The 110499-nt window shown below is 72.2% G+C and carries 101 protein-coding genes, 2 pseudogenes and 1 riboswitch (1 of these 104 only partly in view); of the genes and pseudogenes, 51 read left to right on the top strand and 52 right to left on the bottom strand.

The window, feature by feature from the left end; genetic code table 11:
* Window positions 1–110 precede the first annotated feature (110 nt).
* Window positions 111–1163: a dihydroorotase gene (pyrC, locus tag Q8X39_RS17030; RefSeq protein WP_305750885.1), complete on the top strand. Its 1053-nt coding sequence runs from the start codon at window positions 111–113 to the stop codon at window positions 1161–1163.
* Between the two features lie 117 nt (window positions 1164–1280).
* A complete protein-coding gene (locus Q8X39_RS17035; RefSeq protein WP_305750886.1) occupies window positions 1281–1934 on the top strand; it encodes a hypothetical protein in 654 nt (217 codons plus the stop codon).
* Between the two features lie 9 nt (window positions 1935–1943).
* Here Q8X39_RS17035 and alaC read toward each other — a convergent pair whose 3' ends face one another.
* Window positions 1944–3176, bottom strand: a complete 1233-nt coding sequence (gene alaC, locus Q8X39_RS17040) for an alanine transaminase (RefSeq protein WP_305750887.1) — start codon at window positions 3174–3176, stop codon at window positions 1944–1946.
* Window positions 3177–3337: 161 nt separating this feature from the next.
* Here alaC and Q8X39_RS17045 point away from each other — a divergent pair, with 161 nt between their 5' ends.
* Window positions 3338–4213, top strand: a complete 876-nt coding sequence (locus tag Q8X39_RS17045; protein ID WP_305750888.1) for an NUDIX hydrolase — start codon at window positions 3338–3340, stop codon at window positions 4211–4213.
* 18 nt (window positions 4214–4231) lie between these two features.
* On the opposite strand, the gene Q8X39_RS17050 is transcribed toward Q8X39_RS17045, so the two are convergent.
* Both Q8X39_RS17050 and Q8X39_RS17055 read right to left on the bottom strand, forming a co-directional pair.
* Window positions 4232–4978 (bottom strand): maleate cis-trans isomerase family protein, encoded by a 747-nt coding sequence (locus Q8X39_RS17050; RefSeq protein WP_305750889.1) that lies wholly within the window; start codon window positions 4976–4978, stop codon window positions 4232–4234.
* The gene (locus Q8X39_RS17055; protein ID WP_305750890.1) at window positions 4975–6222 is read right to left on the bottom strand and encodes an MFS transporter; all 1248 of its coding nucleotides are present in this window, start codon (window positions 6220–6222) and stop codon (window positions 4975–4977) included. Before Q8X39_RS17055 ends, Q8X39_RS17050 begins: the two co-directional genes overlap by 4 nt.
* A gap of 50 nt (window positions 6223–6272) precedes the next feature.
* On the opposite strand from Q8X39_RS17055, the gene Q8X39_RS17060 reads away from it, so the two are divergent.
* Window positions 6273–6659: a hydroxyisourate hydrolase gene (locus Q8X39_RS17060; RefSeq protein WP_305750891.1), complete on the top strand. Its 387-nt coding sequence runs from the start codon at window positions 6273–6275 to the stop codon at window positions 6657–6659.
* Here Q8X39_RS17060 and Q8X39_RS17065 read toward each other — a convergent pair.
* The 6 genes from Q8X39_RS17065 to Q8X39_RS17090 form a co-directional block, all read right to left on the bottom strand.
* Entirely contained in the window at window positions 6639–7439 is an 801-nt protein-coding gene (locus tag Q8X39_RS17065) for an aspartate/glutamate racemase family protein (RefSeq protein WP_305750892.1), read from the bottom strand. The genes Q8X39_RS17060 and Q8X39_RS17065 overlap by 21 nt on opposite strands.
* Window positions 7440–7455: 16 nt before the next feature.
* On the bottom strand, window positions 7456–8880 hold the full coding sequence (hydA, locus tag Q8X39_RS17070) for a dihydropyrimidinase (RefSeq protein WP_305751005.1): 1425 nt from the start codon (window positions 8878–8880) through the stop codon (window positions 7456–7458).
* Window positions 8881–8893: 13 nt separating this feature from the next.
* A complete protein-coding gene (locus Q8X39_RS17075) occupies window positions 8894–9706 on the bottom strand; it encodes an ABC transporter permease (RefSeq protein WP_305750893.1) in 813 nt (270 codons plus the stop codon).
* A gap of 22 nt (window positions 9707–9728) precedes the next feature.
* The gene (locus tag Q8X39_RS17080; protein ID WP_305750894.1) at window positions 9729–10607 is read right to left on the bottom strand and encodes an ABC transporter permease; all 879 of its coding nucleotides are present in this window, start codon (window positions 10605–10607) and stop codon (window positions 9729–9731) included.
* A gap of 190 nt (window positions 10608–10797) precedes the next feature.
* Window positions 10798–11838, bottom strand: coding sequence for an ABC transporter substrate-binding protein (locus Q8X39_RS17085; protein ID WP_305750895.1), 1041 nt, complete (start codon window positions 11836–11838; stop codon window positions 10798–10800).
* Between the two features lie 69 nt (window positions 11839–11907).
* A complete protein-coding gene (locus Q8X39_RS17090) occupies window positions 11908–13011 on the bottom strand; it encodes an ABC transporter ATP-binding protein (protein WP_305750896.1) in 1104 nt (367 codons plus the stop codon).
* A gap of 227 nt (window positions 13012–13238) precedes the next feature.
* Here Q8X39_RS17090 and Q8X39_RS17095 point away from each other — a divergent pair, with 227 nt between their 5' ends.
* Window positions 13239–14678: an amidase gene (locus tag Q8X39_RS17095; RefSeq protein ID WP_305750897.1), complete on the top strand. Its 1440-nt coding sequence runs from the start codon at window positions 13239–13241 to the stop codon at window positions 14676–14678.
* Between the two features lie 38 nt (window positions 14679–14716).
* Here Q8X39_RS17095 and Q8X39_RS17100 read toward each other — a convergent pair whose 3' ends face one another.
* Window positions 14717–15454 carry a GntR family transcriptional regulator gene (locus Q8X39_RS17100; protein WP_305750898.1) on the bottom strand — a complete coding sequence of 246 codons (738 nt, stop codon included), beginning with the start codon at window positions 15452–15454 and terminating at the stop codon, window positions 14717–14719.
* A 64-nt stretch (window positions 15455–15518) separates the two neighbouring features.
* Window positions 15519–15893: a hypothetical protein gene (locus Q8X39_RS17105; protein WP_305750899.1), complete on the bottom strand. Its 375-nt coding sequence runs from the start codon at window positions 15891–15893 to the stop codon at window positions 15519–15521.
* A gap of 234 nt (window positions 15894–16127) precedes the next feature.
* Here Q8X39_RS17105 and Q8X39_RS17110 point away from each other — a divergent pair, with 234 nt between their 5' ends.
* Window positions 16128–17504 (top strand): DEAD/DEAH box helicase, encoded by a 1377-nt coding sequence (locus tag Q8X39_RS17110; RefSeq protein WP_305750900.1) that lies wholly within the window; start codon window positions 16128–16130, stop codon window positions 17502–17504.
* Window positions 17505–17531: 27 nt separating this feature from the next.
* On the opposite strand, the pseudogene phnX reads toward Q8X39_RS17110, so the two are convergent.
* From phnX to Q8X39_RS17135, 5 genes and pseudogenes are all read right to left on the bottom strand, one after another.
* A pseudogene (gene phnX / locus Q8X39_RS17115) lies at window positions 17532–18410 on the bottom strand (phosphonoacetaldehyde hydrolase); the annotation flags it as partial.
* Entirely contained in the window at window positions 18373–19470 is a 1098-nt protein-coding gene (locus tag Q8X39_RS17120; protein ID WP_305750902.1) for a 2-aminoethylphosphonate--pyruvate transaminase, read from the bottom strand. The gene Q8X39_RS17120 and the pseudogene phnX, both read right to left, overlap by 38 nt.
* A gap of 38 nt (window positions 19471–19508) precedes the next feature.
* A complete protein-coding gene (locus tag Q8X39_RS17125) occupies window positions 19509–21254 on the bottom strand; it encodes a putative 2-aminoethylphosphonate ABC transporter permease subunit (protein ID WP_305750903.1) in 1746 nt (581 codons plus the stop codon).
* On the bottom strand, window positions 21251–22372 hold the full coding sequence (locus Q8X39_RS17130; RefSeq protein ID WP_305750904.1) for a putative 2-aminoethylphosphonate ABC transporter ATP-binding protein: 1122 nt from the start codon (window positions 22370–22372) through the stop codon (window positions 21251–21253). Before Q8X39_RS17130 ends, Q8X39_RS17125 begins: the two co-directional genes overlap by 4 nt.
* Window positions 22369–23412 (bottom strand): putative 2-aminoethylphosphonate ABC transporter substrate-binding protein, encoded by a 1044-nt coding sequence (locus Q8X39_RS17135; RefSeq protein WP_305750905.1) that lies wholly within the window; start codon window positions 23410–23412, stop codon window positions 22369–22371. The genes Q8X39_RS17130 and Q8X39_RS17135 overlap by 4 nt, the downstream gene beginning before the upstream one ends.
* A 202-nt stretch (window positions 23413–23614) precedes the next feature.
* Here Q8X39_RS17135 and Q8X39_RS17140 point away from each other — a divergent pair, with 202 nt between their 5' ends.
* The 3 genes from Q8X39_RS17140 (at window position 23615) to Q8X39_RS17150 (ending at window position 26321) form a co-directional block, all read left to right on the top strand.
* Complete coding sequence (locus Q8X39_RS17140; RefSeq protein WP_305750906.1) at window positions 23615–24376, top strand: phosphonate utilization associated transcriptional regulator; 762 nt, start codon at window positions 23615–23617, stop codon at window positions 24374–24376.
* Window positions 24377–24379: 3 nt separating this feature from the next.
* Window positions 24380–25264, top strand: a complete 885-nt coding sequence (locus Q8X39_RS17145) for a DMT family transporter (protein WP_305750907.1) — start codon at window positions 24380–24382, stop codon at window positions 25262–25264.
* Window positions 25265–25406: 142 nt separating this feature from the next.
* Window positions 25407–26321, top strand: a complete 915-nt coding sequence (locus Q8X39_RS17150) for a dienelactone hydrolase family protein (RefSeq protein WP_305750908.1) — start codon at window positions 25407–25409, stop codon at window positions 26319–26321.
* A gap of 58 nt (window positions 26322–26379) precedes the next feature.
* On the opposite strand, the gene hppD is transcribed toward Q8X39_RS17150, so the two are convergent.
* The gene (hppD, locus tag Q8X39_RS17155; protein WP_305751006.1) at window positions 26380–27432 is read right to left on the bottom strand and encodes a 4-hydroxyphenylpyruvate dioxygenase; all 1053 of its coding nucleotides are present in this window, start codon (window positions 27430–27432) and stop codon (window positions 26380–26382) included.
* Window positions 27433–27751: 319 nt separating this feature from the next.
* Here hppD and Q8X39_RS17160 point away from each other — a divergent pair, with 319 nt between their 5' ends.
* Together Q8X39_RS17160 and Q8X39_RS17165 are read left to right on the top strand one after the other, a co-directional pair.
* Window positions 27752–27979 carry a SlyX family protein gene (locus Q8X39_RS17160; RefSeq protein WP_305750909.1) on the top strand — a complete coding sequence of 76 codons (228 nt, stop codon included), beginning with the start codon at window positions 27752–27754 and terminating at the stop codon, window positions 27977–27979.
* Window positions 27980–28053: 74 nt separating this feature from the next.
* Window positions 28054–29640: a CYTH and CHAD domain-containing protein gene (locus Q8X39_RS17165; RefSeq protein ID WP_305750910.1), complete on the top strand. Its 1587-nt coding sequence runs from the start codon at window positions 28054–28056 to the stop codon at window positions 29638–29640.
* Window positions 29641–29653: 13 nt separating this feature from the next.
* Here the strand turns inward: Q8X39_RS17165 and ppk2 are convergent, their stop codons facing one another.
* Entirely contained in the window at window positions 29654–30499 is an 846-nt protein-coding gene (ppk2, locus tag Q8X39_RS17170) for a polyphosphate kinase 2 (protein WP_305750911.1), read from the bottom strand.
* A 140-nt stretch (window positions 30500–30639) separates the two neighbouring features.
* Window positions 30640–31887, bottom strand: coding sequence for a glycerophosphodiester phosphodiesterase (locus Q8X39_RS17175; RefSeq protein WP_305750912.1), 1248 nt, complete (start codon window positions 31885–31887; stop codon window positions 30640–30642).
* Window positions 31888–32066: 179 nt separating this feature from the next.
* On the opposite strand from Q8X39_RS17175, the gene Q8X39_RS17180 reads away from it, so the two are divergent.
* Entirely contained in the window at window positions 32067–34103 is a 2037-nt protein-coding gene (locus Q8X39_RS17180; RefSeq protein WP_305750913.1) for a DEAD/DEAH box helicase, read from the top strand.
* Here the strand turns inward: Q8X39_RS17180 and Q8X39_RS17185 are convergent.
* Window positions 34100–34999, bottom strand: a complete 900-nt coding sequence (locus Q8X39_RS17185) for a LysR family transcriptional regulator (RefSeq protein WP_305750914.1) — start codon at window positions 34997–34999, stop codon at window positions 34100–34102. The two genes, Q8X39_RS17180 and Q8X39_RS17185, sit on opposite strands and share 4 nt — an antisense overlap.
* A 93-nt stretch (window positions 35000–35092) precedes the next feature.
* Window positions 35093–35506 (bottom strand): TerB family tellurite resistance protein, encoded by a 414-nt coding sequence (locus tag Q8X39_RS17190; RefSeq protein WP_305750915.1) that lies wholly within the window; start codon window positions 35504–35506, stop codon window positions 35093–35095.
* 272 nt (window positions 35507–35778) lie between these two features.
* Between Q8X39_RS17190 and Q8X39_RS17195 the strand changes: the two genes are divergently transcribed.
* From Q8X39_RS17195 to Q8X39_RS17205, 3 genes are all read left to right on the top strand, one after another.
* Window positions 35779–36801, top strand: coding sequence for a TerC family protein (locus Q8X39_RS17195; protein WP_305750916.1), 1023 nt, complete (start codon window positions 35779–35781; stop codon window positions 36799–36801).
* A gap of 40 nt (window positions 36802–36841) precedes the next feature.
* Window positions 36842–37567 (top strand): SOS response-associated peptidase, encoded by a 726-nt coding sequence (locus Q8X39_RS17200; protein WP_305750917.1) that lies wholly within the window; start codon window positions 36842–36844, stop codon window positions 37565–37567.
* A 187-nt stretch (window positions 37568–37754) separates the two neighbouring features.
* Window positions 37755–38486 (top strand): nitroreductase family protein, encoded by a 732-nt coding sequence (locus tag Q8X39_RS17205; protein ID WP_305750918.1) that lies wholly within the window; start codon window positions 37755–37757, stop codon window positions 38484–38486.
* On the opposite strand, the gene Q8X39_RS17210 is transcribed toward Q8X39_RS17205, so the two are convergent.
* Window positions 38473–40116, bottom strand: a complete 1644-nt coding sequence (locus tag Q8X39_RS17210) for a sensor domain-containing diguanylate cyclase (protein ID WP_305750919.1) — start codon at window positions 40114–40116, stop codon at window positions 38473–38475. The genes Q8X39_RS17205 and Q8X39_RS17210 overlap by 14 nt on opposite strands.
* A gap of 159 nt (window positions 40117–40275) precedes the next feature.
* Complete coding sequence (locus tag Q8X39_RS17215; RefSeq protein ID WP_305750920.1) at window positions 40276–40515, bottom strand: cysteine-rich CWC family protein; 240 nt, start codon at window positions 40513–40515, stop codon at window positions 40276–40278.
* Between the two features lie 544 nt (window positions 40516–41059).
* Between Q8X39_RS17215 and Q8X39_RS17220 the strand changes: the two genes are divergently transcribed.
* A complete protein-coding gene (locus Q8X39_RS17220) occupies window positions 41060–41320 on the top strand; it encodes a hypothetical protein (RefSeq protein WP_305750921.1) in 261 nt (86 codons plus the stop codon).
* 3 nt (window positions 41321–41323) lie between these two features.
* Window positions 41324–42883: a sensor histidine kinase gene (locus Q8X39_RS17225; RefSeq protein ID WP_305750922.1), complete on the top strand. Its 1560-nt coding sequence runs from the start codon at window positions 41324–41326 to the stop codon at window positions 42881–42883.
* Window positions 42884–42993: 110 nt separating this feature from the next.
* Here Q8X39_RS17225 and Q8X39_RS17230 read toward each other — a convergent pair whose 3' ends face one another.
* The 3 genes from Q8X39_RS17230 to Q8X39_RS17240 are packed head-to-tail and all read right to left on the bottom strand — an operon-like array spanning window position 42994 to window position 46098.
* A complete protein-coding gene (locus tag Q8X39_RS17230; RefSeq protein WP_305750923.1) occupies window positions 42994–43962 on the bottom strand; it encodes a pseudouridine synthase in 969 nt (322 codons plus the stop codon).
* Window positions 43963–43966: 4 nt separating this feature from the next.
* Window positions 43967–44902: an oxygen-dependent tRNA uridine(34) hydroxylase TrhO gene (trhO, locus tag Q8X39_RS17235; RefSeq protein ID WP_305750924.1), complete on the bottom strand. Its 936-nt coding sequence runs from the start codon at window positions 44900–44902 to the stop codon at window positions 43967–43969.
* Window positions 44899–46098, bottom strand: a complete 1200-nt coding sequence (locus Q8X39_RS17240; RefSeq protein ID WP_305750925.1) for a class I SAM-dependent rRNA methyltransferase — start codon at window positions 46096–46098, stop codon at window positions 44899–44901. Before Q8X39_RS17240 ends, trhO begins: the two co-directional genes overlap by 4 nt.
* Window positions 46099–46364: 266 nt before the next feature.
* Here Q8X39_RS17240 and Q8X39_RS17245 point away from each other — a divergent pair, with 266 nt between their 5' ends.
* From Q8X39_RS17245 to xylB, 7 genes are all read left to right on the top strand, one after another.
* Window positions 46365–47669 (top strand): ABC transporter substrate-binding protein, encoded by a 1305-nt coding sequence (locus tag Q8X39_RS17245; RefSeq protein ID WP_305750926.1) that lies wholly within the window; start codon window positions 46365–46367, stop codon window positions 47667–47669.
* 290 nt (window positions 47670–47959) lie between these two features.
* Entirely contained in the window at window positions 47960–48793 is an 834-nt protein-coding gene (locus tag Q8X39_RS17250; RefSeq protein WP_305751007.1) for a carbohydrate ABC transporter permease, read from the top strand.
* 11 nt (window positions 48794–48804) lie between these two features.
* On the top strand, window positions 48805–49635 hold the full coding sequence (locus tag Q8X39_RS17255; protein WP_305750927.1) for a carbohydrate ABC transporter permease: 831 nt from the start codon (window positions 48805–48807) through the stop codon (window positions 49633–49635).
* Window positions 49636–49672: 37 nt separating this feature from the next.
* Window positions 49673–50728, top strand: coding sequence for an ABC transporter ATP-binding protein (locus Q8X39_RS17260; RefSeq protein WP_305750928.1), 1056 nt, complete (start codon window positions 49673–49675; stop codon window positions 50726–50728).
* 55 nt (window positions 50729–50783) lie between these two features.
* Window positions 50784–52199 carry a D-arabinitol 4-dehydrogenase gene (gene dalD, locus Q8X39_RS17265; RefSeq protein ID WP_305750929.1) on the top strand — a complete coding sequence of 472 codons (1416 nt, stop codon included), beginning with the start codon at window positions 50784–50786 and terminating at the stop codon, window positions 52197–52199.
* Window positions 52200–52345: 146 nt separating this feature from the next.
* Window positions 52346–53287, top strand: coding sequence for an AraC family transcriptional regulator (locus Q8X39_RS17270; RefSeq protein ID WP_305750930.1), 942 nt, complete (start codon window positions 52346–52348; stop codon window positions 53285–53287).
* Window positions 53288–53300: 13 nt separating this feature from the next.
* Window positions 53301–54767: a xylulokinase gene (gene xylB, locus Q8X39_RS17275; protein WP_305750931.1), complete on the top strand. Its 1467-nt coding sequence runs from the start codon at window positions 53301–53303 to the stop codon at window positions 54765–54767.
* Between the two features lie 17 nt (window positions 54768–54784).
* Here xylB and Q8X39_RS17280 read toward each other — a convergent pair whose 3' ends face one another.
* The 5 genes from Q8X39_RS17280 to Q8X39_RS17300 all read right to left on the bottom strand — a co-directional run bounded on the left by Q8X39_RS17280 (window position 54785) and on the right by Q8X39_RS17300 (window position 59208).
* On the bottom strand, window positions 54785–55741 hold the full coding sequence (locus Q8X39_RS17280) for a tyrosine recombinase XerC (protein WP_305750932.1): 957 nt from the start codon (window positions 55739–55741) through the stop codon (window positions 54785–54787).
* 2 nt (window positions 55742–55743) lie between these two features.
* Entirely contained in the window at window positions 55744–56424 is a 681-nt protein-coding gene (locus Q8X39_RS17285) for a DUF484 family protein (protein ID WP_305750933.1), read from the bottom strand.
* Window positions 56421–57323, bottom strand: coding sequence for a diaminopimelate epimerase (gene dapF, locus Q8X39_RS17290; RefSeq protein WP_305750934.1), 903 nt, complete (start codon window positions 57321–57323; stop codon window positions 56421–56423). Before dapF ends, Q8X39_RS17285 begins: the two co-directional genes overlap by 4 nt.
* A gap of 65 nt (window positions 57324–57388) precedes the next feature.
* Window positions 57389–58264 carry an LpxL/LpxP family acyltransferase gene (locus Q8X39_RS17295; RefSeq protein WP_407068027.1) on the bottom strand — a complete coding sequence of 292 codons (876 nt, stop codon included), beginning with the start codon at window positions 58262–58264 and terminating at the stop codon, window positions 57389–57391.
* Window positions 58265–58293: 29 nt separating this feature from the next.
* Window positions 58294–59208, bottom strand: coding sequence for a lysophospholipid acyltransferase family protein (locus Q8X39_RS17300; RefSeq protein WP_369538121.1), 915 nt, complete (start codon window positions 59206–59208; stop codon window positions 58294–58296).
* Window positions 59209–59400: 192 nt separating this feature from the next.
* On the opposite strand from Q8X39_RS17300, the gene metK reads away from it, so the two are divergent.
* Window positions 59401–60582 carry a methionine adenosyltransferase gene (metK, locus tag Q8X39_RS17305; protein ID WP_305750936.1) on the top strand — a complete coding sequence of 394 codons (1182 nt, stop codon included), beginning with the start codon at window positions 59401–59403 and terminating at the stop codon, window positions 60580–60582.
* 68 nt (window positions 60583–60650) lie between these two features.
* A complete protein-coding gene (locus Q8X39_RS17310) occupies window positions 60651–61733 on the top strand; it encodes a DNA glycosylase AlkZ-like family protein (RefSeq protein ID WP_305750937.1) in 1083 nt (360 codons plus the stop codon).
* A 10-nt stretch (window positions 61734–61743) separates the two neighbouring features.
* On the opposite strand, the gene Q8X39_RS17315 is transcribed toward Q8X39_RS17310, so the two are convergent.
* From Q8X39_RS17315 to Q8X39_RS17360, 10 genes are all read right to left on the bottom strand, one after another.
* Window positions 61744–62610, bottom strand: a complete 867-nt coding sequence (locus tag Q8X39_RS17315; RefSeq protein ID WP_305750938.1) for a hypothetical protein — start codon at window positions 62608–62610, stop codon at window positions 61744–61746.
* Between the two features lie 42 nt (window positions 62611–62652).
* A complete protein-coding gene (locus Q8X39_RS17320) occupies window positions 62653–62853 on the bottom strand; it encodes a hypothetical protein (protein WP_305750939.1) in 201 nt (66 codons plus the stop codon).
* A gap of 104 nt (window positions 62854–62957) precedes the next feature.
* Window positions 62958–64202 carry a formate-dependent phosphoribosylglycinamide formyltransferase gene (gene purT / locus Q8X39_RS17325; RefSeq protein ID WP_305750940.1) on the bottom strand — a complete coding sequence of 415 codons (1245 nt, stop codon included), beginning with the start codon at window positions 64200–64202 and terminating at the stop codon, window positions 62958–62960.
* A gap of 115 nt (window positions 64203–64317) precedes the next feature.
* On the bottom strand, window positions 64318–65610 hold the full coding sequence (gene nosR, locus Q8X39_RS17330) for a response regulator c-di-GMP phosphodiesterase, NosR family (protein WP_305750941.1): 1293 nt from the start codon (window positions 65608–65610) through the stop codon (window positions 64318–64320).
* Window positions 65607–66575, bottom strand: a complete 969-nt coding sequence (locus tag Q8X39_RS17335; protein WP_305750942.1) for an ATP-binding protein — start codon at window positions 66573–66575, stop codon at window positions 65607–65609. The genes nosR and Q8X39_RS17335 overlap by 4 nt, the downstream gene beginning before the upstream one ends.
* A gap of 87 nt (window positions 66576–66662) precedes the next feature.
* Window positions 66663–67730: an HDOD domain-containing protein gene (locus Q8X39_RS17340; protein WP_305750943.1), complete on the bottom strand. Its 1068-nt coding sequence runs from the start codon at window positions 67728–67730 to the stop codon at window positions 66663–66665.
* Window positions 67727–70570: an EAL domain-containing protein gene (locus Q8X39_RS17345; RefSeq protein WP_305750944.1), complete on the bottom strand. Its 2844-nt coding sequence runs from the start codon at window positions 70568–70570 to the stop codon at window positions 67727–67729. Before Q8X39_RS17345 ends, Q8X39_RS17340 begins: the two co-directional genes overlap by 4 nt.
* A 156-nt stretch (window positions 70571–70726) precedes the next feature.
* Window positions 70727–72166, bottom strand: a complete 1440-nt coding sequence (locus Q8X39_RS17350) for a ProQ/FINO family protein (RefSeq protein ID WP_305750945.1) — start codon at window positions 72164–72166, stop codon at window positions 70727–70729.
* Window positions 72167–72277: 111 nt separating this feature from the next.
* The gene (locus Q8X39_RS17355; RefSeq protein ID WP_407068026.1) at window positions 72278–72931 is read right to left on the bottom strand and encodes a dioxygenase family protein; all 654 of its coding nucleotides are present in this window, start codon (window positions 72929–72931) and stop codon (window positions 72278–72280) included.
* A 79-nt stretch (window positions 72932–73010) separates the two neighbouring features.
* Window positions 73011–74276, bottom strand: coding sequence for a YbfB/YjiJ family MFS transporter (locus tag Q8X39_RS17360; RefSeq protein ID WP_305750946.1), 1266 nt, complete (start codon window positions 74274–74276; stop codon window positions 73011–73013).
* A gap of 134 nt (window positions 74277–74410) precedes the next feature.
* A riboswitch (S-adenosyl-L-homocysteine riboswitch) is annotated at window positions 74411–74495 on the top strand.
* Between the two features lie 112 nt (window positions 74496–74607).
* Between Q8X39_RS17360 and ahcY the strand changes: the two genes are divergently transcribed.
* From ahcY to Q8X39_RS17380, 4 genes are all read left to right on the top strand, one after another.
* The gene (gene ahcY, locus Q8X39_RS17365; RefSeq protein WP_305750947.1) at window positions 74608–76044 is read left to right on the top strand and encodes an adenosylhomocysteinase; all 1437 of its coding nucleotides are present in this window, start codon (window positions 74608–74610) and stop codon (window positions 76042–76044) included.
* Between the two features lie 115 nt (window positions 76045–76159).
* Entirely contained in the window at window positions 76160–76930 is a 771-nt protein-coding gene (locus Q8X39_RS17370) for a TlyA family RNA methyltransferase (protein WP_305750948.1), read from the top strand.
* Window positions 76931–76998: 68 nt separating this feature from the next.
* On the top strand, window positions 76999–77850 hold the full coding sequence (metF, locus tag Q8X39_RS17375) for a methylenetetrahydrofolate reductase [NAD(P)H] (RefSeq protein ID WP_305750949.1): 852 nt from the start codon (window positions 76999–77001) through the stop codon (window positions 77848–77850).
* A 191-nt stretch (window positions 77851–78041) separates the two neighbouring features.
* The gene (locus Q8X39_RS17380) at window positions 78042–78659 is read left to right on the top strand and encodes an OmpW/AlkL family protein (RefSeq protein WP_305750950.1); all 618 of its coding nucleotides are present in this window, start codon (window positions 78042–78044) and stop codon (window positions 78657–78659) included.
* A gap of 79 nt (window positions 78660–78738) precedes the next feature.
* On the opposite strand, the gene Q8X39_RS17385 is transcribed toward Q8X39_RS17380, so the two are convergent.
* Window positions 78739–79335 carry a 5-formyltetrahydrofolate cyclo-ligase gene (locus Q8X39_RS17385; RefSeq protein ID WP_305750951.1) on the bottom strand — a complete coding sequence of 199 codons (597 nt, stop codon included), beginning with the start codon at window positions 79333–79335 and terminating at the stop codon, window positions 78739–78741.
* 92 nt (window positions 79336–79427) lie between these two features.
* On the opposite strand from Q8X39_RS17385, the gene Q8X39_RS17390 reads away from it, so the two are divergent.
* Window positions 79428–79877 (top strand): TfoX/Sxy family protein, encoded by a 450-nt coding sequence (locus Q8X39_RS17390; protein ID WP_305750952.1) that lies wholly within the window; start codon window positions 79428–79430, stop codon window positions 79875–79877.
* A 38-nt stretch (window positions 79878–79915) separates the two neighbouring features.
* Here the strand turns inward: Q8X39_RS17390 and Q8X39_RS20550 are convergent.
* Window positions 79916–80212, bottom strand: a pseudogene (locus Q8X39_RS20550) (DUF2917 domain-containing protein); the annotation flags it as partial.
* Here Q8X39_RS20550 and Q8X39_RS17395 point away from each other — a divergent pair.
* The 7 genes from Q8X39_RS17395 (at window position 80199) to Q8X39_RS17425 (ending at window position 89512) form a co-directional block, all read left to right on the top strand.
* Complete coding sequence (locus Q8X39_RS17395) at window positions 80199–81164, top strand: LysR substrate-binding domain-containing protein (RefSeq protein WP_305750953.1); 966 nt, start codon at window positions 80199–80201, stop codon at window positions 81162–81164. The pseudogene Q8X39_RS20550 and the gene Q8X39_RS17395 overlap by 14 nt on opposite strands.
* Before the next feature lie 193 nt (window positions 81165–81357).
* Window positions 81358–83391: a lytic transglycosylase domain-containing protein gene (locus Q8X39_RS17400; RefSeq protein ID WP_305750954.1), complete on the top strand. Its 2034-nt coding sequence runs from the start codon at window positions 81358–81360 to the stop codon at window positions 83389–83391.
* Between the two features lie 59 nt (window positions 83392–83450).
* Complete coding sequence (locus Q8X39_RS17405) at window positions 83451–84425, top strand: complex I NDUFA9 subunit family protein (protein WP_305751010.1); 975 nt, start codon at window positions 83451–83453, stop codon at window positions 84423–84425.
* 132 nt (window positions 84426–84557) lie between these two features.
* Entirely contained in the window at window positions 84558–85970 is a 1413-nt protein-coding gene (locus Q8X39_RS17410; RefSeq protein WP_305750955.1) for a sensor histidine kinase, read from the top strand.
* An 83-nt stretch (window positions 85971–86053) separates the two neighbouring features.
* Window positions 86054–87439, top strand: coding sequence for a sigma-54-dependent transcriptional regulator (locus Q8X39_RS17415; RefSeq protein ID WP_305750956.1), 1386 nt, complete (start codon window positions 86054–86056; stop codon window positions 87437–87439).
* Window positions 87440–87531: 92 nt separating this feature from the next.
* Complete coding sequence (locus Q8X39_RS17420; RefSeq protein WP_305750957.1) at window positions 87532–88239, top strand: glutathione S-transferase family protein; 708 nt, start codon at window positions 87532–87534, stop codon at window positions 88237–88239.
* 1 nt (window position 88240) lies between these two features.
* Window positions 88241–89512 carry a multifunctional CCA addition/repair protein gene (locus Q8X39_RS17425; RefSeq protein ID WP_305750958.1) on the top strand — a complete coding sequence of 424 codons (1272 nt, stop codon included), beginning with the start codon at window positions 88241–88243 and terminating at the stop codon, window positions 89510–89512.
* A 22-nt stretch (window positions 89513–89534) separates the two neighbouring features.
* On the opposite strand, the gene Q8X39_RS17430 is transcribed toward Q8X39_RS17425, so the two are convergent.
* The gene (locus Q8X39_RS17430) at window positions 89535–89726 is read right to left on the bottom strand and encodes a DUF2905 domain-containing protein (protein ID WP_305750959.1); all 192 of its coding nucleotides are present in this window, start codon (window positions 89724–89726) and stop codon (window positions 89535–89537) included.
* A 13-nt stretch (window positions 89727–89739) separates the two neighbouring features.
* Window positions 89740–90975 carry a class I SAM-dependent methyltransferase gene (locus tag Q8X39_RS17435; protein WP_305750960.1) on the bottom strand — a complete coding sequence of 412 codons (1236 nt, stop codon included), beginning with the start codon at window positions 90973–90975 and terminating at the stop codon, window positions 89740–89742.
* Window positions 90976–91094: 119 nt separating this feature from the next.
* Here Q8X39_RS17435 and Q8X39_RS17440 point away from each other — a divergent pair, with 119 nt between their 5' ends.
* Genes Q8X39_RS17440 through Q8X39_RS17455 form a run of 4 tightly spaced genes read left to right on the top strand, consistent with a single transcriptional unit; the run spans window position 91095 to window position 93998 of the window.
* Window positions 91095–91967, top strand: coding sequence for an SDR family oxidoreductase (locus tag Q8X39_RS17440; RefSeq protein WP_305750961.1), 873 nt, complete (start codon window positions 91095–91097; stop codon window positions 91965–91967).
* The gene (locus Q8X39_RS17445) at window positions 91964–92365 is read left to right on the top strand and encodes a dihydroneopterin aldolase (RefSeq protein ID WP_305750962.1); all 402 of its coding nucleotides are present in this window, start codon (window positions 91964–91966) and stop codon (window positions 92363–92365) included. The genes Q8X39_RS17440 and Q8X39_RS17445 overlap by 4 nt, the downstream gene beginning before the upstream one ends.
* Window positions 92362–93354: a tRNA 2-thiocytidine(32) synthetase TtcA gene (gene ttcA, locus Q8X39_RS17450; protein WP_305750963.1), complete on the top strand. Its 993-nt coding sequence runs from the start codon at window positions 92362–92364 to the stop codon at window positions 93352–93354. Before Q8X39_RS17445 ends, ttcA begins: the two co-directional genes overlap by 4 nt.
* Before the next feature lie 14 nt (window positions 93355–93368).
* A complete protein-coding gene (locus tag Q8X39_RS17455; protein ID WP_305750964.1) occupies window positions 93369–93998 on the top strand; it encodes a DUF4136 domain-containing protein in 630 nt (209 codons plus the stop codon).
* On the opposite strand, the gene Q8X39_RS17460 is transcribed toward Q8X39_RS17455, so the two are convergent.
* On the bottom strand, window positions 93973–94890 hold the full coding sequence (locus Q8X39_RS17460) for a DUF6279 family lipoprotein (RefSeq protein WP_305750965.1): 918 nt from the start codon (window positions 94888–94890) through the stop codon (window positions 93973–93975). The genes Q8X39_RS17455 and Q8X39_RS17460 overlap by 26 nt on opposite strands.
* 100 nt (window positions 94891–94990) lie before the next feature.
* On the opposite strand from Q8X39_RS17460, the gene glmU reads away from it, so the two are divergent.
* Together glmU and Q8X39_RS17470 are read left to right on the top strand one after the other, a co-directional pair.
* Window positions 94991–96391, top strand: coding sequence for a bifunctional UDP-N-acetylglucosamine diphosphorylase/glucosamine-1-phosphate N-acetyltransferase GlmU (gene glmU, locus Q8X39_RS17465; RefSeq protein ID WP_305750966.1), 1401 nt, complete (start codon window positions 94991–94993; stop codon window positions 96389–96391).
* Between the two features lie 29 nt (window positions 96392–96420).
* A complete protein-coding gene (locus Q8X39_RS17470) occupies window positions 96421–97059 on the top strand; it encodes a J domain-containing protein (RefSeq protein WP_305750967.1) in 639 nt (212 codons plus the stop codon).
* 24 nt (window positions 97060–97083) lie between these two features.
* On the opposite strand, the gene Q8X39_RS17475 is transcribed toward Q8X39_RS17470, so the two are convergent.
* Complete coding sequence (locus Q8X39_RS17475) at window positions 97084–97626, bottom strand: Lrp/AsnC family transcriptional regulator (RefSeq protein ID WP_305750968.1); 543 nt, start codon at window positions 97624–97626, stop codon at window positions 97084–97086.
* A 193-nt stretch (window positions 97627–97819) separates the two neighbouring features.
* Between Q8X39_RS17475 and glmS the strand changes: the two genes are divergently transcribed.
* Window positions 97820–99685 carry a glutamine--fructose-6-phosphate transaminase (isomerizing) gene (gene glmS, locus Q8X39_RS17480; RefSeq protein WP_305750969.1) on the top strand — a complete coding sequence of 622 codons (1866 nt, stop codon included), beginning with the start codon at window positions 97820–97822 and terminating at the stop codon, window positions 99683–99685.
* Between the two features lie 99 nt (window positions 99686–99784).
* On the opposite strand, the gene Q8X39_RS17485 is transcribed toward glmS, so the two are convergent.
* The gene (locus Q8X39_RS17485) at window positions 99785–101266 is read right to left on the bottom strand and encodes a gamma-glutamyltransferase family protein (protein WP_305750970.1); all 1482 of its coding nucleotides are present in this window, start codon (window positions 101264–101266) and stop codon (window positions 99785–99787) included.
* Window positions 101267–101913: 647 nt separating this feature from the next.
* Between Q8X39_RS17485 and Q8X39_RS17490 the strand changes: the two genes are divergently transcribed.
* Entirely contained in the window at window positions 101914–103443 is a 1530-nt protein-coding gene (locus Q8X39_RS17490) for a hypothetical protein (RefSeq protein ID WP_305750971.1), read from the top strand.
* Window positions 103444–103685: 242 nt separating this feature from the next.
* Here Q8X39_RS17490 and Q8X39_RS17495 read toward each other — a convergent pair whose 3' ends face one another.
* The 4 genes from Q8X39_RS17495 to Q8X39_RS17510 form a co-directional block, all read right to left on the bottom strand.
* Window positions 103686–104690, bottom strand: a complete 1005-nt coding sequence (locus tag Q8X39_RS17495) for a 2Fe-2S iron-sulfur cluster-binding protein (protein ID WP_305750972.1) — start codon at window positions 104688–104690, stop codon at window positions 103686–103688.
* Between the two features lie 72 nt (window positions 104691–104762).
* Entirely contained in the window at window positions 104763–105242 is a 480-nt protein-coding gene (locus Q8X39_RS17500) for a GlcG/HbpS family heme-binding protein (protein ID WP_305750973.1), read from the bottom strand.
* A 56-nt stretch (window positions 105243–105298) separates the two neighbouring features.
* Window positions 105299–106756, bottom strand: a complete 1458-nt coding sequence (locus Q8X39_RS17505) for an aldehyde dehydrogenase family protein (protein WP_305750974.1) — start codon at window positions 106754–106756, stop codon at window positions 105299–105301.
* Between the two features lie 51 nt (window positions 106757–106807).
* Window positions 106808–107533 (bottom strand): iron-containing redox enzyme family protein, encoded by a 726-nt coding sequence (locus tag Q8X39_RS17510; RefSeq protein ID WP_305750975.1) that lies wholly within the window; start codon window positions 107531–107533, stop codon window positions 106808–106810.
* Window positions 107534–107857: 324 nt separating this feature from the next.
* Between Q8X39_RS17510 and Q8X39_RS17515 the strand changes: the two genes are divergently transcribed.
* From Q8X39_RS17515 to Q8X39_RS17535, 5 genes are all read left to right on the top strand, one after another.
* On the top strand, window positions 107858–108166 hold the full coding sequence (locus Q8X39_RS17515; protein WP_305750976.1) for a 2Fe-2S iron-sulfur cluster-binding protein: 309 nt from the start codon (window positions 107858–107860) through the stop codon (window positions 108164–108166).
* Between the two features lie 33 nt (window positions 108167–108199).
* The gene (locus Q8X39_RS17520) at window positions 108200–108526 is read left to right on the top strand and encodes a ferredoxin (protein WP_305750977.1); all 327 of its coding nucleotides are present in this window, start codon (window positions 108200–108202) and stop codon (window positions 108524–108526) included.
* Window positions 108523–108801, top strand: a complete 279-nt coding sequence (locus tag Q8X39_RS17525) for a 2Fe-2S iron-sulfur cluster-binding protein (protein WP_305750978.1) — start codon at window positions 108523–108525, stop codon at window positions 108799–108801. The genes Q8X39_RS17520 and Q8X39_RS17525 overlap by 4 nt, the downstream gene beginning before the upstream one ends.
* 13 nt (window positions 108802–108814) lie before the next feature.
* Window positions 108815–109600, top strand: coding sequence for a TSUP family transporter (locus Q8X39_RS17530; RefSeq protein WP_305750979.1), 786 nt, complete (start codon window positions 108815–108817; stop codon window positions 109598–109600).
* A gap of 68 nt (window positions 109601–109668) precedes the next feature.
* A protein-coding gene (locus Q8X39_RS17535) for an ornithine cyclodeaminase family protein (protein ID WP_305750980.1) crosses the window boundary here: on the top strand, window positions 109669–110499 show its 5' portion. 84 nt of this gene lie beyond the right edge of the window; the window shows 831 of its 915 coding nt (coding positions 1–831); the start codon lies at window positions 109669–109671; its stop codon lies off the right edge, out of view.

Genomic DNA, 110499 nt, shown 5'->3' on the forward strand with positions numbered 1-110499 from the left:
GCGACGAGTTCTTCGGCAACCCGGACGCCCGCTCGCCACGCGCCAAGGACTTCCTGTCCAAGATCCTGAGTCATTGACCCCCGAGGGCGGCGGGCGGTGAAAATCGCGCCATGAGCACGACCACCGCCCCCCAGACCCTCACGATCACCCGCCCAGACGACTGGCACCTGCACGTGCGCGATGGCGCCGCGCTGCAGGCGGTCGTGCCCGACACCGCGCGCCAGTTCGGCCGCGCGATCATCATGCCCAACCTGCGCCCGCCGGTGACCACCACCGCGCAGGCGCTGGCCTACCGCGAGCGCATCGCCGCTGCGGTGCCGGCCGGCGTGGACTTCACGCCGCTGATGACGCTCTACCTGACCGACAACACGCCGCCCGACGAGATCGCCCGTGCCAAGGCCGCCGGCATCGTCGCGCTCAAGCTCTACCCGGCCGGCGCGACCACCAACAGCGACGCTGGCGTGTCCGACATCCGCAAGACCCACGCGACGCTGGAGGCGATGCAGCGCGAGGGCCTGCCCCTGCTGGTGCATGGCGAAGTCACCGATCCGGCCGTCGACATCTTCGACCGCGAGGCCGTCTTCATCGACCAGGTGATGCAGCCGCTGCGGCGCGACTTCCCCGGCCTGAAGATCGTCTTCGAGCACATCACGACCCAGGAGGCGGCCGAGTACGTCGCCGGTGCCGACGCGCTGACCGCCGCCACCCTGACCGCCCACCACCTGCTCTACAACCGCAACGCCATCTTCACCGGCGGCCTGCGCCCGCACCACTACTGCCTGCCGGTGCTCAAGCGCGAGCGCCACCGCGAGGCGCTGGTGCGTGCGGCGACCTCCGGCAGCGCCAAGTTCTTCCTCGGCACCGACAGCGCACCGCACCCGGCCCACCTGAAGGAACACGCCGCCGCCTGCGCCGGCTGCTACACGGCGCTGAGCGCGCTGGAGCTGTATGCCCAGGCCTTCGAGGCCGCCGGCGCGCTGGGCCGCCTGGAAGCCTTCGCCAGCTTCCACGGCCCTGCCTTCTACGGCCTGCCGCGCAACGCCGGCACGGTGACGCTGCGGCGCGAGCCCTGGCAGCTGCCCGAAACCCTCGCCTTCGGCGACGCCACGCTCAAGCCACTGCGCGGCGGCGAGACACTGGACTGGCGCCTGGTGACGGCCTGATGTCGGGACACCGGCACGAGAATTCGCTTCGGTTTCTTGGCAAGTCTGAAGGAGCCGGTTAGGCTGCCTCCTCCGTGTGAAACGTGAGATTTCGCACGCCACAAAGAGGAGCCTCGCATGAACCGTACGACTTCCCTGCGCCTGGCCGGCACCGCCGTCGCCCTGGCCGCCCTGACGGCCTGCAGCACGCCGATGCCGTCGTCCAGCCCGATGAGCTTCTTCATCACCAGCGCCAACCCCGGCAAGGGCGGCGACCTGGGCGGGCTGGCCGGTGCCGACGCCTACTGCCAGAAGCTGGCCACCGAGGCCGGCGCGGGCCACAAGACCTGGCGCGCCTACCTGAGCACCTCGACCGCCGACGGCATCGCGCTGATCAACGCGCGTGACCGCATCGGCAAGGGCCCGTGGCAAAACGCCCAGGGCGTCGTCGTGGCCAACAGCGTGGCCGAGTTGCACGGCACCAACAACCTCAACAAGCAGACCGCCCTGACCGAGAAGGGGCAGGTCGTGAACGGCCGCGGCGACACGCCCAACCTGCACGACATCCTGACCGGGTCCAACCCGGACGGCACCGCCGCCGCGCACACCTGCGGCAACTGGACCTCGCCCGAGGTCGGCGCGGCGATCGTCGGCCACCACGACCGCCAGGGCCTGAACACCTCGCCGCCGATGCTGAGCTGGAGCACCTCGCACCCGACGCGCGGATGCACGATCCCTGCGTTCAACTCGACCGGCGGCGGCGGCTTGTTCTATTGCTTTGCCGTGAATTGACGCGGCTGTTCAGGCGGGCGCGCCAGCGTCCGCCTTGAGCATGGCCTTGATGCCGCGCACCGCCTGGCGGATGCGGCTTTCGTTCTCGATCAGGGCGAAGCGCACGTGGCCGTCGCCGTGGTCGCCGAAGCCGATGCCGGGGCTGACGCAGACCTTGGCGCGTTCGAGCAGCAGGCGCGAGAACTCGAGCGAGCCGAGGTGCGCGTAACGCGGCGGGATCGGGGCCCAGATGTACATCGAGGCCTTCGGGCTCTCGACCGCCCAGCCCGCTTCATTCAGGCCCCGGGCCAGCACGTCGCGGCGCTTCTGGTAGGTCGCGGCGATGTCCTTGACGCATTGCTGCTCGCCTTCCAGCGCGGCGATGGCGGCGACCTGCACCGGCGTGAAGCTGCCGTAGTCGTGGTAGCTCTTGATGCGCGCCAGCGCGTGCACCAGGTCCGGGTTGCCGACCATGAAGCCGATGCGCCAGCCGGCCATGTTGTAGCTCTTGCTGAGCGTGAAGAACTCGACCGCGACGTCCTTCGCGCCCGGCACCTGCATGATGCTCGGCGCCTGCCAGCCGTCGAACACGATGTCGGCATAGGCCAGGTCGTGCACGACCAGGATGTCGTGCTTGCGGGCCAGCGCGACCACGCGCTCGAAGAAGCCCAGCTCGACACACTGCGCCGTCGGGTTGCTCGGAAAGCCCAGCACGATCATCTTGGGCTTGGGGTAGCTGCCGCGGATGGCCCGCTCCAGTTCGGCGAAGAACTGCGCGCCGTCGACGTCGCCCGGCGTGATCGGCACCGAGCGGATGTCCGCCCCGGCGATCACCGCGCCGTAGATGTGGATGGGGTAGCTCGGATCGGGCACCAGCACGGTGTCGCCGCGGTCCAGCGTGGCCAGCATCAGGTGGGCCAGGCCTTCCTTGGAGCCGATCGTGACGATGGCCTCCTTGTCGGCATCGATGGCCACGCCGTAGCGGTCCTGGTACCAGTGGCTGATGGCGCGGCGCAGGCGCGGGATGCCCTTGCTGGCCGAATAACCGTGCGTGTCGGGCCGCTGCGCGACCTCGCACAGCTTGGCCACGATGTGGGCCGGCGTGGCGCCATCGGGGTTGCCCATGCTGAGGTCGATGATGTCCTCGCCACGACGGCGCGCCGCGAGCTTGAGCTCGGCCGTGATGTTGAAGACGTAGGGGGGCAGGCGGTCGATGCGCGCGAAACGGCGCTTGCCAGAACTGGCAACCGGAGAGGAAGACATGACGATGACTTTCACGTGAGCGCCCGGAACCGTCCGAGCGACGTGGCCGTGTGGCACGGCCGGGCCGGATGCTAAGCGACGACCTCGGCGACGCGCCAGTGGCGGGATTGCCACGCCAGAATCGACCGCTCGAAGCCCAACCCACGCCCGGAGACCCGCCCATGATCCCGACCACCTGGCCCGCGCGCTGGCCCTGCCTGCCGGCCGCGCAGGCCCATGACGAGACGCGCCGACTGCCCTTCACCATCGGCGGCGCGCTGGCCGGCAGCGTGCGGCGGGACCATGTGCAGGCCATCGGCGACCTGCTGCCGCGGCACGAAGGCTGGCGCCTGTCGGCCACCGAGGGCGTCGCGATGGACCTGCCGCGCGAGGCCCGCGACGCCACGCTGCAGGCCGTCAACGAGGCCTTGCGCGATGCCGGCCTGATCCGCGCCTGGCGTGGCGAGCCCTATGCGGTGTTCGAGCGACCGGGCCTGCCGCCGCTGGCCATCATCGAACGGGCCGCCGCGCGCTTCTGGGGCAGCAGCACGCTGGGCGCCCACGCGACCGGCTACGTGGCCGATGAACACGGGCCGATCACGCACCTGTGGATCGCGCGCCGGGCGCTCAGCAAGGCGGTCGACCCGGGCAAGCTCGACAACCTCGTCGGCGGGGGCGTGCCCTGGCCGCAGAGCCCCTTCGAGACCCTCGTGCGCGAAGGCTGGGAAGAGGCCGGCCTGGCACCCGAGCGCATGCGCGCGGCCGTGCCCGGCCGCGTCATGCACCTGCGCTGCGACATCCCCGAGGGCCTGCAGGTCGAGTGGCTGCACAGCCACGAGCTGCGGCTTGCGCCCGGGGAGGTGCCGGTCAACCAGGACGGCGAGGTCGGCGAGTTCCTGTGCCTGCCGGTGGCCGAGGCGCTGGAGCGCGCCGCCGGCATCGAGATGACGGTCGACGCGGCGCTGGTCACGCTGGACTTCGCGCTGCGCCACGGCCTGATCGAGGCGACCGAAGCGATCGCGCTGACGCGCCAGATCGACGCGATCACCGTCGCCTGAGACGGCGCCGCCACAGGCTCAGTCGCTGAGCCAGCGCCCCCAGTCGGCAGCCGGCGGCTGCGGGCCGCCGAGCATCGCGAGCATCTTCCACACCACCGTCGTGGTGGTGTCGTAGACCGTGCAGCCGTGGCGGCGCTCCCAGCCGGCGGCCCGGTCGGTCGACACCAGGTTGGTGCAATAGGGCACGACCGCATCGGGCCGGGCCGCGCAGACCTCGTCGACCAGCGCATCGAGCTGCGCGCAGCTGACCTCGGCGAAGCTGAAGTTGTCGGCGATGCCGAGGTGGCGCTCGGCCACCGTCTCGATGCCCAGGCTGCGATAGTTCGCGACGATGCGGGCCTGCACGTCGGCGGTGTAGGGCGTGACCAGCGCGAGCCGGCGCACACCGTCTGCCAGCAAGCGCTCGTTGAGCGCCAGGATCGAGGTGGTGGCGCGGATGCCGGTGGCGGCCTCGATGCGCGCGCACAGCTCGACATCGGTGTCGAAGCCGCGCCAGCCGGCCGCCGTGCCGCTCCAGCCGATCGCGTCGACCTGCGCATCGGCCAGCAGCTCGGCCGCCGCCAGGATGGGGGCCGGATCGAACTGGCCCAGCGCCCCGGCACTCAGGCCGATCCGGGTGACGCGAAAGCGCGAGAAGTGCGCCGTCACGCCCGGCAGCGTGGCCACCATCGCGCTGGTCAGCGGCTCCAGCGCGGTGTTAGACGAGGGCGTGAGGATGCCCAGCCGGATGCGGCGGTACGGGCTGGAGGCGGGGTGGGGGCTCATGGCGGCAGGGCCTGTCGGGCGTGGGTCGAGGAAGCGGAGAACATGGCCACCGCGAGCAGCAGCGCGCAGGCCAGCGCGACCGCCGCGAGCAGCGCCGCATAGACCGGCGTGCTGGCTGAACCGGCGGTGCTGAACAGCAGCGGCGCGGCCGTCAGGCCCAGGTAGCCATGGCCCAGCAGGCGGCCGGCCCAGCGGCCGACTCGGGCCGGTCCGGCCAGTCGCGCGACCTCGGCGACCAGCAGGCCGTTCCAGCCACTCGCGCTCGCGCCCAGCACCAGCATCAGCCCGCCAAAGACCAGCGGCTGCGCGGACGACAGGCCGGGAAGGCCGATCAGCACGGCTCCGCAGGCCGATGCGAGCAAGCCGATCGCCGCGATCAGCCCGGCCGAGCGGCCATGCGCCGGCACCAGCCAGCCCCAGCCCAGTCGCCCGGCCAGGCCACCGGCCTGCAGCAGCGCGACCCAGCCGGCAGCGGCCGCAGGCGCCAGCGCCCAGTGCGTCACCGCATGGCTGAGCAGGAAGACGTTCAGGCTCATCTGCAGGGCCGACAGCGCCAGCGTGGCCAGTGCCAGCGCCTGCACCGGCGCGCTGAACCAGGGCGGTCCGTCCACCGCGCCAGCCTGGCTCACCGCTTGAACCACACCCGCATCGACGGCCTGAGGACGACGGCCCAGCACGACACAGGCCAGCGCCACGCCCGCTGCCAGCAGCGTGCCGGCCACGAAGGGCAGGCGCGCATCCAGCAGCCACAGCGCCGGCAGGCTCAGCGAACCGGCGATGGCACCGAGCTGGTTGCCGGTCTGCCGCCACGCGTAGATGCGGGCGCGCCGGGCCGGACTCAGGTGGCGCGTGGCCGGGCTGAGCAGCGCGGCGCTGGCCGGCGTCTCCGGCCCGAAGGCCAGGCCAATGCACAGCACCGCGAACAGCGCGGCGCGTTCGCCGCCGAGCGCGAGCGCCGCCAGGCCGACCGCGACCGAGCCGGCACAGGCGGCGGCCAAGGCCCAGCCGCCCAGCCGCTGCAGCAGCGCCCCGGCCGCGAAGGCGGCCATCGCACCGACGCCGAACAGCAGCAGGTTCAGCCGCCCGAGCCGCTCGACCGACAGGCCCATCTGCGGTGCCAGCGTGGCCAGCGCGAACAGGCCCAGCGCGACGACCGCCTGCAGCGCCGTCATCGTCAGCAGCGTCGCGGGCAGGCCGACCGGTGCGGCTGCGCCACGCGGGCGCGCTTCCTGCATCGGGCTCATGCCGGCACCATCCGGTCCCGCACACCAGCCCCGAACCGAGGAGAACCCCGATGAACACGACCCTGACGCCCGCTGGCGGGATCTCGCTGCATGCCGTCGACGTCGCCCGCGGCGTGCCTGCCCAAGGCCTGCGCGCCGAGCTGTGGCTGCTGTCGGCGGCCGATCCAGCTGCCGCCGCGCCGCGCTGCATCGCCGATGGCGCCGTGGGCCCGAACGGCCAGCTCGACCACCCCTGCGTGCGCGGCGAGGGCATCGTGCCAGGCATCTACGAGGCCCGCTTCCACGTCGGCGCGCACCTGCGCGAGGCGGTCGGTCCCGAGGCCAGCCCCTTCCTGGACGTGGTGCCCTTCCGCTTCCGCCTGACCGAGGTGGCTCAGCATGTGCACCTGCCCTTCAAGTTCACGCCGTGGGGCTACTCATTGTTCCGAGGTGTCTGAGCGATCACCGGAGCGGGTCGCCGCCTGAGTTCTCGCCGCGCCGTCGGCCAGCAGCCGGGCCATCGCGTCGGGCAGGCCGGCATTCGGCTTGAGCGGCGGCGGTGCACCGCCACCGGCCAGGGCCGGGCCGGGCCGCTGGCGCACCAGCGACTGGGCCTGCCGGACGGCGCAGGACACGCCATCGACCACCGGCACCGGCAGGCGGCCTTCGAGCTGGCGCGACAGCCCGGCCAGCGGCGCGCCGGCCAGGATCAGCACCTCGGCGCCGTCCTCGTGCACCGCCCGTTCGCACAGCGCCAGCAGCACGTCGGCATGCGCGTCGCCGACCCGGTCGATGCGGCCCAGCGCCTGGTCCAGCGCGCGGATGCTGGCCAGCCGGTCGAGCTGGCCCAGGTCGCGGATGACCTCGCGGTACCAGGCCTGGATGCGCTGCGAGATCGCGATCACCGAGACCCGCCGACCCAGCAGCAGCGCGGTCGAGAGCGCCGATTCGGTGAGGCCGATGACGGGCACCGGCAGGACCTCGCGCAGCGCCGCGACGCCCGGGTCGCCGAAGGCGGCGACGATCACCGCGTCATGGCCGGCATGGTCCTCGGCGGCCAGTTGCGCGGCGGCATAGGCGCCGATCAGGGCCTCGAAACGGGTCTCGATGTAGGCCACGCCGAAGGGCGCCGTGCGCAGGGTCAGCGCGGTGCCGGGCTCGGCGCTGCGACGGGCCTCGGCCTCGATCAGCGCGGTCACGCCGGTCGAGATGTTGGGGTTGATGACGAGCAGGCGCATGGCGATCCGGCCGGCGTCAGGCCGTGCGGCGACGTGGCGCCAGCGTCGGCTCGCCACCGCGCAGGAACTGGCCGCGGCCGGCGCGGCCGTGGAAGACCTGGCCGTCCCAGACCACCTCGCCGCGGCTGAGCGTGAGGCTCGGCCAGGCCCGCAGCGTGCGGCCGGCATAGGGCGTGTGGTCGACCGCGTGGTGCAGCATCGTGTTGTCGAGCGTGAAGGTGCGCTCGTCCCACACCACCAGGTCGGCGTCGCTGCCGATCGCGATGGTGCCCTTGCGCGGGTGCAGGCCGTAGGCCTTGGCCGGGTTGGTCGAGGTCAGCTCGACGAAGCGGTTGAGCGTGATGCGCCCGCCCAGCACGCCTTCGGAGTACAGCAGCGGCAGGCGCGTCTCGATGCCCGGAATGCCGTTGGGGATGTGGCGGAAGGGCACCTCCTCGCCGCCCGGCTTCTTGCCCTCGGGGCTGTCGAAGTTGAAGGGCGCGTGGTCGGACGAGAAGACCGTGAACAGCCCGTCGGCCAGGCCGTTCCAGATCACCTGCTGGTTGCTGGCGTCGCGGGGCGGCGGGCTGCAGACGCAGCGCGCGCCCTGGTAGCTGTCGTCGATGCCGAGGTCCTCGGCGCTCAGGAACAGGTACTGCGGGCAGGTCTCGGCATGGACCTGCAGGCCATGCGCGCGGCCCCAGCGGATCTGCTCGACCGCCTCGCGGCCGGAGACGTGCACGATCAGGATGGGCACGTCGACCAGCTCGGCCAGCGCCATCGCGCGGTGGGTGGCCTCGCGCTCGACCAGCATCGGCCGGGCATGGGCGTGGTAGCGCGGCGCGGTGCGGCCGGCGGCTTCGAGGCGCTGGGTCAGCCACTCGATGCAGTCGGCGTTCTCGGCATGGACCATCGCCATCGCGCCGTGCTCGCGGGCCACCGCCAGCACGTCCAGGATCTGGCCGTCGTCGAGCTTCAGGTCGTCGTAGGTCATGTACAGCTTGAAGGAGCTGTAGCCGGCCGCGATCAGCGCCGGCAGTTCGACCTCCAGCACGGTGGGCGTCGGGTCGCTGACGATCAGGTGGAAGGCGTAGTCGACATGGGCGCGGCCTTTGGCGCGGCGGTGGTAGTCGTCCACGGCGGCCTGCAGCGACTCGCCCTTGACCTGCGCGGCGAAGGGGATGACGGTGGTCGTGCCACCGCAGGCGGCGCTGCGCGTGCCGGTGTCGAAGTCGTCGGCCATGCGCACCGGCGGCGTCATCGGCTGGTCGAGGTGGCAATGGCCGTCGACGCCGCCGGGCGTGACGACGCGACCGGCCGCGTCGATCTCCTGCCGGCCCGGCCCGAGGCCGTGGCCGAGCATGGCGATCCGGCCGTCGCGGATGCCGATGTCGGCATCGAAGACATCGCTGGCGGTGGCCACGCGGGCCCGGCGCAGCACGAGGTCGAAGTCGGTCGTCATGGGCATGTTCCGTTCAGCGGATCCGGCGGCTGATGCCGGTCAGCTTTTCCATCGTCACCATCAGGATCAGCGTGGCGAAGACCATCAGGCTGGCGACGGCGGCGATGCTCACGTCGAGCTTGCTTTCCAGGTCCTGCCACATGCGGATGGGCAGCATGTCGGTCTGCGCATCGCGCAGGAACAGCGACACCGGCACGTTGTCGAACGAGGACATGAAGGTGATGAAGGCCCCGGCGGCGATGCCTGGGGCGATCAGCGGCAGCGTCACGCGGCGGAAGGTGTAGAGCCGTCCGGCGCCCAGGCTGGCCGAGCTTTCCAGCAGCACCGAGGGCAGCTGCGCCAGCGCCGCCACGGTGGTGCGGATCACGTAGGGCACGCCGACGACGGTGTGGCCGATCACCAGCGTGGCCAGCGACAGGCCCACGCCGATGCGCGAGAAGTAGATCAGCGCGGCCAGCCCGAAGGCCAGCGCCGGCAGCACCAGCGGCGACATGAAGAAGCTGTCGAGCACGCGGGCCATCGCATGTTCGGACCGGGCGATGGCCAGCGCGGCCGACACGCCCAGCAGCACCGACAGCGCGGTCGCCGCCAGCGCGACCTTCAGGCTGTTCATGGCCGCGTACTGCAGCTGCCAGGCATCGACCAGGGCGGTGTACCAGCGCAGCGAGTAGGCCGGCGGCGGGAACTTCAGCGAGTAGCCGTCGGAGAAGGACACGATCACCACCACCAGCGTGGGCGCGAGCAGCAGCGCTGCGGCCAGCAGCGCGAGGCCGCCGAGCAGGCCATGCAGCGTGATCGTCGAGAGGTCATGGCGACGTGCGGACATGGGGTGCGGCTCCGGGTGAGGCTCAGGTCGTCGCGCGACCGCGGCTGGCGCGGCCCAGCAGGTTGAGCACGCTGACGCAGCCCAGCACCGCGACCAGGAAGACCAGCGACAGCGCGGCGGCGAACGGCCAGTTCTGCAGCGACGAGGCCTGCTGGTAGATGTACATCGGCATGAACAGCATCTGCCCGCCGCCGATCAGCGACTGCGAGATGAAGGCCGTCACCGAGGCCGCGAAGGTCAGCAGCGCACCGGCCACGATGCCCGGCAGCGACAGCGGCAGCGTGATCAGCCCGAAGGTGCGCCAGGCGCTGGCGCCCAGCGCGGCCGAGGCCTGTTCCAGGTTGGGGTCGAGCTTCTGCAGCGCGGTGATCAGCGGCAGCACCATCAGCGGCAGCTGCACGTTGGCCAGCGCCACCACCAGGCCGCCGCGGGTGTAGAGCAGCTTGAGCGGACCCTCGATCCAGCCGAGGTCCACGAGCGCCGTGTTGACGATGCCCTGCCGGCCCAGGATCACGACCCAGGCGAAGGTCCGCACCACCACGCTGGTCAGCAGCGGCATCACGATCAGCAGCATCAGCAGCTGCTGCAGCCAGGCGGGGCTGCGCACATGGGTCCACGCCAGCGCATAGCCCAGCAGCAGGCACAGGGCGGTCACCTGCACGCCCAGCCACAGCGTGTCGGCCAGCACCGGCAGCGTGAAGTCGTCGCTTGCCACCCGCACGAACTGCGCCGCGCCCATGCTGCCCAGGCTGGTGTCGTTGTACAGCGCGATCAGCACCAGCATCAGCAGCGGCGCGGCGAAGAACAGCAGGAAGAACCCGGCCAGCGGCGTGGCGAACCACAGGCTGGTCGTGGTGACCGGGGCCGAGCGGGGAGGCGAGTGCAGGGTGAGGGTCGTCATCGCGCGAAGGCTCGTGGTGGATCAACGCGGACGCAGCCGGCGCCGGGCCGCCCCAAGGCGGCTGCGCGCCCCCTCGGGGGGCAGGAGCGCAGCGACGTGGGGGCCACAACGACGCAGCCGGCGCCGGGCCGCCCCAAGGCGGCTGCGCGCCCCCTCGGGGGGCAGGAGCGCAGCGACGTGGGGGCTGACATCAAAGTTTGATTTCTTTGTTGAAGCGATCGATCCACGCCGGGCGCTGCTCGTTGATCTTCTTCCAGTCCTGGAACACGAACTTCTTCTTCATCTCGGCCTGGTCGCGGGCCAGCACCTTGGCGATCTCGCCTTCCATCTTCACCTTGCCGTGCGTGGGCACGACGAGGTAGGGCGACTGCATCAGGCGGGTCTGCACCTCGGGCGACAGCGCGGTGTCGATCAGCAGCGCGGCCAGGGCCTTGTTGGGCGAGTTCTTGACGATGTGCACGCTGGTCTTGAAGGCGATGGCACCTTCCTTCGGCGCCACGAACTCGACCGGCACGCCGCGTGCCTTGAGGATCTGGATGGCGTTGAAGTTGCCCGGGCTGATGTCGATCTGGCCCTGCTGGTAGAGCGCGGCCAGGGCACCCGGGTTGGCCGCCACGGCCGCCAGGCTGGGCTTGAGTTCGCTGATCTTCCTGAACGCCGGCTCGATGTTCGACTCGTTGCCGCCGTGCATGCGCGCGAGTTCGACCATGAAGCCAGTGCCCAGCGTCGAGTTCATGTTGGTGATGCCGACGCGGCCCTTGTACTCGGGCTTCCACAGGTCGGCCCAGGAGGTCGGCGGCGTCTTGATCTTCTCGGGGTTGTAGGTCAGGCCGACGACCTGGAAGAACATCGCCGGGCCGTGCGGGTCCTGCGCCTCGGTGATCAGGTCGCCGTAGTGCTTGCTCTGGGCGACCGGGAAGGGCTCGACCAGGTCCTGCGCGATGGCGGTCAGCGCCGGACCCGGATCGTGCAGCATCACGTCGATGGGCGGGTTGTTGCGCGCGGCGGTGACCTTGGCGATCTGGTCGACCGACAGCATCGGGTCGAGCAGCACCTCGTTGCCGGACTTGCGGAAGGCCGGCACCAGCACGTCGCGGTGGGCTTCCTCCCAGCTGCCGGTGAAGGTGGCGAAGACCAGCTTGCGGGCCTGCGCACGGGTCAGTTGCGGGAACAGCGTCATCGCGCTGAGGGTCAGCGCGGAGCCGAGCAGCGAGCGGCGGTCGAGGGTCATGGCAGGTCCTGTGACGTGGAAGTTGAGGGTCGGGCGAACAGGTGGCTCAGTCCATGAGCCAGCGAGAGATCAGGGCGCGGCGAACAGGCTGACGGCCTCGGGCGCGACCGGCCGCACCCGCACCGGCGTGGCGGCGGCGCGCGCCTGGGAGCCGGGGCTGCGTGGCTCGCTCAGCTTGATCGGCCGGCCGCTGCCGGTGCGCAGCTCGTGCACCAGCGTCGCACCCAGCGCCATGCCCAGCTCGACGTGCGCGCCCAGCGTGGCCGGGTCGTCCGGCGAGGCCGCGTCCAGCCGCAGGTTTTCGGGCCGCACGCAGGCGATCACCGCGCTGCCGGCGGCCAGTGGGCTGCGCGGCGCCCGGGCCTGCCAGAGCGCGCCGCCGTCGTCCAGGCGGACCCAGGCGCGTTCGCCGTCGATGCCTTCGAGCCGGCCGGACAGCACGTTGGCGCTGCCGACGAACTGGTTGACGAAGAAGGTCGCCGGGCGGTCGTAGACGGTCTCGGGCGCATCGAACTGTTCGAGCTTGCCGTGGCTCAGCACGGCGACGCGGTCGGCCATGCCCAGCGCCTCCTCCTGGTCGTGCGTGACGATCAGCGTGGTCGTGCCGGCACTGCGCTGGATGCGCTTGATCTCGATCTGCATGTCCAGGCGCAGGCTCTTGTCGAGCGCCGAGAAGGGCTCGTCGAGCAGCAGCACGCGCGGCTCGATGGCCAGCGCCCGCGCCAGCGCGACGCGCTGCTGCTGGCCGCCCGACAGCTCGCGGGTCTGGCGCTGCGCCAGGTGGCCCATCTGCACCAGCTCCAGCATGTCGGCCACGCGCTGGCGAGCGGCGGCCTTGTCGGTGCCGCGTGCGGCCAGGCCGTAGCCGACGTTCTCGGCCACGCTCATGTGCGGGAACAGCGCGTAGTTCTGGAACACGATGCCGACGTCGCGCCGGTTCGGCGGCAGGTCGTCGATGCGGCGCTCGCCGACCACCACCTTGCCGCTGGTCTGCGCGATGAAGCCGGCCACGATGCGCAGCAGCGTGGTCTTGCCGCAGCCGCTCGGCCCCAGCAGCGCGACCAGCTCGCCGGCCTGCACTTCCAGGGTCACGTGGTCCACCGCCAGCGTCGAGCCGTAGCGGTGAACGATGTCGTCGAGGGTCAGGGGCTGACCGGGATGGGTGGCGCTCATGGCAGCCTGTTTTGCAACCGCCGTGCCAGGCGTCCGGATTCGTTTTGTATCCAATCTTGAAGACCCCGTTTCCGCCCATTCACCCTCGCGGATGCCGCTTGGAATCGGACTTGCAAGCGGGTCCTCACCGATCGGCGGGCGATCGGCCGGCCTCCAGTTGCCGCACCGATCTGGATACAAAAGCGGACCCGCCTTGGTGCACCCCGCGCCGACCTGGAGCCCATGCCATGACCTTCCCCGATCCGACGCTGCCGCTGCACCGCTGGCCGGCCCGTGCGCTGGCCGCCGCCGTGCGGGCCGGCCGGCTCAGCGCCGAGGCGATCGCGCAGGCGCAGTGCGCGCGCATCGCCGCGCTGCAGCCGCAGCTCAACGCCTTCGTCGACCATGAGCCGGACCTCGTGCTGGCCGAGGCCCGCGCGGTCGACGCCCGGCTGGCCGCCGGGGCCGACCTGCCGCTGGCGGGCGTGCCCTTCACGGTCAAGGACAACCTCTGGATCGGCGGCCGGCCGGCCACCTTCGGCTCCAGGGTGTACGCCGACTTCATCGCGCTGCAGGACAGCTGGTGCGTGGCGCGGCTGCGTGAACTCGGCGCGGTCGCGCTGGGGCTGACGGCCTGCTCGGAGTTCGCCTGCAAGGGCATCACCGCGACGCCGCTGCACGGCGTCACCCGCAACCCCTGGGACCTGACGCGCACGCCGGGCGGATCGTCCGGCGGCGCGGTCGCCGCGCTGGCCTCGGGCATCGGCGCGCTGGCCCTGGCCACCGATGCGGGCGGGTCGACGCGCCGCCCGGCCGCCCACACCGGCCTGGTCGGCATGAAGCCCACGCTCGGCCGGGTGCCCAACCCGCAGGGCTTCGACGACCCGAACCACCTGCTGTCGGTGATCGGCCAGCTCGGCCGCGACGTCGAGGACGTCGCCTGGATGCTGGACCTGCTGAGCGCCTGGTCGCCGGCCGACCCGCTGTCTTGCCCCGCCTTCGGGCGCAGCGAGCTGATGCGCGCGCTGAAGGACCCGCTGCCGCCGCTGCGGCTGGCCTGGTCGCCCGGCCTGGGCTGCGGCTACCCGATCGATGCGGACGTGCTGGCCGCGCTGGAGGCCGCGATCGAACGCCTGCGCCAGGCGGGCTGGCAGATCGAGCGGGCCGATCCGGCCTGGCCCGAGTCGGCCCGCGAATACCCGCTGATCGCCCTGCAGCAGGCCGGCCTGGCGCAGCTGCACGGCGAGCGCTGGCGACGCGAGCCCGAGCTGTTCGACCCCGACATCGGCGCGCAGATCGAGCTGGGACTGGCGCTGAGCGGCACCCGCATTGCCGAGGTGCTGCGCCTGCGCGAGCAGATCCACCACCGCTTCGAGGCCCTGTTCGCGCGGCACGACGCGCTGCTGTGCCCGGTCTCGCCGGTCGAGGCCTGGCCGGTCGGCCTGCTCGGCCCGGCCACCATCGGCGGCCAGCCGGCCGGGCCGCGTGGCCATGCGGCCTACACGCCGTGGTTCAACTACGCCGGGCTGCCGGCGCTGTCGCTGCCCTGCGGCCTGGGCCGGCAAGGCCTGCCGGTGGGCCTGCAGATCGCCGCACCGCGCTTCCGTGACGACCTCGTGCTGCGGCTGGCCTGGCAGGCCGAACAGGTGCTGGGGCCGCAGCCGGTCGCGCCGTGGATGACGGTCTGAGGAAGGCGGCCTGAGGAAGGCGGCCTGAGCCGGCTGGATCAGCCCAGCAGCACCGTCGCCAGGTCGTCGTCGTCCGGCACGGGCTCGGGGCCGTCGTCGGCCAGCAGGCCGAGCGCCTGCGCGATGTGGGCGAGGTGGTGGTCCATCAGGTGGCAGGCGCGCTCGGCGTCGCCGGCCTCGATCGCGTCGATCAGGCGGGTGTGCTCGTCGTTCGGGCAGGCCGCCGCGGTCGGGGCCTCGAAGCTCAGGATGGCCAGGCAGGTCAGCGGCGTCAGCTCCCGCATCATGCGGTGCGAGATGCCGCTGCCGCTCAGCTCGGCCAGCAGCACGTGGAACTCGCCGGACAGCCGCACGGCAGCGCGCCGGTCGCCGCGGGCGTGGGCCTGGTGCTCGCGCTCGACCAGCGCGCGCAGGCGCCGCACCGCGTCGCGCGCCTGGCCCAGCGCCAGCCGGCGCAGCAGGCGCCGGACGATGCCCGGTTCGAGCGTGCGGCGCACCTCCAGCACGTCCAGCGCCTCGGCGGCGCTGGGGGTGGTGACGAAGGCACCGCGGTTGGGGATCAGCGTGACCAGCTGCTCCACCGCCAGCCGCTGCAGCACGCCGCGCACCTGGGTGCGGCTGACGTGGAACAGCTCGGCCACGCGCTCCTCGGTCAGCTTGGTGCCGGGCAGCAGGCGGTGTTCGACGATCGCGGTGTAGATCCGCGCGTGGATGTCGTCCTTGGACGCGGCGGCAGCGGCCCGGCGCGGACGGCCGGCGAGGGGGGGCAGGGACATGGCGGGTGCATTTGAGCAAACGCCATGCCGGCGCGCATCCGCACGGGATGCGCGGCGCCGTCGGTCAGCGCGCGGCGGTGCTGATGACCGGCGCCGGGGCGGGGGTCCAGACCACGCTGGCCGGCGGCTGGACCAGGAAGGTGTTAGCGTCGACGGTCGAGCCGCCGGCGGCCAGCCGTGCGCGGGCCTGGATGGCCGGGTGCTCGGCGTTCGCGTGTTGCACGGCCCAGCGCGGGCTGGCCGGGTGGCCGACCAGGTGCGGGGCGGCATCACGGGCCTGCACTTCGGCGATCACGGCCGGCGCGGCATCGACCCGCGCGGCGGTGGCCGGGTGGCTGAAGGGCAGCGCGGCTTCGGCTGGGGCGCTGGCCATGGCCAGCAGCGCGGTGGCGGAGATGGCGGCGAACAGCGTGGCAGCGGCAAGGTGCCTGGAAGACATGGCGGTTCCTTCGTGGAGAACGTGACAGGAAGGCGGCGCATTCATGTTGCGACGCAGCATGATCAGTGTAAACCCTAGGTTTTGGGCGCCACCTGGCCGCCCCCAAGACCGGTGACCGGATCCGGAAAAACTGCACGAGGCTGGCGCCAGCACCCGTCCAGCACCCCTGCCCGTCACAATCGCGCTCCGGTCAGCGGCCGCCAGACGCCGCGCCGCGGTCACCCTGGAATCCCCATGTCCTTCGCCTCGCTGGGCCTCGCGCCCGAACTGCTGCATGCGCTGTCCGAACAGGGCCTGCGCAGCCCGACCCCCGTCCAGACCCTGGCGATCCCGGCGGTCCTGCGCGGCGACGACCTGCTGTGTCGCGCGCCGACCGGCTCGGGCAAGACGCTGGCCTATGCGCTGCCGCTGCTGCAGGGCCTGCAGATCTCCCGCCGGCCGTGGCCGCGCCGCACCCAGGCGCTGGTGCTGCTGCCCACGCGCGAGCTGGCGCAGCAGGTCGGCGGCGTGCTGGAAGACCTGGCGCGCCGGCTGCCCGAGCCGCCCAAGGTGGTCACCGCCATCGGCGGCCTGTCGATCAACCCGCAGCTGATGGCGTTGCGCGGCGGTGCCGAGGTGGTGGTGGCCACGCCCGGCCGGCTGCTCGACCTGCTCGACCACAACGGCCTGCGGCTGCAGGCCCTGAGCACGCTGGTGCTCGACGAGGCCGACCGGCTGCTCGACCTGGGCTTCGCCGAGGAATGGGCCGCGATCCGCAGCCGCCTGCCGCCGCTGCGCGCCCGCGCCGATGGCCGCACGCTGCAGCAGCTGCTGTTCTCGGCCACGCTGGACCAGGCGGTGCGCGGCCTGGCCGATGCCCTGCTGCAGCGCCCGCTGACGATCGACCTGAGCGGCATCGAGCCGGCTGCGACCCTGGGCGCCGATGGCGGCGACGATGCCGCCACCGCAAGAGCCGCCGCAGAGCCCGCCGCGGTCGCGCTGCCGCACCCGGACATCCAGCAGCGCGCCATCGTGGTCGACACCACCCGCCGCACCGGCGCGCTGCGCCGGCTGCTGACCGACCACCCGGAATGGGACGCGGTGCTGGTCTTCGTCGGCACCCGCATGGCCACCGAGCGGGTGGCTCACAAGCTGAGCCTGGAAGGCCTGCACGCCGCACCCCTGCACGGCGAGATGAGCCAGGGCGCACGCGACGCGGTGCTGGCCGACTTCCGGCTCAAGCGGCTGCGGGTGCTGGTCACGACCGATCTCGCGGCGCGCGGCCTGGACATCGCCGGCCTGCCACTGGTCGTCAACTACGACCTGCCGCGCGCAGCGGCCGACCATGTCCACCGCATCGGCCGGACCGGCCGGGGCGGCACGGCGGGCACCGCCATCAGCTTCGTGACGCCGGCCGGCGAGGCCCACTTCCGCGTGATCGAGAAACGCCAGCAGCAGCGCGTGCCGCGCGAGGTGCTGCCCGGCTACGAGCCGACCGAGGTCGCGCCCCCGCCGCCGGTCGACGGCAACGGCGGCATCAAGGGCCGCCGGCCGAGCAAGAAGGACAAGCTGCGCGCGGCGGCCACAGCGGCCGCAGCCGGCGGGTCCGGGCCGCGGCCGCCGCGACGCTGATCAGGGCCGTTCGCCAGCGCGCAGGCGCGCCTCGATCGTCTCCAGCGCCGGCAGCAGGTCGGCCACGCTGTCGATCACCAGGTGGGCACCCTCGGCCAGCAGCCGGGCCTGGGCCTCGGCCCGCAGCGACGCCTGCTCGACGGGGGCCAGCGCCTGCCAGGCCTCGCGGCTCAGGCCGACTGCGTTGCCGCTGATCGCCACGCCGATCGCCCAGGTGCCGGCGGCGCGGCCTTCCTGCAGGCCCACGCCGGTGTCGTCGACCTTGACGACGCGGTGCGGCGGCCAGACGCCGAGGTCGGCGAAGCAGCGGTACATCATCAGCGGCGAGGGCCGGCCGGCGGCCAGGTCGCCGGCGCAGACGAGGTTGTCGGGCGCAAAGCCGGCCTGCGCGGCCAGCGGCACCAGCACGTCCATGATGGGCCGGTTGTAGCCGGTGGTCGAACCGATCTTCAGGCCGCGCGCGCGCAGCGCCTGCACGGTCTCCAGCGCACCCGGGATCAGGTCGGCGTGATCGGGGATGACGGCCGCGTTCATCGGCGTGAAGACCTCGTGCAGCTCGTCCACGTCGGCCGCCGTGAAGGGCCGGCCATGGCGGGCCTGCCACTGCGCGGCCACGCGCGGCAGCTGGCCCAGCGCGTGGATGTGGTCCCACTTGGCCATGCCCATCGGGCCGCGCGCCTCGGCGATGCTCAGCGCGATGCCGTAGCGCGCGAACAGCTGCACGAAGGCGCCCATCGGGGCGCGCGAGCCGAAGTCGATGACGGTGCCGGCCCAGTCGAACACGACGGCGGCCAGGGAGTTGTCGGAAGTCGAGGGGAGGGTCATGGTCATCGGCTGCTGCGCGCGAAAGTGGATCGATGGGAGTGGCTCACGTCCAGCGCGCGGCGAGCGCACGGCCGATGGCATCGACCGCCTGCTGCATCTCGTGCCGGCCGATCGCGCCGATGCAGCCGACGCGGAAGGTCTCGACCTGCGTCAGCTTGCCCGGATAGAGCAGGTAGCCCTGCGCCTTCACCGCGGCGTAGAAGGCCTTGAAGTCGTAGCCCGGATCGGCCGGCGCGTGGAAGGTGACGATGATGGGCGAGACCCGCTCGGGCGTCAGGAAGGTGCGCAGGCCCAGCGCGCGCAGGCCGTCGACCAGCGTGCGGCAGTTGTCCTGGTAGCGCGCCAGGCGGGCCGGCTGGCCGCCTTCCTCCTCGAACTGGCGCATCGCCTCGGCCAGCGCCGCGACGACGTGGGTCGGCGGCGTGAAGCGCCACTGGCCGGTGCGCTGCAGGTAGGCATGCTGGTCCTGCAGGTCCATCGCCAGCGAATGGCTGTTGCCGGCACAGGCATCGATCAGCTCGCGGCGGATGAAGACGAAGCCCATGCCGGGCACGCCCTCCAGGCACTTGCCGCTGGCCGCGATCAGCGCGTCGAAGCGGATCTCGCGCGCATCGATGGGCAGGGCCGCGAAGGCGCTCATCGCGTCGACGATCAGGCCGCGGCCGAGCCGCTCGCAGACCTCGGCCACCTCGGCCAGCGGGTTGACCACGCCGGTGCCGGTCTCGCAATGGATCAGGCCGACGTGGGTGATGCTGGCGTCGGCGCGCAACAGCGCCTCCAGCTCGGCGGCGCTGACCGGCGCGTCCTCGGCGCGGCTGTGCAGCGTCGTGCGGCGGCCCATCAGCGTGGCGAGCTTGCCCATGCGCTGGCAGTAGGCGCCGTTGTCGAGCACCAGCAGGTGGCCGTCGCGCGGCACCAGCGTGGCCACCGCCGCCTCGACGCTGAAGGTGCCGCTGCCCTGCAAGGGCACGACGACATGGCTGTCGGCCGCGTGGATGACGTCCAGCAGGCGACGCCGCAGGCCGGCGGTCAGCGCGTTGAAGTCGGCATCCCAGGAACCCCAGTCGCGCAGCATCGCGAGCTTGGTGCGCAGGGTGGTGGTCAGGGGTCCGGGTGTCAGCAGGATGGGGTCGCGGTCCATGGCGGGTGTGGCGCTGGCCGGGTTGGCCGTCGTGGGGATCAAGGGCTGGCCGGCTCGCGCCAGGCCTGGGTGTGGCGGCGGACCACGCGGGCCAGCAGCAGGTAGAGCAGGGACACCAGCGCCGAGGTCGCGGTGATCAGCACCGCCATCGCGGCGGCCGCGCCGGTCTCGCCGGCCTCGTCGAGGTTGAGGATCGCGACCGAGGCCAGCCGGGTGTCGGGCGTGTAGAGGAAGACCACCGCCGACACCGTCGTCATCGCGTTGATGAAGAAGTAGCGCGAGACGTCGACCAGCGTGGGCAGGCAGATCGGCAGCGTGACGCGCCAGCAGGTCCGCAGCAGCGGCACCTTGAGCGAGGCGGACACGGCCTCGAACTCCGGATCGATGGCCTTGAGCGCCGTCGTCATCGTCAGGTGACCGGTCGTGTAGAAGTGGACCAGCGTGCACAGCACCAGCAGCGCGCCGGTCTGGTAGAGGCCATGCAGCGGGTTGGACGGCGCGTTGAAGAACAGGATCGCGCCGAGGCCCAGCACCAGCCCCGGCACCGCCATCGGCAGCAGCGCCAGCAGGCCCAGCAGCGCGCGGGCCCAGGCGGGCGGGCGGGCCTTCTCCTGCAGCCAGGCGCCCAGGAAGACCAGCACCGGGCCGGCCAGCGCGGTGCCGGCGGCGAGCTTCAGGCTGTTGACCAGCGCGACATCCAGCTCGGCATCGATCAGGCCGGTCGTGTAGTGGACCAGGCTGGGTGCGAGGTTGTAGGGCCAGAAGGTCGCGAAGGACGCGAACACCGCCATGCCGAACAGCGCCAGCAGGGTCGCGGCCACCAGCGCGCAGGCGGCCAGCATCAGGCCGTCGAAGGCGGGCGAGCGGCGCGGCACCCACATCACCGCGCGGGCCGTCAGCATGGCGGTCTGGCGGCGCTGGACCAGCTGGTCGACGCCGAAGCTCAGCAGCGCCGGCAGCAGCAGCAGCAGCGCCACGACCGCGCCACGCTGGAAGTCCTGCTGGCCGATGACGAGCTTGAAGACGTCGGTGGCCAGCACGTTGAAGTTGCCGCCAATGACCTTGGGGATGCCGAAGTCGGTGATGACCAGCGTGAAGCTGACCAGCCCGGCCGACACCAGCCCGTAGCGCGCCCCCGGCAGCGTGATGGTCAGGAACTGGCGCAGCGCGCGGGTACCCATCGCGTCGGCGGCCTCGTAGAGCCGCGCATCGGCCAGTCGCAGCGCGCTGACCAGGATCATCAGCGCATGCGGGAAGACCGCGAAGCACTCGGCCAGCACGATGCCGGGCGCGCCGTAGATGCCGTCGAAGCCGAGCGCGCGCCAGCTGTCGCGCAGCAGGCCCTGGTTGCCGAACCAGTGGATCAGCGAGATCGCCGACAGCAGCGACGGCGCCAGCAGCGGCAGCAGCGTGATGCCGCGCAGCAGGCCCTTGAACGGCATCGCGCTGCGCGTCAGCGCATGGGCGAACACGAAGGCCAGCGGCAGCACGATCAGCGTCACCAGCATCGACACCCACAGGCTGTTGACCAGGCTGCCGCGCAGCGCCGGCGAGGCCAGGTAGTCGGCCAGCCGGTTCAGGGCCTGAGCCCAGCCTTCGGCGGCCACGCCCTCGGCGGGCGCGAAGGCCTGCGACAGGATCGCCGCCAGCGGTCCGGCCAGGCCGACCAGCAGCAGCGCCAGCACGGCCAGCCGCAGCGCACCGATCCAGGCATCGGCGGCGGTGCGGCGCAGGCGCGGCGGCGCGGGCCGGACGGCGAGGCGGTCGAACCAGGCCGCGGTCATGCGGCGATCCTCTGCGGCGACGCGCCGGCCGGGGCCGTGGCATCGAACACCCGCAGCCGGTCGGTCCGCAGCGCGAAGCGCAGCCAGGCGCCGACGTGCACGTCGAACTCGTCCATCTGGTTGAGCGAGAACTGCAGCAGCAGCGGCGCGGCCAGGCCGTCGACGCGCAGCGTGGCCAGGCAGTTGCCGCCCAGGAACTCGATCGCGTCGACCCGGCCGTGGCACAGGCCGGGCGTCGCTGGGTCGAGGCCGTCCAGCCCTTCCAGCCGGCGGTCCTCGGGTCGCAGGAACAGCGTCACCGGCGTGCCCGGCGCATGCGCCACGTCGGCATGGGCCGGCAGGCGCAGCTCGCCGCAGCGGTACCAGCCACCACCTTCGGCCCGCGCGTCCAGCCGGTTGCACTTGCCGATGAAGTCGGCGACGAAGGGCGTCGCCGGCTCGCGGTAGACCTGCATCGGCGTGCCGACCTGCTCGATGCGCCCGCCGTTCATCACGACGATGCGGTCGGCCACCGACAGCGCCTCCTCCTGGTCGTGCGTGACCATGATGGTGGTCACGCCCAGCTGGCGTTGCAGCGCCCGGATCTCGTGGCGCAGCCGCACCCGCACGATGGCGTCGAGCGCGGACAGCGGCTCGTCGAGCAGCAGCAGGCCGGGCGAGGTCGCCAGCGCCCGCGCCAGCGCGACGCGCTGCTGCTGGCCACCCGACATCTGCGCCGGGTACTTGTGCTCGCTGCCGGGCAGGCCGACGCGGTCGAGCAACTCGTCGACGCGCCGCCGGATGGCCTCGCGCGAGCCGCCGCCGTTGACCAGGCCGTAGGCCACGTTCTGGCCGATCGTCAGGTTGGGGAACAGCGCATACGACTGGAACACGATGCCGTAGTCGCGCCGCGCCGGCGGCAGGCGGGAGATGTCGCGCCCGTCCTGCACCAGCGTGCCGGCACTCTGCAGTTCGAGTCCCGCGATGATGCGCAGCAGCGTGGTCTTGCCGCAGCCCGAGGGGCCGAGGAAGCACACGAACTCGCCGCGCCCGATCGTCAGGTCGATGCCGTCCAGGGCGGTGAAGCCGCCCCAGACCTTGCGGATGCCGCGCAGGGCGAGGCAGGGCGACGGGTTCACTTGCGCACTTCGCTCTTGGCGTCGTAGCGCTTGAGCCACTCGGCCAGCACGCGCTCGCGGCCGGCGGCGGCGGCGTCGAAGTCCAGCTTGATCAGGCGCTTCTCGTAGTCGGCGGGGATGTTGGGCAGCTTGGGCGCGACGCCGGGCTGGGCGGTCAGCGCGAAGTTCTTGCCGTACAACATCATGGCGTCCTTGCTCGACGCCCAGTCGGCCAGCTTGCGGGCGGCCTCCGTGTTGCGCGTGCCCTTGTGGATCGCGAAGGCCTCCAGGTCCCAGCCCAGGCCTTCCTTGGGGAACACCAGCTCGATCGGCGCGCCCTTGGTCTTGTTGGACTGCGCGCGGTACTCGAAGGAGATGCCGGCGACGTACTCGCCGGCCGCGGCCATGTTGCAGGGCTTGCTGCCCGAGTGCGTGTACTGGGCGATGTTGGCGTGCAGCGCGTCCATGTACTGCCAGCCGCCACCCTTGCCGTTGTCATCGCCCCAGAGCGACAGCCAGGCCACCACGTCGAAGTAGCCGGTGCCGGACGAGGCCGGGTTGGGCATCACGACCTGGCCCTTGAACTCCGGCCGGGTCAGGTCCTTCCAGCTGGTCGGGATGGGGATGTTGCGCTTGGCGGCCTCGACGGTGTTGAAGCAGACCGTCGCGCCGAACACGTTCATGCCCCACCAGGCCGGCGGGTTCTTCTTGTCCCGGTACTGCGACATGATGGCGTCGAGGTTCAGCGGCGCATACGGCTCGAGCATGCCGTTGCGGTTGAGCAGCGCCAGGCTGGACGCCGCCACGCCCCAGACCACGTCGGCCTGCGGGTTGGCCTTCTCGGCCAGCAGCTTGGCGGTGATGACGCCGGTGGAGTCGCGCACCCACTTGATCTCGATGCCGGGATGGACCGAGTTGAAGGCCTGCTGGTAGGCCTTGAGCTGGTCGGTTTCCAGCGCGGTATAGACGGTCAGCGTGGTCTTCTGGGCCAGCGCGGCACCGCTGCAGACCAGGGCGATGGCGGCGGCAAGGGTGCCGCGCAGGACGTTCGGTCGGGTCATCGAGAGCTCCGTTGGATGGATGCCCGGTTTGTAGGAGCGCCGCATGACAGCCCCGTGTCAAGCCCGTCTTTCGTCGATTGCCGGTTGTCGATTGTCGACAATCTTCATTTCGAGGGGAATTCAGGCGCTGTCCGGGCCACTGTCACGGTCACAATCCGGACCCGATCCGCACATGCCGCCCACCCGGCCGCACCACACGCCCATGTCGACCGAGAACATCGCCCTGCTGCAAGGCACCTCGCTGGCCACCCTGGTGCAGGCCGAGGTCGAGCGCCTGATCCTGGACGGCACGCTCGCCCCCGGCGCCAAGCTGACCGAGGCCGACCTGGTCGCGCGCCTGGGCGTCTCGCGCGGGCCGATCCGGGAGGCCTTCCGCATGCTGGAGGAGGCCGGCCTGGTCCGCACCGAGAAGAACCGCGGCGTGTTCGTGCGCGAGCTGCCGATCGAGGAGGTGCTGGAGATCTTCGAGGTCCGCGCGCTGATGGACCAGCACGTCGGACGTCGCCTGGCCGGGACCGCCACCGCCGCGCAGTCCCGCGAACTGCGCAAGTTCGTCGAGGTGATGGAGAGCGCCGCCAAGGCCGGCGACGCGGCCGCCTTCCACCTGCACAACCTGCAGTTCCACGACCGCCTGCTGGAGCTGGCCGGCAACGCCAAGCTGGCAGCGACCTACCGCAAGCTCACCAACGAGCTGAAGCTGTACCGGCGCCAGAACCTCACGTCCGAGTCGATGGCGGTCTACGCCCGCGAGCACCGGCAGATCGTGCGTGCCATCTCGGCCGGCGACGTCGAGGCCGCCGGCCAGGCCATGCACGACCACGTCATGAACAGCCGCGAGCGCACCTGGCAGCGCCACCTGGCCGCGCAGGCCGCGTCTGTTCCGGCGTCTGTTCCGGCGTCCGTTTCGTCCCCCGGACCGGCCGCCGCGCCACGCCCGGCCCCGCGCCGCCGCTCGCCGGCCTGAGCGGTGGCCACGGCCGACATCCCGGTCCCGGTGCTGCTGGCCGTGCTGGCCGGCGCGGCGCTGCACGCGAGCTGGAACGCGCTGATCAAGTCCTCGCACGACAAGTCGCTCGACACCGCGCTGATCCACGGCCTGGCCACGCTGGTGGCCGTGCCGATGCTGCTGTGGTTCGGCCCACCGGTGCCGGCCGCCTGGCCCTGGGTCGCCGGCTCGATGCTGATCCACATCGGCTACTACGTCGCGCTGGCCGGCGCCTACCGGCATGGCGACCTGGGCCTGACCTATCCGGTGATGCGCGGCAGCGCGCCGCTGCTGGTGGCGCTGGCCAGCGCCTCGCTGCTGGGCGAGACGCTGTCGCCGCTGGCCTGGCTGGGCGTCGCCACCCTCAGCGTCGGCGTGCTGGCGCTGGGGCTGTCACGCCAGCCGCGCCGGGTCGATGCCTCGGCGTCGGACCAGCGCCGGCGGGCCTTGCTGTTCGCGCTGCTCAACGCCGGCTTCATCGCCGCCTACACCGTCGTCGACGGGCTGGGCGTGCGGGCGGCCGGTCAGGCCGGTCCCTACGTCGCCGCGCTGTTCCTGTTCGACGGCCTGCCCTACCTGCTGCTGGTGCTGTGGCAGCGCCGGGCCGACCTGCCCGCCGTGCGCGCCTATGCGGCCAGCCGCTGGCCGCTGGCCTCGCTGGGCACGCTGGCGTCGATCGGCAGCTACGGCATCGCGCTGTGGGCGATGACGCGTGCGCCGGTGGCCACGGTGGCGGCGCTGCGCGAGACCTCGGTGCTGTTCGCGGCGCTGCTGGGCACGCTGCTGCTGCGCGAGCCCTTCGGCTGGCAGCGCGGCATGGCCACGGCGGTCATCGTCGGCGGGGTGATCACCTTGCGGCTGGGCTGAAACCGGCGTCCCGGCCACCAACCCCCAACTGGGTCGACAGCTTGTCGCGCCGTGGGTCGCAGCGCCCGATGGGCGTCCCGATGACAGGGCCTTGGAAGCTCACGTACAAGCTCGGCTTCCGCCAACTCAGGAGCCTTTGCGCATGTCCGACCTGTCCGATCGCCCCGCCCGCCTGACCGCCGCCGACTTCGATCCCGCCGTGCTCAAGCTGTTCGACCAGTACGTGCATGGCCTGCTGGACCGACGCGGCTTTCTCGACCAGGCCGGCCGCTACGCCGCCGTCGCCGGCACCACCTCGGTGGCGCTGCTGGCCGCGCTCAGCCCCGACTTCGCCAGCGCCCAGCAGGTCAAGCCCGACGACGGCCGGATCAAGGCCGAGACCGTCACCATCGCCTCGCCGAACGGCTCGGGCTCGATCAAGGCCTATGTCTGCCGACCGGCCCAAGCCAGCGGCCCGCTGCCGGTCGTGCTGGTGGTGCACGAGAACCGCGGCCTGAACCCGCACATCGAGGACATCACCCGCCGCCTGGCGCTGGACAACTTCATCGCCGTCGCGCCCGATGCGCTGACCGCGCTGGGCGGCTATCCCGGCGACGAGGACAAGGCCCGCGAGGCCTTCGGCAAGCTCGACCAGGCCAAGATCCGGCAGGACTTCCTGGCCGCCGCCGCCTGGACCCGCACGCTCGCCGGCGCCAGCGGCAAGCTCGGCTCGGTCGGCTTCTGCTATGGCGGCGGCATGGTGAACTTCCTGGCCACGCAGCTGCCCGAGCTGGTCGCCGGCGCGCCCTTCTACGGCCCGGCCCCGGCAGCCGATCAGGTCGCGAAGATCAAGGCCGAGCTGTTCATCGTCTACGCCGAGAACGACGAGCGCATCAACGCTGGCTGGCCGGCCTACGAGAGCGCGCTGAAGGCCGCCGGCGTGCGCCACGCCGCCCAGGTCTACGCCGGCACGCAGCACGGCTTCAACAACGACACCACGCCACGCTTCGACGCCAAGGCCGCCGCGCAGGCCTGGGCCAGCACGCTGGCGCTGTTCAACCGCACGCTGCGCGCCTGAGCCCGCATGGCGTGGGGCCCCGGCCGCGGCAGCCCGCAGCCGGGGTCGGGGCCCCAGGTCACGTGGGGTCGATCACCCCGCGCCGGACCTGGTCGCGCTCCATCGACTCGAACAGGGCCTTGAAGTTGCCCTCGCCGAAGCCCTCGTCGGCCTTGCGCTCGATGAACTCGAAGAAGACGGGGCCCAGCAGGGTCTGGCTGAAGATCTGCAGCAGCAGCCGCTTCTGGCCGCCGGCGGTCGAGCCGTCCAGCAGGATGCCGCGCGCCTGCAGCTCGGCCACCGGTTCGCCGTGGCCGGGCAGTCGATCGGCCAGCATCTCGTAGTAGATGTCGTTGGGCGCGGTCATCAAGGGGATGCCGGCCATCTGCAGCGCGTCGACCGTGTCGATCAGGCTGGCGGTCGACAGCGCGACGTGCTGGATGCCCTCGCCGTTGAACTGCATCAGGAATTCCTCGATCTGGCCGGCGCCCTTGCCCGATTCCTCGTTCAGCGGGATGCGGATCAGGCCGTCCGGCGCGGTCATCGCCCGGCTGGTCAGGCCGGTGTACTCGCCCTGGATGTCGAAGTAGCGGATCTCGCGGAAGTTGAACAGCCGCTCGTAGAACGCGCCCCAGAAGGCCATGCGGCCGCGGTAGACGTTGTGCGTCAGGTGGTCGATCGTCAGCAGGCCGTGGCCGACCGGGCGGCGCGGCACGCCGTCGATGAACGCGAAGTCGATGTCGTAGATGCTTTTCCCGTCTTCAAAGCGGTCGATGAGGTAGAGCGGCGCCCCGCCGATGCCCTTGATCGCCGGCAGGCGCAGCTCCATCGGGCCGGTCGGGATCTCGATGGGCTGCGCGCCCAGGTCGAGCGCGCGGGCATAGGCGCGGTGCGAGTCCTTCACGCGGAAGGCCAGGCCGCAGGCGCTCGGGCCGTGTTCGGCGGCGAAGTAGCCGGCCAGGCTGCGCGGCTCGCGGTTGACGATGAAGTTGATCTCGCCCTGCCGGTACAGCAGCACGTCCTTGCTGCGGTGGCGGGCCACCAGCGTGAAGCCCATGCGCTCGAACAGCGGTTCGAGCAGGCCGGGCGTGGGCGAGGCGAACTCGACGAACTCGAAGCCCATCAGGCCCATCGGGTTGTCGAGCGGGGCGGTCGAAGGGGAAGGGGACGGGGACGGGGACGGGGACGGGGCGGCAGCGGACATGGCAGTCCTCCAGGGGAACGGGTACGGGAACGGGAACACCCGGTGCGCGGCGGCACCGGCGGGCGGGCTCAGGTGGATGCCGGTGCCGGCGGCGCGCACGGACGACCCCGCACGCTGCGCGCGAGGTGCATGCCGACGATGAGCCGCTGTTCGTTCATGGAGGAAGGCCGGGGGGATCGGGGCGCCGCAGGGGCGTCCGGACCAGTCTATCGGTCCGTGCCGCGCTTGAACATCGAGAATCCCCGCCATGACGACCGAACCGTTCGACCGCATCGACCAGCGCCTGACCGACCTGGAGGTCAAGCTCAGCTACACCGAGGACCTGGTCGAGCAGCTCGACGCCGTCGTGATCGAGCAGGCCCGCCGCATCGACCTGCTGGTGCGCGAGCTGACGCGGCTGCGCCAGCAGGCCGAGGACAGCAGCGGCACGCCCGGCGCGCGCAGCCTGCGCGACGAGTTGCCGCCGCACTACTGACCACGCCTCGGACCACGCCTCGGACCGCTCGGCCGACCGCAGCCCTGTCACAACCACGACCCAGCATTCCCGCCATGTTCGAGACCGAGCTGAAGTTCCAGATCCCCGACGCGCGCCTGGCCGCCGTGCAGCGTGCCGTGGCCACCACCACCGCGACCACGCTGCGGCTGCGTGCGCGCTACTTCGACACGCCCGAGCGGCACCTGGCCCGCGCCGCGATGGCGCTGCGCCTGCGGCTGGAGGGCGAGCGCTGGGTGCAGACGCTCAAGGGCCGTGGCGACGGCCTGCTGCAGCGGCTGGAACACGAGGTGGTGCTGGACGGCGCCGACCCGTCTGCCGTGCCGGCGCTGGACCTGTCGCGCCACGACGGCACGCCGGCCGGCACGGCCTTGCGCCTGGCGCTCGGCGATGCGGCGTCGACGCTGGCCTGCCGCTACGAGACCGACGTCCACCGCACGCTGCGGCTGCTGCGCCACGACGGCGCGCGGGTCGAGCTGGCCCTGGACCTCGGCGAGATCCGCGCCGGTGATGCGACCTGGCCGCTGCAGGAGCTGGAGTTCGAGCTGAAGGACGGCCCGGTCGACGGCCTGCTCGCGCTGGCCGCCCGCTGGGTCGAGCGCCATCACCTGTGGCTGGACGTGCGCAGCAAGGCCGAGCGCGGCGAACGCCTGGCCAGCGGCATCGTGCTCGGCGCGCCGGTGCCGGCCGCCACGCTGCGCCATGCCGAGGACCTGCCACTGCCCGAGGCCCGCCGGCAGGCGCTGGCCGCGACGCTGGCGCCGCTGCTGGCCAACCTCGCCGACCGGGCCGACCCGCGCGCCAGCGGCCTCGCGCACGATGAGCAGGTCCACCAGGCCCGCGTCGGCCTGCGCCGGCTGCGCGGCGTCTGGAAGCTGCTGGACGACGGCGGCCCGACGCCGGCCTGGATGGCCGGCCTGGTCGAGGCCTTCGGGCACCTGGGCAGCGACCGCGACCAGGTCGTGCTGGCCGCCCAGCTGGAGGAGATCGGCGCGGCACCGACCGCACCGCTGGGCACCGCCGAGCTGGTCGAACGCCTGCCGGCCGACGCCGCCGACACGCTCGCGCCCTGGTTGCGCTCGCCGCCGCCGCAGCGCCTGTGGCTGGACCTGATCGGCGCGATGCGGGCGACGCCGGCCGAAGCGCAGGGGCCCGGCGCACAGCACGGATCGGGCGCAGGCCCGTCCGGCCAGGACGCGGCGGCCGTGATGCTGCTGGCCCATGTCCGGCCACGCCTGGAGCGGCTGTGGCGGCAGGTTGCCCGCGACGCCCGCCGCTTTGCCCGCCTGGCCGATGGCGAGCGCCACCGGCTGCGCAAGCGCCTGAAGCGGCTGCGCGACGGCATCGACAGCCTGCGCCCGCTGCTGCGGCCACGCGCGACGCAGCGCTGGCTCGAACGCATCCGGCCGGCCCAGGAGGCGCTGGGCCTCTACAACGACCTGTGCGTGAGCGAGCAGCTGCTGCTGAAGGTCGACGGCGGCGGGGCGCCCGACCCGGCCGCCGCGGCCTACGCGCTGGGCTGGCTGGCCGGGCGTCGCGCGGCGCTGCTGACGGATGGCGAGCGCGCGCTGCAGCGCCTGCTGGCCCTGGACGACGGCGAGGGCCTGGACCTCTGGCCGCGCCGGGCGCGCAGGTCGACCTGAACCGGGCAGCCGCTCAGGGCCGGTGGGCCTCGATCGGCGCGTGGCCGCGGCCGTAGGACTCCTTCAACGGCGTCTCGCGCAGCGGCGCGAACACGATGTCGGTCTGTGGCACCGGCTCGATCGGCAGGTGGCTCAGCAGGTGATTGACCAGCGTCAGGCGGCCGATGCGCTGGTCGTTGAAGTCGACCAGCGTCCACGGCGCATGCGGCGTGTCGGTGGCCTTGAGCATGTCGTTGCGGGCGCGCGTGTACTCGGCGTAGCGCTCGCGCGCCTGGACGTCGATCTGCGACAGCTTCCAGCGCTTGAGCGGGTCGGTCAGGCGATCCGCGAAGCGCGCTTCCTGCTGCGCCTGGTCGACGCAGAGCCAGTACTTGAACAGCAGGATGCCGTCGTCGACGAGCAGGCGCTCGAAGTCCGGCACCTGGCGCAGGAAGACCTTGGCCTCCTGCTCGCTGCAGAAGCCCATGACCCGCTCGACGCCGGCGCGGTTGTACCAGCTGCGGTCGAAGATCGCGATCTCGCCGGCCGCCGGCAGGTGCGGCACGTAGCGCTGGAAGTACCACTGCGAGCGCTCGCGGTCGCTCGGCCGGCCGAGCGCGACGACGTCGCACTGGCGCGGGTTGAGAGTCTCGCTGATCGCGTAGGCGGCCCCGCCCTTGCCGGCGGTGTCGCGCCCTTCGAGCACCACCACCAGGCGCCGGCCGGTGTGGGCCAGCCAGCGCGCGGCGTCGTTGAGGCGCTCCTGCATGGGCTTGAGCGCCTCCAGGTAGGCGGCCTTGCCCATGCCGGGCTTGGCGGCCTTGCGGACCTGTTTCCGGACGGCCTGGCCGTCGCTGCTTGCGGTCTTCTTGCGGGTCATCGCCAGCGGCTCCACCGGGCCGCCGCCAGCTCCCGCAGCCGGCACGGGACGACCCGCCGCAAGCATACGGCGGCGGGTTGTCGTCGCGTGCAGGGGGGAGCCCGCAGCGGGCCCGCCCCAGCCGCGGTCCGCGGGTCCGATCAGTCCTTGCGCGACGGCCGGGCGCAGCCGCGCTCCAGCAGCAGGCAGCCCAGCGCCTTCGGGTCGGTGTCCAGGCGGTGCAGCACGCGCGCGGCCACGGCGGTGTCGGGGTAGTCGGCGAACAGGCCGTCGACGCCGTGGGCGTAGAAGGCCATGTACTCCTTGGCCGGCAGGCCGGCGTCATCGGCCGACAGGCGGCGCTGCTCGTTGCGGAAGGTGTACGGGTGGACCACCAGGCCGCGCGCATGGGCGTTGGCGACCACCTCGGTGCCCGGCAGGCGGTGGCGGTCGGCCTCGTTGACCTTGCCGTCGCCGTTCACGTCGGCGCAGGCGCCGTTGACGATCGTGCAGGCGGTCGGCAGCAGGTAGTACTTCCACGGGCCGACGCCGTCGGCATAGGTCTTGACCTCGTCGAGGCCGGCGGGGCTCAGGATGTCCTTGAACAGGCCGGTGCGGCCGTCCACGGTCCAGTCGTAGGGACGGTCGTAGGGCGCGGTGAAGTCCAGCGAGCCATCGGCGTTCAGGTCATTGGCATCGACGAGCTGGACCAGCTTGACGCGGGTCTTGCTGCGCAGGTACTTCAGGTTGGCGGTCTCGAAGCTCTGGATGTAGACCGGCGCCTCGCGGTGGTTCCAGCCCGCCTTGTCGAGCGTGGCGAGCAGGCGGTCTTCCAGCGCCAGGCCGAGCTGCTGGTGGTAGGTCGGGTGCTTGGTCTCGGGGTAGATGCCGATCGTGCGGCCCTTCTGCTCGGACTTGCGCTTGACCAGCGCGATCACCTCGTCGAGCGTCGGGATGTCGAACTCGCCGTCGAAGCGGTGGTCGCGCTCGCCCACGGCCTGGATGGCGCGCAGGGTCTTGATCTCGGCGAGCGTGAAGTCGCTGGCGAAGAAGCCGTTCTCGACCGCACCGTCGACCATCGCGTCACGGCGGCGGCTGGCGAACTGCGGCAGCTGCGCGACGTTGGTGGTCGCGATCAGGTTGGGCTCATGGCGGGCGATCAGGTGACCGTCGCGGGTGGCGACGAGGTCCGGCTCGACGAAGTCGGCGCCCAGCTCGATGGCCAGCGCGTAGGACGCCAGCGTGTGCTCGGGCAGGTAGCCGGTGGCCCCGCGGTGGCCGATCACGATCGGGGCGGCGGGCGCGCGCGCGGCGTGCTCGTCACGGGCCTGGGCGGGCGCGCAGACGGCGGTGGTGGCGGCGATGGCCAGGGCGGCCAGCGCGAAACGGGCATTCAGGTGAGCGGTCATGTCGGTTCCTCCTTGCAAGGGCCTGCAAGGTAGGGGGCGGACGTGACGGAGCGGTGAAAGCCAGGCGGCGAGGCGCGTCTTCGCGGGCAAGTCCGGAGGCCAGCCCGGCGTCCGGGCACGAACCTACACTGCGCGCCCCTTCCCGCCGCCGACCCCGGTCCACCGATCCCCCGTCCCGCATGAGCATTGCCGAGATCCGCGCCGCGATCGAGCAGGAGCTGGCCGCGACGCCCGAGTTCTACGACTTCCGGGTCGAGTCCTCGCAGCGCGAGGGCACGCTGTGGCGCGTCACGCTGCAGGCCGGCCAGGCCTGGGCCGGCGGCAAGCCGATGCCGCAGCTGATGCTCGACGACAGCTTCGACGGCGCGACCGCCTGGTGGGGCGGACCGCCCAAGGGCCAGGCCGCCGTGCTGGCCGTGGTGGCCGAGGACGACCAGCTGGTGCTGGCCGATGCGAGCGCGCCACCGCCGGCGCTGGACGGCCTGATACGGCTCTACCCGCCGCGTTTCCTGCAGCCGCTGGCGCAGGCCTGGGCCGACGATGCCTGGGCGGCGCGGGCCTGGGCCGCCCGCGCCGAGCTGGCCGCGCCGCGCCGGCTCGGCGTGGCCGAACTGGCACGCGACGCCTACGGCTGGCTGCGGCCGGCCCAGCGCCGCGCCTACGGCCTGCCGCAGCACAGCGCGAGCTTCCTGTGGGGCCCGCCGGGCAGCGGCAAGACCACCACGCTGGGCGTGCTGCTGGCCGAGCTGCTGCAGCAGCGGCCCGAGGCCCGCGTGCTGCTGCTGTCGACCACCCACACCGCCGTCGACCAGGCCGTGATCGCGCTGGACAAGGCGCTGGCCCAGAAGCGCCGCGAGGCCCTGCGCGCCAGCGTCCGGCGGCTCGGCACGCGCTTCTCGGCCGCCGCCTACGAAGGCCGAGAGCACCTGCTGGCGGTGCGCGATCCGGCGCTGGTGGCGCAGCTCGCCAAGGCCGAAGCGGCCCGGCCGAGGGGCCACGACCTGGCCGCGCTGCAGGCCTGGCAGGACCGCGTCGACGGCCTGCGCCGGCAGCTGCGTTCGGCCTCGCTGGCGGAGCTGCGCAGCGCCCGGCTGGTGGCGATGACGACCAGCCGGGCGAGCTACACGCTGCGCACCCTGCGCGAGCTGGCCGAAGGTGACGAAGCGCCGTTCGATCTCGTCGTGTTCGACGAGGCCAGCCAGGTCAGCCTCGCACAGGCCCTGGCGCTGGCGCCGCTGGGCCGCGCGCGGCTGCATGCGGGCGATCCGCAGCAGCTCGCGCCGGTGCGGCGCAGCGAGGCCCGCGAGGCCAAGGTCTGGCTCGGCCGTTCGGCCTTTGGCGAGATGCCGCGCGCACGCGCCGTGCTGGACGACCCGCAAGGCCCGGTCGCGCTGCTGGACGAGCAATCGCGCATGGCCGCGCCGATCGGCGAGCTGGTCAGCGCGCTGTTCTACGACGGCCTGCTGCGCGTGGCCGACGATGCCCGCGCGCAGCCGGCCTGGCTCGCACGGCGAGCCCGCAGCCTCGACGGCATCGGGCCGGAAGAGCAGGTGCGCATCGAGCCGGTCGAGGCCTGCGGCGGCTGGTCGGCCCACCACCGCGGCCCCGTGCGACCCGGCTCGGCCCAGGCCATCGCCGCACGGGTCGGGCGCGCGCTCGCTGCCGGCGAGGCCGAGCCGGCCGAGATCGTCGTGCTGACGCCCTTCCGGGCCCAGCGGGCCGTCATCCGGCAGGCGCTGCAGGCCCATGAACTGAGCCACCTGTGCGCCCAGGTGCGCGTCAGCACGGTCCACAAGGCCCAGGGCAGCGAGGCGCCGTTCGTGCTGTTCGACCCGGTCGACGGTCGCCAGCCCTTCCTGCAGACCGAGGACGCGCGCCGGCTGGTCAACGTGGCGCTGAGCCGGGCCCAAGCCAAGGTGATCGTCTACCTGGCCGAGGGCGACGCCCAGGCCAACCCGGTGCTGGGCCAGATCGTGCAGCGCCTGCGCCTGGCCGGCGACACCCGGCCGGTGCGGCCGATCGAGGCGCTGGCCCGCGACAGCGGCTTCCCGCGCGCGGCGGTCGGCCTGCGCGTGCGCATCGGCCGCCACGTCGGCGAGGTCGCCCGCATCAGCCCGGACGGCAGCGAACTCTGGCTGCACGACGAGGCCAGCGGCGAGGCCCGCCGCTTCGACGTCGGGTTCCTGCGGCGCAAGGCGGGGGCTGCGCCGGCCTAGGCCGACGCGCTCGCCATCAGCCGCTGCACCAGCGGGTGGTGCAGGCCGCGGCGGGAGCGGATCGCGTGGATCTCCTCGCGCACGTCCTCGCAGCTGCCCAGGCGGCGCAGGCCGCGCATCAGCGCGAGGTCGTCGGCGCCCAGCCGGCTGACCGGGAAGACGCCCAGGCCGCGGGCGGCGAACACCGCCATCAGCGCGCTGTCCTCGAACTCGCCGACCACGCGCGGGACCAGGCCGCGCTGGTCGAACCAGCGTTCCAGCGTCGCGCGCAGGGCCGAGTGGCCGGTCGGCAGCAGCACCGGCAGGTCGGCCAGGCAGTCGGGGAAACGCTCGGGGTGGCGATCGGTGCCGGCCTTGCGGACCAGCTCGGTCGGGCCATACCAGTCGACCGGCGCACCCAGCAGCCGGTCGCTGCTCAGGCGCAGGTTGGGGTTGGGAGGCGACGGCTGGCCCGCCAGGACCAGGTCGAGCTGGTGCATGGCGAGTTCGGCCAGCAGCTGTTCGACCTCGCCCTCGTGGCAGATCAGGCGCAGGGCCGGCGTGTCCAGCAGCGGCGCCAGCAGCGCGTGCGCTGCCAGCTTGCTGATGCCGTCCGACAGGCCGACCGCCAGCCGCAGCGCCGGTCCGCTGGCGGCCTGCCGGACCTCGTCGTGCAGCGACTGGCCGAGCCGGAAGATCTCCTCGGCCCGGGCCAGCGCGGCCTGGCCGGCCTCGGTCAGCGCCAGGCTGCGGCCGGAGGCCTTGATCAGCTGGTGGCCGAGCGACTGCTCCAGCGCCTTGACCTGCGCGCTGATGGTCTGCACGGCCATGTCCAGCCGCTCGGCCGCGCGGGCGAAGCCGCCTTCCTTGGCGACGACCCAGAAGTAGTAGAGGTGGCGGTAGTTGAGGCTGGACATGGCGGGTGTGGACTGCGGAAAAGGCGCAGTCCGGCGGATTCTGGCGATGGTCGGACCTGACCGTGGCCGACCCCGCCAGAGACCCCGTCCGGGTCAGGCCGCGCGCCGCTCGAACATCGCCCGCTGCAGGCCCCAGTGCGACACCGCCGCGTTCAGCAGCAACGCCTCGCCGTCGCTGATCCAGGCGTCGGACTCGATCACGTCGCGGCACAGCTCGATCACGCTGCGCCGCAGGGCCGGATCGTCGACGTCGGACATCAGGCGGGCGATGGTCAGGTCGTCGATGGTGATGGCGTCCAGGTCCGTGCCGGGCTGGCCGACGCTCAGGTCGTCAAGCAGGTGCTCCAGCACGCGGTAGAAGTCCGGCGGCGCCAGCTTCAGGCGCTGCCCGAGGTCGACCGCCTCCAGCACGTCGATCTCCGGTCGCGTCAGGTCGCCGTCGGCCAGCATCGCCAGGCAGACGATGCGGGCGGCGGCTTCGGGGCTGTTGGTCGGGTAGGCACGCATGGCAGGACTCCGTGGGTTCGTGGATCGAGCCGCCAAGGTAGCCAGCGCCCGTGCCGGCGACCAGCAGGCCCGACCGCAGTGGGGCTGCGGGACGGCCTGCTCGTGGTGGCGCCGATCGTCCCCACGCGGGCGCCGGAACGGGTCTTGACGTGGCCGGCCCGATGGTTCGGAAAAAACGAAGTTTCGATGCGCCGACGACTGGTTTGCCGATCCGGGCACGGTCCGCAAGATCGGCCCCCATCCGAACCGATGCGCCGTCCGGCGTCGACACCATGGAACTGCTCCAGACCTTCCTTCAGACCGACCTGCTCGGCAAGCCCGCGTGGCTTTGGCTCGTGTTCATCGGCATCGTCGCCGCCCTGCTGGCCTTCGACCTGGGCGTGCTGCACAAGGACGACGAGCACGAGATCGGCGTGCGAGAGAGCCTGCTGCTGTCGGCCGGCTACATCAGCGTGGCGCTGCTCTTCGGTGCCGGCGTCTGGTGGCTGCTGGGCGCGCAGAGCGGCATCGAGTACCTGACCGGCTTCATGATCGAGAAGTCGCTGTCGATGGACAACGTGTTCGTCATCGCGCTGATCTTCGGCTTCTTCGCCATCCCGCGGGCCTACCAGCACCGCGTGCTGTTCTGGGGCATCCTGGGCGTGATCGTGCTGCGCGCGATCATGATCGGCCTGGGTGCCACGCTGGTGCGCGAGTTCAGCTGGATCCTCTACGTCTTCGGCGCCTTCCTGGTCGTCACCGGCATCAAGATGTGGTGGATGGCCGACCACCAGCCCGACATCGCCGGCAACCCGCTGGTGCGCTTCCTGCGCCGCCACCTGCGTGTCACCGATGGCCTGCGCGGCAAGGCCTTCGTGGTCACCGAGCCGGACCCGGCCAGCGGCCGCCCGGTGCGCTGGGCCACCCCCTTGCTGCTGGCGCTGATCGTGATCGAGTTCGTCGACCTGGTCTTCGCGGTCGACTCGGTGCCGGCGATCTTCGCCATCACGACCGACCCCTTCATCGTCTACACCAGCAACATCTTCGCCATCCTGGGCCTGCGCGCGCTGTACTTCGCGCTGGCCGCGATGATCCACCGCTTCACCTACCTGAAGTACGCGCTCGCCCTGGTGCTGGTCTTCATCGGCTCGAAGATCTTCCTGGTCGGCTTCATTGGCAAGATCCCCGCGCCGATCTCGCTGGGCGTGACCTTCGGCCTGATCGCCGGCGGCGTGCTGGTGTCGCTGTGGAAGACGCGGGGCCAGCCGCAGGCGCCCGCGCAGGCGGCCTCCCACCCGGCCCTGCCGCAGAGCTGATCCGCGCCCAGACTGGCCGGGCCGGGCTAGAGTGGCGCCCATGTGCAACCTCTACCAGATGGTCCCGAAGGAGGACATCGAGCGCCACTTCCGGGCCCTGGTCGGCGACGGCTACCGGGCCGGCGTGGTCGGGCCCTACGGCCAGGGTGCCTACCTGACGGTGCGCGACGGCAGCCTCGCGCTGACCTCGGCGCAATGGGGCCTGATCGCGCCGAAGGCGACGACCCGGCGGCCGGCCTCGCGCTCGGTGCTGACCAACAACGCGCGGGCCGAGTCGGTGGCCGAACGCTGGACCTACCGCGACGCCTGGCAACGCGGCCAGCGCTGCCTGATCCCCGCCAGCTGGTACCAGGAGCCGAACTGGGAGACGGGCAAGAACATCTGGTGGCAGCTGCGCCGGGCCGACGGCGCACCCTGGGCGCTGGCCGGGCTGTGGTCCGAATGGACCGATCCGGCCAGCGGCGAGATCGTCGCCAGCTGCACGATGCTGACCTGCAACTGCGACGGCCACCCGCTGCTGGGCCGGCTGCACAAGCCCGACCCGGCACGGCCGCCGGACGCGCAGGACAAGCGCGCCGTGGTCTCGCTCGAACCCCATGAGTGGGACGCCTGGCTGCACGGCGGCGAGGCCGACGCCCGTGCGCTGATCCGGCCGGCGCCGACCGAGGTCTTCGATGCCACGGTGACACGGGCCACCGACGCCGCACGGGCGGCGCCGGCACGCGGCGGCCCGGCGCCGTCCGACCCGCAGGGCTCGCTGATCTGAGGCGAGACCTGAGCTGAAGCGAGACCAGAGGCGGGGCCTGGGACGGGGCTGTGTCCAGGCCATCGGCCCTGGGAACAGGCCTGGCGCGGCCTGTCGGAGGTGCTGGCGCGCGAGGTCGGGTTCTGACCGGTCGCGGCCCGGCGGCGCGGCGCTTATCGTCGCGGACCCCGCCGATCCGCCGACCGACATGCCGCCGTCCCACATGCCGATGCCCCCGCACGATCCTTCGCTCGATCCTTCGCTCGATCCTGAATCCGGCCCGCCGACCGCACCGCGCCGGCATGCCGGCGAGCTGTTCGAGCACGCCCAGACGCTGATCTCGACACGCCGCAACACCTCGCCCAAGCGCCTGCACGAGCCCGGTCCGGACGCCGCGCAGCTGCACGCCCTGCTGGCGCTGGCCGCCGATGCACCCGATCACGCCGAGCTGACGCCGTGGCGCTTCGTGCTGGTGCCGACCGCGCAGCGTCATCGCCTGGCCGAGGCCTTCGCGCAGGCGCTGCTGGCGCGCGATCCGCAGGCCGGGCCGGTCGCGCTGGCCGATGCCCGCGACAAGGCCCACCGGGCGCCGCTGCTGTTGCTGGCGATTGCCCGGCTGGGGCCGATCACGCGCGACGGCGTGCTGCGCGACATCCCCGCCGCCGAGCGGCTGGTGTCGCTCGGGGCGGCGATCCAGAACCTGCTGCTGGGCGCCCACGCGATGGGCTATGCCAGCGGCCTGACCAGCGGCCAGGCGATGGACTCGGCGCCGCTGCGCGCGCTGTTCGCGCTGGCCGAGGGCGAACAGGCGGTCTGCTGCATCAACCTCGGCACCGCGCGGCAGTCGCGCCCGCGCGCCCGGCCGCGTCCGCTGCCGGACGAATTCGCCGCCGTGCTGCCCGAGCAGGGCGCGCCGCAGCCCTGGCTCAGGCCGACATGACCACGCGCGACTTGCCCTGCCGCTTGGCGTCGTAGAGCGCCCGGTCGGCCCGCAGCGCCAGCTCGGCGGCATCGACCCCCTGGCCGGCCTCGGCGACGGCCACGCCGATGCTGGCGCTGACCGGCAGCGGCACGCCGTCATAGGGCTCGGACAAGGCCTGCAGCAGCCGCTGCGCGGTGATGCGGGCCTGCTCGGCGCTGGCCGGCGCGAGCAGCACCATGAACTCGTCGCCGCCCAGCCGGGCCGCCACGTCGCTCGCCCGCAGGGCGTGGGTGATGCGCCCGGCGACGGCCTGCAGCAGCCGGTCGCCGGCCGGGTGGCCGTGCTGGTCGTTGACCGCCTTGAAGCCGTCCAGGTCCAGCGCCAGCACCGCCAGCGTGCCGCCGCTGCGGGCCATGTCGGCGATGTGGTGGCGCAGCATCTCGTCGAACAGCAGCCGGTTGCTCAGGCCGGTCAGCGGGTCGTGGTGGGCCAGGTGGCGGGCGTTGTCGAGGATGCGCGCGGCCTGCAGGATGGCCGCGCCGACCGCGTCGGCCTCGACCAGCTGCAGCGGCGGCAGCCGCACCGGCTGGCCGCGCCCGAGCGCCAGCGCGGCATCGTTCAGGCCGCGCACCGCCTGCGTCACCCGGCCGGCCAGCCGCAAGGCCACCCACAGGCCCAGCAGCAGCGCGACCAGCAGGCCGGCGCAGGTCCAGCCGATCAGCTGGACCAGCTGCGCTTCGAGCACCGAGCGCGGCGCGCCGACCGCGACCGACCAGTCCGAGACCCGCGAGCGCGCGATGCTGCTGACCACCGGGATGCCTTCCTTGCTGATCGTCTCGACCGTGCGCGGCCCGCCGCTGCGGATCTGCGCCAGCACCGCCGGCACCGCCTTCTGGCCGACGAAGCGATCGGCCTCGCGGCTGCGCGCGACCAGCGTGCCGCTGCCGTCCAGGATGGCGGCGACCCAGCCGTCCGGCATCGGACGGCGCTTGAGGATGTCGCCGATGCGGTCGGGCGACAGGCCGATGTTCAGGCTGTAGACCACCTCGCCGTCGCGCCGCACCGGCACGCCCGCGGCGATCACCGGCCGCTGCGTGACCGGGCCGATGAAGAGGTCCGTGACGACGACAGCGCCCTCGTCGAAGACCCGCTGCAACGCGGCGGGCGAGCCGTCGCTCGGCAGCGGCTCGCCCCAGGCCCTGAGCGTGTTCATGCGCTGGTGGCCGGCCCGGTCGGTGACCACGTAGTTGTTGACGATCTGGCTGGCCAGCGCGTCGCTGGCGCGGCGGTGGAAGGTGGCGAAGTCGTCGCGCTGCAGTTCCGGCGCGCTGGCCAGCACGCGCAGGCCGGAGGTCAGCGCCGCCAGCTCACGGTCCAGCTCGGCGGCCAGGTGATCGCTCATCAGCACCGAACTGCCGTGGATGCGCTCGCGCTCGAGCCAGTAGTTGGTCCAGATCAGCGCGGCCGACACCAGCGCCGCCGGCAGCACGCACAGCGCCACCAGGCCCAGCAGGCTCGCACGCAGCGACAGCCGGCGCGCGCGGCTGCGGACCCGCTCGTCAGGCAAGGCGAGCGCCAGCGTCGGCGCGTTCGCCAGACGGGCGGCATCGGAAGGCGCGATCAGCGGATCGACAAGGGTGGGGTCCACGGCGGTACGGCGGTGCAGTGGGGAAGCCAGTCGAGTGTGTCACCAAGCCCCTGTCACAGGGAGGTCCGGCCGGCGTCGGCGTGAGCGAGTCCCGGAAGCGGCGCGTGTGGGCCGGTCGGCCGGTCGGTGGATCGGCCGGTCGGTCAATCGGGCGCCCGGTCAATCGGGCGCTCGGGGCGCTGCGGCCAGCTCGGCCAGCTCGGCCAGACAGCCCAGGCACAGGCAGCCCGCGTACTGGCCGCGCAGCTGCGTCAGCGTGGCGGTGTCGAGCGTGATGCGGGTGCAGGCGCAGGGCCCGGCATCGGCGACGCCACAGCGGAAGGGGCCGCCGCAGCGCGGGCAGCGGTCGGGGCCGGCGGCTGGGGCCTGGCGCTGGCTTGCGGAACTCGTCTCGATCATGTGGCAACCCGGTTGTGGCGCGGTCCGGCGCGGCGGCGGGGGCGGTCCGGCCGGTGTCATCTGTGAGCAGGTGTAGCCCGCAGGCTCGGTTCAGATGGGTTTCAGTCCCATTTTTCCGAATCGGGAAGGCCGTTTCCAGCCCGGAATCGCCAAGGCCCGGGGGATGTAACCCGATACCCCCGCATCATTTGCTTACTGGCCATCGCCGGCCAGCCGTCAGCATCCGCTCCGAGTCGCTGAGGGCCTGTCTGCCTCGTCGACCCAGCGCCGATCGACCGAGGTGCAGTGTGCGCCAGGTTCAGTCGATCAGCGGTGGGCGGCGAGGTTGGCAGCGTCCCGCAGCGCGACCCCGCGCGGTGCCGGTTCCGGCCTTCCAGACCGCCGATTCTTCCCCCCTCCGCACAGTTCCCCCGCGCTTCCTCGACGCCATCCGGGCAACCGGACACGCCGGTCGACACACGGCCGACACGTCCGCATGCCAGCGCCTGGCCAGCCGCGCTAATCTCGCGGCTTCCACATCCGGCCAGAGCCAGGGAGCGTCACGATGCCCACCACGCAGGTTTCGATCGTGCTGACCTTCACCCACGAGGATCAGGCCTGGATCCGCCGCAACGACGTGCGGGTCCCGCGCTTCTGGGACGGCCACGCCACCCAGCCGCTGCGCGGCGACGTGCTGCGCATCGGCGGTCGCCAGTTCGAGGTCACCGCACGCGTCTGGGAGAACGACACCCAGGGCCCGCGGCTGCGGCTCTACCTCAGCTCCAGCCACGCCGACAGCGACACCAACTTCCAGGGCCTGGGCTGACGCATGAACACGCGGCTGCAGCCGCCGTGGCGGCCGCTGGCAGCCGGCCTCGGCCTGGCGCTGCTGGGGTCGGCCCTGCTGCTGCTGCGTGACCATGCGACGCAGCGCGAGGCGTTCGAGGCCCAGGCCCGGATCGCCCACCGGCTGCTGAGCCAGCAGGCGGTCCAGCACGAGGCCATCCTCGGTTCGCTGGTGCTGCTGCAGGCCGGCGACGGCCCGGTGGCGACGCGGCCGGAGCAGCGCCTGTCGGCCCTGTTCGGCCAGATCGTCTCGGTCGACCGGCGCGGTCCCGGCGAGGCCTGGCCGGAGGTCACATGGGTCGAGGCCGAGGCGCGCGCCCGCCGTGACGGTCATGCCGCGCTGGTCACCCCGAGCGCCGACGAGTTCGGCCGCGCCGGCCGCTTCCGCATCGTCCAGCCCGGTCACCCGCACAGCTATGCGCTGCAGATCGCGCTGGCGCGCATGGTGCCGCGCACCGAATGGCCCGAGCGGGTCGGCCATGGCCCCGACGCCGCGCCGCTGCGCATGGCGCTGCAGGCCGACGGCGGGGCATCCTGGTCGCTGCCCTTGCCCCCCGGCACCGATGCGGCGCGGCTGCCCGGCGGTGGCTGGTCCTTCGCGTTCCACAAGCGCCTGGCCACCGCCAGCCAGCCCTTCGACCTGGTCGTGCGCTGGGACAGCGGCTGGGCCGGCTGGCCCTGGGGCGGCCTGCTGGCGGTCTGGCTGCTGAGCCTGGGCGGCGTCCTGGGCCTGTGGACGCTGCGGCGCGACTGGCAGGCCCAGGCCGAGCGACAGCGTCGTGCCGAAGCCCAGCTGCGCATCGGCCAGGCCGCGCGCCTGAACGCGCTGGGCGAGCGGGCCGCCGGCATCGCCCATGAGCTGAACCAGCCACTGACCGCCGTGCTGGCCAGCACCCAGGCCGCCGACCGGCTGCTGGCCGAGGACCCGCCCGAGCTGGAGACCGCCCGCAGCGCGATGCAGCAGGCGGTCCGACAGGCCCGCCGCGCCAGCGAGGTGCTGCAGCGCCTGCGCGCGCTGGTCCAGCCCGGCGAGGAGGCGGCCGGCGCCGACGAGCCGGCCGCCGTCGCCCTGGCCCCGGCCGTGCGCCAGGCGCTGGACCTGCTGTCCACCGAGCTGGAGCGACTGGCCGTGCAGCCCGCGCTGGACCTGCCCGACACGCTGGCGCTGCAGGCCGACGCGGTCACGCTCGAACAGATCCTGCACAACCTGCTGAGCAATGCGCTGCAGGCGATGACCCAGGTGCCGGTCGCCGAACGGCGGCTCGTCATTGCCGCCCATGCGCGCGGCCCGGACGCGATCGAGCTGCGCGTGACCGACCAGGGCCTGGGCGTGCCGGAGGCTCGGCGGGCGCAGCTCTTCGAGCCCTTCTTCACCACCCGCGACGGCCGCCTGGGCCTGGGCCTGAGCCTGTGCGAGACCCTGGCCGCCAGCGCCGGCGGCAGCCTGCACTTCGAGCCGGCCGAACCGCGCGGCGCGGTCTTCGTGCTGCGCATGCCGGCCGCCGTGCAGGCGCCGGTGCGGCGTTCGACGACCCGCGGCTGATCGAGACCCGGCAGCCGACCGTGCGGTCCCCTGCGCAGGGTTCGGTGTGGGGCCCATGGGGGCGTTGAGCCAGATCGCGGTTTGGTGCGCGTCGGCACCAGCCCTCTCGTTCAACCCACCGCTGCATGGACACCGTGCCCCACCTGCCGGGGATCGGCCATGGCCAGGCGTCGCCGGCTCACGAACCGGCGGTGATCGCCGGTCAGGGGGTCGTCGAAGGCCAGCTCGCGGGCCAGCAGTTGCAGCGGGTGGCGGTAGTCGGGCGTCGGCTCCACCGCCTGCAGGACCGGGTAGATGCGGTCGCCGACGATCGGGATGCCGAGGGCACTGAGTTGGGCGCGCAGCTGGTGCTTGCGGCCGGTCAGGGGAAAGAGGCGGTAGCGTGCCAGGCCGGACGCGCCGAGGACCTCGGCCAGCTCGATGCGGGTCTGCGCGTTGGGCTCGCCGGGCACCTCGTGCATCTGCATGAAGGCATCGCCCTCGCGCTCGGCCAGGCGGCTGGCGTGCAGGCGGGGCAGGGCGAGGTCGGGTCGCCATGGGGCGATCGCCTCGTAGACCTTCTCCACCGCGCGCTCGCGCAGCAGGCGCTGGTAGACGTCGCGCTCGTCGGGGCGCACGGTGAAGACGACCACCCCGGCGGTCTCGCGGTCGAGCCGGTGCATGGGCGCGAGCGTGGCGATGCCGAGCTGGCGCTTCAGGCGCACGAGCAGCGTCTCGCGCAGGTGACGGCCCTTGGGCGTCATGGGCAGGAAGTGCGGCTTGTCGGCCACCACGAGGTGATCGTCGACATGCAGCAGCTCGGCCTCGAAGGGCACGACCGGCTCGGGCTCGGCCAGCGCGCGCCAGTACCAGAGGACGCGGTGGTCGCCGCACGGTTCATCGGCCCGCACGGCGCGGCCGTCGGCGGCCAGCACGTCGCCGGCCTCGATGCGGGCGAGCCAGCCGGCCGCATCGAGTGCGGGCAGGCGCTGCGGCAGGAAGTCGATCAGCGTGGCCCACGGCCCGGCCGCCAGCGCCACGCGGCTCGCACCCACGCCGTCGCGGTCGGGCGGCGTCCAGGCAGGACGAGGGCGGCTCATCGGGTCAGGCGGACGTGGCGGGTGGGTTGCGTGGCGGGCCGGGCGGCAGGCTGGGCGGCGGGCTGGGAGACATCGCGCCGTCGAGCCGCCGCGCGCGCGCCAGCCGCCAGGCCTCGTCGGGGCGGGCCGGGTCGTAGACCTGCTCGGGCGTCAGGCCGGTCTCGGCCAGCGTCGCGTCGATCGCGACGCGCCGGTCGAAGACGTAGCAGTCGCCGATCCATGCGTGTTCATCGGCCTTCGCGTCGACCGGCGGGTTCGCGCACCGGTCCGCCAGGTAGCCCAGGATGCCGCCCTGCAGCTGCCTGACGTCCAGCCCGAGGCTGCGCATCCACGGCGCGGTGCGGTCGCAGCGGATGCCGCCGGTGCAGTACATCGCCACCGTCGTGCCGGCCGCGCGCCAGGCCTCGGCATGGGCCTGCACGTAGGCGCCGAAGTCGCGGAAGTGGTCGACCGAAGGATCGACCGCGCCCCGGAAGCGGCCGAGCCGGAACTCGAAGTGGTTGCGGTTGTCGATCAGGACGACGTCCGGCCGGGCGATCAGCGCGTCCCAGTCGGCCGGCGCGACGTGGCTGTCGTCGCGCTCGTCGACCGGGCCGGCATCGGCCGGCAGGTCGATCGCGACCAGCTCGGCCTTGTGCGCGACCTTGTAGCGGCCGAAGGGCATGGCCGTGCAGGCGCTGCGCTGGAAGGCCAGGCCGTGGAAGGGCGCGAACGCCGCATCCCGTGTCAGCGCGGCCTCGAAGGCATCGACCGCCGCGGGCGTGCCGGCGACGACCGCGTTGAGGCCCTCGGCCGCGACGATCAGGCTGCCGCCCAGGGCCTGCGGCGCGCCGAGCCGGGCACCGAGCTGCCGCAGCGATTCGGCCATTGCGGCCGGGTCGGCCAGCGCGACGTAGCGGTAGAAGGCGCTGTGGACGAAGGGCGCGGCGGCGCGGCTCATCGCTTCAGGATCACCAGGCCCTTGAGGTACTCGCCCTCGGGGAAGCACAGCGTGGTCGGGTGGTCGGGCGCGGCTTCGAGGCGCTGCAGCAGGTAGCCGTCGACCTCGGCATCCATGCCGGCGCCGGCGACGATCTTGTGGAACAGCTCGGCGCCGATGCCGCCCGAGCAGCTGAAGGTCAGCAGCAGGCCGCCGGGCTCCAGCAGCATCAGGGCCAGCCGGTTGATGTCCTTGTAGGCCCGGCTGGCCCGGTCGGCATGGGCGGCGGTCGGCGCGAACTTGGGCGGGTCCAGCACGATGGCGTCGAAGCGACGGCCGTCCTTGAGCATCTGGCGCAGCGTGCCGTTGACGTCCGCATCCATCGCGACGTGGCGCTGCGGGTCGTGGCCGTTGAGCACCACGTGCGCGTTCGCGCGGGCCAGCGCCGGGCCGGAGGAGTCGACGCTGACGACCTCGCGGGCGCCGCCGTTCAGCGCCGCGACCGAGAAGCCGCCGGTGTAGCTGTAGCAGTTCAGCACGCGCTGGCAGCCGAACTGGCGCACCAGGCGGGCAAACAGCGCGCGGTTCTCGCGCTGGTCGAGGTAGTAGCCGGTCTTGTGGCCCTCGGCGACGTCGACCGTCAGGCGCAGGCCGTGTTCCTGCAGCGTGACCGTGGTGCCCATCGCGTCACCGCCGTCGCCGCCGCCGCGCAGCCAGCCGGTGAGCTGGGGCAGCCCTTCGAGCTCGCGCACGCTGGCGTCCGAACGTTCGTAGAGGCGGCTGCAGCCGGTGGCGGCCAGCAGCGCGTCGGCGATGACGGCCTTCCAGCGCTCGGTGCCGGCGCTGAGGAACTGCACGCTGAGGATGTCGTCGTAGCGGTCGACCACCAGGCCGGGCAGGCCGTCGGCCTCGCCGTGGACCAGCCGCACGCCGTTGCTGGCGATGGCCAGGCGCTCGCGCATCGCCACCGCTGCGGCGATGCGGCGGGCGAAGAAGGCGGCGTCGATGCGCTCGGCCTCATCCCAGCTCCAGGCGCGCACCCGGATCATCGATTCGGGGCTGTAGCTGGCCCAGGCCAGGAATCGGCCGTCGGCGGCCTCGACCCGCACGGTCTCGCCGCGGTCGGCCTTGCCGCCGGCGATGCTGCCCTGGAAGACCCACGGGTGGCGGCGCTGCAGCGAGCGTTCCCGCCCGTCGCGCAATCGGATGGTTTTCATGGCGCGGGATTGTCGTCGCGGCGCGGTCCACCGGGCCGCGACCGGCCTGAACTCTCGTGGCAAAACCATGCTGGCGATGCATCATTCCGATACGCTATCGCTAGGCCCTAGAGAAAATACCTAGTCTTCGGCGCAAGAGCGTACAGGTGTCGGGATCGGAAGTATCGGCACCGAGCGGGGTCCAAACCTATCGTTGCGCCCGTCGATGCAGTCACGCATCGCACCCGGTTCACACCACCCTGACCTGTTCCCCTGAGGAGACACGCATGAAGCTCAAGGCATCCCTGGCGCTCGCATTCGGCCTGATGGCCGGCATGGCCAACGCCGCCACCGAACTCGTGATCGCGACCGTGAACAACGGCCACATGATCGAGATGCAGAAGCTCAGCAAGAACTTCGAAGCCGCCAACCCCGACATCAAGCTGAAGTGGGTGACGCTGGAAGAAGGCGTGCTGCGCCAGCGCGTGACGACGGACATCGCCACCAAGGGCGGCCAGTTCGACGTCATGACCATCGGCATGTACGAGACCCCGATCTGGGGCAAGAAGGGCTGGCTGCAGGAGATCAAGGCCCCCGCCAGCTACGACGTCGATGACCTGCTGCCGGCCATGCGCAACGGCCTGTCGGTCGACGGCAAGATGTACTCGGTGCCGTTCTACGGCGAGAGCTCGATGCTGATGTACCGCAAGGACCTGGCCGACAAGGCGGGCATCTCCGTCGCCGACAAACCGACCTGGGCCGACATCAAGACCCTGGCCAGCAAGATCCATGACCCGAAGAACGGCGTGTACGGCATCTGCCTGCGCGGCAAGCCGGGCTGGGGCGACAACATGGCCTTCCTGTCCACGCTGGTGAACACCTTCGGTGGCCAGTGGTTCGACATGAGCTGGAAGCCGCAGCTCGAATCGAAGCCCTGGAAGGACGCGATCACGTTCTACGTCGACCTGCTGAAGAACTACGGCCCTCCGGGCTCGTCGGCCAACAGCTTCAACGAGATCCTGGCGCTGTACAACGAAGGCAAGTGCGGCATGTGGATCGACGCGACGATCGCGGCGTCCTTCATCACCGACCCGAAGCAGTCCAAGGTCGCCGACAAGGTCGCCTTCGCGCAGGCCCCGACGATGGCCACCCCCAAGGGTGCCAACTGGCTGTGGGCCTGGGCCCTGGGCATCCCCGTCTCGACCAAGAAGGGTGACGCGGCGCAGAAGTTCGTGACCTGGGCGACGTCCAAGGAATACATCGAGCTGGTCGCCAAGACCAACGGCTGGGGCGCTGTCCCGACCGGCACCCGCAAGTCGACCTACGCCAACGCCGAGTTCCAGAAGGCCGCCAAGTTCGCCGCTGCCGAGAAGGCCGCGATCGACAGCGCCAACCCGAACGACTCGACGCTGGCGAAGTCGCCGTACGTCGGCGTGCAGTTCGCCGCCATCCCCGAGTTCCAGGCCATCGGCATCGCCGTGGGCCAGCAGATGAGCTCGGCGCTCGCCGGCAAGACCACGATCGACGCGGCCCTGAAGGCGGGTCAGGTCGCGGCGGATCGCGAGATGAAGAAGGCCGGCTACTACAAGTAAGCCGCGCCACCCGGCACCGACGGCGGCCGTGCCGTCGGTGCCGGCGCAGACCCTCTCCTGAAGGACCGACGCCCTCGGGTCGAACGGCCGGAACATCCGATCAACACGGGGTTCCCGGCTGGCTCGACCCGACTTTCGTCCGGCTCCGGACCCACCCCGTCCGCATCGCCCCCCCGCGACGCAGTCCACCGCAGGGCACGACCATGTCCACCGACGCACTCCCGACGACGACCGCTCCCGCAGCCGCGCCCGCGCCGCACCAGGCCTCCCGGCTCGTGCCGCGCCTGCTGATGCTGCCGGCCGTCAGCACGCTCTTCCTGTGGATGATCGTGCCGCTGGTGATGACGATCTATTTCAGCGTCATCCGCTACAACCTCATGCAGCCCGAGGCCACCGGCTTCATCGGGCTGGAGAACTTCGAATACTTCGTCACCGACCCGTCCTTCGGCGTGGCGGTGATGAACACGCTGCTGCTGCTGGGCAGCGTCATCGTCATCACGGTGCTGATGGGTGTCGCGATCGCGCTGCTGATCGACGAGCCCTTCCCCGGCCGCGGCCTGGTGCGCATCCTGCTCATCTCGCCCTTCTTCGTCATGCCCACGGTCAATGCGCTGCTGTGGAAGCACATGATGATGAACCCCATCTACGGCGTGCTGGCCCAGGTCTGGCAGTTCTTCGGTGCCACGCCGGTGGACTGGCTGACCGACTGGCCCCTGCTGAGCGTGATCATCATGGTGGCCTGGCAATGGCTGCCCTTCGCGACGCTGATCTTCATCACCGCGCTGCAGAGCATGGACCGCGAGCAGCTGGAGGCCGCGCGCATGGACGGCGCCACCTACCTGCAGCAGCTGCGCTACCTCTACCTGCCGCACATGGCCCGTTCGGTCGCGGTGGTCGTGATGATCGAGCTGATCTTCCTGCTGTCGGTCTTCGCCGAGATCTACACCACCACCGGTGGCGGTCCGGGTGACGCGAGCACCAACGTCGCCTTCCTGATCTTCAAGCAGGCGCTGCTGAACTTCGATGCCGGCGTGGCCTCCGCAGGGGCGCTGTTCGCGGTGCTGCTGGCCAACATCGCCGCCGCCTTCCTGATCCGCCTGGTCGGCAAGAACCTCGACAAATAAGGACAACCACGATGTCTCGTCCTTCCACGCTCACCCCGACGCTGGTGGCCCGCACGCTGGTCGCGTGGGTCGTCACGCTGATGCTGTTCTTCCCGCTCGGCTGGCTGGTGCTGACCGCCTTCAAGACCGAGCTGCAGGCGATCTCGGTGCCGCCGCTGCTGTTCTTCCCGCCGACGATGGAGAACTTCCACGAGGTCCAGGAACGCAGCGACTACCTGCTGTATGCGAAGAACTCGCTGATCACCAGCGTGGCCTCGACCCTGCTGGGCTTGGCGCTGGCCGCGCCGGCGGCCTACTCGATGGCCTTCTTCCGCAGCCGCCACACCAAGGACGTGCTGATGTGGATGCTGTCCACGAAGATGATGCCGGCGGTGGGCGCGCTGGTGCCGATCTACGTGCTGGCGCAGAAGTCGCAGCTGCTGGACTCGCTCACCGGCCTGACCATCGTCTTCACGCTCAGCAACCTGCCCATCATGGTGTGGATGCTCTACACCGGCTTCAAGGAGATCCCGCGCGACATCCTCGAGGCCGCCCGCATGGACGGCGCGACGCTGTGGCAGGAAGCCCGCCAGGTGCTGCTGCCGCTGTCGATGGGCAGCTTCGCCTCGACCGGCCTGCTGTGCCTGGTGCTGAGCTGGAACGAGGCCTTCTGGAGCCTCAACCTCAGCGCCGCCAAGGCCGGCACGCTGGCCGCGCTGATCGCCAGCTACTCCAGCCCCGAGGGCCTGTTCTGGGCCAAGCTGTCCGCCGCCTCGCTGATGGCCATCGCGCCGATCGTGGTGTTCGGCTGGTTCAGCCAGAAGCAGCTCGTCCAAGGTTTGACCTTCGGCGCGGTCAAGTAAGCGCCGTCGCATCGCACACAGATTCAGGAGTCATCACATGGCCTATCTCCAGCTCCAGGGCATCGAGAAGTTCTTCGGCAACCACCGCGCCATCAAGGGCGTGGACCTGACGATCAACCAGGGCGAGTTCATCGTGTTCGTCGGCCCTTCGGGCTGCGGCAAGTCCACGCTGCTGCGGCTGATCGCCGGCCTCGAACACATCGACGGCGGCCAGCTGCTGCTCGACGGCAAGGACATCACGCACCTGCCCTCGTCCAAGCGCGACCTCGCGATGGTGTTCCAGAGCTACGCGCTCTACCCGCACATGAGCGTCTACGAGAACATGAGCTTCGCGCTCAAGCTCGCCAAGGTCGACGAGGCCACGATCCGCGACAAGGTCGAGCGGGCCGCGAAGATCCTCAACCTGACGGCCTACCTGAGCCGCACGCCCAAGGAACTCTCGGGCGGCCAGCGCCAGCGCGTGGCCATCGGCCGCGCCATCGTGCGCGCGCCCAAGGTCTTCCTGTTCGACGAGCCGCTGTCCAACCTCGATGCGGCGCTGCGCGGTCAGACCCGCGTGGAGATCGCCAAGCTGCACCGCGACCTCGGCGCGACCACCATCTACGTGACCCACGACCAGGTCGAGGCGATGACGCTGGCCGACCGCGTGGTGGTGCTGCGCGACGGCCTGATCGAGCAGGTCGGCACGCCGCTGGAGCTCTACGACCGCCCGGCCAACCAGTTCGTCGCGCAGTTCATCGGCACGCCGCAGATGAACGTGGTGGCCAGCCAGGCCGTGCCGCAGCTGGCCGGCCAGTACGGCCTGCCGGTCCAGGCCGACGGCTTCGTCGGCCTGCGTCCGGAATGCGTGTCGCTGACGAACGCCGGCTCGGGCGCGGTGCAGGGCACCGTCGAGCTGGTCGAGGCGCTCGGCGCGGAAACGCTGATCTACGTCGCCACCGAAGGCGGCGCGATGCTGGTCTCGCGCCAGAACAGTCGCACGGCGCTGCGCGCCGGTGACCGCGTCGGCGTCGACATCGACGTGGCCGCCGCCCACCTGTTCGACGCCCACGGGCGCATCACGCGCAAGGGTGCGCCGCATCCCCTGGCCTGAAGCGACGGCCGGACCGCCGGCCAGAACGACCGAACTCCAACGCACCGAGGTCTCCATGAGCACGCAGCCTTCCGTCATCCTCCACCTCGGCCTGGGCTCCTTCCACCGCGCCCACCAGGCCGTCTACCTGCAGGCCCTGCACGATGCCGGCGACACGCGCTGGGTGCTGGCCGGCGGCCACATCCGCCCGGACATGGCCGAGACCATCGCCGCGCTGCAGGCCAGCGGCGGGGCCTACACGCTGGAGACCATCTCGCCGCAGGGCGAGCACGTCTACCAGCGCATCACCTCGATCCGCCAGGTCATCGGCTACACGCCCGACCTGGCCGGCCTGATCGCGGCCTGCGCGGATCCGGCCACCAAGATCATCTCGTTCACCGTCACCGAAGCGGGCTACTACCTCGACGCGAAGAACGTGCTGGACCTGGCCACCTTCGCCGACCTGCGCGCCGACCTGGACGCGCTGCGCAGCGGCGCGCCGGCCGATGCGCAACGCGCGTGGACCATCTACGGCGCGCTGACCGCGCTGCTGCGCGCGCGCCGCGCCGCCGGCGCCGGTCCGGTCACGCTGATGAACTGCGACAACCTGCGCCACAACGGCGAGCGTTCGCGCCGCGGCCTGCTGCAGTACATCGCCCAGCTCGGCGACGCCGATCTGGCGGCCTGGGTCGAGGCGAACACGACCAGCCCGAACGCGATGGTCGACCGCATCACGCCGCGCCCCACGCCGGCCGTGCGCGAGCGCGTCCAGGCCGCCACCGGCATCGACGACGCGGCCGCGCTGATGGGCGAGAGCTTCATCCAGTGGGTCATCGAGGACGACTTCATCGCCGGCCGCCCGGCCTGGGAAACCGTCGGCGGCGAGATGGTGCAGTCGGTGCAGGCCTACGAGGAAGCCAAGATCCGCCTGCTCAACGCCACGCACAGCTGCATCGCCTGGGCCGGCACGCTGGTGGGCTACACGTTCATCCACGAGGGCACGCTGGACCCGGTGATCCGGCAGTTCGCCTACGACTACGTCACCGACGACGTGATCCCGGTGCTGAGCCCCAGCCCGCTGGACCTGCCCAAGTACCGCGACGTGGTGCTGGACCGCTTCGGCAACGCGGCGATTGCCGACACCAACCAGCGCGTCGCGATGGACGGCTTCAGCAAGATCCCCGGCTTCATCGCGCCGACCTTCCGCGAGCGCCTGGCGCGCAACGAGTCCATCGCCAGCGTGGCGATGCTGCCGGCGCTGTTCCTGGCCTACCTGCAGGTCTGGCACCGTGGCGGCATCGCCTACACCTACCAGGACCAGGCGATGGACCCGGCGGTGGCGCACGCGATCTGCGAATCGGCCGACCCGGTGGCGGCCTTCTGCGCCGACGTGCCGCTGTGGGGCAACCTGGCCGGCGACGCCCGGCTGGTCGAGGCGGTGCGGGCGGCCAGCGTGCGGGTGGCCGACTTCGTCGCGGCGCACCGTGCCTGATGGCCGGCCCGACCGGACCTGTGGGCGCGGTGTCCTGATGTGAAGTCCTGATGTGAAGTCCTGGCGTGAACTCCTGATGTGAAGCCTTGAAGCGACCCGGCGTGTGGGGCCCGCGAAAATCGCACGGCCCCGACACGACACCGACCATGAGCGCCACCAAGCCCCGAACCCTGCCCCGCCAGCTCAAGCCCGAGCTGGAGCACGAGTTCGCCCGTTCGCCCGAGCTGGGCTACGAGCCGACCGCCGAGGTCGGCTTCGTGCGTTGCCTGTCCCACGGCTTCCCGACGCCGCTGGCGCGCTGGCACTACCACGACGAGTACGAGCTGCACCTGATCACGGCGACCTCGGGCAAGGCCTTCGTGGGCGACTGGATCGGCCAGTTCCAGCCCGGCCACCTCGTGCTGACCGGCCCGAGGCTGCCGCACAACTGGGTCTCGATGGACGTGCCCGACGGCGGCGTGGCCGAACGCGACCTGGTGATCCAGTTCTCGCACGGCCCGCTGGTGCAGGCCGCCGGCACCATCCCCGAGCTGGCCGAGGTGCTGCCCCTGCTGGAGCGGGCCAAGCACGGCATCGAGTTCTTCGGCCTGGGCGAGCGCAGCACCGCGCACTGGCACCGCGTCAAGGCTGCGCGCGGCCTGCGCCGCTTCACCGCCTTCTGCGACCTGCTGTGCGACCTGGCCGCCAGCACCGACTACCGGCTGCTGTCCAACGTGCAGCTGCAGAGCGACGACGACGACACCTCGCTGGACCGCATCGACGCGGTCGTGATGCGCCTGACCGAGAACCTGGCCCAGCCCATCAGCGCGGCCGACATCGCCACCGAGCTGGGCATGAGCGAGAGCCGCTTCAGCCGCTTCTTCCGCCGCGCCACCGGCAACACCTTCACCGATTTCGTCAACCGCGTGCGCATCAACCGGGCCTGCCAGCTGCTGATGGAAAGCGACCGGCTGATCACGCACATCTGCTACGAGGTCGGCTTCAACAACGTCGCCAACTTCAACCGCCGCTTCCTGGAGATCAAGGGCATGACGCCGAGCGATTTCCGCAAGCAGTCCGAAAAGAGATTCAGCGGCGCGACCGTCTGAACCTGGAGTCCCCATGTACCTCGGCATCGACCTCGGCACCTCGGAAGTCAAGCTGCTGCTGCTCGATGCGCGGCACCGGATCGTCGCCACCACCGGCGAGGCCCTGACCGTGCAGCGGCCGCAGCCGCTGTGGAGCGAGCAGGACCCGGCCCAGTGGTGGGCCGCCACCGACCGCGCGATGCAGCGCCTGGCCACGCAGCACGGCGCGGCGATGGCGGCGGTGCGCGCGATCGGCCTGTCCGGCCAGATGCACGGCGCGGTGCTGCTCGACGAACACGACGAGGTGCTGCGCCCGGCCATCCTGTGGAACGACGGCCGCAGCGCCGCCGAGTGCATCGCGCTGGAGGCCGCCTGCCCGGACCTGCATGCCATCACCGGCAACCTCGCGATGCCCGGCTTCACCGCGCCCAAGCTGCTGTGGGTGCGCGCGCACGAGCCGGCGACGTTCGCGCAGACCCGCCGTGTGCTGCTGCCCAAGGACTGGCTGCGCCTGAAGCTGACCGGCGAATCGGTCAGCGAGATGAGCGACGCGGCCGGCACGCTGTGGCTGGACGTCGGTGCACGCGACTGGTCCGACACGGTGCTCGCCGCCTGCGGCCTGGACCGTCACCACATGCCCCGGCTGGTCGAGGGCAGCGAGGTGTCGGCCCTGCTCAAGCCCGAACTGGCCGCGCGCTGGGGCCTCGCGCCCGGCATCCCGGTGGCGGGAGGCGGCGGTGACAACGCGGCCAGCGCGGTCGGCATCGGCGCGGTCCGGCCGGGCGAGGGCTTCGTCTCGCTGGGCACCTCGGGCGTGATCTTCCTGAGCAGCGACCGCTTCCGGCCCAACCCCGCGCAGGCCATGCATGCCTTCTGCCACGCGCTGCCGGGCCAGTGGCACCAGATGAGCGTGATGCTGAGCGCCGCCAACGGCCTGAGCTGGCTGGGCAAGCTGCTCGGCGCGGCCAGCGTCGGCGACATGCTCGCGCCGGTCGCCGCGCTGACGGCCGGGCAGCGCGAACGCGCACCGATCTTCCTGCCCTACCTCAACGGCGAACGCACACCGCACAACGACCCGCAGGCGCAGGGCGTGTTCTTCGGCCTGGGCAACGAGACCGACGCCGCGACGCTGACCTGGTCGGTGCTCGAAGGCGTCACCTTCGGCCTCTACGACGGCTGGCACAGCCTGGGCGTGCAGCCCGGCGAGGTGGCCTCGCTGACGCTGGTCGGCGGCGGCGCACGCAGCCCCCTGTGGGCGCAGCTGCTGGCCGACGTCATCGGCGTGCCGATGGTGACCCGCGAGGGCGGCGAGGCCGGTGGCGCGCTCGGTGCCGCCCGGCTGGCCTGGCTGGCCGACGGCGGCAGCCTGGCCGAGGTCTGCACCGCCCCGCCGGTCGCCCGCGTGTTCGAGCCCGACGCCGCCGCCCGCCCGGCCCTGCTGGCGCGGCATGCACGCTTCCAGCGGCTCTACCGCGCGTTGAAGGACGAGTTCAGGGGCTGAGCCCGGCGGCGGGCGCCTCAGGTCTTGCGGCGGGCGCGCGGGTGCGCGGCGTCGTAGATCTTCGCGAGGTGCTGGTGGTCCAGCCGGGTGTAGACCTGGGTGGTGCTGATCTGGGCATGGCCCAGCAGCTCCTGCACGGCCCGCAGGTCGCCGCTGGACTGCAGCAGGTGCGAGGCATAGCTGTGCCGCAGCATGTGCGGATGCACATGGCTGGACAGGCCTGCCTGGACCGCGCGGGCGGCCAGGCGGCGGCGCAGCTGGGAATCGGTCAGGCGGGTGCCGCGCCGGCTGACGAACAGCGCCGGCTCGTCGGCGCGGGCCAGGTTCGGCCGCAGCGCCAGCCAGGCCCGCAGCGCGACGAGCGCGGCCGAGCCGACCGGCACGACGCGGCGCTTGCTGCCCTTGCCCAGCACCTCGGCGTCGCCGCTGTCGAGGTCGATCCAGCCACCGCCCGGTCCGCCCGGCAGCAGGTCCAGCCCGAGCAGCTCGGCGCTGCGCAGGCCGCAGCCGTAGAGCAGCTCGGTCAGTGCGTGGTCACGCGCTTCGAGCAGCGGGTCGTTCGCGCCGGCCTCGTCGTGGTGATCGGCCAGCGCGACGGCCTGGTCGATCGGCAAGGCCTTGGGCAGCGGCCGCTGGCCCTTGGGCGGGCGCAGGCCGTCGACCGGGTTGGACGTGACGCGGCCGCCGCGCCCGAGCCAGCGGTACAGGCCGCGCCAGGCCGCCAGGTGGATCGCGATGCTGCGCGAGCCCAGACCCTGGCCGTGCAGCTGCGCGGCCCAGCGCCGCACGTGGTGCGGCCGGACCTGGTCGAAGGCCAGCGCCTGTTCGGCCATCGACGCCTGCAGGCGCCGCAGCGCGCCGCCGTACATCGTGCGGGTGCGCTCGGCCAGGCGGCGTTCGACCCGCAGGTGTTCGAGGAAGGCCGTGGGCACCGGGCCGAGCGGCACGGGCGGCGTGTCCTCGGCCGGGGCCATGTTCAGGCCGGCTCGGGCAGCAGCCGGCTCAGTGCCGCGCCGGCCAGTTCGCCGATGCGGTTGAGGAACTCGGTGCCCATGTCGGCGCTGTAACGGGTCGGATCGGGCGAGCCGAGCACCAGCAGGCCGTAGACCGGGCTGGCGGCGTCGGGCCGGATGGGGATCAGCGCCAGCGAGGCGATGCTGGCCGCGTCGGCCAGCCAGTGCACCGCCTCGAAGGCCGCGTTGGCGCCGCAATAGGGCTGCGTCAGGCCGGCGGCGAAGCTGCGCACCTCGTCGGTGATGGGCGCGGCCCAGGGGCGCTCGGCATGCTCGGGCGCGAGGTCCCACAGCCGGATCGCCGCCTGCGGGATCAGGAACTGCTCGCGCAGGTCGTCAACCAGCACGTCGGGCAGGTCGGCCGGCTCGGCCACCAGCATCAGGCTGCGGGTCCAGTGGTGCAGGCGGTCGGCCAGGCCGGCGTTCTCCTGGCCGTGCCGGATCATGTCCATGATGCGGCGTTCGAGGCCCCGGATGCGCTCGCGCAGCATCTCCATCTGGCGCTGCTGCAGCGACACCGCCCGCTGGCCGTGCGGGTTGGCCAGCTCGACGCTGGCGAGCAGCTCGGCATGGCGCTCGAAGAAGCCGGGCGTGTTCGCCAGGTAGTTGGCGATGTCCTGCTCGGTGATGCCAGTAATGGTCATGCTGCGTGGTCTGGAAGTTGGATCTCGCCCGTGTACACGGTCTGTGCCGGGCCGGTCATGAGCACCGGGTGGCCCAGGCCGGCCCAGGCGATGGTCAGCAGGCCGCCGCGGGTGTGGACGTCGACCTCGGGGTCGAGCCAGCCCAGGCGGATGCCGGCGACGACCGCGGCGCAGGCGCCGGTGCCGCAGGCCAGGGTCTCGCCGGCGCCGCGCTCGTAGACGCGCAGGCGGACCTCGCGGCGCGAGACGACCTGCAGGAAGCCGGCGTTGACGCGGCGCGGGAAGCGGGCATGGCCTTCGACCCGCGGGCCGATCTCGGCCACCGGCGCGGTGTCGACGTCGTGCACGCGCTGGACCGCATGCGGGTTGCCCATCGACAGCACGGCGACGTCGACCGAGGGCAGGCTGGCGCCGGGCAGGGCCAGCGGCCAGAGGTCGAAGCCATCGGCCTTGTCGCTGGCATGGCCGTTGTGCGGCCGCGGGCTCAGGCCGTTCGCGTCGAAGGGGATGCGCTCATGCGCGAAGACCGGCTGGTTCATGTCGACGGTGACGCGGCCGTCGGGCTGCACGTGCAGCTCGATCAGGCTGTTCACGGTCTCGACCCTGACGCTGCTGGCCGATGTCAGGCCGGTGTCGCGCACGAAGCGGGCGAAGCAGCGCGCGCCATTGCCGCACTGCTCGACCTCGTCGCCGCTGCCGCCGTTGAAGATCCGGTAACGGAAGTCGACGCCGGGTGTCGCGCTGCGTTCGACCACCAGGATCTGGTCGGCCCCGACGCCGAAGCGGCGGTCGCCCAGGAACCGGTAGTCGGCGGCCGACAGCGCCAGCGGCGCGCGGGTGGCGTCGAGCACGACGAAGTCGTTGCCGGCGCCCTGCATCTTGGTGAAGTGCAATCGCATCGAGGAATTATCTGCTTCGGGGCGACGGCGCACGTGTCGAAAAGATCGCTGCGGCCAGGGTCGGATCAGTACAGCGGCGGCTCGCCCCGGGGCCGCGTCTTGAAGCGCTTGTGGACCCACAGGTACTGCGCTGGGTTGCGCCGGATCTCGCTCTCGATCCAGGCGTTCATGCGGCGCGTGTCGGCCTCGGCGTCGGCGGTGGGGAAGTCGTCCCAGGGCGGCAGGAAGCGCACCCGGTAGCCCTGGCCGCCGGGCAGGATCTCGGCCACCACCGGCTGCACGACCATGTTGAGCGCGCGGGCCAGCCGCGACGGCGCCAGCAGCGTGGCCGCCGGCACGCCGAAGAAGGGCACGTAGGCGGCGTCGCGCTCGCCGAAGTCCATGTCGGGCAGGTTGAAGAAGGCATCACCGCGCTTGATGGCGCGGAACAGCGGCTTGCCGCTGTCGCTGCGCGGGTAGACCTCGCCGACGCCGAAGCGCAGCCGCCCCTTGCGCATCGCGGCGTCCAGCACCGGGTTGCTCTGGGTCTGGTAGATCGAGCTGACCCAGCGCTTCTGGAACAGCTGGGTCGCCGCGCCGGCCACGTCCAGGCCGAGGAAGTGCGGCACCAGCCACATCACCGGGCGCTCGCTGCGTTCGGCCAGGCCGATGTCGCCCTCGACCTGGATCAGGCCGCGCAGCCGGTCCGGCGAGGCGTACCAGAGCAGGCCGCGTTCCAGCAGGCTGCGGCCCAGCCAGCCGAGGTGCTCGCGCACCAGCGCCTCGCGCGTGGCGGTGTCCAGCTCGGGCATGCAGAGTTCGAGGTTGCGCAGCGCGATGCGGCGGCGGTCCTTGGCAAAGCGCCAGAACAACCAGCCGACGCCCCGCCCGAGGGCGGCCTGCCAGGCCAGCGGCAGCCACTGGATCGTGTGCAGGAAGGCCAGCAGCAGCCAGGCCGCCAGGCGGGCCGACGGGCTGTCGGAACGCCCGCTCACGAACGGTCCCCGGACGGCGCGGGCGTGCGGTCGGCCGAGCGCGGTCCCTTGTAGCGGTGGTAGCCCCACAGGTACTGGCCGGGCAGGCGTCGGATCATGCGTTCCATCTCGCGGTTGACGACGCTGGCGCCGGCCTCGGCGAGCGCCTGGGCATCGACACCGGCCATCGGCATCGCATCGGTGCCCGGCATGGGCTCTGCCGGCAGCTCGACGCGCAGCCGGTAGCCGCGCTGGCCGCCCAGGCGTTCGGCCGAGACCATCAGGCAGGCCGCGCCGGTCTGCTGCAGCAGCCGCGCGGCCAGCGTCATCGTGTAGGCCGGACGGCCGAAGAAGGGCACCCACACGCCCATGCCTTCGGGCGGGACCTGGTCGGGCAGCAGGCCGATCGTGCCGCCGCTGCGCAGCGCCCGGATCATCTGGCGCACGCCCACCAGCGTGGCCGGCGCGGTCTGCAGGCCGGGACGGGTGCGGGCATGGGCGACCAGCTCGCGCAGCCAGGCCTTGCGCGGCGGGCGGTACATCGCGGTCATCGGCTGGCGGTGGCCCCAGCGCTCGGCATAGGCCTGGCCGATGATCTCGAAGCTGCCCAGGTGCGGCGTCAGGATGACCAGCCCGCGGCCGGCCGCCAGCGCCGCGTCGATGCGCTCGGCACCGTCCCAGCTGACCAGCTCGCCGAGGCGGCTGTCGTGCGGCCGGGCCCACAGCCAGGGCAGCTCGGCGAGCATGCAGCCGGACTGGCCGATCGCCGGCTCGGCGGCCTGCCAGTCGACCCCGGCCTGCGCCGCCTGGTCGCGGAACCGGCGCCGGTAGCTGGGCGACAGCCGGAAGGCGAGCCAGCCGGCCGCGCGGCCGATGCGATGCAAAAAGCCCAGGGGAAGCCGGGCTGTTAGACGGAAGAGGGTCGAAATCACGTGTCTAGAATGAGTGCTTCGCCGAGTTAAAGAACAACTTGCGGGGCGACGGGCCGGTGATCCAACCCAGGATTGTCCGACACGCGGCAGCGACACGCTGCTGACCAAGAGCCGCTAAAGCGTTCGCCGCAGGCTCCATCAGCGAGGCGGGCGAACCAGCCAACCCTCAACTGAAAAACTGGAGCCCCACCCGTGGCGAACGACTTCCTCTTCACCTCCGAATCCGTCTCCGAAGGCCATCCCGACAAGGTCGCCGACCAGGTCTCGGACGCCATCCTCGACGCCATCTTCGAGCAGGACCCGCGCAGCCGCGTGGCCGCCGAGACGCTGTGCAACACCGGCCTGGTGGTGCTGGCCGGCGAGATCACGACCAACGCCCACGTCGACTACATCCAGGTCGCGCGCGACACCATCAAGCGCATCGGCTACGACAACACCGAGTACGGCATCGACTACAAGGGTTGCGCCGTGCTGGTCGCCTACGACAAGCAAAGCAACGACATCGCCCAGGGCGTCGACCATGCCAGCGACGACCACCTCAACATCGGCGCCGGTGACCAGGGCCTGATGTTCGGCTACGCCTGCGACGAGACGCCCGAGCTGATGCCCGCACCGATCTACTACGCCCACCGGCTGGTCGAGCGCCAGGCCCAGCTGCGCAAGGACGGCCGCATGCCCTTCCTGCGCCCGGACGCCAAGAGCCAGGTGACGATGCGCTACGTCGACGGCAAGCCGCACAGCATCGACACGGTCGTGCTGTCGACCCAGCACAGCCCCGAGCAGAGCCTGGGCGACAAGATGATCCCGTCGTTCTACGAGGCCATCCGCGAGGAGCTGATCAAGCCGGTGCTGCCCCAGGAATGGCTGACCGCCGACACCAAGTACCTGATCAACCCGACCGGCCGCTTCGTCATCGGCGGCCCGCAGGGCGACTGCGGCCTGACCGGTCGCAAGATCATCGTCGACACCTACGGCGGCGCCTGCCCGCACGGCGGTGGCGCGTTCTCGGGCAAAGACCCGTCCAAGGTCGATCGCTCGGCCGCCTACGCCGCCCGCTACGTCGCCAAGAACGTCGTCGCCGCCGGCCTGGCGCGCCAGTGCCAGGTCCAGGTCGCCTACGCCATCGGCGTGGCCCGGCCGATGAACGTCACGGTCTACACCGAAGGCACCGGCGTCATCCCCGACGACCAGATCGCCAAGCTGGTGAACGAGCACTTCGACCTGCGCCCCAAGGGCATCATCCAGATGCTCGACCTGCTGCGGCCGATCTACTCGAAGACCGCCGCCTACGGCCACTTCGGCCGCGAGGAGCCGGAGTTCACCTGGGAGCGCACGGACAAGGCGACCGCGCTGCGGGCAGCGGCCGGGCTGTAAGTCCCGGCAGGCAAGCACGGCAGGCGCGCAGCGCCTCGGTCGCCTTGCCCCGCTCAGCCGGTCCACCCATGCCCCTGCGCCTCGACCAGCTGCGCCGCCATGCCCTGGCACGCAGCCTGTTCGCACCGACCTCCCTGCCGGCCGCCCTGCGCCGGCTCGGCTTCGTCCAGGCCGACCCGCTGCGCGCGCCCGCCAAGGCCCAGGACCTGACGCTGCGCCACCGCGTGCGCGGCTACCGGGCCGGCGAGCTGGAACAGCGCTACCCGGCGCTGCCGATCGAGGAAGACTTCTTCGTCAACTATGGCTTCCTGCCGCGCGAGGTCCAGGCCCTGCTGCACCCGCGCGCCGAACGCCGGCCCTGGGACGGGGCCCGCTGGCAGCAGGCCCATGCCGTGCGCGACTTCGTGCGCGCGCGGGGCGAGGCGCACCCGCGCGAGGTCGACGCGCGCTTCGACCACGGCACCGTCGGCAACTGGTTCGGCGGCCGGACCCGCGCCAGCACCGAGCTGCTCGACGGCCTGCACCACCGCGGCCTGCTGCGGGTGGCGCGGCGCGAGGGCGGCACCCGGCTCTACGCATCGCGCGAGCCCACGCCGGCACCGGTCGACCCGCTGACCGCGCTCGACACCCTGGCCGACCTGCTGCTGCAGACCTACGCGCCACTGCCCGAGCCTGGCCTGCTGCAGCTGCTCAGCCTGCTGATGGCCGGCGGCGTGCCGCAGTGGCGTCACCTGCGCGCGGCCACGCTCGAACGGGCCCGCGCGCGCTGGCCCGGCGCCGAGCTGGACGGCCTGCGCTGGTACTGGCCCGAAGGCGAGGACCCGGCCCGCAGCCGCCGCCACGACCCCGAGCGCGTCTGCCTGCTCGCCCCCTTCGACCCGGTGGTCTGGGACCGCCGCCGCTTCGAGCTGTTCTGGGGCTGGGCCTACCGCTTCGAGGCCTACGTCCCACCCGCCCAGCGCCAGCGCGGCCACTACGCGCTGCCCCTGCTCTGGCGCGACCAGGTGATCGGCTGGGCCAACCTCAAGGTCCGCGACGGCCGGCTCGATGCCAATCTCGGCTACGTCACCGCCCGCCCCACCGAGCCGGCCTACGACCAGGCCCTGGACGAGGAGCTGGGGCGCATGAGCGAGTTCCTCGGGCTGGGCTGAGGCGCCGAGCTCATCCCCACACCGGCTGCGTCGGTGCAAACGAGTCGTCCGGCTGCAGCACCGGCGGCGGCAGGCGGGGTTCGGGGTCCTCGGCGCGGGCGAGCTTGATGTATTCGATGTTGAGCGTGATCGTCTCGGCGTAGCGCAGCACGAAGCAGTCGCCGTCGACCGGGTAGAAGCGGCCCCAGCCGGGGCGTTCGTCGACACCGGCGCTGCCCTTGTCGGCCGACAGCGGGCGGCGGATCACCTGGCCCAGCACCAGCCGGTCGAGCTGGCCGTCGGGCTGGATGTCGTAGTCGTCGAGGATGCCCTTGTAGAGCCAGGGCTGGCCGGCCACGTCGACCAGGGCGCTGACGGCGATGAAGTCGGGCACCTCGTCCTCGGCGAAGTCGGCCCCGCTCAGCAGGTAGTACCAGGGCGCCTGCGAGAAGCGCAGCCAGGGGCTGAAACGCGCGCCGCGGCGGTCCAGGCGCCAGCGCGTGACCGCATGGCGCAGCAGCGTCGGGCCGGCGTAGGAGAACAGGATCAGCGTGGCCAGGTAGACGCCGATGCAACCGGCGTGCTGGGCGACCACGTCGAGCGCCGCGGACTGGGTCGGGCCGTGGGCGGCCAGCAGGTGCAGCACCACGCCGGCATCGAGCGGCGGACGGCCGGCCGGCGGGTCGGCACCGATCAGCGCGTCGAAGGCCGCCAGCGTCGTGGCCAGGCCCAGCCACAGCCCGTGCAGCACGATGGCCCAGACCATCGCCTCGGTGGCGACCTGGCCGAAGGGCGAGTAGTCCAGCGACAGCCGCTCGGCGCGCTTGATGCGCGAGCGGGCGATGAAGCCCGGCAGCAGCGCCAGGAACACCACCAGGGCAGGCAGCGCGACGTTCATCGCCGGCGCCGCGACGGTGCGGGGATCAAGCCGGGCCCAGGATCAGGCGGCCTTGGGCACGACCACCGGCTTCAGGCGCAAGGTGCGGCCCTTGGGCTGGCGCAGCACGATGACCTGCGGCGTGGGCACGGTCCGTTCACCGGCGGCGCTGCGTTCACGGGCGACCATGAACTGGCGCAACTGCTCGCTGGCCAGGGGATCGGCGAGGACTTCGCGGGCGAGCGGGCTCTTGAGCGCTTTCATGCCGACGAATATGCCACAGGGGGGTGACCGATCAGGCCGTCACCGGCCCCTGGCGTCGGCCCGGCGCGACGCTGGAAGGCCGATCAACACGAGGTTCTTTCAATTCAGGCTTTTCGCGGCCGGACCTTGCTGGCGGCCAGGCGGGCCTGCGCGCGGGCGTGCTCGACGTCCTCGTCATGGACCAGCGCGACGCCCATGCGGCGCTTGACGAAGCTCTCGGGCTTGCCGAACAGGCGGATCTCGCTGCGCGGCACCCGCAGGGCCTCGTCGACCCCGTCGAAGACGATGCCGGCGGCGTCCACGCCACCGTAGATCACGGCGCTCGCGCCCGGGCACTTCAGCGCGGTGTCGACCGGCAGGCCGAGGATGGCGCGGGCATGCAGCTCGAACTCGTTCTGCCACTGCGTCGCCATCGTGACCATGCCGGTGTCGTGCGGTCGCGGGCTGACCTCGCTGAACCAGACCTGCTCGCCCTTGACGAACAGCTCGACGCCGAACAGCCCGAGCCCGGCCGGCTGGCCATCCAGGCCCAGGCCCAGGTTGGCGGTGACGGCACCGGCGATCTGCTCGGCCCGCGCCAGCGCGGTCGGCGACATCGGGTGCGGCTGCCAGCTCTCGACGTAGTCGCCGCTGACCTGCAGGTGGCCGATCGGGGCGCAGTAGCGGGTCTCGACCGAGCCGTCGGCGGCGCGTGCGCGCACGGTCAGCAGCGTGATCTCGTAGTCGAAGTCGATGAAGCCCTCGACGATGACGCGGCCGTGGCTGACGCGCCCGCCGGCCATGGCGTAGGCCCAGGCCTGGGGCACATCGGCCGGGCCATCGATCCTGCTCTGGCCCTTGCCCGAGCTGCTCATGACCGGCTTGACGATGCAGGGGTAGCCGATCGCGGGCTGGCCGTCGCTGCCATCGATGGCGGCCTGCAGCTGCTCGGCCGAGTCGCAGAAGCGGTAGGGGCTGGTCGGCAGGCCCAGGGTCTCGGCGGCCAGCCGGCGGATGCCCTCGCGGTCCATCGTCAGGCGGGCGGCGCGCGCGGTCGGCACGCAGCGGATGCGGCCCTCGGCCTCCAGCGCCTCCAGCACCGGCGTGGCGATGGCCTCGATCTCGGGCACGACCAGGTCGGGCCGCTCGGCCTCGATCAGCGCGCGCAGCGCCTCGCCGTCGCTCATCGCGATCGTGCGGGCGTGGTGGGCGACCTGCTGGCCAGGCGCGTTCTCGTAGCGGTCGACGGCGAGGGTCTCGACGCCCAGCCGCTGCAGCGCGATCAGGACTTCCTTGCCCAGCTCGCCGCTGCCCAGCAGCATGACGCGGGTGGCGTGGGGGGACAGCGGGGTGCCGAGGGTCGTGCTCATGGTGTGCGGTGCAGGGCTGCGGGGATGGCGGAAGCGGCGATTCTGGCCGCGCCGCCCCTCCCCGTGCTGACGTCAGCCCGCCCTGCCGCGCACCGCAGCGGCCCGCCGGCCGCCCTCAGCCGCGCGGCGCCACGTGGACGTCGAGCACGCTGCCCTCGCGCGCCTCGAACTCGCGGATGCGGTTGATCAGCGAGGCGGTCAGCGTGTGGCCGGCGGTCAGCATCAGCAGGCCGCGGCCCGAGATCAGGTCCTGCGACAGCACCATGGCGGGCTCCAGCGCGGCGGTCGGCAGCGGCGGGATGCGCACGGCCGGCGGGGCGGGTTCGGTCAGGTGCAGGAAGACGTCGAGCACCTCCGGATCGAACTGCGTGCCGCGGGCGCGGCGCATCACCGTGCGGGCTTCCAGCGCGGTCAGGCGGACGTCGGCAAGGTGGCCGTTCTGCAGGTCGTCGAAGGCGTCGGCGATGGCCAGGATGCGCGAGCCCAGCGGGATCGCCGCGCCGGCCAGCTTGTCCGGGAAGCCGCTGCCGTCGTGGCGCTCGTGGTGCGAGCGGATCAGCGGCACCAGCGCCTGCAGGTCGTCCAGCGCCATCAGCGACGGCTCGGCCAGCATCGGGTGCCTGCGGTAGGCCGCCAGCTCGGTGTCGTCGTAGCGGGCCAGCGGCCGGCCCAGCAGCGCGTCGCCCAGGCCTATCTGGCCGATGTCGTGCAGCAGGCCGGCCACGAAGATGTCCATCACCTCGGCTTCGGGCAGGCCCATCTTGCGGGCGATGTCACGGGCCATCTCGGCGACCCGCCGGCCATGGCCGGCGAGCTGCGCGCCGCGCAGTTCCAGCAGGCTGGAGAAGACCCTGATCGCCTTCAGGTGGTTGCGGCGCAGCTTGTCGTTGGCCTCGGCCAGCTCGGCGGTGCGGGCCTGCACGCGCGATTCCAGCTCGGCGTTGAGGTCCTTGAGCGCGTCGTTCTGGCTGCGCGTGAGCGCCTCCAGCCGGTCGCGCTCGCGCTGCAGGGCCAGCCGCTCCAGGCCCTCGGCGACCGCACCGAGCAGCTCGGCCTCGTCCCAGGGCTTGTGCACGAAGCGCAGGATCTGGCCGCGGTTGATCGCCGCCACGGTCGAGGCCATGTCGGCATGGCCGGTCAGCAGGATGCGCACCACCTGCGGCCAGCGCGCACGCACGGCCTCCAGCAGCTGCGCGCCGTCCATGCCGGGCATGCGCATGTCGGAGATGACGACGTCGACCGGCCGCCGCGACAGGATCTCCAGCGCCTCGGCCCCACCCGGCGCGCTCAGGACCTGGTGGCCGGCACCGCGCAGCACGCGCTTGAGGGACGCGAGGATGTTGGCCTCGTCATCGACGCACAGCACGGTCGTGCCTGCCCCTCGTCCGTCAGGCGCGTCGACCGTCATGCCGGGATTCCTTCGTGGCGCCGCACCGGCAGCACGAGGTTGAAGCGGGTGCCCTCGCCGACCTTGCTGTCGACGGTCAGGCGGCCACCGTGCTTCTGCACGATGCCGTAGGACAGCGACAGGCCCAGGCCGGTGCCGTGGCCGACCGGCTTGGTGGTGAAGAAGGGGTCGAAGATGCGCTGCAGGTGGTCGAGCGGAATGCCGCAGCCATCGTCCTCGATCTGGACCCAGACCGTGCCACCGTCCGGCGCGTCGTGGTGACCGGTGCGGATCGTGATCGTCCCGCGGGTCTGGTCGATCGCGTGGGCGGCGTTGACCAGCAGGTTCATGAAGACCTGGTTGATTTCCGAGGCCAGGCACTGGACGTCGGGCATCGCGCCGTAGTCGCGCACGACGTCGGCCTTGTACTTGATCTCGTTGTTGACGATGTTGAGGGTCGAGTCCAGGCCCTTGCGCAGGTCGGTCCACTCCCATTCCTGGCGGGCGTCGACGCGCGAGAAGTCCTTCAGGTCCTGGACGATCTTGCGCACCCGCGTCAGGCCTTCGAGCGACTCGTTCATCAGCGCCGGCACGTCTTCCTTCAGGTAGTCGAGGTCGATCGAGCGGCGCAGCCCGGCCAGCGTCGCGGCCGCCGGCGTGCCGGCCAGCAGCGGCTCGGCCTGCTCGTAGGCATCGAGCATGCGGAAGAGGTCGGCCAGGACCTTCTGCAGCGTGCCGAAGTTCGAGAACACGTAGCCGACCGGGTTGTTGATCTCGTGCGCCACGCCGGCGGCGAGCTGGCCGATCGAGGCCAGGCGCTCGGACTGGGTCAGCTGGTCACGGGTGGTCTTGAGCTGGCGGTTGACCTGCTGCAACGAGTCGTTGCTGCGCATCAGGTTGTCGACCTGGTCGGCGTACGGGCACTTCTGGCAGCGACTGGCCGGGTCAGTCAGACGGGTGTCGCACAGGGAGGTGGCAGCGGTCATGTCGGGTTTCTCGTCGGCGGGAGGTGGACGGGAAGGGAACAGGAACAGGCAGGCGGGGGCTGCGGCGGCATCGGGCCAGCAGCGGGATCAGCCCAGCAACGACTTCGACAGCGCACGCACGCCGGCCTCGACGTCGCCGAAGACCCGTTGCGCCTCGTCGTCGTCCAGCGCGATGCGCCGCCAGGACGACGGCGCCAGCGCCGGCACCGATTCGGCCGGATCGTCCTCCAGGTCCAGCACATGCGCGATGGCGTCGGCCAGGTGCACAAGATCGGCCAGCGTGACCGGCCCGTCACCGGCGGGCGGCCCGTGGTGCGCGGCAATCGCGGCGACCACCTCGGGCGGGAAACGCCAGTGGCGCGCCACCATCGCGCCGACCTCGGCATGGTCCAGGCCCAGCAGCGCGCGCTCGAAGGGCAGCGTGTCGGCATCGTCGACGGCCGCGGCGGCACGCACCGCCGCGAGGCCGTCGGCGTGGTAGCCGCACAGCACCAGACGGCCGATGTCGTGCAGCAGCGCGGCGGTGAAGGCAACGTCCTGGTCCGGTGGACGCCCCCGCGCCAGCGCCTGCGCGGCCAGCGCGCTGGCCAGCGCATGGCGCCAGAAGTGGCCCATCGTCGCCGCCACCTCGGGATGTCCGGCCAGCGGGCTGCGCGCCAGGCTGTCGGCCACGGCGGCGGCGGCCAGCATCGCGCCGATCGAGCGCCGGCCCAGCAGCAGCACCGCATCGCGGATCGTCGCGACCCGGCCGGACACACCGTAGAAGGCCGAATTGGCCAGCCGCAGGATGCGCGCGGTGATCGCCGGGTCGAGCGCGATGCGCGCGGCGCAGTCGGTGTCGCTGGCGGTGTCGCTGCGCAGCAGCGCGAGCGCCTGCAGCACGGCCTGCGGCAGCGCCGGCAGCTGGCTGACGCGGCGCGTCAGGTTGTCCGCGTCGATGCGCCAGCCCGCGCCCGGCGGCGGCGGGTCGACCGGGCGGGCGGCCGGTCCGTCGTGCCGGGTCTCAGGGGGCAGGTCATGCAGCAGGCCGTGCGTCGACACGTCCCAGCCGGTCTCCGGCGCACCGCGCCGGTAGAGCCCGATGAGCCGCTGCAGGGGGTGGATGCCGCCGGCACGGGCGCTGCGGCGGAACAGGCGGTCGTCGGTGGCGATCATCGAGACCGCTCCCCACGGCGGACCGGTCCGCCATCCGGGCGGCCGTCCTCCGGCCAGAACAGCACCGCGCGTGGTGGGTCCTCGTGGACCTGGCCAGGGCGGCGCACCGGGCTGACGATGACGCGGAAATCGCGTCCGCCCAGTCGGAGGTGCGGCGACAGGCCCGGACCCTGGCCGTCGCCGCCGCCGGCCGCCTGCAGCTCGGGCAGCACCTCGCCGAGGTCCAGGCCCAGCGGCAGGCCGCGCTCGTGCAGCAGACCCTCGGCGGCGCCGTTGGCATAGGCCACCATGCCTTCCGGATCGACGCCCAGCAGGGCCACCGGCAGCTCGTCGAGCACGTCGCGCAGGCCGTCGGCGCTGGCGGCCATCAGCTCGGTCCGGACCCGTTGCTGGCCCAGCAGCGCACCCAGGCGCTCGTTGAGCGCGGCCAGGTCGGCGTTGGCGGTCTCGACCTGCAGCGCCAGGCGGCGGTTCTCGTCGGACAGCTCCTTCTGCCGGAAGGCCTCGGCGACGTGCGAGCGCAGGCGCTGGTCGTCCCAGGGCTTGGTCAGGAACTTGTAGATCGCGCCCTCGTTGACCGCGTCGATGATGGACTGCAGCTCGGTGAAGCCCGACAGCACCAGCCGCACCGTCGACGGGTAGAGCGCGCGGGCGCGGTGCAGGAATTCCACCCCGGTCATGCCCGGCATGCGCTGGTCCGAGACGATCACGTCGACGGTCTGCTCGGCCAGCCGCTGCAGGCCTTCGGCCGCGCTGGTGGCCGTGACGATGTGATAGCCGTCGTGGCGCAGCAGGCGCTTGAGCGCGTTGAGGATGTTGGGCTCGTCGTCGACCAGCAGCAGCGTGCGCTCGCGCTCGGTGCGCTTGACGAAGGGCTCGGGCAGGCGCCGGCCGGAGCGCAGCAGCGCCTCGAAGGCCTGCGGGTCCAGCGGCCGGCTGAACCAGTAGCCCTGGATCAGGTCGCAGCCGTGCGAGGCCAGCAGCGCGAGCTGGCCCTCGGTCTCGACGCCCTCGGCCAGCACGCGCATCTGCAGGCCGTGGGCCATGTGGATGATGGCCCGCGTGACCGACACCCGCTGCGTCGCGGCGGTCACGTCGTGCACGAAGGACCGGTCGACCTTGAGCACGTCGATGGGCAGCCGGCTCAGGCTGTTGAGGCTGGAGTAGCCGGTGCCGAAGTCGTCCAGTGCGATCTCCACGCCCAGCGCCTTGACCGCATGGAGCACGCTGTTGGCGCTGTCGATGTCGTGCAGCAGCGTGCTCTCGGTCAGCTCGACGGCGAGCTGCTCGGGCGTCGCGCCGGTCTGCTGAAGCACGGCCTGGACATGCCGCGCGAAGTCGGGCCGCTGCAGCTGCACCGGCGACAGGTTGACCGAGATGCGCAGCGGCGGCAGGCCGGCACGTCGCCAGGCCACCGCCTGCGTGCAGGCCTGGTGGAGCACCCAGTCGCCGATCGCGCCGATCAGGCCGGAGCGCTCGGCGATCGGGATGAACTCGGCCGGCGAGACCACGCCCAGCCGGGCCGAGGTCCAGCGCAGCAGCGCCTCGGCGCCGCAGACGGCCCCGCCGCCCAGCTCGACCTGGGGCTGGTAGACGAGGCTCAGCTCGCCGTGGGCGATGGCGTGGCGCAGCTCCGATTCGACGTGCATGTCGCGCCGCGCCCGGTCGGCCACCGACTGGTGGAAGCGCCCGACGCCGCCGCCGGCGGTCAGCCCGAGCCGGGCCGACTGGGCCGACTCGATCAGGCCGGCCGGGCTGTCGGCATCGGCCGGGAAGGCGGCGATGCCGATGGCGGGCAGCGGGAAGACTTCCGTGCTGCCGAGCCGGACCGGTGCGCACAGCGCCGCGTGCAGCGCCTCGGCGCGCTCGCGCACCTGCGCCTCCGGATCGACGGCGGGTGTGGGAACGGGTGCGGGTGCGGGTGCGGGTGCGGGTGCGGGAACGGGGACGGGAGCAGCTTCGGACCCGTGCGCTGCGGGCAGCTCGATCAGCCAGGCGAATTCGGTGTCGCCGACGCGGGCGATCACGGCGCCTTCGCCGCAATGGTCCTTCAGGCGCGCGGCCAGCGACATCGCCAGCGTGTCGCCAGCGCCATAGCCCATGCTGGCCTTGATCTCGGCGATGCGCGGCACGTCGATGGCCAGCAGCGCCAGGCCGCTGGCGCTCCAGCGCGCGGCATGCATCGCGGCGTCGATCTGGTCGAGCAGGGCCGCCCGGTTGGGCAGGCCGCTGATCTCGTCGTGGTGGACCAGGTGCTGGATGCGCTGCTCGGCCTCGCGCTGCGCGGTCAGGTCGTGCAGCATGGCCACGCCATGGGTCGCGTTGCGCACGCCCCGGTGCAGCACGACCAGGCGGCGGCCGTCGCGGCAGATCACGCGATGCTGGAACTCGAAGGGCTCGTCCAGCTCGGCGTTGCGCCAGATCCCGGCGACATAGGCGCGTTCCTCGGCCGGCACCCAGGCCAGCGCGTCGACCGCCATGAAGTCGGATGCTGGCTGGCAGTCGCGTGTGCAGCCGGGTGCGAGGTTGAGGCTGCGGCAGGGGTTGAGCGCCTCGTCGAAGCCCCGCGTCGCCGAGGCGGTCGGCGCGACATCGCCCAGACCGAGCGCCTCGCATTCGCCCAGCAGCGTGCGCAGGCCCAGCGAGGGCTTGATGCGGCCGGACGGCCACTCGACCTCGAAGGAACCGGCGCGGCTGAGCGCCTCGGTGCGCGCCAGCATGCCGGCATGCCAGGCGACCTGGCGCAAGGCCTCCTGCAGCGCGGCCTGGACCGTGGGCGCATGCGGCGCAGGTCCGGAGATCGGGAACGACGCCAGCGGCGTCGGAGGGTCTGAGGGCATCGCGGGCTGCCTGGGCCGGTGGGGCCGTGCTCGGGAAGGGGAGACGGCCCGCCTGGAGGCGGGACGTCGGTCTTCCGAGACTAGGTCCGCGAGCCCGCCGCGAAGGGCCGAAAAGAACCCCGGCGGCGCAGCACTTCAGGCCTCAGCGCGCGGCGATCAAGCCCTCGGCTTGGCCGGACGCTCGCCACGCGGCAAGGACGGGGCACCGGTCGGGGCGCCGGTCGGCGCGTGGGCCTTGGCCTCGGCGCGGGCCTGCGCCAGCAGCGCGTCGAACTGGGCCTCGGGCACGCCGCGCAGCACGCAGAAGTTGGCGCGCGTCAGCGAGGTGCTTTCCCACTCGCGCAGCAGCCGGGCGCGCTGGCGGCGCTCCGGGTCCTCGATGCGGGCCTCGGCGGCCTCCGGGCGCTGTTCGGCACGCGGGTCGGGACGGCGGTCCTGGCGCGGCCCCTCGCCACCGCGCTGCGGCGGGCGGTCGTTCGGGCGACGATCGCCACGGCCTTCGGGACGGCCGTCCTGGCGACCGTCCTGGCGGCCTTCCGGACGCGGCGGCCGGGCGTCACGGCGCGGTGCATCGGGACGCGGCCCGTCGCGGCGCGGCTGGCCGTCGCGCGGGGGCTGGCCCGGGTGTTGAGCAACGGGCTGGCCGGCCTGCGGCGATCGGGGCGGACGATCGCCGCGCGGCTCGCGGCGCTCACCGCCTCGACCGGCGTCGCGGCCGCCTTCGCGCTGGCCTTCACGCTGGCCTTCACGCGGCGCACCGTCGCGCGGCGGGCGCGGACCACGCGGCGGGCGTGCGCTGGGGGCGGGAGCGGTCGAGCCATCGGCCGCGACGGGGGCGGGGGAGGTGGCGCTGCTGCCGTCCGCAGCCGGCGGCTGGCCTTCGGCCGCACGCGGCGGGCGCGGACCCCGGCCACCACGGGCCGGCTGCGCACCGCCTTCGGCGACGCGGCGCTCGTTGCGCAGCGCGCGGCGGCGGGCCAGTTCTTCCAGGGCGATCTGGCGGTGCTCGTCGCTGATCTCGCCGGCCGGCTGGCCGTCGAGGTCGAGGCGCTGCGGCGCGCGGCTGAGCGCGTTCAGGTAGGCCGTGCTGCCGGTCAGCCGGCGCAGGAAGGCCGACAGCACCGTGCGGCTGAAGACACCCGGCGCACGCACCTGTATGTCGGCCTGGATGCGCAGCTTCAGCGGCTTGGCCGGGCCGTCGAACAGCGCCGGGAAGCGCTGCGCCAGTTCGCGCGCGCAGTCGGCGGGCGACAGGCCGGGCTTGGCGGGTTCGTCGGGTTCGGGGGAGTTGGCCGGGTCGGCGGTCGCTTCGGCCGTGTCGGCCGTGTCAGCCGTGTCGGCCATGTCGGCCATGTCGGGCGTGTCGGCCATATCGGCCGGGTCGGGCGCGTCGGCCGCCGCCTCGACCGGGTCGGTCGCACCGGCCTCGTCGACGGCGGCGACCGCCTCGGGCACCTCGGGCGCCGCAGCGGCTGCGGGTTCGGCGGCCGGCGCGGCAGAGGTCTCCGCCGGTGCGGCGACGGCCACGCGATCAGGGGTCGCGTCGGCGTTCTCGGCGGCGGGTTGGGTCGGGTCTTGGGTCGGGTCGATGGACATGGCGCGGCGGCACTGGAAGGCCGATCGGCAGGAAACGAGGCCGCGATTGTCGGGCCAGCCGCGTTTCCCGTCGCCGTCGACGTGCGACGGCCCCGCGCAGGGCCGTTGCGCTCAGGTGTCGAGCACCAGCCGGGCCTGTCCGACGAGGCCTTGCGGACCGGGCTCGAAGGCCACCGTCAGCGCCGCGCGGTCGCGCGGATCGCGGATCGAGCGGTACAGGCCATCGCGCTCGTTGCCGGGCTCGCCGGCAACGTAGAGCTGCGTCGTCAGCAGCTCGCGGCGGCCGTCCTTCACCTTGACGTGGATGTGCGGCGTGCGGCCGGTGTAGGGCGCCGGCCGGATCGTGCGGAAGCGCCAGCGACCCTCGCCGTCGACGCTCGCGCGGCCCCAGCCCTGGAAGCCGGGATCGGCCTGGTCGCCATCGCCCGGGTGGTGGTAGTGCCCGTCGGCGTCGCATTGCCAGATCTCCACCTGCAGCCCTGCCAGCGGCCGACCCCGCAGGTCGACCAGGCGGCCTTCGAGCTGGGCCGGCTGGCCGCGCCGGGGCATCCGCGTGCCGTTGCGCAGCAGGTCGGCATCGCCGTCGGCCGGCAGGCGCACCGGGTAGAACGGGCCTTCGGCCTGCGACACTGTCGGGCGCAGCGGCGCACCGTCCTGGCCGCGGGCCGGCAGCCAGAGCGCCGGCAGGCCCAGCAGCGCCAGCCCGGCCCCCAGGCGCAGGCCCTGTCGGCGGGCGCGGCGGTCGTGGTCAGCGGCAGCGGTCATGGTCGGTCCTCGGCGAGCAGTGGGGCAATCATGGTGGCACCGCTGCACCGACCCTGTCGCGCCTGCGGGCAGATGCCGCTCAGGCCAGGGCGCGTTGCCGCCTCGCCAGCAGGCCGCCCAGCAGCAGCACGCCGGCCGAGACCGCCAGTCCGCGCGTCAGGCCGGCGACGACGCCGCCGGCCGCGTCGGCGACCCGGCCGGTCAGCCCCGGGCCGACGATCTGGCCGGCCGCGAACAGGATGGTGAAGGCGCTGATGCCGGCCGGCCAGGCCGCCTGCGGCAGGTTGTGGCGCACAAAGGCGGTGGTCGAGGCGACCACGCTCAGGAACACCGAGCCGAACAGCAGTCCCGACAGCCAGACCAGCGGCGCGGCCCCGCCGATCCAGGCGGCCAGCACCGGCAGGGCGGTCGCCAGGCCCAGCAGCGTGTTCAGGCGCGCCAGCGGCCGGCCGTCGCGGTGGCGTTGCAGCAGCCCGGCCCAGAGCCAGGACGAGGCGCACACGCCCGCGCCCAGCAGGCTGTAGAAGGCGACGATCTCGCCGGTGCTGCGGCCCTGCTCGCGCAGCAGCGTGACCACGAAGGTCATGTAGCCGATGTAGCCCAGCCCGAACATCAGGTAGCCGGCCAGCAGCCAGCCCATCGGACGCCAGGCGGCGGAGGCCCGCGCCGAACCCGTCGCTGCGGCGCTGGGCGGCGAACGCAGCCGGCGCGTCAACCGGGCGGTCGTCGCGGTGAACAGCGCCGCCAGCGCGCCCAGCAGCAGCCAGGCACCCGGCCAGCCGGTCCAGGGCGGCGAAGGCACCGCGCCCACCAGCGCCGGCACGCCCAGCGAGGCCGCGATGATCCCCAGCCCGACGCCGCCGTAGTACAGCCCCAGGATCAGCCCGGCGTGGTGCGACGAAGCGCCGTCCGGCGACACGGCGGCGGCCGGCATCGACGCCGTCGCCAGCCGCGCGGCCAGCAGGCCACCGCAGACGAAGCTCGCCGCACTGGCGCAGCCGCACAGCGTGCGCAGCACCAGCAGCACCGCATCGGACCGCGTGAACGCATGCGCGGCCAGCAGCAGCGCACTGCCCCAGCCGCCCCACAGCAGCAGCGCGCGGGCATCGTGGTGCCGCAGCAGCCGCGGCATCAGCAGCGCGCCGACCAGGTAGCCCGCCGCGTTGGCGGTGTTCATCGCGCCGGCCAGGAAGTAGCTCCAGCCCAGCTCCGCACGCATCGCCGGCAGCACCAGCCCATACGCAAAGCGCGCCAGCCCCAGCGACACGGCCGCGGCCAGGGCCAGGCCGAGGGCGGTGGTGAGGGCCTCCGGGCGGGTGTAGGTGGCAGGGGGCGGCAAGCTCATCGTCCGGTCAGTCTAGGTGTCGCACGGCCACAGCGTCCTCGGGTCCGGCACGACGTCACGCCCCACCCCTTTCCCTCGCCCCCGATCCCCCTGCGCCGGCCCCCCCGATCCATGGGATGGCTAGAATCGCGCCCGTTTTCGAGGAGCGTTGCAAGGCCGGTCGACCCCGATCCGCCCCAGGCTCGAAGACCCTTGAATGGCCAACGGCGCTCACCCGCTCGCATCCCGCGCGAGTCTCCTGGGTGAGTCGCAGCACGTCCGATCCGCATCGGGCGCCGGCCCGGCTTCCCCTCCAGACCGCGTCAGGCGACGGACCCACCGGAGTCTTTCGATGAACGCTGTTGTCAAACCCATCCCCGCCGTCGACCACGTCGTCGCCGACCTGTCGCTGGCCGCCTGGGGCCGCAAGGAAATCAAGATCGCCGAGACCGAGATGCCCGGCCTGATGGCGATCCGCGAGGAATTCGCCGCCCGGCAGCCGCTCAAGGGCGCGCGCGTCACCGGCTCGCTGCACATGACCATCCAGACCGCCGTGCTGGTCGAGACGCTGCAGGCGCTGGGCGCCGAGGTCCGCTGGGCCTCGTGCAACATCTTCTCGACCCAGGACCACGCCGCCGCGGCGCTGGTCGCCGAGGGCACGCCGGTGTTCGCCTACAAGGGCGAGACGCTGGTCGACTACTGGGACTACACCCACCGCATCTTCGACTTCGGCGCGGCCGGCACGCCCGGCGAAGGCCCGAACATGATCCTGGACGACGGCGGCGACGCCACGCTGCTGATGCACCTGGGCAAGCGCGCCGAGCGCGACCTGTCGGTGCTGGACCACCCGGGCAGCGAGGAAGAGATCTGCCTGTTCAACGCGATCAAGGCCAAGCTCAAGGTCGACGCCACCTGGTACAGCCGCAAGTCGGCCGAGATCATCGGCGTGACCGAGGAAACGACCACCGGCGTGCACCGCCTCAAGGAGATGAGCGCCAAGGGCACGCTGATGTTCCGGGCCATCAACGTCAACGACTCGGTCACCAAGAGCAAGTTCGACAACCTGTACGGCTGCCGCGAATCGCTGGTCGACGGCATCAAGCGCGCGACCGACGTCATGGTGGCCGGCAAGATCGCCGTCGTGGCCGGCTATGGCGACGTGGGCAAGGGTTCGGCCCAGGCGCTGCGCGCGCTGTCGGCGCAGGTCTGGGTCACCGAGATCGACCCGATCAACGCGCTGCAGGCGGCCATGGAAGGCTACCGCGTCGTGACGATGGACGAGGCCTGCTCGATGGGCGACATCTTTGTCACCGCGACCGGCAACAAGAGCGTCATCACCTACGAGCACATGGCGCGCATGAAGGACCAGGCGATCGTCTGCAACATCGGCCACTTCGACAACGAGATCGACGTCGCGTCGATCGAGGCGAAGTGCCAGTGGGAGGAGATCAAGCCGCAGGTCGACCACGTCATCTTCCCGGACGGCAAGCGCATCATCCTGCTGGCCAAGGGCCGCCTGGTGAACCTGGGCTGCGGCACCGGCCACCCGAGCTTCGTGATGAGCTCGTCCTTCGCCAACCAGACCATCGCCCAGATCGAGCTGTTCACGCACGCCGACTACTACGAGCAGGGCAAGGTCTACGTGCTGCCCAAGCACCTCGACGAGAAGGTCGCCCGCCTGCACCTGAAGAAGATCGGCGCCCACCTGACCGAGCTGAGCGAGGAGCAGGCCGCCTACATCGGCGTGCCGAAGACCGGCCCGTACAAGCCCGACACCTACCGTTATTGATCGCCCCCGGCCTGGCGGGTACGCCAGGCCACCCCCCGAGGGGGTGCCATGAACCTTGGGGCGGCCCGGCGGTTCATGGCATCTTCGGCGACCCCCTGACCCCGATCGGAAGACCGTGCGCATCGACCAACTCATCCTCCAGGCCGGACTGGCCCCCACCCGCTCGGCGGCCCAGCGGCTGATCGAGCGCAAGGCCGTGCGCTGGCTCGGTCCGAAGGGCTGGGTGGTGCCGTCCAAGGCTGGCGAGGACGTGCCGGCCGATGCGCAGGTCGAGGTCACCGACGACGCGGAGCTGCGCTTCGTCTCGCGCGGTGGCCTCAAGCTCGAAGGCGCGCTGGCCAAGTGCGGCATCGACGTGAAGGGCCGCCTGTGCCTGGACGTCGGCCAGAGCACCGGTGGCTTCACCGACCTGCTGCTGCAGCAGGGCGCCGAGAAGGTCGTCGGCATCGACGTCGGGCGCGACCAGCTGGCCGCCAAGCTCAAGGCCGATCCGCGCGTGGTCTGCTACGAGGGCGTGAACGCCCGCGACGTCGCCGGCAGCGCCTTCGCGCAGGACTGGCCGGCCGATGGCGCCGGCCGCTTCGGCTTCATCACCGCCGACGTGTCCTTCATCTCGCTGACCCATGTGCTGCCGACGCTGTTCGACCACCTCGCGCCGGGCGGCGACCTGCTGGTGCTGGTCAAGCCGCAGTTCGAGCTGCAGCCGCACCAGATCGGCAAGGGCGGCATCGTGCGCGACAAGGCGCTGTTCCAGGACGTCGAGACCCGCGTGCGGCAATGCGCGCGCGACCGGCCGATGAAGGTCCACGCCTACTTCCAGAGCCCCATCACCGGCGGCAACGGCAACACCGAATTCTTCATGTGGGTGCGGCATCCGGCGGCCTGAACACGCCCGACGACGCGACCCATGCGAGCCCCGAACTTCCTTCCATCCCTTCCTGCGGAAGCGACCCCATGACCGCCACGTCCACCCCGTCGATCGGCCTGCCGCTCAGCCTGGAATTCTTTCCGCCCAAGACGCCCGAGGGCGCGGCCAAGCTGGCCACCGTGCGCCAGCAGCTCTACGCGCTCGACCCGGTGTTCTGCTCGGTCACCTACGGTGCCGGCGGCTCGACCCAGGACGGCACGCTGCAGACCGTGCAGGCCATCCTCGACGAGGGCCATGAAGGCGCCTCGCACTTCACCTGCGTGGGTGCCACGCGCGAGTCGGTGCGCGAGAAGCTGGCGCTGTTCAAGGACATGGGCCTGACGCGCATCGTCGCGCTGCGCGGCGACCTGCCCAGTGGCTTCGGCCCCTTCGGCGAGTTCCGCTTTGCCAGCGACCTGGTGGCGTTCATCCGCGAGGAGACCGGCGAGCACTTCCACATCGAGGTGGCCGCCTACCCCGAGACGCACCCGCAGGCGAAGAGCCCGCAAGCCGACCTGCAGGCCTACGCGGCCAAGGTGCAGGCCGGCGCGGACTCGTCGATCACGCAGTTCTTCTTCAACTCCGACGCCTACTTCCGCTTCGTCGACGACGCGGCGGCGCTGGGCGCGGACATCCCGGTGGTGCCCGGCATCATGCCCATCACCAACGCCAGCGGCATCCTGCGCTTCGCCGACGGCTGCGGCGCCGAGGTGCCGCGCTGGATCCGCCTGCGCCTGCAGAGCTACGGCGACGACGTCGAGAGCATCAAGGCCTTCGGCCTGGACGTGGTCACCGACCTCTGCGACCAGCTGCGCACCGCCGGCGCGCCCGGCCTGCACTTCTACACGATGAACGCCAGCGCGACGGTGCTGGAGATCGTCCGCCGGCTGGCGGGCTGAGGCGCTCCCGGGGCTGTTGCTGCACCGCATCAAGCGCCGCGACGCCCCGCTGACCCAGGTCAAGGCGCGGGTTTTCCCGGCCCTGGAGCCGGCCCGGCTTGCGCCGACACAACTGGACTTCACGGCCGGCACGGCTCAATGCGTCCACCCGCCCGGAATGACCGGGCGGATGTCAACGCAAGGAGTTCCCCGTGTCCAAGTCCAACCTCGTCCTCGCCATCCTCGCCACCTCGGCCGCCGCCTTCCTGTCGCCCGTCGCGATGGCGCAGCAGGCCGGTGACCTCGTGGTGCGCGCACGTGCCGTCTCGCTCGATCCGGCCAACGAGGACAGCATCGCGATCACCGACATCTCGATCAGCAAGAAGACCATCCCCGAGGTCGACTTCACCTACTACTTCAGCCCGAGCTTCTCGGCCGAGCTGGTGCTGACCGTGCCGCAGAAGCACGACGTCAGCTCGACCACGCACGGCGGCAAGATCGGCACGCTCAAGCACCTGCCGCCGACGCTGCTGGCGCAATACCGCTTCACCAACCTGGGCACCGGCCCGGTCACGCCCTATGTCGGCGCGGGCATCAACCTGACGCTGTTCTCCAGCGTCAACCTGCCGGCCGGCTTCGACATCGAGAACCGCAGCGTCGGCCCGGCCTACCAGCTCGGCGCCGACATCGCGCTGGGCGGCGCCTGGTCGCTCAACGTCGACTACAAGAAGGTGCAGATCCGCACCGACCTGAGCAGCAACGGCAGCAACCTCGGCACCATCAAGGTCGACCCGACGCTGATCGGCGTGGGCGTGGGCTACAGGTTCTGATCCTTCCGCAGCTCGGATGAACGAAGGCCGCAGCGGTGACGCTGCGGCCTTTGTCGTTGGGGCCGGCCCGGCTGGCGGCTCAGGCGTCCTTGTCCCAGATCGTGCCTTCCTCGGTCAGCATGGCGTCGAGCGGGATGTCGTGCGGCTCGGCCTCCAGCCACGGGATGAATCCGTGCGAATAGCCCACGCCGGCCGTGTAGGGCATCGGGTCGAGCCTGGCGAGCGTGCGGTCGTAGAAACCGCCGCCATAGCCCAGCCGCACGCCCCTGGGGCCGAAGCCGACGCAGGGCGCCAGCAGCAGCTCGGGGTGGAAGGCCTCGGTGTCCTTGGGCTTGAGGATGCCGAAGGCGTCCTCCTCCATCGGGCAGCCCGGATACCAGACGTGGAAGCGCAGCTCCTTGGTCTTGCGGTCCATCACCGGCAGGCCGATGCGGCGGTCGGCATGGCCCTCGCTCCAGCGGTAGAGCGCGGGCAGCGCGTCGAACTCGCCCTTGATGGCCCAGTAGGCGCCGATGGTCTTCTCGCGCCGCGACAGCAGCCACACCATCAGGACCTCCTGCAGGTGGACCGAACGCTGGTGCCGGTCGGTCATGCCCATGCGTTCGGCCTGCAGCTGCTTGCGCAGCGTGGCCTTGTCGCGGGGCGGTTCGGGCAGCTTGAACGGGGTCGTGGTCATGCGGCGGACGCTCGGGGCGGCGGGTTCGGATCGGAGCCCGGATTGTGCGGGCCCGACCGGGTCGGGACAATGAAGCGCCGCAGGAGCGCCGCATGTCCAACAGCCCCGATTTCGTGAACCACTGCCTGGAGCTGCTCGCGCCACTGGGTGCGGTGCGCGCGCGCCGCATGTTCGGTGGCCACGGCCTCTACGTCGACGAGCTGTTCATCGCGATCGTCGCCGGCGAGCGGCTGTTCCTGAAGGTCGATGCCGAGACGCGCGCGGCCTTCGAGGGCGCCGGCTGCGGCCCCTTCACCTACGCGACGCAGGCCGGCGAGACCGGCGTGATGAGCTACTTCAACGCGCCGGACGAGGCCATCGAGTCGCCGATGCTGATGCAGCCCTGGGCCCGGCTGGCGCTGGCCGCCGCCCTGCGCGCACGGGCGGCGACGGCCTCGAAGGCGTCGGCCAGGGCGGCGAAGAAGGCCGCCCGGAGCGTGGCCAGGCCGGCCGCCAAGGCGCCCGCCGCGAAGCCGCGCCGCACCGACCGCACGCCCTCGTAGCGCCAGGCGATCGGACGGTCGGGCAGCCAGGCGCCGGTCACGACCCGGTCGCCGCGGCGCAGCCCGAGCCGCTCGCCAGGCCGCAGCACATGGTCGTCCGGGTCGCCGAGGCGGGTCAGCCAGAGCGGGCCGGCCTCGGCCACGATCCATCCGTCGGCGCGCACCCGCCAGGGCTGGCCAGGCGCTCCGGATTGATGCTGGCAGATCATGAATTCGCGGGTCATGGCAGGGACTCCTTGAGGCTGTCGATGGGGCGTATCCTCTGGCTTACGCCGTGAACCGTCCAATGAGATCGGCAACGCGCATTCTTGCGATCCACGCATGAGCAACCCCATCCGCACCCGCCCACTCTCGCTGACCTTCCTGCGCGCCTTCGAGGCGGTGGCGCGGCTGCTGAGCTTCCGCCTGGCCGGCGAGGAGCTGTTCCTGACGCAGTCGGCCATCAGCCGCCAGATCAAGGGCCTGGAAGACGAGCTGGGCGCACAGCTGTTCGAGCGCGACACCCGCCAGGTCGCGCTGACCGCGGCCGGCGCGACGCTGCTGCGCGCGGTCCAGCCGATGCTGGAGCGGCTCGACGGCTCGGTGCGCCAGATCCGCAGCGCCAGCGCCCGGCCGCGCGTGGCCATCACCACCTTCGCGTCCTTCGCGACGCTGTGGCTGATCCCCCGGCTGGACGCCTTCCAGCGCGCCCACCCGGCGCTGGACATCCGCATCGCCGCGACCGACACGCTCGACGACCTCGAAGGCCATGACATCGACCTGGCGCTGCGCTATGGCCGCGTCGCCGACCGGCCGGCCGATGCGGTGACGCTGTTCGGCGACGTGCTGGCGCCGGTCGTCAGCCCGTGGCTGCTGGACCGGGCGCGCCGGGGCGAGGCCCCGCCGCTGCGCCAGCCCGCCGACCTGGCCGGCTACACGCTGCTGGAGATCGACGACCCGCCGGCCACGCCCAGCACGGCCTGGCGCGGCTGGTCACACTGGCTGGGCCAGCGCGGCCTGGACACGCTGCAGCCGCGCAACTGGCTGTCCTTCAACTACGACCACCAGCGCGTGCAGGCGGCGCAGGCCGGCCAGGGCGTGGTGCTGGGCCGGCTGCCGCTGATCGCCGACGCGCTGGCCCGCGGCGAGCTGGTCGAGCCCTTCGATGCCAGCGCCCGCGAGGCCGTGCCCTGCGCCTACTGGCTGATGGTCGCGCCAGCCTCGTCCGAGCGTGCGGAGGTGCGCCGCCTGAGCGACTGGCTGACGGCGCAGGCCGCCGAGGTGCGCCAACGTGTGCCCGGCGCCTGAGTCCCCGGCCTGTCCACCATCGCACGCGCCGGACGTTGGGAAGACAGCCCCAGCCCGCGCGGGCGGCGGCCACTGCGTTACAAACCGGCCTGACCCTGCCCCGAGGGGCGCCTGATCCCGAGGAATCCGCTTGACCTGCCCCACCGGCCGCCGTGCCCCACCCGCTGTCCTGGCCCTCGCCACGGCCGCGGTGATGCTGACCCCCCTCTGCTCGGCGAACGCCCAGGCCCCCGGCGCGCCTGCCGCGGCCGTGGCCGCCGGCGCGGCCGGGGCCACCGCGCCCTCGCACCCGCTGGATGGCCGCCTGATCGAGGCCCGCGAGGCCCAGCGCAAGCGCGACCGCGCCCGCCTGTCCGCGCTGCGCGACGAGCTGGTCGCCGCCCGTCACCCGCTGGCCGTCTGGGCCGACTACTGGGACCTCGGCCTGCGCCTGGGCGAGGTCACGCAGGCCGAACTGGACGCCTTCTATGCCCGCTGGCCCGGCAGCTACCTGGAAGACCGGCTGCGCAACGACTGGCTGCTCGAACTGGGGCTGCGGCGCGACTGGCGCGGCTTCGCCGCCGAGTTGCCGCGCTTCAAGCTGGCCGACGACCGCCAGGTCGACTGCTACCAGCAGATCGTGCGCCACCTGGCCGGCGAGGACGTGCGCGCCACCGCCCGCACCCTCTGGCTGAACCAGCGCGAGCCGATGGGCGGCTGCGCGCTGATGGCCTCGACGCTGTTCGAGGCCCGCCGCCTGACCAGCGCCGACGCCTGGACCAAGGCGCGCCTGAGCGCCGAGGCCGGCCGGCGCGTGCTGGCCCGCGAGGCGGTCGCGCTGATCGACGACAAGCTGGCCGCCGACAAGCCCGCCAGCGTCTTCAACGAGCTGTGGGAACAGCCGCAGCGCTACCTGCAGAAGAAGGCCGACGCCAGCACCCGCCAGGGCGCCGAACTGGTCGTGCTGGCGCTGGTGCGGCTGGCGACGTCCGACCCGCAGACCGCCGCGACGCTGCTGGAAGACCGCTGGCAGGCCGCCCTCGCGCCGGACGCCGCCGCCTGGACCTGGGCCGCGCTGGCCAAGCAGGCGGCCTGGAAACGGGTGCCCGAAGCCGACGCCTGGTTCCAGCGCGCGCAGGCCGTGCCGCAGGCCCGCGACGTCGACTGGAGCGACGAGACCCTGGCCTGGCGCGCCCGTGCCGCGCTGCGAGCCAGCGACGACGGCCGCTGGGTGCGCGTGCGCAGCGCGATCGACGCGATGACCGTGCCGACCCAGGCCGATCCGACCTGGGTCTACTGGAAGGCCCGCGCCCTTAACGCGCTGGCCGCCCCCGGCCCCGACGGCGATGGCCAGCGCACCGGCGCGGCCGTGCTGCTGGAGCGGATCTCGAACCAGTACCACTTCTACGGCAAGCTGGCGACCGAGGCGCTGGGCCGGACCCAGACGCTGCCGCCGCGCCCGGCCCCGCTGACCGCCGAGGAGCGCCGCGCCGCCGAGCAGAACCCCGGCCTGAGCCGCGCGCTGGCGCTGCTGGCGCTGGGCCTGCGGCCCGAGGGTGTGCGCGAGTGGAACTTCACGGTCGTCGGCCTGGGCGACCGCGAGCTGCTGGCCGCCGCGCAGCGGGCCTGCGACCGCGAGGTCTGGGACCGCTGCATCCACACCAGCGAGCGCACGCGCCAGGAGATCGACGTCACCCAGCGCTTCCCGACGCCCTTCCGGGCCGAGGTGCTCGCCACCGCCCAGGAACTGGGCGTCGACCCGGCCAACGTCTATGGCCTGATCCGGCAGGAGTCGCGCTTCATCCTGGACGCGAAATCCAGCGTGGGCGCGGCCGGCCTGATGCAGCTGATGCCGGCCACGGCGCGCTGGACCGCCCGCAAGCTGGGCCTGGACTTCAAGCCCGAGCAGATCACCGACCGGCAGGTCAACCTGCGCCTGGGCATGGGCTACTTCAAGCTGGTGCTCGACGACGTCGACGGTTCGATGCCGATGGCCGCCGCCGCCTACAACGCCGGCCCGAGCCGCCTGCGCCGCTGGCGCGACGGCCCGCCGCTGGAGGTCGCCGCCTGGGCCGAAGGCATCCCCTTCAACGAGACCCGCGACTACGTCAAGAAGGTGCTGTCCAACGCCAGCTACTACGGCGCGCTGCTGGGCGACCAGAACGTGGTGCCGTCGCGCACCCGGCTGGGCCCGCCGATCGCGCCACGTCCGCCCAGCGCGGCACCCGAGAACAAGGACCTGCCGTGAGCGCCGCTCCCTTCCTGGCCACCCCGGCCGTCCCGCCGCCGCGCCCCCCCGCCCGGCCGCTGCGCCGCATCCTCGTGCTCGGCGGCACCGGCTTCGTCGGCCGGGCCTTCGTGGCCGCCTGGCGCAATGCCGAAGGGGGTGCCGGCGCGACGCTGGTCGTGCCCAGCCGCCGGCCGGCGCGGGCCAAGGCGCTGTCGATGTTCAGCGACGTCGACCTCGTCGCCGCCGACGTGCACGACCCGGCGACGCTGGCCCGGCTGCTGGCCGGCTGCGACGCGGTCGTCAACCTGGTGGCGGTGCTGCACGGCGATGCGCAGCGCTTCGAGCAGGTCCACGTCGAGCTGCCGCGCCGGCTGCTGGCGGCCTGCGCCGCCGCCGGCGTGCGGCGCGTCGTTCACGTCAGCGCGCTGGGCGTCGCCGACGACCCGGCCGAGACCGTACCCTCGCTCTACCTGGCCAGCAAGACGCGCGGCGAGCGCCTGTTTCGCGCGGCCGCCGAGGCCGGCTCGATCGACCTGAGCGTGCTGCGCCCGAGCGTCATCTTCGGCCGCGAAGACCGCTTCATGAACCTGTTCGCCGCGTTGCAGGCGGTCGTGCCGGTGATGGCGCTGGCCGGTGCGTCGGCGCGCTTCCAGCCGGTCTGGGTCGACGACGTGGCGCGCGCGCTGGTGGCCTGCCTGCGCGACCCGGCCGGCACGGTCGGACAGACCTACGAGGCCACCGGCCCGGACGTGCTGACCCTCGCCCAGCTGGTGCGCCGGGCCGGGCGCTGGAGCGGCCGGCGCCGCCCGATCCTGCCGCTGCCGGAGTGGGCCGGGCGTCTCCAGGCCGGCGCGCTCGGGCTGCTGCCGGGCGAGCCGCTGATGTCGGCCGACAACCTCGCGTCGATGCGCCTGCCCAACGTCGCCACCGGACGGCATCCCGGCCTGGCCGCGCTGGGCCTGCATCCGGCCCGCCTGGCCGACGTGATGGCGCCGCACCTGTCGCGCAGCCCCGGCGTGCTGGACCGGCTGCGCCGCCTCGCCGGGCGTTGATCCGTCACGCGGACGACGCATCCGCTCCACGCCGGGGCTCGCGAACGGCCCGCCGGCACGGCGCCGCGAAGGACAATCGCCGCGCTGCGGCATCCCGCCCGGCATGACGACGCATCTCGGGAGGACGTCACGATGCGGTGGCTGAAGCTGGTCAAGGGCGACACGAGCGATGACTTTCCACTGGTGCGCTGGTTCTCGCTGGTCAGCCTGCTGGCCGTCACGGTGGTCAGCGTGTCGATGGCCCTGGTGCTGGCCCGCTTCCTCGAAAGCCGGCTGCTGGACCATGACGCCGAACTGAGCCGCGACTTCGTCCAGAACATCGTCGAGACCCAGAACGTCGGCAACGACTTCCTGTCCGGCGGCGACGCGGTGCGCAGCGCCTCCTTCGCGGAGTTCTTCCAGCACGTCGCGACCATGAACGACGTGCTGCGCTCGAACGTCTACGGGCTGGACCGGCGCGTGCTGTGGTCCAGCGACCCGGCCCTGATCGGGCGCTACTTCGACCGCAACGACGAACTGGAGCACGCGCTCAAGGGCGAGCTGGTCTGGGAACGCGGCGAGGTCGCCACCGTCGGCTCGCTCAGCAAGGGCGAGCACATGCGCCTGGGCGGCGCACGGGCGAAGTTCGTCGAGAACTACCTGCCGGTCTTCCTCGGCGAGGGCGAGCTGCGCCGCCAGGTCGGCGTGGTCGAGCTCTACCGCGTGCCGACCCACCTCAACGAGACGCTGCAGATGGGCACCATGCTGGTCTGGATCTGCTCGCTGCTGGGCGGCACGGTGCTCTACCTGTCGACGCTGGGCCTGGTGCGCAAGGCCAGCGAGCTGATGCACGAGCAGCGCCGCCGCCTGGTCGAGGCCGACGCGCTGGCGCTGGTCGGCGAGATCGCCGCGGCGACCGCCCACAGCATCCGCAACCCGCTGGCCTCGATCCGCTCGACCGCCGAGCTGCAGCGCGAGATCGGCGCGATGCCGCCGGAGATGTGCAACGAGACCATCGTCCACGTCGACCGCATCGAGCGCCTGGTGCGCACGCTGCTGACCTACACCCGCGATCCGGCCGAGGTGCTGGGCGAGGCCGATCCGGGCGAGATCCTGCGCGGCGCGGCCGAACACTACCGGCCGGCCTTCGACGGCCAGAACAAGCACCTGGTGCTGGACTGGTCCGGCCGCCTGCCGAACGTGCGCGGCGACGTCGTGCTGCTGCAGCAGGTGCTGAACTCGCTGCTGTCCAACGCGCTGGAGGCCAGCGGCCCGCAGGCCACCGTGACGGTGCGGGCCGAGACCGCCGACGAGATGGTCCGCATCCAGGTCCAGGACCGCGGCGAGGGCATGCCCGCCGAGACGCTGGCCAACGTCTTCAAGCCCTTCTTCACGACCAAGCCGCGCGGCCTGGGCATGGGCCTGGCGCTGGTCAAGCGGGTGCTGGACCGGCTGGGCGGCTCGGTGCGCATCGAGAGCCGCCCCGGCGAGGGCACCACGGTGACGCTGCACCTGCCGCTGGCGCAGCCACGCGCGCCGTCCGACGCGGCGACGCCACGGCCCTGAGGCGCCGGCGCGCCGCTTGATCCAGCCGTGCCGCCAGCCCATGTGCGCACACCGATAATTTCGGACCCAACCCCGGAAAGCCCATGGCCAGAGCCATTCTGATCATCGAAGACGAAACCACGCTGGCACGCAACCTCGCGATGTACCTCGAGCGCCTGGGCGACGAGGTCCGCATCGCCGGTCGGGCCGAGGACGGCCTGACCCTGCTGGAGACCTGGCGTCCGGACATCGTCATCCTGGACCACAACCTGCCGGGGATGACCGGCCTGGAGGCGCTCACGCGCATCCGCGCCATCGACACCGACGCCCGCATCATCATGGTGACCGGCTACGGCAGCACCGAGCTGGCGGTCGAGGCGATGAAGGCTGGCGCGTCCGACTTCATGACCAAGCCGCTGGTGCTCAGCGAACTCAAGATCGTGCTGGACCGCCTGAGCGTGCAGGGCAAGCTCGCCAGCACGGTCGACTACTACGCCCAGCGCGACGCACAGGAAAGCGGCCTGGACAAGATCGTCGGCGAGTCCGAGCCGGTCCGGCAGCTGCGCCACACGATCGCCACGCTGCTCGATTCCGAGTCGCGCCTGTCCGACCGCGATCCGCCGGCCGTGCTGGTCGTCGGCGAGACCGGCACCGGCAAGGAACTGGTCGCCCGTGCGCTGCACTTCGGTGGCCCGCGCCGCAGCGAGCCCTTCGTCGAGATCAACTGCGGCGCGATGCCCGCGCAGCTGATCGAGGCCGAGCTGTTCGGCTACGAGAAGGGCGCCTTCACCGACGCCCGCTCGCGCAAGGCCGGCCTGGTCGAGACCGCCGAGAGCGGCACCGTCTTCCTCGACGAGATCGGCGAGGCCGAGCTGAGCACGCAGGTCAAGCTGCTCAAGCTGCTGGAAGAAAAGCGCATGCGTCGCCTCGGCGGCCTGCGCGAGCTGCAGGTCCATGCCCGGGTCATCAGCGCGACCAACCGGCCGCTCGAACAGATGGTGCGCGACGGCACCTTCCGCGCCGACCTGTTCTTCCGCCTGCGCATCGTCGAGATCCGCGTGCCGCCGCTGCGCGAGCGCGGCTCGGACATCTCGCTGCTGGCCGAGCACTTCCTGCAGCTGCACGGCCAGCGCTACCGCAAGTTCGGCCTGGTGCTCGGCGCCGACGCGCGCCAGGCGCTGCTGCAGTACAGCTGGCCCGGCAACATCCGCGAGCTGCGCAACGTGATGGAGCAGGCGGTGCTGGTGGTCGAAGGCACCGAGGTCGGCGTGCGCCACCTGCGCCTGAGCGGCCTGGCCACGCAGATGCACGAGATCCCGATCAACGACGACGACCTGCACCTCGAACGCATGGAACGCCGGCTGATCCAGCGTGCGCTGGAGAAGACCAAGCAGAACGTCAGCGCCGCCGCGCGCCTGCTGGGCGTCTCGCGCGACACCTTGCGCTATCGCCTGGAGCGCCTCGACATGCGCTCCGACGACAAGACGTGAGCCAAGGCGCATCACTGCGATGCGCCTTCCTCAACGCCGGCTCCGGCGTCGGCCGATAGCATCGCGGCACGTCTGCTCAAGGAACGACCGACATGCTCAAGCTCTACATCGGCAACAAGAACTACTCGTCCTGGTCGATGCGCCCGTGGGTGCTGATGAAGGCGGCGGGCATCGGCTTCGAGGAGGTCAAGGTCCGCTTCGACAGCTTCGAGGCGGACTCGTCCTTCAAGCGCACGATGGGCGACCTGGTGCCCACCGGCAAGGTGCCGGCGCTGGCGATCGATGAGCAGCCCGGCCGGCCGCCGCAGGTGGTCTGGGACACCCTGGCCATCGCCGAGACGCTGGCCGAGCGCTTTCCCGACCTGGCCCTGTGGCCGACCGACGCCCGCCGCCGCGCGCTGGCGCGCAGCCTGTGCGCGGAGATGCACAGCGGCTTCACGGCGCTGCGCAGCCATTGCCCGATGAACATCGAGGCCCACCTGCCCGAGGTCGGCGCGCGCCTGATGGCCGAACAGCCCGGCGTGCGCGCCGACCTGGCCCGCATCGAGGCGATGTGGACCGGCTGCCTGGATGCGCACGGCGGCCCCTGGCTGATGGGCGACCGGCTGGGCATCGTCGACGCCTACTACGCGCCGGTGGCGATGCGCCTGCGCACCTATGCGCTGCCGGTGCATGCGGCGGTGGCCAGCTACGTCGAGCGCCTGAGCGCCAGCCCCGGCGTGGCCGCCTGGATCGCCGATGCGCTGGCCGAGCACGACTTCCTCGACTTCGAGGAACCGTACCGCCGCTCGCGCACCTGACATGGCCACGCCGCCGCGCGATCCCGTCCTGCCGCCCGGCGCCCGCGCGCACCTGGTCGGCGGCGCGGTGCGCGACCGGCTGATGGGCGTGGCCGAGGGCGACCGCGACTGGGTCGTCGTCGGCACCACGCCCGAGCAGATGAGCGCCGCCGGCTTCCGCCCGGTCGGACTCGATTTCCCGGTCTTCCTGCACCCGCGCACGCAGGAGGAACACGCGCTGGCGCGCACCGAGCGCAAGTCCGGCCACGGCTACCACGGCTTCGTCTTCCACACCGGCGCGGACGTGACGCTCGAAGAGGACCTCGCGCGCCGCGACCTGACCGTCAACGCGATGGCACTGGACGCCGACGGCCGCACCGTCATCGACCCCTGGGGCGGCCAGGCCGACCTGGCCGCGCGGGTGCTGCGCCATGTCGGCCCGGCCTTCGCGGAAGACCCCGTGCGCATCCTGCGGCTGGCACGCTTCGCGGCCCGCTGGCCCGACTTCACCGTCGCGCCGGAGACCCTGGCGCTGTGCCGCGCCATGAGCGCCGCCGGCGAGGTCGACGCGCTGGTCGCCGAGCGGGTCTGGCAGGAGCTGGCCCGCGGCCTGATGGAGCCGCGCCCGTCGCGCCTGCTGCAGGTGCTGCGCGAGGCCGGTGCGCTGGCGCGGCTGCTGCCGGAGGTCGCGCGCCTCTACGGCGTGCCGCAGCGAGCGGACGACCACCCGGAGGTCGACACGGGCTTGCACGTCGAGATGGTGCTGGACCAGGCCGCGCGGCTGGGCCTGGCGCTGCCGCCCCGCTTCGCCGCGCTGACCCACGACATCGGCAAGGGCACCACGCCGGCCGACATCCTGCCGCGCCACATCGGCCACGAGGGTCGCAGCGCCGCGCTGCTCCAGCCGCTGTGCGAGCGCCTGCGCGTGCCAGTCGACTGCCGCGAGCTGGCCGACCTGGTCGCGCGCGAACACGGCAACGTGCATGCCAGCGCCGGCTTCGACGCGGCGGCCCTGGTCCGCCTGATGGACCGCTGCGACGCCTGGCGCCGCCCGGAGCGCTTCGACCAGATGCTGCAGGCCTGCGAGGCCGACGCCCGCGGTCGCCTCGGCCTGGAAGACCGCGACGACCCGCAGGCCGCGCGGCTGCGCGCTGCGTGGGCCGCCGCCCGGGCGATCGACGGCCGCCAGGTCGTCGCCGAGGCCCAGGCCCGCGGCCTCAAAGGCCCGGCGCTGGGTCAGGTGCTGCACGAGGCCCGCGTCGTGGCGGTGGCGGCCGTCGCGCCGCCGGCCTGAAGGCGGCGACACGCGACGACGCTCAGATCAGCCGGCCGATCACCCAGGCGATCAGGCTGACCAGCACGGTCGAGCCGAAGGGAAAGGTCCATTCCCGGCCGCGCACCTTGAACTGCAGGTCGCCCGGCAGGCGGCCCAGGCCGATGCGGCGCAACCAGCCCTGCAGGCTGTTGAAGACGACGAAGGCCGCGATCAGGGTGATGAGCCAGCGCATGTCGGACCTGTCTTCAGAGGGTGTGGCTGCGGTCGCCGACGGCGAAGCCGATCGGGTCCAGCGGCAGGCCGGCACTGGCCAGCGCGAGGACCTTGAACAGCTCGCCCATCTCGTGCTCGGTGATCAGCTTCTGGGCCGCTGCGCGCTCGCGCAGGTCGGCCTCGGCGAGGTCGCCGACCAGGCCACAGTTGATCAGGAAGCGGGCCTGGCTGGTGTAGCCCAGCACGTCCATGCCGGCATCCTGCGCGGCCAGCGCGATGGCGGTGAAGTCGACGTGGGCGGTGATGTCCTTGTCGCCGGGCGCGTCCAGCGGCTGGTCATCGACCCGGTGGCCGCGGTGGCAGACCAGCGTGCCGGCATGGCGCTGCGGGTGATAGAACTCGTGCGCCGGGAAGCCGTAGTCGACCAGGAAGGCCGCACCGCAGCGCAGCGAACCGGCCAGCGTGCGCACCCAGGCCTCGGCCTGGCGCGGCAGCTCGATCACGCAGCCGGGCGGCCAGGGCACGTCGTCGACCGGCGGGCGCAGCCCGGTCGGCCGGTCGGACCAGACCAGCTGCGGCGCGCCGGCGCTCACCGAGCCCGGCCGCAGCGCCACGCCGCGCTCGAACCAGCCGTGGCCGTCGAAGTGCAGCAGCACGACCGGCATCGCGTCGAGCAGCTCGTTGCCGACCACCACGCCGTCGAAGGCCTCGGGCAGCTGCGCCAGCCAGCGCACCTGGGCGGCCTGCGCCGGCACGCGCTCGGCCAGGGTCTGCCGCTGGCGCTCGCGCAAGGTGCCCGACAGGTCGACGATGCTGTAGCGCTCGACCGGCACACCCTCGTCGGCCAGCCCGGCCAGCAGCTGCGCGGCCAGCGCGCCGGAGCCGGCACCGAACTCCCAGACCTCGCGCGGCATGCCCTCGGGCAGCGCACGCAGCGCCTGCGCCACCTGGCGGGCCAGCGCGCGGCCGTAGAGGCGGCTCAGCTCGGGCGCGGTGATGAAGTCGCTGCCGCTCTCGGGCAGCGCGCCGAACTGGCGGTCGCCCCGGCTGTAGTAGCCCAGCCCAGGGCTGTAGAGGGCCAGCGCCATGTAGCGCTCGAAGCCGATCCAGCCGCCCTCGTCCTCGATCACCGCGGCGATGCGCTGCAGCAGCGCGGTCGAGTCCGGCGACGGCGCCGACAAGCCCGACGCGGGCTGCGGTTGGGGGGGGCTGGCTACACTGCCGGCCGGGTTGTGGGGCGGCATGCGGGGCGGGTTGTTCGGGCTCACCGGACGATTGTAGGAACGGGGTCAGGCCCGGCCGGCCGCCCGGTTCACATCCTGCACGCCCTGCACACCCTGCACACCCTGCACACCCTGCACGTCCACCACGACCTCCTCGCCTGCCGATGCCCACCACCGCCCTGCCGTCCGATGCCCGCCGCCCGCTGACCCTGGTCACCGGCGCCGCGCGTCGCGTCGGCCGCGTGATCGCGCTGACGCTGGCCCGCGCCGGCCACGACATCGCGCTGCACCACCGCAGCGCCGAGGGCCGTTCGCGCGAGGAGGCCGAGGCCACCGCCGCCGAGCTGCGTGCGCTCGGCGCGACGGTCACGCTGCATGCCGCCGACCTCGCCGACGAGGCCGCCTGCCGCGCGCTGGTGCCGCAGGTGCTGGCCGCGCAGGGCCGGCCGCTCGATGCGGTGGTCAACAACGCCTCGACCTTCGAGTACGACGACCCGGCCACCTTCGGCCTGGCCGCGCTGGAACGTCACCTGCGCGCCAACACCGCGCCGGCCATCCTGCTGGCGCAGGCCCTGCACGGCCAGGTCGCCGCACGCCGCGCCACCGGCGAGGCCCATGCGCAGGGCTGCGTGGTCAACCTGCTCGACCAGAAGCTGGTCAACCTCAACCCCGACTACTTCTCGTACACGCTGTCCAAGGCCGCGCTGCAGGCGGCCACGCAGATGCAGGCGCTGGCGCTGGCGCCACTGGTGCGCCTGGTCGGCGTGTCGCCGGGCGTGACGCTGGTGTCCGGCCCGATGAGCGAGGACCAGTTCGACGCCGCCCATCGCCTGACGCCGCTGGGCCGCTCATCCACGCCCGAGGACGTCGCCCGTGCCGTGCGCTACGCCATCGAGTCGCCGGCCGTGACCGGCTCGACCCTGATGGTCGACGGCGGCCAGCACCTGCTGGGCCAGCCTCGCGACGTGCTCTTCCTGGTGCAGCAACAGCAGGCGCAGGCCGGCCCGAGCGCACCGAACCGAAAGAACGAACCATGATCAGCCAACTCGCCCATCCCTCGCTGATGGACTGCCGCCGCCTCTTCCTGTCCGACTACGAGGTCTGGATCAACATCGGCGTGCACGACTTCGAGAAGCGCGGCGAGCAGCGCGTGCTGATCAACGTCGACCTCTACGTGCCGCTGGGCGACAGCACGCCGGCCAAGGACGAGCTCGACGAGGTGGTGGACTACGACTTCATGCGCCGCAGCATCTCCGAGCGGGTCGCGCGCGGCCACATCCATCTGCAGGAAACGCTGGTCGACGACGTCGCCGTGATGATGCTGGCGCATCCCAAGGTGCGCGCGGTGCGCGTGTCGACGCAGAAGCCCGATGTCTACCCCGATTGCCGCAGCGTCGGCGTCGAGGTGTTCCGCATGAAGACGCCGACGCCATGAACACGACCACCGACATGCCGACCGCCGATCAGCAGGCCGCCGAGAAAGCCGCCGAGAAGAAGGCCGCCTTCGAGATCAACAAGCTCAGCAAGCGGCTGCACCGCCAGGTCGGCGAGGCCATCACCGACTACCGGATGATCGAGGACGGCGACCGCGTGATGGTCTGCCTCTCCGGCGGCAAGGACAGCTACGGCCTGCTCGACATCCTGCTGGGCCTGCAGCAGCGCGCACCGATCCGCTTTTCCATCGTCGCGGTCAACCTGGACCAGAAGCAGCCCGGCTTCCCGGCCGACATCCTGCCGGCCTACCTGAAGAGCCGCGGCGTCGAGTTCCACATCGAGAACCAGGACACCTACTCGATCGTCAAGCGCCTGATCCCCGAGGGCCAGACCATGTGCAGCCTGTGCTCGCGGCTGCGGCGCGGCATCCTGTACCGCGTCGCCGGCGAGCTGGGCGCGACCAAGATCGCGCTGGGCCACCACCGCGACGACTTCCTCGGCACGATCTTTCTGAACATGTTCTTCGGCGGCAAGCTCAAGGGCATGCCGCCCAAGCTGGTCAGCGACGACGGCCGGCACACGGTCATCCGCCCGCTCGCCTATGTCGCCGAGACCGACCTGGAGCGCTGGGCCGCGCACCGCGAGTTCCCGATCATCCCGTGCTCGCTGTGCGGCTCGCAGGAGAACCTGCAGCGTGTGCAGATGAAGAAGATGCTGCGCGAATGGGACCGCAACTTCCCCGGCCGCATCGACAACCTGCACCGTGCCTTCTCGCATGTCGTGCCCTCGCACCTGATGGACCGCAAGCTCTTCCCGTTCGAGACGATCCGGCCGGACGGCATCCCCGATGCGGCCGGCGACAAGGCCTTCGACGAGGACGACGGCGACGACGAGGGCTGCGCCACGCCGGCCTCGGCTGCTGCGGCCCTGCCGGCCGAGGCCACCGTCGCGATGCCGGTGCCACGCGGCCGGCGCGACGCCCCGGCCTGAACCTGGAGTCCGCCATGACCACCCCCGTCCCGACCCGCCGCCGCTTCGTCACCCTGGGCTGCACGCTCGGCCTGGCCGGGCTGGCGACGCTGACAGGCTGTGCGGCGATGAACTCGGTCAACGTCACGGTGCGGACCTTCGGTGCGTGGCCGGAAGGCCGGGCGCCGGGCCGCTACGCCTTCGACCGGCTGCCCTCGCAGGAAGCCGCGCCGGAGCGCCGGGCGGCGCTGGAGGCGGCCGCCTCGGCCGCGCTCGAACGGGCCGGCTTCAGCGCGGCCGGCGATGCCGAACAGGCCGACGTGCTGGTGCAGTTCGGCGCCCGCCAGGCCCAGCTGATCGAGGCGCCGCCGCGGGTGAGCTTCGGCATCGGCATCGGCACGCCGATCGGCCGCCACGGTGGCCTGGGCTGGGGCATGAACAGCTACCCCTGGTACACCGACCGCATCAAGGAACTGCGCGAGATGGGCCTGCTGCTGATCGACCGCCGCAGCCGCAAGGTCCTGGTCGAGGTCCAGGCCCGCCACGAAAGCCGCTACGGCATGGGCGACGACGTGCTGCAGGTGCTGTTCGACGCCGCGCTGGACGGCTTCCCCGACCTGCCGGCCGGGGAACGCACCGTCACGGTCGCGCTGCCGGGACGCTGAGGCCGATCGCCGGACCGCCCGGCAGGATCGGCAGCTGGTGGCTGCGCAGGTCCTCGGCCCAGCCGCGCAGCGTGTCGCCGGCATGGTCGCGCTGGCCCGGCGTGGTGCGCGCCTGCAGTGCGGCGGCGAAGCCGCACTGGTTCTCCAGCACGCGCTCCTGCTGTGCCCGGTTGACGTCGCTGGACGGTTCGACCACCCGGCGCATCCAGGCCCGCACCTTCTCGACCCGCTGCGCCGGCGTCAGGTTCTGGCCGCCGAGGCCGGTGTGCAGGCTCAGCTCGTTGAGCAGCGCGATCGTCTCGCGCTGGTCGGCCTCGCGCTCGTCGAGCCAGCGCTGGGCGTCCCAGGGCGAGCGCCGCATCCAGTCGGCGACCCACTCGCGCTGCTCGCGGTCGAGCCGGCCGTAGAGCCGCTCGGCACGTTCGATCACGCGCTCGACCGAGGCCTTGGCGCGGCGGCGCGGATCGGGGTCGAGCATCTCCTCGCGCCAGTCGGCATTGACCTTGTCGAAGCGCGCCCGGATGTGGGTGATCTGGTCGGGGCGCAGCGTCGCGGCGACCTCGGCCATCGGCACCGCCAGGCGCTGCAGGTAGCGGTCACGGCGATCCGACAGGCGCTGCCACCAGGTGCAGGCCTGGGCCGGCGTCAGTTCGCCGCGCAGGTCGACGGCGGCCTGGTCGAGCAACCCCGACAGGTCGGCCAGCGGCTCGCGGCGGTGCCAGTCGAACCACTGCTCGATCGCGGCGCGGACCTTGGGCGCCTGGGCGTTGTCGAAGTCGACGTGGGCATCCAGCCACCAGTAGGTCAGGGTCGGACCCTGCCCGTAGGCCAGCCGCAGCGCACTGCAGCCACTGGCCATGCACGCGGCGGCCAGGAGCGCGACGAGGGTCACGCGACGCCCCTGCACGTGAGCCCACCATCCCGCGTTCAGGCGCAGCAGCATCCCGATAATGCGAGATTCGCGGATCGCACCGCAGCAACTGGAAGGACGCATGAGGCTCGAAGTCGTGATCATGGCTGCCGGCAAAGGCACACGGATGAAGTCGGCGCGCCCGAAGGTGCTGCACCCGCTGGCGGGGCGAGCCCTATTGCAGCATGTCCTGGCCATGGGTGCCGGGCTGGGCGCGGATCGCCTCATCACCATCACCGGCCATGGCGCCGAGCAGGTCGAGGCCGCCATGCGCGCCGCGCTGCCCGAGGCCCCGCTGGCCTTCGTGCGCCAGGAGCCGCAGCTCGGCACCGGCCATGCCGTCCAGCAGGCCGTGCCCGAACTGGCCGACAGCGGCACCACGCTGATCCTCAACGGCGACGTGCCGCTGGTGCGCGCCGAGACCGCCCGTGCGCTGATCGCCGCCTGCGGTGGCGAGCGCCTGGCGCTGCTGACCGTCGTGCTGGCCGACCCGAGCGGCTACGGCCGCATCGTGCGTGACGAGGCCGACCGCGAGCGCGTGCTCGCCATCGTCGAGCACAAGGACGCCAGCCCCGCGCAGCGCGCCATCACCGAGGGCTACACCGGCATGATGGCCGTGCCCACCGCCCACCTGAAGCGCTGGCTGGCCGCGCTGCGCAACGACAACGCGCAGGGCGAGTACTACCTGACCGACATCGTCGCGATGGCCGCCGCCGACGGCGTGCCGGTCGTCGCCGCCCAGGCCACCAGCGAGACCGAGGTGCTGGGCGTCAACAGCCCCCTGCAGCTGTCCGAACTGGAGCGCCGCTTCCAGCGCCAGCAGGCCGATGCGCTGATGGAAGCCGGCGTGTGCCTGATGGACCCATCGCGCTTCGACCTGCGCGGCACGCTCAGGACCGGCCGCGACGTCGCCATCGACGTCAACTGCGTCTTCGAGGGCGCGGTCGAGCTCGGCGATGAGGTGCAGATCGGCGCGAACTGCGTCATCCGCAACGCCCGCATCGCCGCCGGCGCGGTGATCCATCCGTTCACCCACATCGACGGCGAGGCCGCCGGCGTCGAGGTCGGCGAGGGCGCGCTGATCGGTCCGTTCGCACGGCTGCGTCCGGGCGCGAAGCTGGGCCGCGAGGTCCACATCGGCAACTTCGTCGAGGTCAAGAACAGCACCTTGGCCGACGGCGCCAAGGCCAACCACCTGGCCTACCTGGGCGACGCGACGGTCGGCCAGCGCGTCAACTACGGCGCCGGCAGCATCACCGCCAACTACGACGGCGCCAACAAGCACCGCACCGTCATCGAGGCCGACGTGCACGTGGGCAGCAACTGCGTGCTGGTGGCGCCGGTGACGCTGGGCGCGGGCGCGACGATCGGCGGCGGCTCGACCATCACCCAGAACGTCGAACCCGGCGCGCTGGCGATCGCCCGCGGCCGGCAGGTCGCGTTCGCCGGCTGGAAGCGGCCGGCCAAGCAGAAGAAGACCTGAGCCGGACGATGAGGGTGGCGGAACCTGTCATGAGCCTGGGCATCGATCCCGTCTCGCGCGTCAACCGGAGCGTGCCGGCCGAGCCGGCGCGCCCGCGCGGCGAGACCGGCCAGCGCCCGCCGGGCGAGGCGGTCCGGCGACACCCCTTGCCGCCGCGGGCTCCCGTGGCCGCCCCGGCGGTCGAGGCCGACAGCGTCGACACCGGCACCCTGTCGCGGCTGGGCACCGCGCACGACCTGGACGAGCTGCGGCCCTTCCCGGTCGCCCTGCTGATGCCCACGCACTACGCCCGCCTGGGCGTGTCCGAGCAGGCCAGCAGCGCCGAGATCGAGACCGCGTGGCGGCGCCTGCGTCCGCCCGGCAGCGAGGCCGAGGGCCACACCGCGCAGCGCAGCCAGACCCTCCAGGCGCTGCCCTGGCCACAGGGCGCGACGCTCGAATCCCCGGCGGTGCGCGCACGCCAGCGTGAGCTGGCCCATGCCGTGCTGGTGGATCCGGTGCGGCGGGCCGTCTACGACCGCTGGCTGGCCACCCACCGCAGCGCCATCACCGGCGGCCCGGCCCCAACGGGCTGGCAGGGCTGGCTGCACAGCGCGCGGGTGCACAAGCGCATCTCGATCGCGGTCGGCCTGGCGGCACTGGTCGCGCTGGTCTGGATCGTCGCCTGAGGCGGACCGCCTGCACCGACCGGTTCAGGTCACGCATGGCGGTGGCAGGCTCACCGCCAGCCCCGCCTTGGCGCGGTGCACGCTGAAGAAGCAGCGCACGTTGCGCACGTTCGCGTCGCTGTTGAACAGGCGCTGCGCCAGCACCTGGTAGGCCGCCATGTCGGCCACCTGCACGATCAGCACGAAGTCCGGCCCGCCGCTGGTGCGGTAGCACTGCTGCACGCCGGCATCGGCGGCGGCGCGGGCCTCGAACGCCGCGATGCGCTCGGCACCCTGCACGTCCAGCGTGATCTCCACCACCGCCGTCAGGCCGTGGCCCAGCGCCTCGGGCGACAGCACCGCGACGGTCCGCTCGATCACGCCAGCCTCCTGCAACCGGCGCTGGCGCCGCAGCGCGGTGGCGGGCGAGACGTGCACCGCCTCGGCCAGCGCCTGGTTGGAACGCGAGGCGTCGCGCTGCAGCTCGTCGAGCAGGCGCAGGTCGATCGCGTCCAGCGCCGGCGGCGCGGCATCGGGCGTGGCCGATGTCACGGCCGGGTCGGAATTCTGCGGAAGGGTCGGACTCATGATGCAATCAATGCTCAACGATCTATTGATCGTCGCCCATTTCTTTCATCGATACAACCTGTTGACGAATCGTTGCGCCGAACCGTGAATTCTGACGATTCATTTCTGGCGACGGTCGCTAGGATCTCGCCGTCGCTGCCATCCATCCGGGTTTTCGGCAGTCTTCCAGCAACCTGAACAAGGATTCCCCTCCATGTGCGGCATCGTCGGCGCGGTCAGTCAACGCAACATCGTCCCCATCCTGATCCAGGGCCTGCAGCGGCTCGAGTACCGGGGCTATGACTCCTGCGGCGTGGCCGTGCACCAGGGCGGCGAGCTGCGCCGGGCCCGCAGCACCTCGCGCGTGGCCGAGCTCAACGAGATGGTCGCGGTCGACGGCGTCGAGGGCCTGGTCGGCATCGCCCACACCCGCTGGGCCACCCACGGCGTGCCGGCGGTGCACAACGCCCACCCGCACTTCAGCCACGGCACCGGCAACGAGGCCAAGTCGGCCAAGGCCGGCCGCATCGCGCTGGTCCACAACGGCATCATCGAGAACCACGACGAGCTGCGCGCCGACCTCAAGGCCCGCGGCTACGAGTTCACCAGCCAGACCGACACCGAGGTCATCGCCCACCTGGTCGATTCCCTCTACGACGGCGACCTGTTCGACGCGGTCGAGCGCGCCATCACCCACCTCAAGGGCGCCTACGCCATCGCCGTGTTCTGCCGCGACGAGCCGCTGCGCGTGATCGGCGCGCGCGAGGGATCGCCGCTGGTGCTGGGCGTCGGCCAGGGCGAGAACTTCCTGGCCTCCGACGCCATGGCGCTGGCCGGGGTGACCGACCAGATCGTCTACCTGGAAGAGGGCGACGTGGTCGACCTGCAGCAGGGCAAATACTGGATCACCGCCAAGGGCGAGGCCGGTGCGGCGCGCAGCCGCGTCGAGCGCCCGGTCAAGACCGTGCATGCGCACAGCGGCGCGGCCGAGCTGGGCCCCTACCGCCACTACATGCAGAAGGAGATCTTCGAGCAGCCGCGCGCCATCGGCGACACGCTCGAAGGCATCGAGGGCATCACGCCCGAGCTGTTTGGCGACGGCGCGGCGGAGGTCTTCGCCAGCGTCGACAAGGTCCTGATCCTGGCCTGCGGCACCAGCTCCTACAGCGGCATGACGGCCAAGTACTGGCTCGAGAGCATCGCGAAGATCCCGGCCCAGGTCGAGATCGCCAGCGAGTACCGCTACCGCGACAGCGTGCCCGACCCGCGCACCCTGATCGTCACCATCACCCAGAGCGGCGAGACGGCCGACACGCTGGCCGCCCTCAAGCACGCCCGCAGCCTGGGCATGACGAACACGCTGACGGTCTGCAACGTCAGCACCAGCGCGATGGTGCGCGAGTGCAAGCTGGCCTACATCACCCGCGCCGGCGCCGAGATCGGCGTGGCCTCGACCAAGGCCTTCACGACCCAGCTGGCCGGCCTGTTCCTGCTGACGCTGGCGCTGGCGAAGGTTCGTGGCCACCTAGGCGCCGAACAGGAAGCCGGGCACCTCAAGGCGATGCGCCACCTGCCGGTCGCGCTGCAGGCCGTGCTGGCACTGGAGCCGCAGGTGATCGCCTGGGCCGAGGACTTCGCGAGCAAGGAAAACGCGCTGTTCCTGGGTCGTGGCCTGCACTACCCGATCGCGCTGGAGGGTGCGCTCAAGCTCAAGGAGATCAGCTACATCCACGCCGAGGCCTACCCCGCCGGCGAACTCAAGCACGGCCCGCTGGCGCTGGTCACCAGCGCCATGCCGGTGGTGACGGTCGCCCCGAACGACGCGCTGCTGGAAAAGCTCAAGAGCAACATGCAGGAAGTCCGCGCCCGCGGCGGCCAGCTCTACGTCTTCGCCGACGGCGACACCCGCATCGAGAGCGAAAGCGGCGTGCACGTCATCCGCATGCCCGAGCACTACGGCGCCCTGAGCCCCATCCTCCACGTCGTGCCGCTGCAGCTGCTGGCCTACCACACCGCCTGCGCCCGCGGGACCGACGTCGACAAGCCGCGCAACCTGGCGAAGAGCGTGACGGTGGAGTAAGGCAGGACGCGCGCGGCCCCGGCGATCGCGCAGCGATCGGAAGCCCGCCGCCGAGCGGGCTTTCCTGCGTCTGGCGCGGCCTGGGCGTTGCGGCGCGGCTCAGCCCGCGAGCGCGCAGCCGTCCTTGCGGCGATCGGAGCCGCCGAGCAGGTCGCCGCTGACCGGGTCGCGCAGGACGACCTGGGCGCCGCCGAAGTCGCTGCGGCCGCCCAGTTCGCCCAGGCCGGCGGGCTCGGCATAGCCGGCTGCACGCACCGCGCGCTCGATGGCGGCGGGCGTGCCGGCCTCGAGCGCCAGCGCACGATCGGCCTCGAGTCGCCAGCGCGGGGCGTCGATGGCGGCCTGCAGCGGCTCGCCCCACGCCGCCAGCCGCGTCAGCAGCTGGACATGGCCCTGCGGCTGCATCGCGCCGCCGACGACGCCCAGTCCGGCGTGGAAGCGGCCGTCGCGCCGCACGGCAGCCGGCACGACGGTGTGATACGGGCGCTTGCCCGGCGCCGGACCGTTGACGTGGCCCGGCGCCGAGAAACCGTGGCCCCGGTTCTGCAGCGCGAACCCGCCGCCCGGCACCGCGATGCCGCTGCCGAAGCGCTTGAAGACGCTGCTCATCAGCGTGATGGCCAGCCCGTCGCGGTCCACCACCACGGTGCAGACGGTGTTCCCGGCCGGATCGGCGACGGTGCGCCGGGCATGGCGCAGCGCCGCGTCCATGGCCTCGACCATCTGCAGTGTGGTGCGCGGGTCGGACGGATCCAGCGCGAGCGGCTCCAGCGCGTCGAGCGCGTGCAGCACCGCCAGGCCGTGCGTGTTGGGTGGGCACTCCAGCACCTCCAGGCCACGGAAATGGCTCGCGAGCGGCCGCTGGAAGTCGCCCCGGTGGGCCGCGAGGTCGTCGGCCGACAGCACGCCGCCATGCGCCTGCACCGCCCGCGCTGCCGCGTCGGCGATCGCGCCGCGGTAGAAGGCGTCCGGGCCGACCCGGGCGATGGCGGCCAGCAGGGCGGCCAACTCCGGGTTGGCCCAGCGCTCGCCGACCGCCGGGGGGGCGTCGGCGCGGTAGAGCCTCGCGGCGGTGGCGTCGGCCCGCAGCACCGGCGCGAACAGGGCCCATTCGCGGGCCGCGACCGGTGCGACGGCGAAGCCCTCCGTCGCCAGCGCGATGGCGGGCGCGAACAGCTCCGCCCACGGCAGGCGGCCGAGGCGCTGGTGCAGGTCGTGCCAGCCCTGCACCGCGCCGGGCGTGGTGATGGACAGCACATGGCGCTCGGGCACGCGCTGGCCCGGCATGTCCGCGATGCGGCCGACGTCCAGGCCGGCCGGCGCGCGGCCGGTGCCGTTGTAGCTGTGGGCCGATCCGTCGGGCAGGACCAGCATCGCCAGCAGGTCGCCGCCGATGCCGGTGGCCATGGGTTCGACCACGCCCAGCAGCGCGTCGGCGGCGACGGCCGCGTCGACCGCGCTGCCGCCGCGGACCAGCATCTGGTGGGCGGCACGGGCGGCCAGCGGATGGCCGGTCGCCACCATCGAGGTCGGGCTGCGCACCTCGGACGAGACGCGGCGGGTGGGCGTGGGCAAGGACATCGGGGCTCCCGGGGGACGACCAGGACGTGGTCATCTCGTGGGAATACTGTATACCGATAGATTGCTGCTCGACAAGCGCCGGGCAAATGCATGGCCTCCGGTCGTCGTCGCCCAGGCGTCCGTGACCCGCAACGGGTCACCGCGCCGCATCGAGCCGCCTGAACCGAACCGTTCTGGTGCAGAACACCCCGCCTGCGGCCGATTCGTGTGCAGAACGGCAGCGGCGCGCATCCCGCCCCGATGGCCGCTTGCCGGGACGATGGGCCGGTGCCCAGGACGGATCAACCGAGAACCACGAAGCGGGCACGCCAGTTGCATACGGTATACGAAAGAAGGTCGCAAGGGGGCGATCCCCCGGTCGAGTCGCCTCCTTGGCAGCCCCATCCCCTGAATCGGGTTTCCACCAGATCTGGATCAAAGGCATGCTGTATACCGTATGCAATCTAAAAGGCGGAACACAGGGACACCGCCGCGCCAGCCACCCGACCACGCGCCGGGTGATGTCTGCGTCCGCAGGACGCGTCACTGCACGAGGGAAGCCATGACGACGATGTCCGATGAACGCGACTGAGCCGCTCGCTCGACCAACAATCCCGTCCTGACCCGTTCAGGGCGGTTCCCTCCGACGTACCCCCCCTCCCAACACCATGGAACCAACCGTCCAACTCACTCCCGCGCACTGGACCTACCTGGCCGGCGTGCTCGTGATCATCGTGACGATGATCTTTCGCGCCAACGTGCTGGTGCCCTCGATCGTCGCGACGGCTGCCGTCACGCTGGCCTGGAACGGCAGCGTGATCGGCGCGGTCGGCAGCATCTTCGGCGCCAGCTTCGTGGCGGCCAAGGAGCTGTTCAACATCTTCCTGGTCATCTCGTTGATGACCGCGCTGCTGAACTCGCTGAAGGACCTGCGCTCCGACATCCTGATGGTCGAGCCCTTCCGGGCCATCATGAAGAACGGACCGGTCTCGTACATCGCGCTGGCGGTGATCACCTACCTGATCTCGCTGTTCTTCTGGCCGACGCCGGCCGTGCCACTGGTCTGCGCGGTCCTGCTGCCGGCGGCCATCGCCGCCGGACTGCCGCCGCTGACCGGTGCGGCGGCCATCGCGATCGCCGGGCAGGGCATGGCCCTGTCGTCGGACTACGTGATCGGCGTGGCCCCCGGCATCAGCGCCAAGGCGGCCAACGCGTCGGCCGCGCTGATCGGCGACCGCGCGCTGGTGCTGTCGCTCATCACCGGCGTGATCGCGCTGGCGCTGGTCTACCTGACGCAGCGCAAGAAGTTCAAGGCGCCCAACCCGGCCTTGCTGTCGCTCTGGCAGAGCAAGGGGCTGCACACCGCCGAGGAGTTCGAGCATGCCGGCACGACCCACAAGGTCGAGATCGCCCGCGGCACGCGCCACGACGAAGCGCTGGCCACCGACCAGGACATCGCCGCGGCCAAGGCCGGCGTGGCGGTCGGGACGCTGGCCTGGTCGCGGACCTTCGCGATGGTCACGCCGCTGGTCTTCCTGACCATCGTCACGGTGATGGCGCTGCCCAAGCTGGGCATCCCGATGCCGGACCTGAAGGGCGGTGCCGGTGCCTCGCTGGTGGGGGGTGCGGCGGCGCTGCTGATGATCCTGGCGACCCAGGCCCTGCACGGCCCGAGGAAGATGCTCGAAGGTGCCGCCGACCACGTCACCGAGGGCTTCGTGTTCGCCTTCCGCGCCATGGGCTCGGTGCTGCCGATCGCGGGCTTCTTCTTCCTCGGCGCCAGCGAGTTCGCCGCGCCCATCCTGGGCATGGCGCCGGACCAGACGCCGAGCTTCCTGTTCGACCTGGTGCGCTCGATGCAGCACCTGATCCCGCACAGCCCGGTGCTGGTGGCCTTCGGCGTGCTCATCGTCGGCATGATCACCGGCATCGACGGCTCGGGCTTCTCCGGCCTGCCGCTGACCGGTGCGCTGGCCGGTGCGCTGGGTCCGACGTCCAACGTCGACGTCGAGACGCTGGCGGCGATCGGCCAGATGGGCGCGGTCTGGACCGGCGGCGGCACGCTGATCGCCTGGTCCTCGCTGATCGCGGTGGCCGGCTTCGCCCGGGTGCCGGTGCTCGAGGCGGTGCGCGTGCTGACGCTGCCGGTCCTGGTCGGCCTGGCTGCCTCGACCCTCGCGGCGGTGGCGCTGTTCTGAGCCTGACCCTCACCTGATCCGCTCGCGCCGCCCGGCGCAGGCGCAGGCCCTGGCCCCGGACCCGCGTGATGCGGGTCGCGGGGCCAGGGCTTTCGGCCATCACGGCAGGAGGTCCGGTCCCGCATGCCCCGGGGGGGTGGATGCGGCGGTGCGGACGCGGAACCTGGCCAGCGCCAACAAGAAGGCCGACCCGAGGGTCGGCCTTCTTTCGTCCGAGCCTGCCCGGCGGGGCAGGCAGGGCCTCAGCGCGGCTGGAACACGAAGCTGTCGCTGTGCAGATGGGCCGACTCGGCCCCGGCGAGCGTGAACGCCACCCGGGCGGTCTCGATCATCGCGGGCGAGCCGCACAGGTAGAGCGCGTGCTCGGACAGGTCGGGCAGGTCATCGAGCACGGCGTCCTGCACATGGCCGCGCCGGCCGTCCCAGTCGGCGCCGGCACGCGAGAGCACCGGCACATAGCGGAAGTCGTGCAGCCGCTCGCCCCAGCCCGCGATCTGCTCGTGCAGGTAGAGGTCGGCCGGCGTGCGGGCGCCCCAGTACAGGCTGACGGGCGGACAGTCCGGGTCGTCCATCAGGCTTTCGAGCATGGCCTTGATCGGGGCCAGGCCGGTGCCGGTCGCGACCATCACCAGCGGTCGCCAGGCCTCCGGGCGCAGGCGGAAGCTGCCCAGCGGCAGCTCGACGTCCATGCGTTCGCCGGGGCGCAGGGTCGGCGCCACGCGGTCGGTGAAATGGCCGCCGGGGATGCGCCGCACATGCAGGTCGACGTGGTTGTCGCCGCTCGGCCGCGAGGCCATCGAGAAGCTGCGCGAACGGCCGTCCGGCAGCTTCACGTTGAGGTACTGGCCAGGCAGCCAGGCCAGCGGCTCGTCGTCGGGCAGCTCGACGCGCAGGCCCAGGTGCAGCACGTCGTCGGCGAGCTGCCTGAGCGACTCGACCCGCGCCGTGCCGCGCCGGGTCGGCGGCAGCGCGGCACCGGGCGGGGCGCACAGCACCAGGTCGCGCAGCGGCCGGGCCTGGCAGCACAGGACCTGGCCGGACTCGGCCTCCTCGGGCGACAGCGCCAGCGGCAGCTCGTCGTAGTCGACCGCGCCGTCCTGCAGCGTCATGCGACAGCTGCCGCAGCCGCCGAAACGGCAATCGTGCGGCAGCGCGACCTGCTGGCGCAGGGCCGCGTCCAGCACGGTCTCGCCGTCGGCAACCTCGAAACGCAGGCCGGGTTCCAGCCAGTGCACGGTGTGGGGCATGGGAGTCTCCCAAGTGGCGCGGGGGCCGATGAGGGCCCCGCCGGGTGGATCGGATCGGTGTCGGACCGGGGGTCAGCGCTTGATGTCGGCCTGCACCAGCACCTCGTGGCCGCTGCCGGACAGCGCCTCGGCCAGCGCGGCCAGCGCGGCCAGGCCGCAAGCGGTGTCCTGTTCGCCGTTGCCGCCGCTCAGGCCGACGCCGGCGATCACCTGGCCGTCGACCACGACCGGGAAGCCGCCGACGAAGGCGGCGAAGCGGCCCTCGAAGCTCAGCTGGATGCCATAGGCCTCGTTGCCCGGCAGCGCCGGGCCGTTCGGAGCGGTGTTGAACAGGTGCGTCGAGCGCTTGTGGCCGGCCGCCGTGAAGGCCTTGTTCCAGGCGATCTGGGGACCGGTGATGCGTCCGCCGTCCATGCGTTCGAGGACCAGCGGGAAGCCGCCTTCGTCGCAGATGCAGACGGTCTCGGCCACGCCGATCTCGGCGGCCTTGCGGCGCGCCGCCTCGGCCATGCGGCGGGCTTCTTCGAGTTCCAGCTTGAGGGAGGTTTTCATCGTGGTTCGTGAGGGATGCCAGCGCTTGCCGGCGGTGGCAGGGGCGTGCGCCTCGGTCAGACGCCGCGGTAGACCGTCTTGACCTGCGTGAAGAACTCCAGCCCGGCGCGGCCGGACTCGCGGAAGGTCGAGGTGCTGGAGTTGCGCACGCCGCCGAACGGCGCGTTGATCAGGTTGCCGGTGGTCGTGCGGTTGACCTTGGCGGTGCCCGACTGGATGTCGTGCAGGAAGTCGTGGGCATAGCGCGGGTTGCGCGTCGCGATGGCCGCCGACAGGCCGTACTCGGTGTCGTTGGCCAGCGCGATCGCCTCGGCATAGCTGCCGCATTCGAGGATGGCCAGCACCGGGCCGAAGATCTCCTCGCGGGCGATGCGCATGTCGGGGGCCACGTCGGTGAAGACCGCCGGGCTGACGTAGTAGCCGTGCGCATGCTCGGGGCCGTCCAGGCGATCGCCGCCGACCAGGTGGGTGGCCTCGCCGCGACCGATGTCGATGTAGCGCAGCACGTTGTCGAGCTGGCGCGACGAGGCCAGCGGGCCGAGGTCCATGCCCGGCGTCAGGCCGTTGCCGATGCGCAGCCCGGCCACGCGGGCCAGCAGCCGTTCGGTGAAGGCGGCCTTGACGTTGCGGTGCACGATCAGCCGGCTGGTGCCGGTGCAGGCCTGTCCGGTGAGCGAAAAGCCACCCTTGACCGCCAGGTCCACGGCCAGGTCCAGGTCGGCGTCTTCCATCACCACCAGCGGGTTCTTGCCACCCAGCTCCATCTGCAGCCGCGTGGTCAGGTGGACCGTGCGATGGATGGCCTGGCCGGCCGCGGTCGAACCGGTGAAGGAGATCGCGCGGATCGCGGCCGAGGTCGTGATGACCGGTCCGACCTCGCCGGGCCGACCGGTCAGGAAGTTCAGCACGCCGCGCGGCAGGCCGGCCCGGACCAGCGACTCGACCAGCCGCAGGCCCGACAGCGGCGCGTCGGTCGAGGGCTTGAAGATCACCGTGTTGCCGGCCGCCAGGGCCGGTGCGAGCTTGCGCGCCGGGATCGAGGCCGGGAAGTTCCACGGCGAGATCACCGACACCACGCCCAGCGGCTCGCGCACGCTGTAGACGACCATGCCGGCATCGTCCTGCGCATAGGTCTCGCCGCCCAGCGTCTGGCACTCGACCGCGTAGAAGCGCAGCGTCTGGGCCGAGCGCAGGAACTCGTCCCTGGCCAGCGCGAGCTGCTTGCCTTCCTCGCGGGTCAGGTCGCGGGCGTAGTCGTCGGCATGGGCCTCGATGTCGTCGGCGGCCTTCAACAGGATGCGCGCGCGCTGGCTGATCGGCGTGCGACGCCAGCCGTCGAAGGCGGCCGACGCGGCGGCAACGGCCGCTTCGGCATCGGCAGAGGCCGAGGCCTGGAAGCGGCCGATCGTCTCGCGCACGTCGGCCGGATTGACGTTGTCGAAGGTCCGGCCACCCTGGCTGCGCACCCAGGCGCCGTCGATGTGGTTGAGGTATTCCGGGATGGGCATGCTCATGGGGGATGGCTCCTGTGCGCGGGCGTCGCGGGGACGGACGAGGCGGGCGCGTCAGGCCGCGAGCGCGAGCTGGGGCAGGTCGGCGGCCACGTAGTCGTGGTACAGCGCGGTCGTGTAGAGCAGGCGCATCTGGGCCCCGATCTCGCAGATCTTCAGGCAGCGGGCCTGCAACGCCGGGGTGTTGGCATGCTCCAGGACGATCTGGTAGCCGCGCTCGCCGTGGATCTCGTCGGAGACGATGTGCAGGTCGAAGAACTCGACCTCTTCCTCGGTGAAACCGTAGGTCTGCTTCAGCGTCGGCGTCTGGCGGCGATAGATCGACGGCACCTGGGACTCCAGCCCGACGACCAGGCCGGCGACGGCCACCACCGGGTCCTCGCGCATCGCCACCGCATAGCACCAGCTCTGCAGGCCGCGCGTGGTGGGCGACATGTTGTCCGGGTCGACCACGCGCTCGCGGGTCGTGCCGCAGGCCTCGGCGAAGCGGATCAGCAGGTCGGTGTGGCGATCGCCGCCGATCTCCTCCTCGTACATGTTGGCCAGCAGGAAATCCTTGGCCTCGGTCATGTGGTCCGGCGTGCGGGCGTACAGGTAGGCCAGGTAGTCGGCGAAGGGGCCGACATAGTGGTAGTGGTTCTCGGCCCAGCGCGCGAGGTGGGCACGGCTGAGCTGGCCGGTCGCCCAGGCGATGCTGAAGGGCGACTTGTTGGCGCTCTTGCCCTGGATGGCGTTCTCGAGGGCGGCGCGGAATTCTTCGCGGTTCATCAATGCGGTCATGGGGGGCTCCGAGGTGTCGGCGTTCGGGTCGACGGGTGTGGAAGGGGTCGGGATCCGTTGACGGCCTTCGGTCCTGATTCAGGACAAGAGAGGCCGTCAGGAATACTGTATACCAAGCTTTGGCGGGTGACAACCGCCGACAGGCCGGTGTCGAAGGGGTCGGCCAGCGACGCTGTCCCCTGTCTGCGACAGCAACCGGCGCAGGCCACCGATCAGGGCGGACGGGGGTCTTGTGGATCGGATGAATCTCGGTATACAGTATTCCTATGCCGACGGATCGACCTGCGAGCCGTCCCCGTCCGATCCACCCAGGAGCCCCGACACATGCCCGTCGTCACGCTGCATCGACTCGGCCAGACCCACCGCGGCGAGGTGCTGCCCGACACCAACCTGGTGGTGCGCGCCGGCATCCGCCAGTTCCCGTACCCCCACCTGTCCTACCAATGTGGCATGGGCAAGTGCGCGACCTGCGCCTGCCGGGTGATCGCGGGTGGCGAGCACCTGCCCGCCCCGAACTGGAAGGAAAAGAAGCAGCTTGGCGCACACGTCGAGGCCGGCTGGCGGCTGATCTGCCAGCTCTGGCTGACCCACGACATCGAGCTTGAGCAGGCCCCGCTGCCCAGCGCCGGCTGAGCCACCCGCCCGCCCCGACAGGACGCCCCGACCATGTACGTCATCCTGACCAGCAAGCCCGGCCAGTTCCGCACCGAGACCGGCCCCGGCCTGCGCCTGCTCGAACGCTGGGACTACCGCTACGGCAGCCGCAGCACCGCACGCTTCGACATCGCCGAGCTGAGCGACCCGGCCCGCCGCGTCACGGTGGTCGACGAGACCGAGCCCGACGGCGCCGTGAACCACGTGCCGGCCAAGTTCCTGCCGCAGCACCCGACGCTGGACGGCGCCCGTGCCGAGCTTCAGCGCCTGTGCAGCTACGGCAGCGTGCGTGCCGAGCTGCACGCGCTGCCGCTGCCGCCCGAGGGGGCCGCCACATGATCCGCATCACGTTCCTGAGCAACGACGCCAAGGTGCTCGAAGCGCCCGAGGGCAGCAACCTGCTGCGGGTCTCGCTGCGCGGCCAGGGCGGCATCCCGTTCAAGTGCGGCGGCGGCCTGTGCGGCACCTGCAAGTGCCGCATCGAGACCGGCCTGGCCCATGCCGACGCGGTCAAGCCCAAGGAGCGCAAGCACCTCGACGAGGCCGCGCTGGCCGAGGGCTGGCGCATGGCCTGCCAGACCTTCGTCCACGGCGACGTCGCCGTGAGCTGGTGAGCGGGCGGCCGACATGAGCGAACTGGCCGTGCTGCCGCTGTTCGCCGGCGGGCTCTGGCCGGCCGACCTGGCGGCGTCGACCTACCTTGGCATGGGGCTGATGGTGCTGGCCGGGGCCTGCCTGCAAGGCATCGGCGGCCTGGGCTTCGCGATGTTCAGCGCACCGCTGGCGGCCCTGTTCTTCCCGACGCTGGTGCCCGGACCGCTGCTGCTGCTGGGCTGCCCGCTGGCGCTGCTGACGCTGCTGCGCGAGTGGCAGGCCGTGGACCTGCCGGCAGCCGGTGCCGCCCTCGTCGGCCGGCTCGGCGGCACCGCGCTGGCCGCCGGTGCGCTGGCGCTGTTGCCGGCGACCGTGCTGACGCCGCTGTTCGCGCTGCTGATCCTGCTGGGCGTGGCGCTCAGCCTCGGCGGCTGGCGGATGGTCGCGAGTCCGTGCCGCACGGCGCTGGCCGGGGTCGCCTCCGGGCTGATGGGCACCATCACCTCGGCCGGTGCGCCGCCGTTCGCGATCGCCCTGCAGAACCTGCCCGCCGCGACCCTGCGCGCCACGCTCGGCTGCGTCTTCTTCGTCGGCGCGGCGATCTCGCTGGCCGCGCTGGGCCTGATCGGCCGGCTCGACGGCCATCACCTGCTGCTGGGCCTGCTGCTGCTGCCGTGGATGGGCGCGGGCTTCGCGCTGTCCGGCCCGCTGGCCCGTCGCCTGCCTCCGCGCAGCCTGCGCCCGCTGCTGCTGGGCCTGGCGGCCCTCGGCGCGCTGACGCTGCTGGTCCAGTCGGGCTGGCAGGCCTCGTCGGCCTGAATCCCCTGCGGCGGCGCCGGCCGGCACCGCCCTGTTCCTCCACGAGCTTCCCCCACGAACGACCTGCCATGCGACACATCACCGACGACATGATCGACGCCGTCCTCACGCCCGAGGATGCCCAGGCCGTGCTGCGCGACGCCTTCGCCCAGTTCGGCCAGCAACGCGCGGCGATGCAGTCGCGCGAACGCACCGATGCCGGCGGCGTCAAGCTGTCGACCCTGGGCGCGGTGATCCCCGACCAGGGCGTCGCCGGGGCCAAGGTCTACACGACGATCCAGGGTCGCTTCTCGTTCGTGATCCTGCTGTTCGCGACCGACGACGGCCGGCCGCTGGCCTCGTTCGATGCCGGGGCCATCACCCGCCTGCGCACCGCCGCCTGCTCGGTCATCGCGGCCCGCCACCTGGCGCGCCCCGACGCCTCGACGCTGGCGCTGTTCGGTGCCGGGGTGCAGGGCTGCGCCCATGCGCGCCAGCTGGCCCGGGCCTATCGGCTGCGCGAGATCCGCGTCTGCGACCCGCACGCCGCGCCTGGGCTGGCCGAGCGCCTGCAGCGCGACTGCGACGTGCCGGTGCGCCTGTGTGGCGCTGCCGAGGCGGTCGACGGCGCGGCCCTGGTGGTGACGGCCTCGCGCGCGACCACGCCGCTGTTCGCGGGCGACCAGCTGGCACCGGGAAGCTTCGTCGCGGCGATCGGTTCGAGCCTGCCGCACACCCGCGAGCTGGACGACCGCGCACTCGCGCGCGCCGGCCACATCGCCGTCGAGTGGCTGCCGCAGACACTGAAGGAAGCCGGCGACCTCGTGCTCGCGGACCCGGCCTTGCTGACGCCGGGCAAGCTCGTCGAGCTGGCCGCACTCGTCAACGGTGACGTGCCGGGGCGCCGCAGCGACGACGAG

Origin of the sequence: Leptothrix discophora, assembly GCF_030705305.1 — a bacterium.
GTDB classification, from domain to species: Bacteria; Pseudomonadota; Gammaproteobacteria; order Burkholderiales; family Burkholderiaceae_C; genus Sphaerotilus; species Sphaerotilus discophorus.

Coding starts and splice junctions, on each gene's coding strand:
- pyrC (WP_305750885.1), top strand. CDS start 111: ATGAGCACGACCACCGCCCCCCAGACCCTCACGATCACCCGCCCAGAC.
- Q8X39_RS17035 (WP_305750886.1), top strand. CDS start 1,281: ATGAACCGTACGACTTCCCTGCGCCTGGCCGGCACCGCCGTCGCCCTG.
- alaC (WP_305750887.1), bottom strand. CDS start 3,176: ATGTCTTCCTCTCCGGTTGCCAGTTCTGGCAAGCGCCGTTTCGCGCGC.
- Q8X39_RS17045 (WP_305750888.1), top strand. CDS start 3,338: ATGATCCCGACCACCTGGCCCGCGCGCTGGCCCTGCCTGCCGGCCGCG.
- Q8X39_RS17050 (WP_305750889.1), bottom strand. CDS start 4,978: ATGAGCCCCCACCCCGCCTCCAGCCCGTACCGCCGCATCCGGCTGGGC.
- Q8X39_RS17055 (WP_305750890.1), bottom strand. CDS start 6,222: ATGAGCCCGATGCAGGAAGCGCGCCCGCGTGGCGCAGCCGCACCGGTC.
- Q8X39_RS17060 (WP_305750891.1), top strand. CDS start 6,273: ATGAACACGACCCTGACGCCCGCTGGCGGGATCTCGCTGCATGCCGTC.
- Q8X39_RS17065 (WP_305750892.1), bottom strand. CDS start 7,439: ATGCGCCTGCTCGTCATCAACCCCAACATCTCGACCGGCGTGACCGCG.
- hydA (WP_305751005.1), bottom strand. CDS start 8,880: ATGACGACCGACTTCGACCTCGTGCTGCGCCGGGCCCGCGTGGCCACC.
- Q8X39_RS17075 (WP_305750893.1), bottom strand. CDS start 9,706: ATGTCCGCACGTCGCCATGACCTCTCGACGATCACGCTGCATGGCCTG.
- Q8X39_RS17080 (WP_305750894.1), bottom strand. CDS start 10,607: ATGACGACCCTCACCCTGCACTCGCCTCCCCGCTCGGCCCCGGTCACC.
- Q8X39_RS17085 (WP_305750895.1), bottom strand. CDS start 11,838: ATGACCCTCGACCGCCGCTCGCTGCTCGGCTCCGCGCTGACCCTCAGC.
- Q8X39_RS17090 (WP_305750896.1), bottom strand. CDS start 13,011: ATGAGCGCCACCCATCCCGGTCAGCCCCTGACCCTCGACGACATCGTT.
- Q8X39_RS17095 (WP_305750897.1), top strand. CDS start 13,239: ATGACCTTCCCCGATCCGACGCTGCCGCTGCACCGCTGGCCGGCCCGT.
- Q8X39_RS17100 (WP_305750898.1), bottom strand. CDS start 15,454: ATGTCCCTGCCCCCCCTCGCCGGCCGTCCGCGCCGGGCCGCTGCCGCC.
- Q8X39_RS17105 (WP_305750899.1), bottom strand. CDS start 15,893: ATGTCTTCCAGGCACCTTGCCGCTGCCACGCTGTTCGCCGCCATCTCC.
- Q8X39_RS17110 (WP_305750900.1), top strand. CDS start 16,128: ATGTCCTTCGCCTCGCTGGGCCTCGCGCCCGAACTGCTGCATGCGCTG.
- Q8X39_RS17120 (WP_305750902.1), bottom strand. CDS start 19,470: ATGGACCGCGACCCCATCCTGCTGACACCCGGACCCCTGACCACCACC.
- Q8X39_RS17125 (WP_305750903.1), bottom strand. CDS start 21,254: ATGACCGCGGCCTGGTTCGACCGCCTCGCCGTCCGGCCCGCGCCGCCG.
- Q8X39_RS17135 (WP_305750905.1), bottom strand. CDS start 23,412: ATGACCCGACCGAACGTCCTGCGCGGCACCCTTGCCGCCGCCATCGCC.
- Q8X39_RS17140 (WP_305750906.1), top strand. CDS start 23,615: ATGTCGACCGAGAACATCGCCCTGCTGCAAGGCACCTCGCTGGCCACC.
- Q8X39_RS17150 (WP_305750908.1), top strand. CDS start 25,407: ATGTCCGACCTGTCCGATCGCCCCGCCCGCCTGACCGCCGCCGACTTC.
- hppD (WP_305751006.1), bottom strand. CDS start 27,432: ATGGGCCTGATGGGCTTCGAGTTCGTCGAGTTCGCCTCGCCCACGCCC.
- Q8X39_RS17160 (WP_305750909.1), top strand. CDS start 27,752: ATGACGACCGAACCGTTCGACCGCATCGACCAGCGCCTGACCGACCTG.
- Q8X39_RS17165 (WP_305750910.1), top strand. CDS start 28,054: ATGTTCGAGACCGAGCTGAAGTTCCAGATCCCCGACGCGCGCCTGGCC.
- ppk2 (WP_305750911.1), bottom strand. CDS start 30,499: ATGACCCGCAAGAAGACCGCAAGCAGCGACGGCCAGGCCGTCCGGAAA.
- Q8X39_RS17175 (WP_305750912.1), bottom strand. CDS start 31,887: ATGACCGCTCACCTGAATGCCCGTTTCGCGCTGGCCGCCCTGGCCATC.
- Q8X39_RS17180 (WP_305750913.1), top strand. CDS start 32,067: ATGAGCATTGCCGAGATCCGCGCCGCGATCGAGCAGGAGCTGGCCGCG.
- Q8X39_RS17185 (WP_305750914.1), bottom strand. CDS start 34,999: ATGTCCAGCCTCAACTACCGCCACCTCTACTACTTCTGGGTCGTCGCC.
- Q8X39_RS17190 (WP_305750915.1), bottom strand. CDS start 35,506: ATGCGTGCCTACCCGACCAACAGCCCCGAAGCCGCCGCCCGCATCGTC.
- Q8X39_RS17195 (WP_305750916.1), top strand. CDS start 35,779: ATGGAACTGCTCCAGACCTTCCTTCAGACCGACCTGCTCGGCAAGCCC.
- Q8X39_RS17200 (WP_305750917.1), top strand. CDS start 36,842: ATGTGCAACCTCTACCAGATGGTCCCGAAGGAGGACATCGAGCGCCAC.
- Q8X39_RS17205 (WP_305750918.1), top strand. CDS start 37,755: ATGCCGCCGTCCCACATGCCGATGCCCCCGCACGATCCTTCGCTCGAT.
- Q8X39_RS17215 (WP_305750920.1), bottom strand. CDS start 40,515: ATGATCGAGACGAGTTCCGCAAGCCAGCGCCAGGCCCCAGCCGCCGGC.
- Q8X39_RS17220 (WP_305750921.1), top strand. CDS start 41,060: ATGCCCACCACGCAGGTTTCGATCGTGCTGACCTTCACCCACGAGGAT.
- Q8X39_RS17225 (WP_305750922.1), top strand. CDS start 41,324: ATGAACACGCGGCTGCAGCCGCCGTGGCGGCCGCTGGCAGCCGGCCTC.
- Q8X39_RS17230 (WP_305750923.1), bottom strand. CDS start 43,962: ATGAGCCGCCCTCGTCCTGCCTGGACGCCGCCCGACCGCGACGGCGTG.
- trhO (WP_305750924.1), bottom strand. CDS start 44,902: ATGAGCCGCGCCGCCGCGCCCTTCGTCCACAGCGCCTTCTACCGCTAC.
- Q8X39_RS17240 (WP_305750925.1), bottom strand. CDS start 46,098: ATGAAAACCATCCGATTGCGCGACGGGCGGGAACGCTCGCTGCAGCGC.
- Q8X39_RS17245 (WP_305750926.1), top strand. CDS start 46,365: ATGAAGCTCAAGGCATCCCTGGCGCTCGCATTCGGCCTGATGGCCGGC.
- Q8X39_RS17250 (WP_305751007.1), top strand. CDS start 47,960: ATGCTGCCGGCCGTCAGCACGCTCTTCCTGTGGATGATCGTGCCGCTG.
- Q8X39_RS17255 (WP_305750927.1), top strand. CDS start 48,805: ATGTCTCGTCCTTCCACGCTCACCCCGACGCTGGTGGCCCGCACGCTG.
- Q8X39_RS17260 (WP_305750928.1), top strand. CDS start 49,673: ATGGCCTATCTCCAGCTCCAGGGCATCGAGAAGTTCTTCGGCAACCAC.
- dalD (WP_305750929.1), top strand. CDS start 50,784: ATGAGCACGCAGCCTTCCGTCATCCTCCACCTCGGCCTGGGCTCCTTC.
- Q8X39_RS17270 (WP_305750930.1), top strand. CDS start 52,346: ATGAGCGCCACCAAGCCCCGAACCCTGCCCCGCCAGCTCAAGCCCGAG.
- xylB (WP_305750931.1), top strand. CDS start 53,301: ATGTACCTCGGCATCGACCTCGGCACCTCGGAAGTCAAGCTGCTGCTG.
- Q8X39_RS17280 (WP_305750932.1), bottom strand. CDS start 55,741: ATGGCCCCGGCCGAGGACACGCCGCCCGTGCCGCTCGGCCCGGTGCCC.
- Q8X39_RS17285 (WP_305750933.1), bottom strand. CDS start 56,424: ATGACCATTACTGGCATCACCGAGCAGGACATCGCCAACTACCTGGCG.
- dapF (WP_305750934.1), bottom strand. CDS start 57,323: ATGCGATTGCACTTCACCAAGATGCAGGGCGCCGGCAACGACTTCGTC.
- Q8X39_RS17310 (WP_305750937.1), top strand. CDS start 60,651: ATGCCCCTGCGCCTCGACCAGCTGCGCCGCCATGCCCTGGCACGCAGC.
- Q8X39_RS17315 (WP_305750938.1), bottom strand. CDS start 62,610: ATGAACGTCGCGCTGCCTGCCCTGGTGGTGTTCCTGGCGCTGCTGCCG.
- Q8X39_RS17320 (WP_305750939.1), bottom strand. CDS start 62,853: ATGAAAGCGCTCAAGAGCCCGCTCGCCCGCGAAGTCCTCGCCGATCCC.
- purT (WP_305750940.1), bottom strand. CDS start 64,202: ATGAGCACGACCCTCGGCACCCCGCTGTCCCCCCACGCCACCCGCGTC.
- nosR (WP_305750941.1), bottom strand. CDS start 65,610: ATGACGGTCGACGCGCCTGACGGACGAGGGGCAGGCACGACCGTGCTG.
- Q8X39_RS17335 (WP_305750942.1), bottom strand. CDS start 66,575: ATGACCGCTGCCACCTCCCTGTGCGACACCCGTCTGACTGACCCGGCC.
- Q8X39_RS17340 (WP_305750943.1), bottom strand. CDS start 67,730: ATGATCGCCACCGACGACCGCCTGTTCCGCCGCAGCGCCCGTGCCGGC.
- Q8X39_RS17345 (WP_305750944.1), bottom strand. CDS start 70,570: ATGCCCTCAGACCCTCCGACGCCGCTGGCGTCGTTCCCGATCTCCGGA.
- Q8X39_RS17350 (WP_305750945.1), bottom strand. CDS start 72,166: ATGTCCATCGACCCGACCCAAGACCCGACCCAACCCGCCGCCGAGAAC.
- Q8X39_RS17355 (WP_407068026.1), bottom strand. CDS start 72,931: ATGACCGCTGCCGCTGACCACGACCGCCGCGCCCGCCGACAGGGCCTG.
- Q8X39_RS17360 (WP_305750946.1), bottom strand. CDS start 74,276: ATGAGCTTGCCGCCCCCTGCCACCTACACCCGCCCGGAGGCCCTCACC.
- ahcY (WP_305750947.1), top strand. CDS start 74,608: ATGAACGCTGTTGTCAAACCCATCCCCGCCGTCGACCACGTCGTCGCC.
- metF (WP_305750949.1), top strand. CDS start 76,999: ATGACCGCCACGTCCACCCCGTCGATCGGCCTGCCGCTCAGCCTGGAA.
- Q8X39_RS17385 (WP_305750951.1), bottom strand. CDS start 79,335: ATGACCACGACCCCGTTCAAGCTGCCCGAACCGCCCCGCGACAAGGCC.
- Q8X39_RS17390 (WP_305750952.1), top strand. CDS start 79,428: ATGTCCAACAGCCCCGATTTCGTGAACCACTGCCTGGAGCTGCTCGCG.
- Q8X39_RS17395 (WP_305750953.1), top strand. CDS start 80,199: ATGAGCAACCCCATCCGCACCCGCCCACTCTCGCTGACCTTCCTGCGC.
- Q8X39_RS17400 (WP_305750954.1), top strand. CDS start 81,358: ATGCTGACCCCCCTCTGCTCGGCGAACGCCCAGGCCCCCGGCGCGCCT.
- Q8X39_RS17410 (WP_305750955.1), top strand. CDS start 84,558: ATGCGGTGGCTGAAGCTGGTCAAGGGCGACACGAGCGATGACTTTCCA.
- Q8X39_RS17415 (WP_305750956.1), top strand. CDS start 86,054: ATGGCCAGAGCCATTCTGATCATCGAAGACGAAACCACGCTGGCACGC.
- Q8X39_RS17420 (WP_305750957.1), top strand. CDS start 87,532: ATGCTCAAGCTCTACATCGGCAACAAGAACTACTCGTCCTGGTCGATG.
- Q8X39_RS17425 (WP_305750958.1), top strand. CDS start 88,241: ATGGCCACGCCGCCGCGCGATCCCGTCCTGCCGCCCGGCGCCCGCGCG.
- Q8X39_RS17430 (WP_305750959.1), bottom strand. CDS start 89,726: ATGCGCTGGCTCATCACCCTGATCGCGGCCTTCGTCGTCTTCAACAGC.
- Q8X39_RS17440 (WP_305750961.1), top strand. CDS start 91,095: ATGCCCACCACCGCCCTGCCGTCCGATGCCCGCCGCCCGCTGACCCTG.
- Q8X39_RS17445 (WP_305750962.1), top strand. CDS start 91,964: ATGATCAGCCAACTCGCCCATCCCTCGCTGATGGACTGCCGCCGCCTC.
- ttcA (WP_305750963.1), top strand. CDS start 92,362: ATGAACACGACCACCGACATGCCGACCGCCGATCAGCAGGCCGCCGAG.
- Q8X39_RS17455 (WP_305750964.1), top strand. CDS start 93,369: ATGACCACCCCCGTCCCGACCCGCCGCCGCTTCGTCACCCTGGGCTGC.
- glmU (WP_305750966.1), top strand. CDS start 94,991: ATGAGGCTCGAAGTCGTGATCATGGCTGCCGGCAAAGGCACACGGATG.
- Q8X39_RS17470 (WP_305750967.1), top strand. CDS start 96,421: ATGAGCCTGGGCATCGATCCCGTCTCGCGCGTCAACCGGAGCGTGCCG.
- Q8X39_RS17475 (WP_305750968.1), bottom strand. CDS start 97,626: ATGAGTCCGACCCTTCCGCAGAATTCCGACCCGGCCGTGACATCGGCC.
- glmS (WP_305750969.1), top strand. CDS start 97,820: ATGTGCGGCATCGTCGGCGCGGTCAGTCAACGCAACATCGTCCCCATC.
- Q8X39_RS17485 (WP_305750970.1), bottom strand. CDS start 101,266: ATGTCCTTGCCCACGCCCACCCGCCGCGTCTCGTCCGAGGTGCGCAGC.
- Q8X39_RS17490 (WP_305750971.1), top strand. CDS start 101,914: ATGGAACCAACCGTCCAACTCACTCCCGCGCACTGGACCTACCTGGCC.
- Q8X39_RS17495 (WP_305750972.1), bottom strand. CDS start 104,690: ATGCCCCACACCGTGCACTGGCTGGAACCCGGCCTGCGTTTCGAGGTT.
- Q8X39_RS17500 (WP_305750973.1), bottom strand. CDS start 105,242: ATGAAAACCTCCCTCAAGCTGGAACTCGAAGAAGCCCGCCGCATGGCC.
- Q8X39_RS17505 (WP_305750974.1), bottom strand. CDS start 106,756: ATGAGCATGCCCATCCCGGAATACCTCAACCACATCGACGGCGCCTGG.
- Q8X39_RS17510 (WP_305750975.1), bottom strand. CDS start 107,533: ATGACCGCATTGATGAACCGCGAAGAATTCCGCGCCGCCCTCGAGAAC.
- Q8X39_RS17515 (WP_305750976.1), top strand. CDS start 107,858: ATGCCCGTCGTCACGCTGCATCGACTCGGCCAGACCCACCGCGGCGAG.
- Q8X39_RS17520 (WP_305750977.1), top strand. CDS start 108,200: ATGTACGTCATCCTGACCAGCAAGCCCGGCCAGTTCCGCACCGAGACC.
- Q8X39_RS17525 (WP_305750978.1), top strand. CDS start 108,523: ATGATCCGCATCACGTTCCTGAGCAACGACGCCAAGGTGCTCGAAGCG.
- Q8X39_RS17530 (WP_305750979.1), top strand. CDS start 108,815: ATGAGCGAACTGGCCGTGCTGCCGCTGTTCGCCGGCGGGCTCTGGCCG.